The sequence below is a fragment of the Streptomyces pratensis genome, assembly GCF_037137275.1.
GTDB lineage: Bacteria > Actinomycetota > Actinomycetes > Streptomycetales > Streptomycetaceae > Streptomyces > Streptomyces pratensis_B.
Genome location: NZ_JBBBEN010000103.1, coordinates 61885 through 177227 on the forward strand (window position 1 = coordinate 61885; position 115343 = coordinate 177227).

The 115343-nt window shown below is 71.3% G+C and carries 97 protein-coding genes, 1 tRNA gene, 1 other RNA gene, 3 pseudogenes and 2 riboswitches (1 of these 104 running past the window's edge); of the genes and pseudogenes, 66 read left to right on the top strand and 36 right to left on the bottom strand.

Annotated elements, in window-relative coordinates; genetic code table 11:
• Nucleotides 1-351 (top strand): annotated as a pseudogene (locus tag V9U70_RS29420) (LPXTG cell wall anchor domain-containing protein); the annotation flags it as partial.
• A gap of 235 nt (nt 352-586) precedes the next feature.
• Here V9U70_RS29420 and V9U70_RS29425 read toward each other — a convergent pair.
• Nucleotides 587-787: a hypothetical protein gene (locus tag V9U70_RS29425; protein WP_336680219.1), complete on the bottom strand. Its 201-nt coding sequence runs from the start codon at nt 785-787 to the stop codon at nt 587-589.
• Between the two features lie 260 nt (nt 788-1047).
• Between V9U70_RS29425 and ftsE the strand changes: the two genes are divergently transcribed.
• From ftsE to ssrA, 5 genes are all read left to right on the top strand, one after another.
• Nucleotides 1048-1737 carry a cell division ATP-binding protein FtsE gene (gene ftsE, locus V9U70_RS29430; RefSeq protein ID WP_336680220.1) on the top strand — a complete coding sequence of 230 codons (690 nt, stop codon included), beginning with the start codon at nt 1048-1050 and terminating at the stop codon, nt 1735-1737.
• A gap of 55 nt (nt 1738-1792) precedes the next feature.
• A complete protein-coding gene (gene ftsX, locus V9U70_RS29435) occupies nt 1793-2713 on the top strand; it encodes a permease-like cell division protein FtsX (protein WP_336680221.1) in 921 nt (306 codons plus the stop codon).
• Between the two features lie 68 nt (nt 2714-2781).
• Nucleotides 2782-3969 carry a S41 family peptidase gene (locus V9U70_RS29440; protein ID WP_336680222.1) on the top strand — a complete coding sequence of 396 codons (1188 nt, stop codon included), beginning with the start codon at nt 2782-2784 and terminating at the stop codon, nt 3967-3969.
• An 18-nt stretch (nt 3970-3987) separates the two neighbouring features.
• Nucleotides 3988-4476, top strand: coding sequence for an SsrA-binding protein SmpB (gene smpB / locus V9U70_RS29445; RefSeq protein ID WP_336680223.1), 489 nt, complete (start codon nt 3988-3990; stop codon nt 4474-4476).
• Nucleotides 4477-4597: 121 nt separating this feature from the next.
• Nucleotides 4598-4985, top strand: a transfer-messenger RNA (tmRNA) gene (ssrA, locus tag V9U70_RS29450).
• A 27-nt stretch (nt 4986-5012) separates the two neighbouring features.
• Here ssrA and V9U70_RS29455 read toward each other — a convergent pair.
• Entirely contained in the window at nt 5013-6575 is a 1563-nt protein-coding gene (locus V9U70_RS29455) for an MFS transporter (RefSeq protein ID WP_336680224.1), read from the bottom strand.
• 102 nt (nt 6576-6677) lie between these two features.
• Between V9U70_RS29455 and V9U70_RS29460 the strand changes: the two genes are divergently transcribed.
• The 10 genes and pseudogenes from V9U70_RS29460 to V9U70_RS29505 all read left to right on the top strand — a co-directional run.
• Nucleotides 6678-7649, top strand: a complete 972-nt coding sequence (locus V9U70_RS29460; RefSeq protein ID WP_336680225.1) for a LysR family transcriptional regulator — start codon at nt 6678-6680, stop codon at nt 7647-7649.
• A 160-nt stretch (nt 7650-7809) separates the two neighbouring features.
• Entirely contained in the window at nt 7810-8601 is a 792-nt protein-coding gene (locus V9U70_RS29465; RefSeq protein ID WP_336680226.1) for a hypothetical protein, read from the top strand.
• Nucleotides 8602-9022: 421 nt separating this feature from the next.
• A complete protein-coding gene (locus V9U70_RS29470; protein WP_336680410.1) occupies nt 9023-11134 on the top strand; it encodes a bifunctional polysaccharide deacetylase/glycosyltransferase family 2 protein in 2112 nt (703 codons plus the stop codon).
• A gap of 196 nt (nt 11135-11330) precedes the next feature.
• Entirely contained in the window at nt 11331-12662 is a 1332-nt protein-coding gene (locus V9U70_RS29475; RefSeq protein ID WP_336680411.1) for a nitrate/nitrite transporter, read from the top strand.
• A gap of 155 nt (nt 12663-12817) precedes the next feature.
• A complete protein-coding gene (locus V9U70_RS29480) occupies nt 12818-13960 on the top strand; it encodes a uroporphyrinogen-III synthase (protein WP_336680227.1) in 1143 nt (380 codons plus the stop codon).
• Between the two features lie 77 nt (nt 13961-14037).
• Complete coding sequence (locus V9U70_RS29485; protein ID WP_336680228.1) at nt 14038-14601, top strand: GNAT family N-acetyltransferase; 564 nt, start codon at nt 14038-14040, stop codon at nt 14599-14601.
• Nucleotides 14602-14729: 128 nt separating this feature from the next.
• The gene (locus V9U70_RS29490) at nt 14730-17156 is read left to right on the top strand and encodes a HelD family protein (protein ID WP_336680229.1); all 2427 of its coding nucleotides are present in this window, start codon (nt 14730-14732) and stop codon (nt 17154-17156) included.
• A 519-nt stretch (nt 17157-17675) separates the two neighbouring features.
• Complete coding sequence (locus V9U70_RS29495; RefSeq protein WP_336680230.1) at nt 17676-19112, top strand: NAD-dependent malic enzyme; 1437 nt, start codon at nt 17676-17678, stop codon at nt 19110-19112.
• Between the two features lie 376 nt (nt 19113-19488).
• Complete coding sequence (locus V9U70_RS29500) at nt 19489-19770, top strand: HU family DNA-binding protein (RefSeq protein WP_003968811.1); 282 nt, start codon at nt 19489-19491, stop codon at nt 19768-19770.
• Nucleotides 19771-20026: 256 nt separating this feature from the next.
• Nucleotides 20027-20470, top strand: a pseudogene (locus tag V9U70_RS29505) (helix-turn-helix transcriptional regulator); the annotation flags it as partial.
• Nucleotides 20471-20588: 118 nt separating this feature from the next.
• Here the strand turns inward: V9U70_RS29505 and murA are convergent.
• Nucleotides 20589-21929 (bottom strand): UDP-N-acetylglucosamine 1-carboxyvinyltransferase, encoded by a 1341-nt coding sequence (gene murA / locus V9U70_RS29510; protein ID WP_336680231.1) that lies wholly within the window; start codon nt 21927-21929, stop codon nt 20589-20591.
• Nucleotides 21930-22203: 274 nt separating this feature from the next.
• Between murA and V9U70_RS29515 the strand changes: the two genes are divergently transcribed.
• The 19 genes from V9U70_RS29515 (at nt 22204) to V9U70_RS29605 (ending at nt 48510) form a co-directional block, all read left to right on the top strand.
• Complete coding sequence (locus V9U70_RS29515; protein WP_336680232.1) at nt 22204-22803, top strand: YqgE/AlgH family protein; 600 nt, start codon at nt 22204-22206, stop codon at nt 22801-22803.
• A 288-nt stretch (nt 22804-23091) separates the two neighbouring features.
• A complete protein-coding gene (locus V9U70_RS29520; protein WP_336680233.1) occupies nt 23092-23388 on the top strand; it encodes a DUF3039 domain-containing protein in 297 nt (98 codons plus the stop codon).
• A gap of 263 nt (nt 23389-23651) precedes the next feature.
• Nucleotides 23652-24956 carry an extracellular solute-binding protein gene (locus V9U70_RS29525; protein ID WP_336680234.1) on the top strand — a complete coding sequence of 435 codons (1305 nt, stop codon included), beginning with the start codon at nt 23652-23654 and terminating at the stop codon, nt 24954-24956.
• Between the two features lie 2 nt (nt 24957-24958).
• Nucleotides 24959-25942 (top strand): carbohydrate ABC transporter permease, encoded by a 984-nt coding sequence (locus V9U70_RS29530; protein ID WP_336680235.1) that lies wholly within the window; start codon nt 24959-24961, stop codon nt 25940-25942.
• On the top strand, nt 25939-26787 hold the full coding sequence (locus V9U70_RS29535) for a carbohydrate ABC transporter permease (RefSeq protein WP_336680236.1): 849 nt from the start codon (nt 25939-25941) through the stop codon (nt 26785-26787). Before V9U70_RS29530 ends, V9U70_RS29535 begins: the two co-directional genes overlap by 4 nt.
• Before the next feature lie 4 nt (nt 26788-26791).
• Nucleotides 26792-28525: a beta-N-acetylhexosaminidase gene (locus tag V9U70_RS29540; RefSeq protein ID WP_336680237.1), complete on the top strand. Its 1734-nt coding sequence runs from the start codon at nt 26792-26794 to the stop codon at nt 28523-28525.
• Between the two features lie 317 nt (nt 28526-28842).
• Nucleotides 28843-29739 (top strand): FAD binding domain-containing protein, encoded by an 897-nt coding sequence (locus V9U70_RS29545; RefSeq protein WP_336680238.1) that lies wholly within the window; start codon nt 28843-28845, stop codon nt 29737-29739.
• Nucleotides 29736-31778, top strand: a complete 2043-nt coding sequence (locus V9U70_RS29550) for a 2Fe-2S iron-sulfur cluster-binding protein (RefSeq protein WP_336680239.1) — start codon at nt 29736-29738, stop codon at nt 31776-31778. The genes V9U70_RS29545 and V9U70_RS29550 overlap by 4 nt, the downstream gene beginning before the upstream one ends.
• A 79-nt stretch (nt 31779-31857) precedes the next feature.
• Nucleotides 31858-34203: a xanthine dehydrogenase family protein molybdopterin-binding subunit gene (locus V9U70_RS29555; RefSeq protein WP_336680240.1), complete on the top strand. Its 2346-nt coding sequence runs from the start codon at nt 31858-31860 to the stop codon at nt 34201-34203.
• Nucleotides 34204-34319: 116 nt separating this feature from the next.
• Nucleotides 34320-34847: a hypothetical protein gene (locus tag V9U70_RS29560; RefSeq protein ID WP_336680241.1), complete on the top strand. Its 528-nt coding sequence runs from the start codon at nt 34320-34322 to the stop codon at nt 34845-34847.
• Between the two features lie 36 nt (nt 34848-34883).
• Nucleotides 34884-36332 (top strand): hypothetical protein, encoded by a 1449-nt coding sequence (locus tag V9U70_RS29565; protein WP_336680242.1) that lies wholly within the window; start codon nt 34884-34886, stop codon nt 36330-36332.
• A 22-nt stretch (nt 36333-36354) separates the two neighbouring features.
• Nucleotides 36355-37740: a type VII secretion-associated serine protease mycosin gene (mycP, locus tag V9U70_RS29570; protein WP_336680243.1), complete on the top strand. Its 1386-nt coding sequence runs from the start codon at nt 36355-36357 to the stop codon at nt 37738-37740.
• A gap of 763 nt (nt 37741-38503) precedes the next feature.
• Nucleotides 38504-38938, top strand: coding sequence for a hypothetical protein (locus tag V9U70_RS29575; protein ID WP_336680244.1), 435 nt, complete (start codon nt 38504-38506; stop codon nt 38936-38938).
• A 17-nt stretch (nt 38939-38955) separates the two neighbouring features.
• Nucleotides 38956-41301 (top strand): hypothetical protein, encoded by a 2346-nt coding sequence (locus tag V9U70_RS29580; RefSeq protein WP_336680245.1) that lies wholly within the window; start codon nt 38956-38958, stop codon nt 41299-41301.
• On the top strand, nt 41298-42002 hold the full coding sequence (locus V9U70_RS29585) for a hypothetical protein (RefSeq protein WP_336680246.1): 705 nt from the start codon (nt 41298-41300) through the stop codon (nt 42000-42002). The genes V9U70_RS29580 and V9U70_RS29585 overlap by 4 nt, the downstream gene beginning before the upstream one ends.
• Nucleotides 42003-42527: 525 nt before the next feature.
• Complete coding sequence (locus tag V9U70_RS29590) at nt 42528-44030, top strand: MFS transporter (RefSeq protein WP_336680247.1); 1503 nt, start codon at nt 42528-42530, stop codon at nt 44028-44030.
• 567 nt (nt 44031-44597) lie between these two features.
• Nucleotides 44598-46382, top strand: a complete 1785-nt coding sequence (locus tag V9U70_RS29595; protein WP_336680248.1) for a DEAD/DEAH box helicase — start codon at nt 44598-44600, stop codon at nt 46380-46382.
• A gap of 473 nt (nt 46383-46855) precedes the next feature.
• On the top strand, nt 46856-47500 hold the full coding sequence (locus tag V9U70_RS29600) for an IclR family transcriptional regulator (protein WP_118905725.1): 645 nt from the start codon (nt 46856-46858) through the stop codon (nt 47498-47500).
• Between the two features lie 221 nt (nt 47501-47721).
• The gene (locus V9U70_RS29605; RefSeq protein ID WP_336680249.1) at nt 47722-48510 is read left to right on the top strand and encodes a S16 family serine protease; all 789 of its coding nucleotides are present in this window, start codon (nt 47722-47724) and stop codon (nt 48508-48510) included.
• Nucleotides 48511-48659: 149 nt separating this feature from the next.
• Here the strand turns inward: V9U70_RS29605 and V9U70_RS29610 are convergent.
• The 8 genes and pseudogenes from V9U70_RS29610 to V9U70_RS29645 form a co-directional block, all read right to left on the bottom strand.
• Nucleotides 48660-49301: pseudogene (locus V9U70_RS29610) on the bottom strand (MFS transporter); the annotation flags it as partial.
• A gap of 34 nt (nt 49302-49335) precedes the next feature.
• Nucleotides 49336-49542: a hypothetical protein gene (locus tag V9U70_RS29615; protein ID WP_336680250.1), complete on the bottom strand. Its 207-nt coding sequence runs from the start codon at nt 49540-49542 to the stop codon at nt 49336-49338.
• A 41-nt stretch (nt 49543-49583) separates the two neighbouring features.
• Nucleotides 49584-50201 carry an ArsR/SmtB family transcription factor gene (locus V9U70_RS29620; protein WP_336680251.1) on the bottom strand — a complete coding sequence of 206 codons (618 nt, stop codon included), beginning with the start codon at nt 50199-50201 and terminating at the stop codon, nt 49584-49586.
• Nucleotides 50202-50290: 89 nt separating this feature from the next.
• Nucleotides 50291-51181: a glycine betaine ABC transporter substrate-binding protein gene (locus V9U70_RS29625; RefSeq protein WP_336680412.1), complete on the bottom strand. Its 891-nt coding sequence runs from the start codon at nt 51179-51181 to the stop codon at nt 50291-50293.
• Nucleotides 51182-51282: 101 nt separating this feature from the next.
• Nucleotides 51283-52149 (bottom strand): ABC transporter permease, encoded by an 867-nt coding sequence (locus tag V9U70_RS29630; RefSeq protein ID WP_336680252.1) that lies wholly within the window; start codon nt 52147-52149, stop codon nt 51283-51285.
• A complete protein-coding gene (locus V9U70_RS29635) occupies nt 52146-53408 on the bottom strand; it encodes a betaine/proline/choline family ABC transporter ATP-binding protein (RefSeq protein WP_336680253.1) in 1263 nt (420 codons plus the stop codon). Before V9U70_RS29635 ends, V9U70_RS29630 begins: the two co-directional genes overlap by 4 nt.
• Nucleotides 53401-54048 carry an ABC transporter permease gene (locus tag V9U70_RS29640; protein ID WP_336680254.1) on the bottom strand — a complete coding sequence of 216 codons (648 nt, stop codon included), beginning with the start codon at nt 54046-54048 and terminating at the stop codon, nt 53401-53403. The genes V9U70_RS29635 and V9U70_RS29640 overlap by 8 nt, the downstream gene beginning before the upstream one ends.
• Before the next feature lie 16 nt (nt 54049-54064).
• A complete protein-coding gene (locus V9U70_RS29645; protein ID WP_336680255.1) occupies nt 54065-54538 on the bottom strand; it encodes an Lrp/AsnC family transcriptional regulator in 474 nt (157 codons plus the stop codon).
• A 122-nt stretch (nt 54539-54660) separates the two neighbouring features.
• On the opposite strand from V9U70_RS29645, the gene hppD reads away from it, so the two are divergent.
• Entirely contained in the window at nt 54661-55806 is a 1146-nt protein-coding gene (gene hppD, locus V9U70_RS29650; RefSeq protein ID WP_336680256.1) for a 4-hydroxyphenylpyruvate dioxygenase, read from the top strand.
• 110 nt (nt 55807-55916) lie between these two features.
• Here hppD and V9U70_RS29655 read toward each other — a convergent pair whose 3' ends face one another.
• Nucleotides 55917-57404, bottom strand: a complete 1488-nt coding sequence (locus tag V9U70_RS29655) for a tetratricopeptide repeat protein (RefSeq protein WP_336680257.1) — start codon at nt 57402-57404, stop codon at nt 55917-55919.
• A gap of 97 nt (nt 57405-57501) precedes the next feature.
• Here V9U70_RS29655 and V9U70_RS29660 point away from each other — a divergent pair, with 97 nt between their 5' ends.
• On the top strand, nt 57502-58869 hold the full coding sequence (locus V9U70_RS29660; protein ID WP_336680258.1) for an FAD-binding oxidoreductase: 1368 nt from the start codon (nt 57502-57504) through the stop codon (nt 58867-58869).
• A 31-nt stretch (nt 58870-58900) separates the two neighbouring features.
• Here V9U70_RS29660 and V9U70_RS29665 read toward each other — a convergent pair whose 3' ends face one another.
• Complete coding sequence (locus V9U70_RS29665; RefSeq protein ID WP_336680259.1) at nt 58901-59383, bottom strand: SsgA family sporulation/cell division regulator; 483 nt, start codon at nt 59381-59383, stop codon at nt 58901-58903.
• A gap of 248 nt (nt 59384-59631) precedes the next feature.
• On the opposite strand from V9U70_RS29665, the gene V9U70_RS29670 reads away from it, so the two are divergent.
• The 4 genes from V9U70_RS29670 to V9U70_RS29685 all read left to right on the top strand — a co-directional run bounded on the left by V9U70_RS29670 (nt 59632) and on the right by V9U70_RS29685 (nt 65774).
• Nucleotides 59632-61434, top strand: coding sequence for an RDD family protein (locus V9U70_RS29670; RefSeq protein ID WP_336680260.1), 1803 nt, complete (start codon nt 59632-59634; stop codon nt 61432-61434).
• A gap of 126 nt (nt 61435-61560) precedes the next feature.
• Nucleotides 61561-62208: an RDD family protein gene (locus tag V9U70_RS29675; RefSeq protein WP_336680261.1), complete on the top strand. Its 648-nt coding sequence runs from the start codon at nt 61561-61563 to the stop codon at nt 62206-62208.
• A 679-nt stretch (nt 62209-62887) separates the two neighbouring features.
• On the top strand, nt 62888-65290 hold the full coding sequence (locus V9U70_RS29680) for an immune inhibitor A domain-containing protein (protein ID WP_336680262.1): 2403 nt from the start codon (nt 62888-62890) through the stop codon (nt 65288-65290).
• Between the two features lie 124 nt (nt 65291-65414).
• A complete protein-coding gene (locus tag V9U70_RS29685; RefSeq protein WP_336680263.1) occupies nt 65415-65774 on the top strand; it encodes a hypothetical protein in 360 nt (119 codons plus the stop codon).
• Between the two features lie 28 nt (nt 65775-65802).
• Here the strand turns inward: V9U70_RS29685 and V9U70_RS29690 are convergent, their stop codons facing one another.
• Nucleotides 65803-66393, bottom strand: coding sequence for an isochorismatase family protein (locus V9U70_RS29690; RefSeq protein WP_336680264.1), 591 nt, complete (start codon nt 66391-66393; stop codon nt 65803-65805).
• A gap of 174 nt (nt 66394-66567) precedes the next feature.
• Nucleotides 66568-67896, bottom strand: coding sequence for a nicotinate phosphoribosyltransferase (locus V9U70_RS29695; RefSeq protein WP_336680265.1), 1329 nt, complete (start codon nt 67894-67896; stop codon nt 66568-66570).
• 79 nt (nt 67897-67975) lie between these two features.
• Here V9U70_RS29695 and clpS point away from each other — a divergent pair, with 79 nt between their 5' ends.
• The 9 genes from clpS to V9U70_RS29740 all read left to right on the top strand — a co-directional run bounded on the left by clpS (nt 67976) and on the right by V9U70_RS29740 (nt 74205).
• Nucleotides 67976-68293 carry an ATP-dependent Clp protease adapter ClpS gene (gene clpS / locus V9U70_RS29700; protein WP_336680266.1) on the top strand — a complete coding sequence of 106 codons (318 nt, stop codon included), beginning with the start codon at nt 67976-67978 and terminating at the stop codon, nt 68291-68293.
• Between the two features lie 154 nt (nt 68294-68447).
• On the top strand, nt 68448-69059 hold the full coding sequence (locus tag V9U70_RS29705; protein WP_336680267.1) for a DUF2017 domain-containing protein: 612 nt from the start codon (nt 68448-68450) through the stop codon (nt 69057-69059).
• 101 nt (nt 69060-69160) lie between these two features.
• Complete coding sequence (locus V9U70_RS29710; protein WP_336680268.1) at nt 69161-69583, top strand: M67 family metallopeptidase; 423 nt, start codon at nt 69161-69163, stop codon at nt 69581-69583.
• 13 nt (nt 69584-69596) lie between these two features.
• Nucleotides 69597-69771, top strand: a riboswitch (cobalamin riboswitch).
• 38 nt (nt 69772-69809) lie between these two features.
• Entirely contained in the window at nt 69810-70817 is a 1008-nt protein-coding gene (locus V9U70_RS29715; RefSeq protein WP_336680269.1) for an ABC transporter substrate-binding protein, read from the top strand.
• Complete coding sequence (locus V9U70_RS29720) at nt 70814-71854, top strand: FecCD family ABC transporter permease (protein WP_336680270.1); 1041 nt, start codon at nt 70814-70816, stop codon at nt 71852-71854. Before V9U70_RS29715 ends, V9U70_RS29720 begins: the two co-directional genes overlap by 4 nt.
• Nucleotides 71855-71882: 28 nt before the next feature.
• Entirely contained in the window at nt 71883-72680 is a 798-nt protein-coding gene (locus V9U70_RS29725; RefSeq protein WP_336680271.1) for an ABC transporter ATP-binding protein, read from the top strand.
• A gap of 69 nt (nt 72681-72749) precedes the next feature.
• Complete coding sequence (locus V9U70_RS29730) at nt 72750-72878, top strand: putative leader peptide (protein ID WP_336680272.1); 129 nt, start codon at nt 72750-72752, stop codon at nt 72876-72878.
• A gap of 98 nt (nt 72879-72976) precedes the next feature.
• The gene (locus V9U70_RS29735; RefSeq protein WP_336680273.1) at nt 72977-73255 is read left to right on the top strand and encodes a MoaD/ThiS family protein; all 279 of its coding nucleotides are present in this window, start codon (nt 72977-72979) and stop codon (nt 73253-73255) included.
• A complete protein-coding gene (locus V9U70_RS29740) occupies nt 73255-74205 on the top strand; it encodes a PLP-dependent cysteine synthase family protein (protein WP_336680274.1) in 951 nt (316 codons plus the stop codon). The genes V9U70_RS29735 and V9U70_RS29740 overlap by 1 nt, the downstream gene beginning before the upstream one ends.
• A gap of 166 nt (nt 74206-74371) precedes the next feature.
• On the opposite strand, the gene V9U70_RS29745 is transcribed toward V9U70_RS29740, so the two are convergent.
• A complete protein-coding gene (locus V9U70_RS29745; RefSeq protein WP_336680275.1) occupies nt 74372-74893 on the bottom strand; it encodes a type II toxin-antitoxin system PemK/MazF family toxin in 522 nt (173 codons plus the stop codon).
• 231 nt (nt 74894-75124) lie between these two features.
• Between V9U70_RS29745 and V9U70_RS29750 the strand changes: the two genes are divergently transcribed.
• Nucleotides 75125-75877, top strand: a complete 753-nt coding sequence (locus V9U70_RS29750) for an MBL fold metallo-hydrolase (protein WP_336680276.1) — start codon at nt 75125-75127, stop codon at nt 75875-75877.
• Between the two features lie 83 nt (nt 75878-75960).
• Nucleotides 75961-76458, top strand: a complete 498-nt coding sequence (locus V9U70_RS29755) for a GNAT family N-acetyltransferase (RefSeq protein ID WP_336680277.1) — start codon at nt 75961-75963, stop codon at nt 76456-76458.
• 106 nt (nt 76459-76564) lie between these two features.
• Here the strand turns inward: V9U70_RS29755 and V9U70_RS29760 are convergent, their stop codons facing one another.
• Complete coding sequence (locus V9U70_RS29760; protein ID WP_336680278.1) at nt 76565-77830, bottom strand: PTS transporter subunit EIIC; 1266 nt, start codon at nt 77828-77830, stop codon at nt 76565-76567.
• A gap of 319 nt (nt 77831-78149) precedes the next feature.
• Entirely contained in the window at nt 78150-79409 is a 1260-nt protein-coding gene (locus V9U70_RS29765; protein WP_336680279.1) for a PTS transporter subunit EIIC, read from the bottom strand.
• 163 nt (nt 79410-79572) lie between these two features.
• Here V9U70_RS29765 and V9U70_RS29770 point away from each other — a divergent pair, with 163 nt between their 5' ends.
• The 4 genes from V9U70_RS29770 to rdgB all read left to right on the top strand — a co-directional run bounded on the left by V9U70_RS29770 (nt 79573) and on the right by rdgB (nt 82194).
• The gene (locus tag V9U70_RS29770; protein ID WP_336680280.1) at nt 79573-79863 is read left to right on the top strand and encodes a PTS sugar transporter subunit IIB; all 291 of its coding nucleotides are present in this window, start codon (nt 79573-79575) and stop codon (nt 79861-79863) included.
• Between the two features lie 210 nt (nt 79864-80073).
• The gene (rph, locus tag V9U70_RS29775) at nt 80074-80811 is read left to right on the top strand and encodes a ribonuclease PH (RefSeq protein WP_336680281.1); all 738 of its coding nucleotides are present in this window, start codon (nt 80074-80076) and stop codon (nt 80809-80811) included.
• Between the two features lie 155 nt (nt 80812-80966).
• On the top strand, nt 80967-81356 hold the full coding sequence (locus V9U70_RS29780) for a hypothetical protein (protein ID WP_336680282.1): 390 nt from the start codon (nt 80967-80969) through the stop codon (nt 81354-81356).
• A 235-nt stretch (nt 81357-81591) separates the two neighbouring features.
• Nucleotides 81592-82194, top strand: coding sequence for an RdgB/HAM1 family non-canonical purine NTP pyrophosphatase (rdgB, locus tag V9U70_RS29785; protein ID WP_336680283.1), 603 nt, complete (start codon nt 81592-81594; stop codon nt 82192-82194).
• Nucleotides 82195-82251: 57 nt separating this feature from the next.
• On the opposite strand, the gene V9U70_RS29790 is transcribed toward rdgB, so the two are convergent.
• The 5 genes from V9U70_RS29790 to bcp all read right to left on the bottom strand — a co-directional run bounded on the left by V9U70_RS29790 (nt 82252) and on the right by bcp (nt 86207).
• Nucleotides 82252-82327: transfer RNA gene (locus V9U70_RS29790), tRNA-Leu, on the bottom strand.
• 12 nt (nt 82328-82339) lie between these two features.
• Nucleotides 82340-83173: an HNH endonuclease gene (locus V9U70_RS29795; protein WP_336680284.1), complete on the bottom strand. Its 834-nt coding sequence runs from the start codon at nt 83171-83173 to the stop codon at nt 82340-82342.
• Nucleotides 83170-83805: an HNH endonuclease gene (locus V9U70_RS29800; protein WP_336680285.1), complete on the bottom strand. Its 636-nt coding sequence runs from the start codon at nt 83803-83805 to the stop codon at nt 83170-83172. The genes V9U70_RS29795 and V9U70_RS29800 overlap by 4 nt, the downstream gene beginning before the upstream one ends.
• A 154-nt stretch (nt 83806-83959) precedes the next feature.
• Nucleotides 83960-85456 (bottom strand): glycine betaine/L-proline transporter ProP, encoded by a 1497-nt coding sequence (proP, locus tag V9U70_RS29805; RefSeq protein ID WP_336680286.1) that lies wholly within the window; start codon nt 85454-85456, stop codon nt 83960-83962.
• Nucleotides 85457-85739: 283 nt separating this feature from the next.
• Nucleotides 85740-86207, bottom strand: a complete 468-nt coding sequence (gene bcp, locus V9U70_RS29810; RefSeq protein WP_336680287.1) for a thioredoxin-dependent thiol peroxidase — start codon at nt 86205-86207, stop codon at nt 85740-85742.
• A gap of 129 nt (nt 86208-86336) precedes the next feature.
• Between bcp and V9U70_RS29815 the strand changes: the two genes are divergently transcribed.
• From V9U70_RS29815 to V9U70_RS29825, 3 genes are all read left to right on the top strand, one after another.
• Nucleotides 86337-86654: a DUF3618 domain-containing protein gene (locus V9U70_RS29815; protein WP_336680288.1), complete on the top strand. Its 318-nt coding sequence runs from the start codon at nt 86337-86339 to the stop codon at nt 86652-86654.
• 185 nt (nt 86655-86839) lie between these two features.
• Nucleotides 86840-87142, top strand: coding sequence for a GroES family chaperonin (locus V9U70_RS29820; protein WP_336680413.1), 303 nt, complete (start codon nt 86840-86842; stop codon nt 87140-87142).
• Between the two features lie 216 nt (nt 87143-87358).
• A riboswitch (guanidine-III (ykkC-III) riboswitch) is annotated at nt 87359-87417 on the top strand.
• 37 nt (nt 87418-87454) lie between these two features.
• A complete protein-coding gene (locus tag V9U70_RS29825) occupies nt 87455-87775 on the top strand; it encodes a DMT family transporter (RefSeq protein WP_336680289.1) in 321 nt (106 codons plus the stop codon).
• Between the two features lie 95 nt (nt 87776-87870).
• Here the strand turns inward: V9U70_RS29825 and V9U70_RS29830 are convergent, their stop codons facing one another.
• A complete protein-coding gene (locus V9U70_RS29830) occupies nt 87871-90141 on the bottom strand; it encodes a transglycosylase domain-containing protein (RefSeq protein ID WP_336680290.1) in 2271 nt (756 codons plus the stop codon).
• Between the two features lie 268 nt (nt 90142-90409).
• Between V9U70_RS29830 and V9U70_RS29835 the strand changes: the two genes are divergently transcribed.
• The 4 genes from V9U70_RS29835 (at nt 90410) to V9U70_RS29850 (ending at nt 94201) form a co-directional block, all read left to right on the top strand.
• Nucleotides 90410-91210, top strand: a complete 801-nt coding sequence (locus V9U70_RS29835; RefSeq protein WP_336680291.1) for an ABC transporter permease — start codon at nt 90410-90412, stop codon at nt 91208-91210.
• On the top strand, nt 91203-92162 hold the full coding sequence (locus V9U70_RS29840) for an ABC transporter permease (RefSeq protein ID WP_336680292.1): 960 nt from the start codon (nt 91203-91205) through the stop codon (nt 92160-92162). Before V9U70_RS29835 ends, V9U70_RS29840 begins: the two co-directional genes overlap by 8 nt.
• Nucleotides 92163-92365: 203 nt before the next feature.
• Nucleotides 92366-93382, top strand: coding sequence for an ABC transporter ATP-binding protein (locus V9U70_RS29845; protein ID WP_419724051.1), 1017 nt, complete (start codon nt 92366-92368; stop codon nt 93380-93382).
• 105 nt (nt 93383-93487) lie between these two features.
• Entirely contained in the window at nt 93488-94201 is a 714-nt protein-coding gene (locus tag V9U70_RS29850; RefSeq protein ID WP_336680294.1) for a DUF1707 domain-containing protein, read from the top strand.
• Between the two features lie 161 nt (nt 94202-94362).
• On the opposite strand, the gene V9U70_RS29855 is transcribed toward V9U70_RS29850, so the two are convergent.
• Entirely contained in the window at nt 94363-95610 is a 1248-nt protein-coding gene (locus V9U70_RS29855; protein WP_336680295.1) for a GDSL-type esterase/lipase family protein, read from the bottom strand.
• Between the two features lie 142 nt (nt 95611-95752).
• Here V9U70_RS29855 and V9U70_RS29860 point away from each other — a divergent pair, with 142 nt between their 5' ends.
• On the top strand, nt 95753-97183 hold the full coding sequence (locus tag V9U70_RS29860) for a DUF445 domain-containing protein (protein WP_419724052.1): 1431 nt from the start codon (nt 95753-95755) through the stop codon (nt 97181-97183).
• A 97-nt stretch (nt 97184-97280) separates the two neighbouring features.
• Here the strand turns inward: V9U70_RS29860 and V9U70_RS29865 are convergent, their stop codons facing one another.
• Nucleotides 97281-97583 (bottom strand): hypothetical protein, encoded by a 303-nt coding sequence (locus V9U70_RS29865; RefSeq protein ID WP_336680297.1) that lies wholly within the window; start codon nt 97581-97583, stop codon nt 97281-97283.
• 119 nt (nt 97584-97702) lie between these two features.
• Between V9U70_RS29865 and V9U70_RS29870 the strand changes: the two genes are divergently transcribed.
• Entirely contained in the window at nt 97703-98686 is a 984-nt protein-coding gene (locus V9U70_RS29870; protein WP_336680298.1) for an alpha/beta fold hydrolase, read from the top strand.
• 183 nt (nt 98687-98869) lie between these two features.
• On the top strand, nt 98870-99475 hold the full coding sequence (locus V9U70_RS29875) for a hypothetical protein (RefSeq protein WP_336680299.1): 606 nt from the start codon (nt 98870-98872) through the stop codon (nt 99473-99475).
• Between the two features lie 300 nt (nt 99476-99775).
• Here the strand turns inward: V9U70_RS29875 and V9U70_RS29880 are convergent, their stop codons facing one another.
• The 10 genes from V9U70_RS29880 to V9U70_RS29925 all read right to left on the bottom strand — a co-directional run.
• The gene (locus V9U70_RS29880; protein WP_336680300.1) at nt 99776-100675 is read right to left on the bottom strand and encodes an excalibur calcium-binding domain-containing protein; all 900 of its coding nucleotides are present in this window, start codon (nt 100673-100675) and stop codon (nt 99776-99778) included.
• A 299-nt stretch (nt 100676-100974) separates the two neighbouring features.
• On the bottom strand, nt 100975-101961 hold the full coding sequence (locus V9U70_RS29885; protein WP_336680301.1) for an endonuclease/exonuclease/phosphatase family protein: 987 nt from the start codon (nt 101959-101961) through the stop codon (nt 100975-100977).
• A 387-nt stretch (nt 101962-102348) separates the two neighbouring features.
• Nucleotides 102349-103695 carry a DNA cytosine methyltransferase gene (locus V9U70_RS29890; RefSeq protein WP_336680302.1) on the bottom strand — a complete coding sequence of 449 codons (1347 nt, stop codon included), beginning with the start codon at nt 103693-103695 and terminating at the stop codon, nt 102349-102351.
• Nucleotides 103696-103704: 9 nt separating this feature from the next.
• Nucleotides 103705-105546: a DNA cytosine methyltransferase gene (locus tag V9U70_RS29895; RefSeq protein WP_336680303.1), complete on the bottom strand. Its 1842-nt coding sequence runs from the start codon at nt 105544-105546 to the stop codon at nt 103705-103707.
• The gene (locus V9U70_RS29900) at nt 105543-106439 is read right to left on the bottom strand and encodes a hypothetical protein (protein ID WP_336680304.1); all 897 of its coding nucleotides are present in this window, start codon (nt 106437-106439) and stop codon (nt 105543-105545) included. The genes V9U70_RS29895 and V9U70_RS29900 overlap by 4 nt, the downstream gene beginning before the upstream one ends.
• Nucleotides 106436-108412 carry a hypothetical protein gene (locus tag V9U70_RS29905; protein WP_336680305.1) on the bottom strand — a complete coding sequence of 659 codons (1977 nt, stop codon included), beginning with the start codon at nt 108410-108412 and terminating at the stop codon, nt 106436-106438. Before V9U70_RS29905 ends, V9U70_RS29900 begins: the two co-directional genes overlap by 4 nt.
• A complete protein-coding gene (locus V9U70_RS29910) occupies nt 108409-109434 on the bottom strand; it encodes a PD-(D/E)XK motif protein (RefSeq protein ID WP_336680306.1) in 1026 nt (341 codons plus the stop codon). The genes V9U70_RS29905 and V9U70_RS29910 overlap by 4 nt, the downstream gene beginning before the upstream one ends.
• The gene (locus tag V9U70_RS29915) at nt 109431-111962 is read right to left on the bottom strand and encodes a Z1 domain-containing protein (RefSeq protein WP_336680307.1); all 2532 of its coding nucleotides are present in this window, start codon (nt 111960-111962) and stop codon (nt 109431-109433) included. Before V9U70_RS29915 ends, V9U70_RS29910 begins: the two co-directional genes overlap by 4 nt.
• Nucleotides 111963-112188: 226 nt before the next feature.
• A complete protein-coding gene (locus tag V9U70_RS29920) occupies nt 112189-112617 on the bottom strand; it encodes a very short patch repair endonuclease (RefSeq protein ID WP_336680308.1) in 429 nt (142 codons plus the stop codon).
• A gap of 13 nt (nt 112618-112630) precedes the next feature.
• Nucleotides 112631-115343, bottom strand: partial view of a Z1 domain-containing protein gene (locus tag V9U70_RS29925; protein WP_336680309.1) — the 3' portion only. 248 nt of this gene lie beyond the right edge of the window; only the last 2713 of its 2961 coding nucleotides appear in the window; its start codon lies beyond the right edge, outside the window; it ends in the stop codon at nt 112631-112633.

Here is a 115343-nt window from a genome sequence, read left to right on the forward strand (position 1 = left end):
GGAACGACGGGCACCACGGGCACGACCGGAACGACGGGCACCACGGGCACGACCGGAACGACGGGCACCACGGGCACGACCGGTACCACCGGCACCACCGGCTCCGCGACCGGTGGCAACGACGTCGGTACCTGCACTGTCGACCTCGACGGCGCCGAGTGCGTCGACAACACGGACACCGACAGCGTCGGCAACAAGCCGGTCGAGCAGAGCAAGGGCAAGGAAGAACTCGCCGAGACGGGCGCGGCCGAGACGACCTTCCTGGTCGTGGGCGCCGCCACGATGATCGCCGGCGGCATCGGCTTCCGCATCCTGCCGCGTCTGGTGGGCGGCGGCCGTACGGTCGCCTAGTCCCCTACGGGCCCGCGACGGCCCTCAGCGGGAGCACCAGGGGCCGTGAGGGCCGCAGCGCACACAAGGGGCTCGGGAGGGCATTGACCGCCTCCCGAGCCCCTTGCTGTGCGCTGCGGCCCACCGGCCTGCCTGTACGCGCGGTGTGCAAAGCCGTACGGTACGCCGACACCGGGGCGTATCCCCACGGCGAGGGACGGCCGTCAGGGGCCGCGCCAAGGGCTGGGGCGCCGGGTCAGGCCGCCTGGTGCGCCAGCAGCGCGAGCGCCGTCAACAGGACCACCATCAGGACGATCAGCGTGAGGGGACTCATCCCGGCGAACGGGCCCTGACCCTGCTCCTCCAGCATCTGCTGTCGCACGGCACGGCAGACACGGCAACGGCCCTCGCTCACGGGCGCCGCGCAGTTCGCGCACACCAGTCGGTCATAGGTCATGCGCATTCCTCCTCCCGCGCGGCGGAGCCGCTTGTTCCCATTCTCTCCGCACAACGCTCCGGGGAACACGACTGTTCCCCTCACCACTGTGCCAGCTCGCGTCGCGTTCGGCGCGGCCCGCAGGGCACCGCCCGCGGGGGGCTGTCCCGCTGCGGGGACAGACCCGCCATAAAACGCCCATGGGGGGACGCCGCCTGCGCGCGTGAGCCCGGTTCGCGTATGGTCACGCTCACCTACTCCCGGACGACCGTGGTGCATCCGTGATCCGATTCGACAACGTCTCCAAGACCTACCCGAAGCAGAACCGACCGGCTCTGCGCGATGTCTCACTGGACATCGAGAAGGGTGAGTTCGTCTTCCTGGTGGGCTCCTCCGGCTCCGGCAAGTCGACCTTCATGCGGCTGATCCTGCGCGAGGAGCGCGCCAGCACGGGCGCGGTCCATGTGCTCGGCAAGGACCTCGCGCGGCTCTCCAACTGGAAGGTGCCGCAGATGCGCCGCCAGCTGGGCACCGTCTTCCAGGACTTCCGCCTGCTGCCCAACAAGACGGTCGCGCAGAACGTGGCCTTCGCGCAGGAGGTCATCGGCAAGCCCCGCGGTGAGATCCGCAAGGCCGTGCCCCAGGTCCTCGACCTCGTCGGCCTCGGCGGCAAGGAGGAGCGGATGCCCGGCGAGCTCTCCGGCGGTGAACAGCAGCGCGTGGCCATCGCCCGCGCCTTCGTCAACCGCCCCATGCTGCTGATCGCGGACGAGCCGACCGGCAACCTCGACCCGCAGACCTCTGTCGGCATCATGAAGCTGCTGGACCGGATCAACCGGACGGGCACCACCGTGATCATGGCGACCCACGACCAGAACATCGTCGACCAGATGCGCAAGCGCGTCATCGAGCTCGAACAGGGCCGTCTCGTCCGTGACCAGGCGCGCGGCGTCTACGGCTACCAGCACTGACCGAGGGGCCGCGGCCCCTCGCGCATTTCGAGCATCGAGTACTTGAAAGGACGCCATGCGCGCCCAGTTCGTCCTGTCGGAGATCGGCGTCGGTCTCCGTCGCAACCTCACGATGACCTTCGCCGTCGTGGTCTCCGTCGCCCTCTCGCTCGCCCTGTTCGGCGGCGCGCTGCTGATGCGCGAGCAGGTCAGCACGATGAAGGACTACTGGTACGACAAGGTCAACGTCTCGATCTTCCTCTGCAACAAGAACGACGCCAAGGACATGCCCAAGTGTGCCAAGGGCGCTGTCACCACGGAGCAGAAGAAGCAGATCAAGGCCGACCTGGAGAAGATGGAGGCCGTCGAGAAGCCGGTCCACTTCGAGACGGTCGACGAGGCGTACAAGCACTACCAGGAGCAGTTCGGCGACTCCCCGATGGCGGGCAACATCACGCCCGACCAGATGCAGGAGTCGTTCCGGGTCAAGCTGAAGGACCCCGAGAAGTACAAGGTCGTCGCGACGGCCTTCGCGGGACGTGACGGCGTGCAGTCCGTCCAGGACCAGCGGTCCATCCTGGACAACCTCTTCGAGCTGATGAACGGCATGAACGTCGTCGCGATCTACGTGATGATCCTGATGCTGGTCATCGCGCTGATCCTGATCGTCAACACCGTGCGCGTCTCGGCGTTCAGCCGGAGACGCGAGACGGGCATCATGCGCCTCGTGGGGGCCTCCGGCTTCTACATCCAGGCCCCCTTCATCATGGAGGCGGCCGTCGCCGGTCTGATCGGCGGCGTACTGGCGTGCGCGATGCTGCTCGGCGGCCGGTACTTCCTCATCGACGGCGGTCTCGCGCTCCAGGAGAAGCTGAACCTCATCGACTTCATCGGCTGGGACGCGGTGCTCACCAAGCTTCCGCTGGTGCTCGCGATCGGTCTGCTGATGCCCGCCGTCGCCGCTCTCTTCGCGTTGCGCAAGTACCTGAAGGTGTGACATGTGCCCCCTGGGGCGTGCGCACGAGTGCCCGCGCGCCCCAGAGGGCCTGTCCTAGACTCGTCGCCATGTCGGGCTCTGCGCACCGCTTCCGGCCCCGCGACCTCCGCCGCGGGGCGTTCCTGACATTGGCCTTCGGGTGTGCTCTGGCCACCGGGGCGGTGACCGGCTCGCTGCCGCGGACGCCCCCGCCCCGTCCCGATGTACAGGCCCGTGCCGTCTCCTCCGCCGTGGCCCCGGTCGACCGCGAGGAGATCGAGGACGCCGCCGCGGCGGCGGCGGCCGACGGGAAGTCCGTGAAGGACGCCGCCGGAGAGGTCGTCAGCCGCAGCGGCGACCGCTGGGGCGCGGTCTACGACGAGCGGGAGTTCGAGGAGTTCGAGCAGGCGCTGGACGGCTCGTACACCGGCGTCGGGCTCTCCGCCCGGCGCACGGACGACGGCGACGTCAGTGTGTCCCGGGTCCAGCCGGGCGGGCCCGCTGACCGGGCCGGCATCCGCGCCGGGGACCTGCTGCGCACCCTGGACGGCCGCCGCGTCGACCGGCGCCCGGTCGCGGAGGTCGTCGCGTTACTGCGCGGTGACGGTACCGGAGCGGCCGAGGGCAGCCGGGTGGAGGTCGGGCTCCAGCGCGGCGACCGGAGCTGGACGGAGACCCTGGTGCGGGCTCGGCTGACCACGGAGACGGTCACGGTGAAGCGGCTGGGTTCCGCGCCCTCCGCAGCGGTTCTGATCAAGGTCGCCGGCTTCACCAAGGGTGCGGGGGCCGAGGTCCGGGAGGCGGTCAGGACCGCACCCGGCGACGCGGGGATACTGCTCGACCTGCGCGCCAATTCCGGGGGTCTGGTCGCCGAGGCCGTCGTCGCGGCCTCCGCCTTCCTGGACGGCGGGCTGGTGGCCACCTACGACGTGCGCGGGGAGCAGCGCGCCCTGTACGCGGACCCGGGCGGGGACACGGACCGGCCTGTCGTGGTCCTGGTGGACGGGGGCACGATGAGCGCCGCCGAGCTGCTGACCGGTGCGCTCCAGGACCGGGGCCGCGCGGTCACCGTCGGTTCGCCGACCTTCGGCAAGGGCTCCGTGCAGATGCCGAGCAGGCTCCCGGGCGGTTCGGTGGCCGAACTGACCGTCGGCCACTACCGCACGCCGGGCGGCCGCAACGTCGACGGCCAGGGCATCACACCCGACCTCGTGGTGCACGAGAGGGCCCAGCAGCGGGCCGAGACGGTATTGAGTGGCCTCGGGGGCGGGTCGTAGTGCGAAAATGACCGCACTATGGCGAAGGAAAAAGACACCGGGCGCAAGATGGTCGCGCAGAACAAGAAGGCGCGGCACGACTACACGATCCTCGACACCTACGAGTGCGGTCTCGTCCTCATGGGCACGGAGGTCAAGTCCCTGCGCATGGGGCGGGCCTCGCTGGTCGACGGCTTCGTGCAGATCGACGACCACGAGGCGTGGCTGCACAACATCCACGTCCCCGAGTACGTCCAGGGCACCTGGACCAACCACGCGGCCAAGCGGAAGCGCAAGCTGCTGCTGCACCGGGCCGAGATCGACAAGCTGGCGTCGAAGTCGCAGGAGACGGGCCACACCATCGTGCCGCTCGCGCTGTACTTCAAGGACGGCCGGGTCAAGGTCGAGATCGCGCTCGCGAAGGGCAAGAAGGAGTACGACAAGCGCCAGACGCTCCGCGAGAAGCAGGACACGAGGGAGACGAACCGCGCCATCGCGGCGGCCCGCCGTCGGCAGCGGAACGCCTGATCGGGGCCCCGCTCCGGCGGGGCCGGCGGCCCCGGCCGGAATAGGCTGGCATCGTCCGGCGTTGTTCACGTACGATGGGTCCTGCACCTCGGCGAAGGTGCGCGATTTGAAAAATCAACATGGGGATGATCGGTTTCGACAGCGGATGTCGAAGCAGGGGAAGCGAGTCGAGGAAGCGGCAATGATCTCGTAAACCATATGTCGCAAACAATAATCGCCAATTCCAAGCGCGATTCCTCCGCCTTCGCCCTCGCTGCCTAATTAGCAGCTAAGCGAAGACTCTGCGGAGTGTCAGCCCGGGTTTGATCCCGACCCGGATCCTGGCATCAACTAGGGATCTAAACTTCTCGGCCCGGCCACGGGGCCGAGAAGGAAATCAAACAGTGGCTGGGCCTGTCGGAGGCTTGTTCGCGTGACCTCCGGGGCCGAGAAAAGCGCAGCGAACTGCACTCGGAGAAGCCCTGGTTCCGCACCGTTGGACGCGGGTTCGATTCCCGCCATCTCCACCACCCCATGTAAGCCTCCGCCCCGCGTGTTCACTCGCGGGGCGGAGGCTTTTCCCATGGCCGCGACCGGACCCGGCCGCCCGGTCGGGACTTCCGTACGGGGTCGGCGAGAGCGGCCCGGCTTTCGCGGCCGCACTCGTCCGGGACCGTGCTGCCCAGCCGTGGCAGGCCGCTGACAGGTGGTGATTGCGGGAGCCGCCCCGTCACCGCGCGCCCGACCCGCCTGGCGGTTCCGCGCCCGGCCCGCCCACCGGACGCGCCCGCGATGGCCAGGGCCAGGCCCGCCGCGCACAGGGGGGCCGCGTAGCCGGGCACCGTTCCGGCATGCTCGACCAGCCAGCCGCCGGTCGCCGCGCCGGCCGCGACCCCGCCCAGCAGAGCGGTCACCGCCAGCGTCATTCCCTCGTTCAACTGGCCGGCGGGTGTCGCCCGTTGGATCAGCGTCATGCCCGTGACCATGGTCGGGGCCGTCGCCGCGCCCGCCAGCAGCAGACAGAGCGCCAGGAGGGGCAGGGAGGCGGCTTGGGCGACGGCCAGCAGCGGCAGGGACATCAGCGCCGTCATGGCGGTCAGGCAGAGCAGCAGCCGGAGACGGACGTCGCGGGCGGGCCGCAGCGATCCGTAGACGAGGCCCGCCGCACACGACCCCGCCGCCTGGAGCGCCAGGATCGCGCCCCCGGCATGGGCGATGGAGACGACCTCCAGCGCCCCGAACACCGCCCCCGTGGCGAGGAAGACGGCGAGCAGCGCGGGCGTCCCCGGGGTGCGCAGAGGCGAGAGAGCATTCCGCGTACGGGGCGTGGCGGGCGGTTCGGTGGCCCGCTGGGCGGCGAAGAGGAGCACGCCGCTCATCAGCAGCACGGCGCCCGCCAGGGTGCCCGCCTCCGGGAACAGTGCCCCGCAGAGCGTCGCGGCGAGGACCGGGCCGAGCATGAAGCAGAGCTCGTCGGCGGCCTGCTCGAAGGAGTTGGCGGTGTGCAGGGCCGCGGGGTCGCCCCGGTGCAGACGCGCCCAACGGGCCCGGGACATTCCGCCGGTGTTGGGGGTCGTGGCGGTGGCGGCGTACGCGGCGAAGAGCGTCCAGGCCGGGGCGTCGTGGCGCACGCAGAGCACCAGCGCCAGGGACCCGAGTACGGCGATGGCGGTGGCGGGCACGGCGACTCGCGCCTGCCCGTAGCGGTCCACGAGCCGTGCGGTGAAGGGCGCGACGAAGGCCGTCGCGGCGAGCCCGGTCGCTGTGACGGCCCCGGCCAGGGCGTACGACCCGCGGGACCCAGCGATCATGATGACCGCGCTGACGCTGAACATCCCCATCGGAAGCCGGGCGATCAGGCTGCCCGCGAAGAAGGCGCGCACGCCGGGCGCCGCCAGCAACCGGAGGTAGGGGCCTGCCGGCCGTCGTGCGCGTACGGCGCCCGGCGCCGAGCGCGGGGCCGCGACCAGCTGCCCGCCGGAGACGGCGAACAGGGGGGTGGCGGCACAGGCGGCGGGGAGGGCGGCCCGGACCGGCCGGCGGGGCGGGACGGTGCGCGTGGCCGGGGGCGGATCGGGCCGGGCGGAGGGCCGCGGGGAGCGGGCCGCGGGCAGGGGCATGGAACCAGGCTCACCGCACCCCGCCGCCCGGGTCCAACACCTCTCCGGGCCGATTCACGCGGCTGTGTTGTGAGCGGTGTCCCGCGTTGTAGATTCGCGGGCGTGCCCGCCTCCGACACCGACCCCCGGCTCCTGCGCGCCTTCCTCGCCGTCGCGCAGGAGCTGCACTTCACCCGTGCCGCCGCCCGTCTCTTCGTCGCCCAGCAGGCGCTGAGCCGGGACGTCCGGCGGCTGGAGCGCGAACTCGGCGCCGAGCTGTTCGTCCGCACCACCCGCCGGGTCGCCCTCACCCCGGACGGCGAGCGCCTCCTGCCCTACGCCCGCCGGGTCCTCGACGCGCACGCCGAGCTGACCGACGCCTTCGGCGAAGCCGCCGCCCGGCCGCTGCTCGTCGACCTGAACAGCGACGGGTCGACCGGGGCCCGGGTGCTGGCGCGGGCTCGCGAGCTGGTCCCGGAGTGCGAGCTGATGGCCCGGTTCGAGTCCGGACTGACCTGGGCCGCCGCCGAGATCCTGGCCGGACGGCTCGACGCCTCGTTCGGCCGGGCCGCGGGACTGGCCCCCTCCGTGCGCGCGGAGCTGTCCGTGCAGCCCGTGCGGTACGAGCCGATGGCCCTGATGCTGCCGGCCGCGCACCCTCTCGCCGCGCGGGAGGAGATCGCGCTGTCCGAGCTGGCCGGACAGACCGTCTACGCGGGAGCCGGCAACGAACGGACCCTGGAGTGGACGGACCTCGCCGCGCGGCTGTTCGCGGACCGGGGCATCGAGCTGGCCCCGCCCATCCCGCTCGCGGTGGGCGTGGCCGAATTCCAGCGGGTGACCGCGAAGGCAGGGCACCCCGTGCTGGCGGTCCTCGGCTTCCCACCGCTGCCGGGGACGGTGCTGCGCCCGCTCGTCGGACCCGTTCCGCTTTCGCCGGTGGCCCTGGTCTGGCGCCGGGGCCTGCGGCACCCCGGAGTGGACGCGTTGCGGAGGGCCACAGACCAGTTGGCAGCCGAGGAAGGGTGGCTGGAGCAGCCGCGCGGATCATGGCTTCCGCAGGGCGACCGGTCACTGATGCGCAACCGTTCCTGATCAATTCCGCTCAGGGCTCTCGGGCGTCAATGCCGTGCGTTACATTCATCGTCCGGGTGCAGGAACTCCAGGATGTGTGGACGAGTGGGGACCAGTCCAACAGTGAGAAACCGGTCAATTCTGTGCGCCTGTTTCTTCGAGTGGGGGATGGGCTTCAGCTGTGGACGACTGGTGTGAGGGCGAGAGAACCGGGCCCGCGCGGGGGCGGACCGGGCCTGCGACGCAGGAGCGAACCGGGCCCGCGCATGAGGCGGCCGGGCGCCTGCGGGCGAGGACCGGGACCGCGTACGGGACGACCGGACCCGCGCGCGGGCTCGACGACTCGACGCTTCAGCTCGGCGGGCTGAGCGGGCGGTTCGCGGACCTGCCCGGCGGGCCCGTCCCGCCGGACGGCTCCGACGGCCCGGTCTTCGTCGACGCGAGCGGCCGTCGCAGCAAGACCCTCCGGCGCGTCGGCTGGGTTCTCGCCACGGCCTGTGCCGCCTACGCCGTGACCCTGGTCCTCGCCGTCCTCGGCGGCAACTCCAGCGCCCCCTGGCTGCCCGTCTCCGGGCACGAGGAGAAGACGAGGGCGGAGGAGCCGGAAGCGGTCCCCGCTCCCGGCGCCGACGTCACGCCGTCCGCCGAGCCCACTCCCGGCCCCACCGTCCCGGCCGTCGCCCCGCAGCCTGCGGCCCCCCGCCGCGCCTCCCCGACGGCCACCTCCGCCGTCGTGCCCGCACCGCCTCGCCCCTCCGTGACCGCCGTCCCGTCGGCCGGCGCCGGGGAGAGCGAGGACGGCGGGGGCAGCGAGGCCGACCGGGACGGCGAGCCCGACGACCCGGCCCCCTCCGCGTCGACCGCACGGCCACCGGACGACGCCCCGCCGCCCCCGGAACCGGAGCCGTCCGGCCCGACGAGCGCTCCCGCGAAGACCCCCGACCCACCGGCGCGGGAGGAGCGCACCCCCTAGGCAGCGCCCGGACGCTCCCGCGCCCGGACTCCGGCACGACCGGAGGCCGCCCCGGACCCCCGTCCCATCCCCGCCCGCCCCGGCGCGGGCCGCCCGGGTCCCGCGACGCTTCGGCCGACCCGGCTCCGAGTCCCGGCGGCCGACGCCCGGACACGAGACACCCACCGTCCTGCGCCCCGCCCGTCCTGCGGCCACGGCCCCGGCCGCCGGGCCGGCACGTCCCCGCTCAGCCGCCCCGGACACGGGCCGTCGAGGCCCGCCCCCTCCTCCACCGTGCGACCGCACCTGCCGGCTCCCGCCCGGCCCCCACCCCCAGGAAAGGCCCTGAATGACCTCCCCCGTCCCGCAGGGCAGGCGTGACCGGTCGAAGCGCTCCGCGCCCCGGCGGACCGCTCGCGGCAGAAGCCGCCTGCGGCTCCCCATGCGCTACCTCCTGCCGTCGGCCCTGCTCGTCGCCCTGCTCGCGATGCTGATGCTCCGCGGCTACGTGCACAACGAGATCCTCGCCGACCACCGGATCAGCGCCGCCGACCGGGCCACGGAGGTGCCCGAGCAAGTCCTGTCCGGGGGGCCCGTCATCGACGCCCGCTCCGGCGACCCCACGACGCTGCGCATACCCGACGGCCGGATCGTCCTGACCTTCGACGACGGGCCGGACCCGGTGTGGACGCCCAAGGTGCTCGACAAGCTGAAGGAGCACGGCGCCCACGGGGTCTTCTTCGTCACCGGGAACATGGCCGCCCGGTATCCGGAGCTGGTCGAGCGGATGGTCGCGGAGGGCCACGAGATCGGCCTGCACACCTTCAGCCACCCCGACCTCTCCCACCAGTCCACCGGGCGCGTCGACCGGGAGCTGTCGCAGAACCAGCTGGCCCTGGCGGGCGCGGCCGGCATCCGCACCTCGATCTTCCGGCCGCCCTACTCCTCCTTCTCGAACGCCATGGACAACACCACCTGGCCGGTCACCGAGTACATCGGCAGCCGCGGCTACCTCACCGTCGTCAACGACACCGACAGCCAGGACTGGAAGCGACCCGGCGTCCGCGCCATCGTCGAGCGGGCCACGCCCCAGGACGGCAAGGGCGCCATCGTCCTGATGCACGACTCCGGCGGCGACCGCTCCCAGACCGTGGCCGCCCTGGACGTCCTGCTGCCCCGGCTCCAGCAGGACGGCTACACCTTCACCCGCCTCACCACCGCGCTGGGCGCCCCCAGCGCGCACACCCCGGTCACGGGCGCCGCGCTGTGGCAGGGCAAGGCGTTCGTCTCCGCCGTCGCCGTGTCAGAGCGGGTCACCGGCGTCCTGGTCGTCGGCCTCGCCGTCATCGGCGTCCTGGTCCTCGCCCGGTTCGGGCTGATGCTGCTGCTCTCGTTCCTGCACGCCCGCCGGGTCCGCGCCAGGAACTTCCGCTGGGGCGAACCGCTCACCCGCCCGGTCTCCGTCCTGGTCCCCGCCTACAACGAGAGCGCGTGCATCGAGGCGACCGTGCGCTCCCTGGCCGCCGGCGACCACCCGATCGAGATCATCGTCATCGACGACGGTTCCACCGACGGCACCGCCGACCTCGTCGAGGCGATGCGGCTGCGCGGCGTACGGGTCGTGCGCCAGCGCAACGCGGGCAAGCCCGCCGCCCTCAACAACGGCATCCGGCACGCCCGCCACGACATCGTCGTGATGATGGACGGCGACACCGTCTTCGAGCCGTCCACCGTCCGCGAGCTGGTCCAGCCCTTCGCCGACCCCCGGGTGGGGGCCGTCGCCGGCAACGCCAAGGTCGGCAACCGCGCCTCCCTGATCGGCTCCTGGCAGCACATCGAGTACGTGATGGGCTTCAACCTGGACCGCCGGATGTACGACCTGCTCGGCTGCATGCCCACCATCCCCGGCGCGGTCGGGGCGTTCCGCCGCGAGGCCCTGGAGCGGGTCGGCGGGATGAGCGAGGACACCCTCGCGGAGGACACCGACGTCACCATGGCCCTGCACCGCGACGGCTGGCGCGTGGTGTACGCGGAGAACGCCCGCGCCTGGACCGAGGCGCCGGAGTCCGTGCAGCAGCTGTGGTCGCAGCGCTACCGGTGGTCGTACGGCACGATGCAGGCCATCTGGAAGCACCGCCGCGCGGTGATCGAACGCGGGCCCTCGGGCCGGTTCGGGCGGGTCGGACTGCCGTTCGTCTCCCTTTTCATGGTCCTCGCCCCGCTGCTCGCGCCCCTGATCGACGTGTTCCTGCTGTACGGGCTGGTCTTCGGCCCGACCGGCAGGACCGTCGCGGCGTGGTTCGGCGTGCTGCTGGTCCAGGCGGTCTGCGCCGCGTACGCCTTCCGGCTGGACAAGGAACGCATGACGCACCTGGTCTCGCTGCCGCTCCAGCAGATCCTGTACCGCCAGTTGATGTACGTGGTGCTGCTCCAGTCGTGGATCACCGCGCTCACCGGCGGCCGGCTGCGCTGGCAGAAGCTGCGCCGCACCGGTTCCGTGGAGGCCCCGGGCGGCACGGCCGCCCAGCACCCGCAGCGGCCCGCCGCCCGATGAGCGCCGCGGGCGGTTGCCCGCCCGCACCGCGCCGCCCCCGCGCGGTGCGGCGTCCAGCGCGGCCGAACCCCACCTCACCGGGCCCGGCCCCGTCCCGTGAGAGCACGGTTGCCCACCGGTCACCTTGCGGTGCCATGCCGAAACGCGGACCCTCTACCGTCGGGGAACACACCCCGAGCACCTGTGGAGGAGCATGATGGCCGGCCGTTGGATTGAGAGCTGGGAACCGGAGGACGAGACCTTCTGGCGGGAGCGGGGGGAGCGCGTCGCCCGGCGTAATCTCTGGTTCTCCGTGCTCTCCGAGCACATCGGGTTCTCCATCTGGACCCTGTGGTCGGTGATGGTCCTGTTCATGGGGCCGGAGTACGGGATCGACCCGGCCGGCAAGTTCTTCCTCATCTCGACCGCCACCCTGGTCGGCGCCCTGGTGCGGGTGCCGTACACCTTCGCCGTCGCCCGGTTCGGCGGCCGCAACTGGACGGTCGTCAGCGCGGTCGGCCTGCTGGTCCCCACCATCGCCGCGTATCTCGTGATGGAGCCCGGCACCTCGTACTCCACGTTCGTGGCGGTCGCCGCGCTCACGGGAATCGGCGGCGGCAACTTCGCCTCCTCGATGACGAACATCAACGCCTTCTTCCCCCTGCGTGAGAAGGGCTGGGCGCTCGGCATCAACGCGGGCGGCGGCAACATCGGGGTGCCGGTGGTCCAGCTGGCCGGCCTCCTCGTCATCGGCACCCTGGGCGCCTCGCACCCCCGGGTCGTGCTCGGCGTGTACATACCGCTGATCATCCTGGCCGCCGTGTGCGCCGCCCTGTACATGGACAACCTCCGGCCCGTGCGGAACGACGCCGGAGCCGCGGTGGACGCGGCCCGCGATCCGCACACCTGGATCATGTCGGTCCTCTACATCGGCACCTTCGGCTCGTTCATCGGCTACAGCTTCGCCTTCGGCCTGGTGCTCCAGACCCAGTTCGGCCGCACCCCGCTCCAGGCCGCCTCGCTGACCTTCATCGGCCCGCTGCTGGGCTCCGTGATCCGGCCCGTGGGCGGCCGGCTGGCCGACCGGTACGGCGGCGCGCGGATCACCCTGGCCGCCTTCGTCGCGATGGCCGCCGCCACCGGGGTCGTCATCCGGGCCTCGCAGACCGCCTCGCTGCCCGTGTTCCTCGTCGGCTTCATCGCTCTGTTCGTCCTGACGGGGCTCGGCAACGGGTCGACGTACAAGATGATCCCCGGCATCTTCCACGCGAAGGCGATCGCCCAGGGGCTCGACGAGGAGTCGGCCGCCGCCCACGGACGACGGCTCTCCGGCGCGGCCATGGGCCTCATCGGGGCCGTCGGCGCCCTCGGCGGGCTCGCGATCAACCTGGCCTTCCGCCAGTCCTTCCAGGACTCCGGCACCGGGACGGCCGCCTTCTGGTCCTTCCTCGCCTTCTACGGGGTGTGTTCGGCCCTCACCTGGGCGGTATACCTTCGCCGCACCGAACCCGTCGCCTCCCGGGCCCGCTTCGGCTACGCGGACGTGTAGCGGCGGGGCGGGGGACGGCAGTTTGGACACGAACGGTGTACGAGTGACGTAACGGGGGGGAAATGCGGGGGGACCGAGCCTGTCACGCGGGATTGACAGGCTCGTCCTTCGCGCCAACGCCCACCAGCGGAACATCAGGAGTCGGGGAACACGCCATGCAGGACGACGACGCAACGCACGGGCCCCTGGCGGGCTTCACGGTCGGGGTGACCGCCGCCCGGCGCGCCGAGGAGCTCGGCGCCCTCCTGGAACGTCGCGGGGCCGCTGTCCTGCACGCCCCCGCCCTGCGCATCGTGCAACTCGCCGACGACAGCGAACTTCTGCGCTCCACGCAGGAGTTGATCGACCACGCCCCCGACGTCGCGGTCGCCACCACCGCGATCGGCTTCCGCGGCTGGATCGAGGCCGCCGACGGCTGGGGCATCGGCGACGCCCTCCTGGACCGGCTGCGCGGCGTCGAGCTCCTCGCCCGGGGCCCCAAGGTCAAGGGCGCCATCCGGGCCGCCGGACTGACCGAGGCCTGGTCGCCCGAGTCCGAGTCGATGGCCGAGGTCCTCGACCACCTCCTCGCCGAGGGCGTCGAGGGCCGCCGTGTCGCCCTCCAGCTGCACGGCGAGCCGCTCCCCGGCTTCGTCGAGTCCCTGAAGGCGGCGGGCGCCGACGTCGTGGTCGTGCCGGTCTACCGCTGGATGCCCCCCCTGGACATCGCCCCGCTCGACCGGCTCCTCGACACCGCCGCCGCCCGCGGCCTGGACGCGATCACCTTCACCAGCGCCCCGGCCGCCGCCTCGTTCCTGGGCCGCGCCGAGACCCGCGGGCTGCTCCCCGAGGTCGTCGGCGCGCTGCGCGACGACGTCCTGGTCGCCTGCGTCGGACCGGCCACCGCCCTCCCGCTCCAGGCCCGGGGCATCCCGACCGCCCAGCCGGAACGCTTCCGGCTCGGCCCGCTCGTCCAGCTCCTGTGCTCCCGGCTCCCCGGCACCGCCCGGGTCCTGCCCGTCGCCGGCCACCGTGTCGAGATCCGCGGCCACGCCGTCATCGTCGACGACGAGGTGCGCGCGGTGCCGCCCGCGGGCATGGCCCTGCTGCGCGCCCTGGCCCGCCGCCCCGGGTGGGTGGTGGCCCGCGCCGACCTGCTGCGGGCGCTGCCCGGCAGCGGCACGGACGAGCACGCGGTGGAGACGGCGATGGCCCGGCTGCGCTCAGCGCTGGGCGCGCACCGGCTGATCCAGACCGTCGTCAAGCGCGGGTACCGGCTGGCGCTGGACCCGGCGGCGGACACCAAGTACGGAAGCTGAGGGGCGCAGGCCCTGCCGGGAGCGGCCCCCGGGAAAACGGGTGGGGCCGCCGGGCCGGGCGCGGATAGCGTGACCGGATGACCGACCACAGCCACCCGCTCGGCCCGGGCGTGCGCTTCCGGCCCGCCGCGATCGGCGACGCGCCCTCCTTCGCGGCCGCCCTCACCCGTAACCGCGGGTACATGAGCCGCTGGGAGCCCGTGCGCCCCGGAAGTTTCTACACCGTCGAGGGGCAGGCCGCCCGGCTCACCGCGCTGCTCGCCGAGCGGGACGCGGGCCGGGCCATGCCCTGGGTGCTCGCGGACGCCGACGACCGGGTGGTCGCCGCCTTCACGCTCTCCGGCATCGAGCACGGCCCCTACCGCAACGCCCGCCTCGGCTACTGGGTCGACGCGGACCACGCCGGGCGGGGCCTCGCCACCGCCGCCGTCGGCGCGGTCTGCGAGGCGGCGCGTGAGGGCCTGGGCCTGCACCGTGTCGAGGCGGCGACCGTCACGGACAACGGCGCCTCCCAGCGGGTGCTCGCCAAGAGCGGGTTCCGGCGGTTCGGCACCGCGCCGGGCTATCTGCACATCAACGGCCGCTGGCGCGACCACCACCTGTTCCAGCGGCTCCTGCACGACGACCCGCCGCAGCCTTGACCTCCGCCGCCGCGGGCCGTGCGGGCGATCTTTGCGCGACGCGCGACCGGAGCCGGACGACAGGTGCGCCGGGCCCCCCTTTCGCATAGGGTTGACGGCTGCCCAGTGCACGTCAGAAGGGGGCCTCGGTGGCCGCGCAGGATGCCGCTGTCGAATCGCTGCGGGACCGGGAGATCGGTGTCGAGCAGGAACATCTCGACCGTGTTTACCACCGCCTTGAGGAGAAGATCCACGAGGCGGAATTCCTCATGAACGACGCCGTCAAGCGCGGCCAGGTCGGTACCCCCGGCGCGCTCGCGGAACGGGACGCCCAGGTGTTCCGCGCCGGAATCCACCTCAACCGGCTGAACAGCGAGTTCGAGGACTTCCTCTTCGGGAGGATCGACCTGCTGCTCGGCAAGGACGGGGAGCGCGGTCCGGACGGCGCGTTCACCTCCGTCGAGCCGGCCGACGACGCCGTACGGGAGGACGCCACCGCCGACATCGCGGAGACGCTCCACATCGGCCGGATCGGGGTCCTGGGCGCCGACTACACGCCGCTGGTGATCGACTGGCGGGCCCCGGCCGCCGCCCCGTTCTACCGTTCGACCCCGAAGGAGCCGGGCCGGGTGGTACGCCGCCGGGTCATCCGCTCCAAGGGCCGCAAGGTGCTCGGGGTCGAGGACGACCTGATGCGCCCGGAGCTGACGGCGTCCCTGGGCGGCGAGAAGCTGCCCGTGATCGGCGACGGGGCCCTGATGGCGGCCCTGGGCCAGGCCCGCAGCCACACCATGCGGGACATCGTCTCCTCCATCCAGGCCGAACAGGACCTGGTCATCCGGGCCCCCGCCGCCTCCGTCACCGAGGTGTCCGGCGGCCCCGGCACCGGGAAGACCGCCGTGGCCCTGCACCGGGCGGCCTACCTGCTCTACCAGGACCGGCGGAGGTACGCGGGCGGCATCCTGATCGTCTCGCCGACCCCGCTCCTGGTCGCGTACACCGAAGGCGTGCTGCCCTCCCTCGGCGAGGAGGGCCAGGTCGCGATCCGCGCGGTGGGCTCACTGGCCGACGAGGCGGCGGGAGCCGAGGGCGCGTACGGCAGGGGCGGCGCCCGGGGCGTCGACGCGGGGGCATACGACGAACCGGCCGTGGCCCGCGTCAAGGGCTCCTCCCGGATGCTCCACGTGCTGCGCAAGGCCGCCCGGGGGGCCCTGGAGCGGCCGGGGAGGCCCGCGCCCCGGCCGGACGGCCAGCTCTCCTTCGGCGAGGAGCCCGCGTCGAAGGAGGCCGCGCGGAGCGCCGCCGCGGCCGCCCCGGCCCGGCTGCGGGTGGTCGCCTTCGGGGCCAGGGTCGAGCTGGAGGCCGACGAACTCCAGCGCATCCGGAACAACGCGCTCAGCGGCACCGCCCCGGTCAACCTGCTGCGCCCGCGCGCCCGCAAGCTGCTGCTGGACGCCCTGTGGAACAAGTCGTCCGGGCGCGGCCGCTACACCGACCCGGAGCTGGCGGCGGAGCTGCGCTCCTCTTTCGACGAGGACGTCTCCACCGAGATCCCTTTCCTGGAGTTCCTCGACGCCTGGTGGCCCGAGCTGACCCCGCGCCGGGTGCTGGCCGCGATGGCCGACGAGAAGCGCCTGGCCCGCTGGTCCCGGCGCATCCTCAACCAGGGCGAGGTGCGCCGCCTGGCCCGGTCCCTGAAGCGGCTGGACGCGGACGGCGGCGGGCCGCTGTCGGTCCACGACGTGGCCCTCCTCGACGAGCTCCAGGCGCTGCTGGGCGCCCCGAACCGGCCGCGCAGGAAGCGCGAGGCGGACCCGCTGGACCAGCTCACCGGTCTGGAGGAGCTGATGCCCCAGCGTCAGGAGACCCAGTGGGAGCGGGCCGAGCGGCTGGCGGCGGAGCGCACCGAGTACGCCCACGTCATCGTCGACGAGGCGCAGGACCTCACCCCGATGCAGTGGCGGATGGTGGGCCGCCGGGGCCGGCACGCCACCTGGACGATCGTGGGCGACCCGGCCCAGTCCTCCTGGTCCGACCCGGACGAGGCCGCCGCCGCCCGGGACGAGGCCCTCGGCAGCCGGCCCCGCCGCCGCTTCACCCTCACTGTCAACTACCGCAACCCGGCGGAGATCGCGGAGCTGGCGGCGAAGGTGCTGGCGCTGGCCATGCCCGGCATGGAGTCCCCGAGGGCGGTCCGCTCCACCGGGGTGGTGCCGCGCTTCGAGACGGTCCGCGACGGCGACCTCGCCGCCACGGTCCGCGAGGAGGCGCGGCGGCTGCTCGCGGAGGTGGACGGCACGGTCGGTGTGGTCGTGGCGATGAAGCGGCGCGCCCAGGCCCGTGAGTGGCTCGCGGAACTGGGGGAGCGGGTGGTGGCGCTCGGCAGCCTGGAGGCCAAGGGCCTGGAGTACGACGCCACGGTGGTCGTCTCGCCCGCGGAGATCGCCGACGAGTCCCCGGCGGGCCTGCGGGTGCTGTATGTGGCGCTGACCCGGGCGACGCAGCAGCTCACGGTGGTGTCCGGGGAGCGGGACCTGCCGGACGAGGACGGGGTCCCGGACCTGCTGAGGGACTGACCGGGCCGCGCCCCCGGGCGCGGCGCCCGCTCCCCGGCCCGGCCCTCGGCGGCGGGCCCGACCGGGTGCTCTCCCGGTCAACCTGACGCGCGGGAGTCACTTCTCCGGGGTCTTTGTTAGCCTGGTGTTGGCACCGGCTCGATCCAAGCCCCCGGGCCCAACCATCGTCGCTACGAGCGACCACTTGCCGCGAGGCGAGCATGGCGGGTCGGTGCCGCCTACGTTGAAAAAGACAGGCCCGCGTCACCTGATGGTGGCGCGGGCCTGTTTTCGTTGACGCCGGTGCGGGGGCTCTCGGCGCCGGCGTCGGACTCCGGGCTCGCGGCGTCGCGCACCCGTGGCCGTCGAAGCTCTTGGGGGTTCCGCCGAACGGGCTACTTCTCGTATGGTGGAAGATACTTTCCGAAAGGCGGCACTCATTACCGGCTACCAGTCGGTAGGTGCGACGATCGGGAAGCGTGTCCCGAACGAGGGTTCCGGACGCGTAGCAACGAAGCTAAGAAAGCGAAGGACTCGGCCATGGCAACGGCGCCCAGCGTCTCGTACTCGATGACGGTCAGGCTGGAGGTGCCCGCGAGCGGCACCGCGGTCTCCCAGCTGACCACGGCCGTGGAGTCGTCGGGGGGTTCTGTCACCGGCCTCGACGTGACCGCCTCCGGCCACGAGAAGCTGCGGATCGACGTCACCATCGCGGCCAGCTCCACCTCGCACGCCGACGAGATCGTCGAGGGCCTGCGCGACATCGACGGCGTCGTGCTGGGCAAGGTGTCCGACCGTACGTTCCTGATGCACCTCGGCGGCAAGATCGAGATGGCGTCCAAGCACCCCATCCGCAACCGCGACGACCTCTCGATGATCTACACCCCCGGCGTCGCCCGGGTCTGCATGGCCATCGCGCAGAACCCCGAGGACGCCCGCCGCCTCACCATCAAGCGGAACTCCGTCGCCGTCGTGACGGACGGCTCCGCGGTGCTCGGACTGGGCAACATCGGCCCGATGGCCTCGCTGCCGGTCATGGAGGGCAAGGCGGCCCTCTTCAAGCGCTTCGCGGGCATCGACGCCTGGCCGATCTGCCTGGACACCCAGGACACCGACGCGATCGTCGAGATCGTCAAGGCGATCGCCCCCGGCTTCGCGGGCATCAACCTGGAGGACATCTCCGCTCCCCGCTGCTTCGAGATCGAGGCCCGGCTGCGCGAGGCCCTGGACATCCCGGTCTTCCACGACGACCAGCACGGCACCGCGATCGTCGTGCTGGCCGCGCTGACCAACGCCCTGCGCGTGGTGGGCAAGGGCATCGGGGACGTACGCGTCGTCATGTCCGGCGCCGGAGCCGCCGGCACGGCCATCCTCAAGCTCCTCATCGCCGCGGGCGTCAAGCACGCCGTCGTCGCCGACATCCACGGGGTCGTGCACGCCGGACGTGAGGACCTGGTCGCCGCCCACACCGACTCGCCGCTGCGCTGGATCGCCGACAACACCAACCCGGAGGGCGTCACCGGCACCCTCAAGCAGGCCGTCGTCGGCGCCGACGTGTTCATCGGCGTCTCCGCCCCGAACGTCCTGGACGGCGACGACGTCGCGGCGATGGCGGACGGCTCGATCGTGTTCGCGCTCGCGAACCCGGACCCGGAGGTCGACCCGGCCGTCGCCCGGGAGAGCGCGGCGGTCGTGGCCACCGGCCGCTCCGACTTCCCCAACCAGATCAACAACGTGCTGGTCTTCCCGGGTGTCTTCCGCGGTCTGCTGGACGCCCAGTCCCGCACCGTCAACACGGACATGATGCTCGCGGCGGCCGGTGCGCTGGCCGACGTGGTCGCGGAGGACGAGATCAACGCGAACTACATCATCCCCTCCGTCTTCAACGACAAGGTCGCCGGCGCGGTCGCCGGAGCCGTCCGGGCCGCCGCGAAGGCCGCCACGGGCTCCGGTACGGCCCCCTCCACTTCCGTCTGACCCCGGCCGCCCCGCAGGGCCCGCGGCGGCTCCTGCGGGGCGTCCAGAGCCGTATGCCGCCCCGCCCTACGGCGCGTCGCGGGTCGCAGCGCCCCAAACGCCCCTTTAGGGTGGGCGGGCAGCGGGCCCCGCGGGGCCCGGCATCCGCTGCGGACCGCTCGGCCCAGTCGACGGAGCGTCACCACGAGTCGGCCGTGGCGCTTTTCCTTGACCCCGAAGGGTTCCGGATTGGCTTTCCCGCCGCTGGTGGGGGCAGGATGCGTAATCGGGCGAGAGGGTCTGACATCAGACCCGGGTCCGGGGACTGTCAGAGGGCCCTGGCAGCATCGGCTTCGATCTCACGCCTCACAGGCAAGAAGAACACGGGAGTAACAACATGAACCGCAGTGAGCTGGTGGCCGCCCTGGCCGACCGCGCCGAGGTGACTCGCAAGGACGCCGACGCCGTGCTGGCCGCGCTCGCCGAGACCGTCGGTGAGATCGTCGCCAAGGGCGACGAGAAGGTCACCATCCCCGGTTTCCTGACCTTCGAGCGCACCCACCGTGCCGCTCGCACGGCCCGCAACCCGCAGACCGGTGACCCGATCAACATCCCCGCCGGCTACAGCGTGAAGGTCTCCGCGGGCTCGAAGCTCAAGGAAGCCGCCAAGGGCAAGTAACCCCCAGGCGCAGATGAGGGCGGTCACCCCCGACCAGGGGAGGCCGCCCTTTCGCCTGCCCGGAGGCCAGGCCCTCCGCACGGCCCCCGCGCCCGCACGACGTCGCACAGGCCGGCCCGCCCGCCCCGTGGGGAGGCGCGCGGGCCCCGCCGTCGTGCGCCGCCGCCACAGACCCGGCAGAGGCCCCCACCACGACCCCGGAAGGCCTCCGCAGGGCTCCTGCGGGGCGGTGACGCCTCCGCCCCCGCGGGGGGCCGCCCTCGCCGACGCCGGGGACGCGTTCGAGGCGGAAAGCCGCCTGGCCCTCATCGGCGAACGGCTCCGCGCCCACCTGCGCCCGAAGGCCCTGCCGGTGCGACCGGTACCCGGCCCGGGCGTGGCACGGGAGCTGCGCGAGCTGCTCGACGCACGCCTCCGCGAGGGCGTCACACCGGCCGAGGCCGCCCGCCTGCTGCACGCTCACCCCGCGCACCTCGTCCGGACCTTCAGCGCCGCCTATGCCATCGCGCCCCACCAGTACGTGACGTCCCGCCGCGTCGACCGGGCCCGCCGGCTGCTGCTGGAGGGCGCGCCGCCGGGGGAGGCGGCGACGGCCGTCGGCTTCCACGACCAGTCCCACCTCACCCGGCACTTCCGGCGGATCGCCGGCACCACTTTGGGGCGGTACGCCCGCTCCCGCGCGGCCCGGGGCGCCCGCTGACGCGCGACAGCCCGCCGCCCGGGCCCGACGGGGGTCGGGGCCGGAGCGGCGGGCTGCCCGAGGCGTGAGCCGTGCGCAGTGCTGTGTGCGGCAGCGCTGTGCGGGCCGTGCGCGGAGGTCAGACGAGCGATCCGCCCGGCAGTTCCACCTTCGCGCCGAGCTTCTCGAGCTTCTCCATGAAGTTCTCGTAGCCGCGGTTGATCAGGTCGATGCCGTGCACCCGGGACGTGCCCTGGGCCGCCAGCGCCGCGATCAGGTACGAGAACCCGCCCCGCAGGTCCGGGATGACCAGGTCGGCGCCCTGGAGCCTGGTCGGCCCGGAGACGACCGCCGAGTGCAGGAAGTTGCGCTGGCCGAAGCGGCAGTCCGAACCGCCCAGGCACTCCCGGTAGAGCTGGATGTGCGCGCCCATCTGGTTGAGCGCGGAGGTGAAGCCGAGCCGCGACTCGTACACCGTCTCGTGGACGATCGACAGCCCCGCCGCCTGCGTCAGCGCGACCACCAGGGGCTGCTGCCAGTCGGTCTGGAAGCCCGGGTGGACGTCCGTCTCCAGCGCGATGGCGTTGAGCGCGCCGCCCGGGTGCCAGAAGCGGATGCCCTTGTCGTCGATCTCGAAGGCGCCGCCGACCCTGCGGAAGGTGTTCAGGAACGTCATCATCGAGCGCTGCTGTGCGCCGCGCACATAGATGTTGCCCTCGGTCGCCAGGGCCGCAGACGCCCAGGAGGCCGCCTCCAGCCGGTCCGGGAGCGCCCGGTGGGTGTATCCGTCGAGCCGGTCGACCCCGGTGATCCGGATGGTCCGGTCGGTGTCCATGGAGATGATCGCGCCCATCTTCTGCAGCACGCAGATGAGGTCCTCGATCTCCGGCTCGACGGCCGCGTTGGACAGCTCGGTGACGCCCTCGGCGAGGACCGCGGTGAGCAGCACCTGCTCGGTGGAGCCCACCGACGGGTACGGCAACCGGATCTTGGTGCCGCGCAGCCGCTGCGGGGCCTCCAGGTACTGGCCGTCCGCCCGCTTCTCGATCGTGGCGCCGAACTGCCGCAGCACCTCGAAGTGGAAGTCGATCGGCCGGCCGCCGATGTCGCAGCCGCCGAGACCCGGGATGAAGGCGTGGCCGAGGCGGTGCAGCAGCGGCCCGCAGAAGAGGATCGGGATGCGCGACGAGCCCGCGTGGGCATCGATGTCAGCGACGTTCGCGCTCTCGACGTGCGAGGGGTCGAGGATCAGTTCGCCCGGCTCGTCGCCGGGGCGGACGGTGACGCCGTGCAGTTGCAGCAGCCCCCGGACCACCCGTACGTCGCGGATGTCGGGGACGTTGCGGAGACGGCTCGGCCCGCTGCCGAGCAGCGCGGCGACCATTGCCTTCGGCACCAGGTTCTTGGCGCCTCGGACGCGGATCTCGCCCTCCAGCGGGGTGCCGCCGTGGACAAGCAGGACATCGTCTGTGCCGGTCATGTATCTCGCGTTCCGGAGTGGTCGGGCAGGGGGCCAACGAAAAGGGTAATGGCCCACCGTCCCCCTTCCGTCGGGCGAAGGGGGGTGTACGAACGTCATGAATCCGCCACAACACCCTCCGCGCACCCGATCTTGCGGAGTGTGACCGTCCGGATGGCCGCCGCGCGGAGCGCTCCTCGTGCCTCCGTGGGCCCTGAGCTGCGCGCGCACATCCGCGGCGGTCGGGACGGCCACTTCGCCCCGCGCGGGGCGAAGATGCGGGATCATCTCTGCCATGACCGAGGTGTCCTCGCTCACAGGGCGGCTGCTCGTGGCCGCGCCCGCCCTGGCGGACCCGAATTTCGACCGCGCGGTGGTGCTGCTCCTCGACCACGACGAGGAGGGCTCCCTCGGCGTCATCCTGAACCGCCCGACCCCGGTCGGCGTCGGTGAGGTCCTCATGCCGTGGGCCGGCCTGACCGGCGAGCCGGGCGTCGTCTTCCAGGGCGGTCCGGTCTCGCTCGACTCCGCGCTCGGGGTGGCCGTGGTCCCCGGCGACGACGGGCTCTGCGCGGACCCCGCGCGCCGTACGGGGGGAGGGGGCCCCGTCGGCTGGCGGCGGGTGCACGGGGCGATCGGCCTGGTCGACCTGGAAACCCCGCCGGAGCTGCTGGCCCCGGCGCTCGGCTCGCTGCGGATCTTCGCCGGATACGCGGGCTGGGGCCCGGGCCAGCTGGAGGGCGAGCTGGGCGACGGCGCGTGGTACGTGGTCGAGTCCGAGCCCGGGGACGTCTCCTCCCCGCATCCCGAGCGGCTCTGGCGCGCGGTGCTCCGGCGCCAGCGCAGCGAGCTGGCGATGATCGCCACGTATCCGGACGACCCTTCGCTCAACTGACGCCCGCGCCGTGGGGGCGTCCGGCTGCCCGCGCCCGCAGGAGTGAAGCGGGCGGCCTCGGCGTTGACGCGCGAGCGGCTGTCCGCTGGAGCGCGACCGGCTGTCCGCGCTGCGGCCCGGGCCGGTGGCCGGGGCGCGGGCGCACCGGTACGCCGCCCGGACCCCGGGTCGCGGGCCGGGGCCGGGGCCCGGCCCCGGCCCGGTCCCTCGCCCCGTGTCCCCGTGCGCCGGACCCCGCTCCTCGACCCACCCTCCGGATGCCGGCCGCTCTGAGTACCCTTGGCGGTCATGAGCACTCTTGAGCCCGATCGCGGGGCAGGTACGGGGACCCTCGTAGAGCCGACGCCGCAGGTGTCGAACGGCGACGGCGACCACGAGCGCTACGCCCATTACGTCCAGAAGGACAAGATCATGGCGAGCGCCCTGGAGGGCACCCCCGTGGTCGCGTTGTGCGGGAAGGTCTGGGTTCCGGGTCGCGACCCCAAGAAGTATCCGGTCTGCCCCATGTGCAAGGAGATCTACGAGTCCATGGGCGCCGGCGGCGACAAGGACAAGGGCAAGGGCGGCGGCAAGGACAAGAAGTAGGCCCGCCGCTCCTCCCGGCCCCGGCGGGGCCGGGCCTTCGGGGCCATGGCCCCCGGGACGCGCTTCACCGCGCGCCCGGGGGCTTTCTTCATGCCCGGTCACTTTCGGTGACCGGGTCGTCGCGTTGCACGGGCTGCGTCCGCTGGTCACAGAGTGGTGGAGACCACTTGTCGGCGTCCGGGCGCGGATCTACTCTCCTGCCAGTTGTGCAGAACGAAACGCACGTTGCACACGATGCAACGCATGATCGGTAGGGGTCCCGGATGAAGCTTTCTGCCCGAATTGCCGCCCCGGTCGCGGCGCTTGTGCTGGCCGGCCTCACCGCCACCGCCTGCGCGCCGCAGACCTCCGACACCAGCGCCCAAGGTGACGAGAAGACCGGCACGCTCCGTGTCTGGCTCTTCCAGGAGGTCGGCAACAAGCCCAAGGAGAAGGTCGTCGACGCGGCCGTCGACGCGTTCGAGAAGAGCCACGAGGGCGCGGAGGTCGAGATCGAGTACATACCCGTCGACACCCGCGCCCAGCGGATCAAGGCCGCGTTCAACGACCCCAAGAGCGCGCCGGACCTCATCGAGTACGGCAACACCGACACGGCCGGCTACGTGAAGGACGGCGGACTCGCCGACGTGACGGAGGAGTTCGGCGCCTGGGACGAGGCCAGGGACACCGACCCGATCGCCAAGCAGTCCGTCACCGTCGACGGCAAGGTCTACGGCGCGCCCTTCTTCGTCGGCGTCCGGGCCCTCTACTACCGCACCGACGTCTTCGAGGACCTGGGCATCGACGCCCCCAAGTCCCAGGCCGAGCTGATCTCCACCGCCAAGAAGATCCACCGGGCCAAGCCCGACCTGTACGGCCTCGCGGTCGGCGGCGCCTACACCTACGGCGCGATGCCCTTCATCTGGGCCCACGGCGGCGAACTCGCCGGCGAGAGCGGGGGGACGTACACGTCGGGCATCAACAGCGAGAAGTCCCGCAAGGGCATCGAGGCCTACACCTCCCTCTTCGGCGACGACAACTGCCCACCCGCCAAGTGCGCCTCCATGGGCGGCAACGCCACCGTGACCGCCTTCGCCTCCGGCAAGGCCGCCATGGCGATCGGCGGCGACTTCAGCCACGCGGCCGTGGAGGCCGGCGCGGTCAAGGGCAAGTACGCCGTCGTCCCGCTGCCCGGTGTGGCCGAGGGCTCCATCGCCCCCGCCTTCGCGGGCGGGAACAACATCGGCGTCCTCAAGTCCACCGCGCACCGCACCCTCGCCGTCGACCTGATGAAGTCGCTGACCGGCAAGAAGACCCAGGCCGAGATGTTCGACGCGATGGGATTCCTGCCCACCTACACCGACGTCCTGGACAACGCCGCGAAGAAGCAGCCCTTCGTCGCACCGTTCGTCCAGACTCTGAGCGCGGGCGCCAAGTTCGTACCCACCTCGCCCGCCTGGGGCCAGATCGACGCCTCGCTGGTCCTCCCGACGATGTTCCAGGAGATCGTCAGCGGCCGTAAGGACGTGGCCCGGGCCTCGGACGACGCGGCCGAGAAGATGAACGCGGCGTTCGCCGCCGCAGGCTGACGATGACCACGCACACCACCCCGTACAAGCCCCCGGCCGCGGGCGCGCCACCGAAGGGCGGCGCCCCCGCCGTCCGCCGGCCCCGGCGCGGCCGGTCGGTGTCGCCCGCCCGGCGCTCCGGCTGGACCCCCTGGCTCTATCTGCTGCCCGCCCTCGTGCTCCTCGCCGGGCTGCTCGTCTACCCGATCTACCAGCTCGGCCTGATCTCGTTCCTGGAGTACACCCAGGCCCAGGTCAGCGGCGGCGAACCGACCACCTTCAAGGGCTTCGGCAACTACACGGCCCTCTTCAACGACAGCCAGTTCTGGCAGGTCCTCCTCGCCACCGTGGTCTTCGCCGCCTCCTGCGTCCTGGCCACCCTCTTCGTCGGCTGCGCGCTCGCCGTCCTTTTGACCCGCATCCGCGCGCTGCCCCGGCTCGCGCTGATGATGGCCGCGCTCGGCGCCTGGGCGACCCCCGCGATCACCGGCTCCACCGTCTGGGTGTTCCTCTTCGACCCCGACTTCGGCCCGGTCAACAAGGTGCTCGGACTCGGCGACTTCTCCTGGACGTACGGGCGCTACAGCGCCTTCGCCCTGGTGCTCCTCGAAGTCCTGTGGTGCTCGTTCCCGTTCGTCATGGTCACCGTGTACGCGGGCATCCGGGCCATCCCCACCGAAGTGCTGGAGGCGGCCTCGCTGGACGGGGCGTCCCAGTGGCGGATCTGGCGCGCGATCACGGCCCCGATGCTCCGGCCGATCCTCGTCGTCGTGACCATCCAGTCGATCATCTGGGACTTCAAGGTCTTCACCCAGATCTACGTCATGACCAACGGCGGAGGCATCGCCGGCCAGAACCTGGTGCTCAACGTCTACGCGTACCAGAAGGCGTTCGCCTCCTCGCAGTACAGCCTCGGATCGGCGATCGGCGTCGTGATGCTGGTGATCCTGCTGGCCGTCACGCTCGTCTATCTGCGTCTCGTGAGACGCCAGGGGGAGGAACTGTGAGCGCACGCACTCTTCTGCGCGTCCGGCGGCCCGGCCGGCTGGCCGCGGAGGCCGCCGCCCTGCTGATCGCCGTCGCGGTCGCCTTCCCGCTCTACTGGATGGTGCTCTCGGCCTTCAAGCCCGCCGGGGAGATCCAGTCCACCGAAGCCCGCCCCTGGACGCTGGCCCCCTCGCTCGACTCGTTCCGCCGGGTCTTCGAACAGCAGGAGTTCGGACGCTACTTCCTCAACAGCCTGCTGGTGGCGGGCACGGTCGTCATCGCTTCCGCACTGATCGCCTTCCTCGCCGCCACCGCCGTGACCCGCTTCCGCTTCAAGTTCCGCACCACGCTGCTGATCATGTTCCTGGTGGCGCAGATGGTGCCGGTGGAAGCGCTGACCATCCCGCTGTTCTTCCTCATGCGGGACTTCGGACAGCTGAACACGCTCGGCTCGCTGATCCTGCCGCACCTCGCCTTCTCGCTGCCGTTCGCGATCTGGATGCTGCGCGGCTTCGTGAAGGCCGTCCCGGAGGCGCTGGAGGAGGCCGCCTACATCGACGGGGCCAGCCGCACCCGGTTCCTGTGGCAGATCCTCTTCCCGCTGGTCTTCCCGGGCCTCGTGGCGACCAGCGTCTTCTCCTTCATCAGCACCTGGAACGACTTCCTGTTCGCGAAGTCCTTCATCATCAGCGACACCTCCCAGTCGACGCTCCCCATGGCGCTGCTGGTCTTCTTCAAGCCCGATGAGAACGACTGGGGAGGGATCATGGCAGCCTCGACGGTGATGACCATCCCCGTCCTGGTCTTCTTCGTACTCGTACAGCGACGCCTCGTCTCGGGACTGGGCGGAGCGGTTAAGGACTGACGTCATGACATCCGAGAACGCGACGAACGCCACGGACCCGACGAACGCCACGGACGCCACGGACGCCACGGGTGCTGCGGCCCCCGAGGACACCGCGTCACTCGGTCTGATCCCGGCCCCGCGCAGGGTGAGCCGGGCGCGGCACGGGTCGGGGCCGTACCCGTTGGACGGGCGGACCCTCCTCAACGCCGCGCCGGGCGCCGAGGGCGTCGCCCGCTGGCTGCGCACCACCGTCGGCGCGGCCACCGGACTGCCCCTGGCCGACGGCGGCGCGGACGGCGACGCGGACAGCGGCATCGTCCTCTCGTTCGACGACGCGCTGGCGCCCGAGGCCTACCGCGTCGCCGTCGACGGCCGGGCCGTCCGCATCCGGGGCGGCAGCGCGGCAGGCCTCTTCTGGGGAGCGCAGACCCTCCGTCAGCTTCTCGGCCCTGACGCCTTCCGACGCGCCCCCCTCGCCCCCGGGCGCGCCTGGGAGGTGCCCGCCGTGGTCGTCGAGGACGAACCGCGCTTCGGCTGGCGCGGCATGATGCTGGACGTGGCCCGGCACTTCCAGTCCAAGGAAGACGTCCTGCGCTACCTCGACCTGCTGGCCGCCCACAAGCTGAACGTCTTCCACTTCCATCTCACCGACGACCAGGGCTGGCGCATCGAGATCAAGCGCTACCCCCGCCTGACCGAGGTCGGCGCCTGGCGCCCGCGCACCAAGTACGGCCACCGGGCGTCCGAGCAGTGGGACGAGACCCCGCACGGCGGCTACTACACGCAGGACGACATCCGCGAGATCGTCGCCTACGCCGCCGAACGGCATATCTCCGTCGTCCCGGAGATCGACGTCCCGGGCCACTCGCAGGCCGCCATCAGCGCCTACCCCGAGCTGGGCAACACCGACGTCATCGACACCACCGCCCTGGCCGTCTGGGACACCTGGGGCATCAACCCGAACGTCCTCGCCCCCACCGACGACACGCTGCGCTTCTTCGAAGGGGTCCTGGAGGAGGTGCTGGAGCTCTTCCCCGCCGCCACCTCGCCGTTCATCCACATCGGCGGCGACGAGTGCCGCAAGGACCAGTGGCAGCAGTCCCGGACGGCCAAGCAGCGCATCGTCGACCTCGATCTGAAGGACGAGGACGAACTCCAGTCCTGGTTCATCCGGCACTTCGACACCTGGCTCACCGCCCGGGGCCGCCGCCTCATCGGCTGGGACGAGATCCTCGAAGGCGGCCTGCCCGCGGGCGCGGCCGTCTCCTCCTGGCGCGGTTACGCGGGTGGCGTCGCGGCAGCGGAGGCCGGGCACGACGTGGTGATGTGCCCGGAGCAGCAGGTCTATCTGGACCACCGTCAGCACGGCGGCCCCGAAGAGCCGATGCCCATCGGCTACGTCCGCACCCTGGAGGACGTCTACCGCTTCGAGCCCGTCCCGCCGGGCATCTCGGAGGCGGCGGCCCGTCACATCCTGGGCACCCAGGCCAATGTGTGGACCGAGGTGATGCAGAACCGGGACCGCGTCGACTACCAGGTCTTCCCGCGCCTCGCGGCCCTCGCGGAAGTCGCCTGGTCCGCCCTGCCCGCGCCCGCAGAACGGGACTTCGCCGGCTTCGAGGCCCGGATGGCGGCCCACTACGCCCGGCTCGACGCCCTCGGCGTCGCCTACCGCCCGCCGGGCGGCCCGCTGCCGTGGCAGCAGCGCCCCGGAGTCGTCGGTCGCCCGATCGAGGGAGCGCCCCCGGTGGTGTGAGCCCGCGCCCGGCGCGAGCCCGCGCCCCAGCGGCCGGCCGCCGCGGTCCTGCGGGACCNGCGGCCGCCGTGCGTTCCGCGCCCCGGCGGCCCGATGGGTATAAGCCGTACGAACCTCGCTGAGGGGTAGCAATTCACCCTCCACGCCGAAGAGGTGCGAAACCGGAACATCCCGCAAGTCAGGGACGGAACCACCCTTCGTGGACCCTCGCGCCGACCCGCTCCGAAGATGTGCCAGAGTTGCCACGTCCGGGCTGTGAACACGTACCGTACGGCGCAACAGGCGGACAGCCGGGAGACCGGGAAGGGGCAGCTGGGTTGACCACGCAAGCACCGCAGGCGATGCACTCGGTGACGCTGCCGGCCTCACTCGACGAGGCCGTGGCGGCACTCGACGCCATGCCCGCGGCCGTACCGGTCGCGGGGGGCACGGACCTGATGGCGGCCGTCAACAAGGGGCTGCTGCGCCCCTCCGGGCTGGTGAGCCTCGGCCGGATCAGCGAGCTGCGCGGATGGCACTACCAGGACGGTCACGCACTGCTCGGCGCCGGCCTCACCCACGCCCGCATGGGGCGCCCCGACTTCGCCGCCCTCATCCCCGCGCTCGCCGCGTCCGCCCGCGCCGCCGGCCCGCCCCAGATCCGTAACGCCGGAACGCTCGGCGGCAACATCGCGACCTCCGCGCCCACCGGCGACGCTCTGCCGGTGCTCGCCGCACTGGAGGCCGACCTCGTCGTCGCGGGCCCCGGCGGCGCGCGGCGCGAGATCCCGGTGCCGCACCTGCTGGCCGGCCGCGACCTGTTGGAGCCCGCCGAGCTGATCGGCTTCGTCCGCGTACCGCTGCTGCACGCCCCGCAGGTGTTCTTGAAGGCCACCGGCCGCACCGGCCCCGGCCGGGCCACCGCCTCGGTCGCCATCGTGCTGGACCCGGCCCGGCGCGGGGTGCGCTGCGCGGTCGGCGCGATCGCCCCGATGCCGCTGCGCCCGTTGGAGGCGGAGCACTGGATCGCCTCGCTGATCGACTGGGACGGCGCGCGGGGCCTGGCCCCCGACGCGCTGGCCGCCTTCGGCGAGTACGTGGCCGCGGCCTGCATCCCGGACCACGCACCCCCGGCCGACGGATCAGAGGCGCCGCCGCTGTCCCCGGCCGTACTCCATCTGCGGCGCACCGTCGCCGCGCTCGCCCGACGCGCGCTGGGGAGGGCACTGTCGTGACCAATGAGGAACACGCCGACCAGCAGGGCCGTTCCGGCGGGCCCGACCCGCAGTACGGCGGCTGGGAGCCCACGCCGCAGAGCGGCGACTACGACGCCGACGCCACCGCGTTCGTCCACCTCCCGCCGGAGGACCTGGCGAACGTACCGCTGGCCGCGCCCGGTCAGGGGTACGTGCCGCCGATGATCCTGCCGCTGACCCCGGCCGCCGGCCTCGACCCGGCGGCGACCGGCAGCTGGGTGCTCCAGACCCAGAGCCAGCAGGCACAGGCCGAGTTGCGCGCCCAGGAGGCCGCCGGGCAGGAGCCCGAGGCCCAGGAGCCGGACGCGGTGCACTGGCCCGACCCGAACCAGCAGGGCGGCTACGGGGGCCCGTACCAGAACACGGCCCACGCCACGGCCCAGTGGAACTTCTCGCAGCCCCTCGGTGACGTGCCGCAGGACCCGCAGGCGGACCGGCACACGGCCCCGGCCGACCCGCCAGAGGCGACGGGCCCCTACGGCGACCACCGCGCGGGGCACGCGGAGCACCCGGGGCAGGCCGACCACGCGGGCCACCCGGGGTACGGCGGGTACGCGGAGCACTCCGGCCACTCCGACCACGTGAGTCACCCCGGCCACACCGGCCAGGGCAGTCCCTCCGTCTACGGCGACCATGCCGACCACGTCGACCAGAGGGACCGGTACGGCCACGGCGACCGTGCCGGGGAGGGCGGCCACCTCGGCCACGGCAGCCACCCCGACCAGAGTGACCACGGCCACCACGGCAGCCCCTTTGCCCCCGTGGACCACAGCGGCCACGCCGGTCACACCGGCCAGTGGACGATTCCGGTGGCGGACGGGAGCCTTCCGGACGAATCCGGCGAGTTCCTGGCTTCGGCGCATACCCCGCAGTGGTACCCGGAACCCCAGCCTCCGGCGACGCTGCCGGGCGGGGCTCCCGCCCCGTGGGCCACCTCGGAGCCGGAACCGGACCGGGTGCAGGCGGAGACGGGCCGGGCGCAGGAACCGGACCGGGCACAGGAAACGGACCCGTCGCCGGGACCGGAGCCGGAGGAAGCGCCCCAGGCGCCGCCGGCTCCATCGGAGGAACCGGAGGAGCCGACTGGACCGACGGAGCCTGTCGGGTCGACGACGGCGCCGCCGACCGAGGACGCGGCCCGGCACGCGATCGAGGACGCGACCGAGCACGCGACCGAGGATTCCTTCGAGCGGGCGGCGGGTCCGGCAGAGGAGCCGGCCCCCGACCAGCAGACGGAACCGGCAGCAGAGCGGACGGCTGACCCGGCGGGCGACCCGATGGTGGGCCAGGCAGCCGACCGGGCGGCGGACGTCGAGGCGGCGGACATCGAGGGGGCCCGCGCCCCCGAGACGGCCGCCGCGCCGGAGCCCGGCACCGCGCCCGAGGCCGCTCTCGACGTGACCGCCGTCCCCGTCGACGTACCGAGCGTGCACCCCTCCGCCTCCTACGTCCTGCACGTGAACGGCATGGACCGCCCGGTCAGCGACGCGTGGATCGGTGAGTCGCTGCTCTACGTGCTCCGCGAGCGCCTCGGCCTCGCCGGAGCGAAGGACGGCTGCTCGCAGGGCGAGTGCGGAGCGTGCAACGTCCAGGTGGACGGCCGCCTGGTCGCCTCCTGCCTGGTCCCCGCGGCCACGACGGCGGGCAGCGAGGTGCGGACGGTCGAGGGGCTCGCCGTCGACGGCGAACCCTCGGACGTCCAGCGCGCCCTGGCCGCGTGCGGAGCCGTCCAGTGCGGCTTCTGCATCCCCGGCATGGCCATGACGGTCCACGACCTGCTGGAGGGCAACCACGCCCCCAGCGAACTGGAAACCCGTCAGGCACTCTGCGGAAACCTGTGCCGCTGCTCCGGCTACCGGGGCGTGCTGGACGCGGTGGCGGACGTCGTGGCGGCCCGCGAGGCGAACGCGGAGGCGGCGGCCCCGTCCCAGGGCGAGGCGCGCATCCCGCACCAGGCCGCGCCCGGCGCCGGCGGTGTACAGCAGCGGCCCGAACCGAAGGAGGGGGACGCGCGGTGAACCAGGTACAGCGGCCCCACGCGACCCACCGGCTCACCCTCCGCCGCCGCACCGGCGGGGCGAACGACAAGGAGGCGGCGTGAGCGGCGACGCGGCCAACGCGACCAGCACCAGCCTGCCCAGGATCGACGCCACCGGCGGTCGCCCCGGCGACGGCCCGGGCCGGGAACAGCCCCTGCTCGGCCTCGGGGCCTCGCTGCCGGCCGTCGACGCCCGCGCGAAGACCGAGGGCACCTTCCCGTACGCGGCGGACCTCTGGGCCGAGGGCCTGCTGTGGGCCGCCGTGCTGCGCTCCCCGCACCCGCACGCGCGCATCCTGTCCATCGACACCTCGGGGGCAGATGAGATGCCCGGGGTGCGCGCGGTCGTCACGCACGAGGACGTACCGGGCGACGGCAACTACGGCCGGCACGTCGTGGACCGCCCGGTGTTCGCCTCGGACCTGGTCCGCCACCACGGCGAGCCGATCGCCGCGGTCGCCGCCGACCACCCGGACACCGCCCGGCTGGCCGCCGCGGCCATCGCGGTCCAGTACGAGGTGCTGGAGCCGGTCACGGACCCGGAGAGGGCGTTCGAGGCGGAGCCCCTCCACCCCGACGGCAACCTGATCCGGCACATCCCCCTGCGGTACGGCGACGCGGAGGCCACGGGCGAGGTCATCGTCGAGGGCCTGTACCGCATCGGCCGCCAGGACCCCGCGCCGATCGGCGCCGAGGCCGGTCTCGCCGTGCCCCGGCCGGACGGCGGCGTCGAGATCTACACCGCTTCCACCGACCCGCACACCGACCGCGACCTGGCGGCCGCCTGCTTCGGCCTGGAACCCGACCGGGTGAAGGTCGTCGTCACCGGAGTGCCCGGCGCGACCGGCGACCGCGAGGACCCGGGTTTCCAGATCCCGCTCGGCCTGCTCGCCCTGCGCACCGGCTGCCCGGTGAAGCTGGCCGCCTCCCGCGAGGAGTCCTTCCTCGGCCACACCCACCGCCACCCCACCCTCCTGCGCTACCGCCACCACGCGGACGCGGAGGGCCGGCTGGTCAAGGTGGAGGCACAGATCCTGCTGGACGCGGGCGCGTACGCCGACTCCTCCTCGGAGTCGCTGGCCGCCGCGGTGGCCTTCGCCTGCGGCCCGTACGTCGTTCCGCACGCCTTCATCGAGGGCTGGGCGGTGCGGACGAACAACCCGCCCTCCGGCCACGTACGCGGCGAAGGCGCGATGCAGGTCTGCGCGGCGTACGAGGGCCAGATGGACAAACTGGCCGCCAAGATCGGCATCGACCCGGCGGAACTGCGCCTGCGCAACGCCCTGTCGACGGGCGACATCCTGCCCACCGGCCAGACGGTGACCTGCCCCGCCCCGGTGGCCGAACTGCTCGACGCCGTACGCGACTTCCCTCTGCCCCCCCTTCCCCAGGACTCCTCGGAGGACGCCTGGCTGCTGCCCGGCGGCCCCGAGGGCGCGGGCGAACCGGGGGCGGTGCGCCGGGGTGTGGGGTACGGCGTGGGCATGGTGCACATGCTCGGGGCCGAGGGCGCCGACGAGGTCTCCACGGCCACGGTCCGGGTGCACGACGGCGTCGCCACGGTGATCTGCGCGGCGGTGGAGACCGGCCAGGGCTTCACCACCCTGGCCCGCCAGGTCGTCCAGGAGACCCTGGGCGTCGAAGAGGTCCACGTCGCCCCCGTCGACACCGACCAGCCCCCGGCGGGCCCGGCGACGCACGGCCGCCACACCTGGGTGTCGGCCGGGGCGGTGGAGCGCGCGGCGAAGATGGTCCGCACCCAGCTCCTCCAGCCGCTGGCCCACAAGTTCGGCATGTCCACGGAGCTGCTCCAGATCGCCGACGGCAAGATCACCTCGTACGACGGCGTCCTGTCCACGACGGTCACAGAGGCGCTGGACGGCAAGGAGCTCTGGGCCACCGCCCAGTGCCGCCCCCACCCCACGGAACCGCTGGACGAGGCCGGCCAGGGCGACGCGTTCGTCGGCCTCGCGTTCTGCGCGGTACGGGCGGTGGTCGACGTCGACATCGAGCTCGGCTCCGTCCGCGTCGTCGAGATGGCCGTCGCCCAGGACGTCGGCCGCGTCCTCAACCCGGCCCAGCTGGCCGTCCGCATCGAGGCGGGCATCACCCAGGGCATCGGCGCGGCCCTCACCGAGAACCTCCGCACCGCCCGCGGCCTGATCCGCCACCCCGACCTGACCGGCTACGCCCTCCCGACCTCCCTGGACGCCCCGGACATCCGCATCGTGAAGCTGGTGGAGGAACGCGACGTGGTGGCCCCCTTCGGCGCCAAACCGGCCTCCGCGGTCCCGGTCGTCACGGCCCCGGCCGCCGTGGCCTCCGCGGTCCGCTCCGCAACGGGCCGTCCGGTGAACCGGCTGCCCATCAGGCCGCAGGCGGCGGTTGCCACCCCCAAGGCCTGACCGGCTGATTGACGATGTGACACGCGTTGCACCTGCAACCCCGGGGTGCGCGCTGTCACCGATGCTGACTACTGTGATCCTCGAAGCTGTGCCAGCAGGACAACGGGGAGGGTGTTGTGGCGACGGGAGAGGGCTCCGACGGAGCCGGACCCTTCGGGGGGTTCATCGGGGGCGCCATCGCTGCCGCGCAGAGCACGGTCAACGAGCTGTACACCGAGTTGCAGTCCTTCACCAAGTTCCGTGACCGCATCGACGAGATCCTGGTGGACCTGAAGGCCTCGCCGGCGGGCCCCGAGAAGCTGGGCGAGGTCTCCATCGGCAAGACCCAGTTCGGCGATCCCGCGTGGGCGGAGGCATCCGGCCTGTTCGCCTCGTACGAGAAGGTCGTCGGCGAGCTGGAGAGCCTGTCGAAGCTGCTCTCGGCATCCATCGAGGGCATGGGCATCGCGGTGCTGGCGTCGCACAAGGGCTACGAGAACGTCGACGACGACATTCGCGCCCGCATGCTCGCCATCAAGGCGAGCGTGGAGGAGCACTACCCGAAGCAGGCCGGGGCCGGGGCGCCCGTGACCGCGCAGAGCCACCAGCCGGCAGAGGCGACACCGTCGCCCACGGCGTCCAGCGGCCTTTCCTGGGAACAGTGAGCACGCGTACGGCACGGGACCGGATGGGGGAGCAGCATGGGTAGCGGTTTCAAGGGCATGACCCACGAGAAAATGCTGGAGTGGCTGGACCAGGCCAACAGCGGTGCGGTCCGGGGAGCCGCCGACCGGCTGAAGTCCGCGGCAGAGGAGATCCACAAGATCGGTGAGGAGCTGAAGGTCCGCCCACAGATCGTGGAGTGGAAGGGCGAGGGCAACGACGCGTTCCGCACCTGGACCGCGAACCTGGCCAACGAGACCTTGCGCCTCGGCGACTACAGCGCGGGCGCGGCGTTGTGGCTCACCCAGGCTTCTCACGCGATCGCCCACGCTCAGGCGACGATTCCCCGCACCATCCACAAGGGGGCGGAGGCGAACCTCGAAGCGGCGCTGGCGGCGAAGAACGACCCGGACGCGGCGGCGGTGGTGAAGTCCGCCGAGGCGCAGATCGCGGCCAACGAATCGAACCGCCAAGAGGCCGTGCAGCGCATGAGGGCGCTGTCGGAGGCCTACAACCAGTCCACGATGGAGATGCGCCGACTGGAGCCGCCCAGGTTCCCACCGCCGCCGGACGCGGTGGCGCCGGGTGAGGGGGACCGCATTGCCAGATCACAACACCTCGGCGCAAGTCCGTCCGGTGGTGGCGACAGCTCTGCGGCCCAGGAGACATGGGGTCCGGTAACCGGCGGCGGTGGGAGCGCGGCCGGAGGCGGCACGGCCCTAGGCGCAGTAAGACCTGTGGTGCCGACACCACCGGCGGCTCCGGCGGTGCACATGGGGATCGACGGCGTCGCGACGCTTCCGGAGACGCCCACCGCGCCGTCAGCGTCTCCGGCACTCGCCCCGCCCGGTAGCGGAAGGACCGATGTCGGCCTTCCGCCGGTGTTGGGGGGAACATCGCCGATCCTGAACAAGAGCGTTGCGCCGCCATCGACGAACGGTGCAGGGCGGAGCGTAGCTGCTGTGCGCCCTCCGTTGTCCGCGTCCGGGCCAGGAGCACCGACCGTTGGGCAGACAGGGCGCTCCTCTCCTGCCAACGGCATCGTCGGTGGCCGCCCTGTCCCGCAGACGGCGGGACGGCCGATCGGCGGGCTGCCGCGTGGGACCGTGGTCGGAGCTGAAGGGGCCCAAGGAGCCCGTGCCCCCATGACACCGGTGACAGGCTCCGGCGTGGGCGGTGGTCAGAACGGCATCGTGGGTGGGCGGCGGCTCGCTGGCGAAGCCGGCGGAATGGTGGGCGGCCGCCCACAGCAGCCGGCCCCGATCAGCGGACGGGCTTTCACACCCGGGGGCACAGGTCTGATTCGAGGTGACAGATCAGGTGAGGGGGCGCGCAGCGCCAGTGCGATGGGGCGAGGGGCGATGAGCCCCCAGCGCGCTGGTGAGTCGCGCCGGAGTGAGGGCAGCGCGAGGCCTGACTACCTGACGGAGGATGAGGAGACGTGGCAGCAGGGCACCCGACGCGTAGTGCCGCCGGTTATCGACTGACCACCGCCTAGTAGGGGAAAGCATGTCCGCCAGCAGTCGAAGAAAAGTACACATCCATGCCGTTCTCTTCTCGGTGATCGGGCTGCTGGTGGGTGTTGCCGCACCGGCTCACGCGGACCCCATGAGGTCGAGACAGTGGCATCTCGACGCTATGAAGGCCGAAGAGATGTGGGCGATGAGCACCGGAGAGGGCGTCACGGTCGCAGTCATCGACACCGGTGTGGATGACGCGAACCCTGACCTGCAGGGGCGCGTGCTCGAAGGCCTGGATCTTGCCGTACGCACTCCGGGAGACGAGCACACGGACAGAGACGGCCACGGCACCGGTATGGCGGGGCTGATTGCTGGAACAGGAAAGAGAGACGGAGGGAACGGAGCGTTTGGCCTGGCCCCGGGGTCGAAGATCCTACCGATTCGCCTGACTCTTGCGGAGAAGGCAAAGAATGCTGCTGCAGGACTGAGGGAACGTAATAAGTCTGTGCCTGCTGCGATTCGTTACGCTGCGGATTCAGGCGCGAAGGTCATCAACGTCTCTCTGGCTTTCGGGGGAGGGTCGCCCAATCTGGAAGAATCCGTTGATTATGCTCTGGGTAAAGGTTCCCTGATCTTTGCCGGTGTCGGAAACGATGCTGAGGAGGGGAACGAAAAAATGTATCCGGCAGCCACCCCGGGGGTGGTGGGTGTGGGTGCGATCGGAAGAGACCTTCAGAAGGCCGCGTTCTCTCACCACGGCCCCCAGGTGGACCTTTCCGGGCCCGGGGTGGACATGGTTCATGCTTGTGGCGGCGGGAGCGGCCTGTGTGAGTCCTATGGCACCAGTGCCGCCACCGCCATCGCCTCGGCCTCCGCAGCTCTGATCTGGTCGAAGTATCCGGACTGGACGAACAATCAGGTCCTTCGCGTCATGCTCAACACGGCTGGCGGTCCGACCGATGGGGCCGAGCGCAACGACTACATCGGCTACGGCGCGGTGCGCCCCGGGGCGGCGCTGACGAAGCCGGGCGACCCCGGGCCGGCCGATGTCTACCCCCTGCCCGACCTGGCGGAGGCGGAGAAGGCCGGGGGGGAGAAGCGCGCCGGTGACGAGCCCCCCAAGGCTGCTGACGGCACCCCGGCGAGGCCCCAGGAGCCTGCCGTGGCGGCGCCGACCGGTGCTGGTGGGGGCGGCGGCACCGCCCTCTGGGTCGGCCTCGGCGCCGGGGTGGCGGCGCTGGCGGGTGCCGTAGCCGTCTGGGCGGTCAACCGCCGCCGACGCACCGCGGCCGCCGCCCCGGCAGCCCCGCAGCCGTATCCGCACCACCAGCATCCGCAGCAGCCGTACTCCCCCTACGGTTCAGCGCCGACCACCTCCCACCCCGATGCGTCCCACGGGCCTCCTCCGGGCCACGGCCCCGGCCCCGCCGGCTGAAGGGGGCAAGCCCCGCCCGGACTCGTACAGGGCGGAGGCCGGCCCGACGCTCTTCATGCCCTCGACGGGTCGGCGCTCCGGGCCGCACCGAAGGCACAGAGGGCGAGGCCCGTCACTGGTCGGCAGGAAGGCTGCGGGGGCACACCGGCATGGGGCAGGCCGACGGCATGGGCGGCGGCGGGTGTCCCGGCGAGGCGGGCGCCCAGCTCCGCCCGCAGGTCTCCTCGGACCGGGGCCCCTGGGGACTCACCTCCTGCGTCGCGTGCGATGGAGTGCCGCTCCGGGGGCGGCCTCCGCGGCGGAGCCGGTCGATTCGAGCTGCGTGATGACGGAATACGGGCTTGTCCCTCCCGCTGGAGCGTGATGGTGTCCCTGCATGGTTCCCCCGGGGCTGCCGCAGGGACGGAGCAGCCTGCTGAGTTCGCGGGGCGTCCGGGGGCCCGTCGAACGGAGTGCCTTTCCCCGCCTCGCCGCGAGGCGGGAAAACGCGACGAGGCAGGAACGATGTCGGTCATGGCTCCGATGCCCGCCCCGGTGGGCGAACCGGCGAACCGGCGAGCCGAGGTGTCCGATGGGTATCGATGAGATCTCAGGTGTCCCCCGTAGTCAGGTACGGAGCCCTTTTCGGCCATGTTCCGGAGGCTCGGCCACCAGAGCGGCCGGGTGACCGCGCGGACGCGGGACAGCCCTTAACGTGAGAGCATCGGCGGGAAAAGCAGCCAGGGTTTCACGGGATTCCATGACTGACTTCAGGGGGAAATGCATGACGTTCGACGCGGAATGGTCGGCACTGCGTACGGAGTCAGCCCAACGGTTCGATATGCGTCTCGCCAGTGTCCCTGCCGAGACCGGGGGATCGAAGGGGCCGTCCCAGCCGGATCTTGCCGTCGATGAGGGCGGCCTGGGAGCCGTCGGGCACGACGCGTACGAGCTGCGGACGCGGCTGTCGAAAGACGGCGACCACGCCCGCCCCGCGACGTTCGCCGCAGCCGTCGCGCTCACGAACAGCAACTTCACGGGCGGATCGGCGCTGTTGAAGGTCCACGACCGCTGGCAGACGCATCTCAGGACGCTCCTCGATTCCTGCGCGCAGATTTCGAACCACCTGAACTACACGAAGGCCGCCCACCAGAAGGACGACGCCCAGATCGCCGGCGACCTGCTCAGCGTCTCCAAACTCAACGAGTATCTGAAATAGGCCGCAGGGGAGTGGGCGTGCTGAAGTACGAGGACATCGTGGATGCTCCCGTCGGCAAGTTGAAGCAGGCCGCCGATGACTGGTCCGAGATGGTGACCAAGTTGGAGCGCCTTGCAGAGGTGGCGAACGACGGCATGAAGGCCAAGGCGGACAAGGCCGAATGGGAGGGGGTGAACGCCGGGGTCACCAAAGGGTTCATCGGGAAGACCGCCAAGGAGTTCAAGGACGCGTTGGCCGAGGCCAGGGGCGTCAAGCTCATCTTGGAGGATGCGCACACGGCCATCAAGAAGGCCCAGGACGATCTGGTGAACATCCGGGACGTGGAAGGGCGCGAGGCGGGCATCCACGTGGACGCCAAAGGCAGAGCCACTCCTCGGAAACCGCTGGAGGAGCAGGGGCAGGCGGCGCGGCACGACCCCGACTACCCCGAGCTGCTGCGTCGGCAGAAGGAGGCCGTCGAGAGCTGGCAGAAGAGGATCGACGTGATCGTCGACAACTGCAACGACACCGACGTCGCGTTCAAGAACGCCCTTGAGGCCAACGTCACCGAAGGCAAAGGCTTCGAGAGCCCGAAGTACAGGAGCCTGGACCACGAAGAAGTCGCCCGCGCCGTGGCCCTGGCAGAGAAGGGGCGTGGCATCACCCATGCCGAACTTCAGGCGTTCAACGAACTGATGCGCGACAACGCCCATTCGGTGGCGTTCGCGAAGGGGTTTTACGAGAAGCTGGGGCCCGAGAAGTCCCTCGCCTTCTTCGGGCAGCTGTCGACGGACACGCATGAGTACGGCAGGGTCGACAAGGAGCGGCTTGCGGATGTCCAGGCGCTCCAGCGCAATCTTGGTCTGAACCTGGCGACCGCCTCCCGTGACCAGGCCTTCTCGGCGGAGTGGGGGCCTGAGCTGCGCAGGCTCGGCACGGAGCGGATACCGCTGGCGAAGAACGACTACGGCGGCGCGTACGGTTACCAGCTCCTGGGCGGCATCATGCGATACGGGAACTATGACGCGAAGTTCCTCAATCCGATCGTGGAACATGTCGCGCAGCTGCACCAGAAGAGCCCGCATGTTTTCGCGAGTACCAACCAGGCCACTGCGTACATGGGGAATCCGTTCAACCCTTCGGGCCGGAACGGCTCGGGCTTCGACCCGACCACGGCCATGCTCGAGGCGCTGGGTCACAGCCCGGACGCCGCGAAAAGGTTCTTCACCGACGACCCTACTGCGTACAACGATGACGGCACGGTCGACGGGAGTCGCACCGCGGCTCTTGGCAAGGGGGGCGATGGAGAGGACATCGTCACCTACCTCGACTTCTTCGGCAACGAGAAGTGGAAAGCGTTCCCGGACACCGGTCATGACGCTCCGGGCGCGACGGATGCGACCCGTCAGTACATGCCGGATGCCCTCGGACGTGCCCTGGAGGCGGCGACCCTCGGATATCCGGCGGGCCATCCGGACTCCAGCGTGGTACGGGATGCCGAGAACGCGACCATCATGAAGACGGTCATGGAGAAGTACGGCGAGAACGGGGGGCTTCTCAAGCAGCATCAGGGGATGGCCGACAGCCTCGGCATCATGGGCGCCGGATACATCGATGACATCAACTGGGCGCTGGAAAAAGGGAAAGGGGACAGCGTTTTCGCACCGTCCCGGAACCTGGAGGGTCACATTCCCCTCGGCGACGGCGAGAGGGACGCCAGGGCCACCGCCCGCCGCTTCCTCAGTGTCCTCGGCCAGCATCCGGATGCCTATGCCACCCTCTCCACTGCGGAGCAGGTGTACGCGAGAAGCGTTCTCGAAGCCCAGGTGGGCCCCGACGGGAAGATCGACACGGGGGCGGCTCGTTCAGCTGTGCACGTTGGCGCCGAGGTGCAGGGCATGCTCGACCAGTCCCGGGCCGACCAGGTCGAGGCGAGTCATATGAAGAAGCATGAGGATTACGAGAGGGCCGTGGCCGAGCGTGCGGGCTGGGTGGAGTTCGGCGCGGCAGCGGGAATCGCGGCCGGTGTCGCCTTTCTCCCCGCCACCGCTGCGGTGGGTGCTGCTGCCGTGCTGATCCCGCTGGCGACCGACACCGTCAGTGGGGCTGCGGAACAGGTTGTCGGCCAGGTCGTGGGAGACATTTCGAACAGCGCGGTCGACAAGAGCAAGGAGAAGACCGAAGCCCTCGTCGAAGAGGACTGGAACAGGATCTACCGGTCCGGTGAAGCCATGGCGGAGGCTCCGATGGAAGAGTTCCTCGCGCGCCATACGACCAGAGAAGACTCCGATTTTCGCCAGGACATGCTGGAATCGATGCGCCTGGGTTATGCGACCGGAAATGACCGTGAGAACCAGCAGGGCGCAGGACCGGAGACGGGATGAAGTCTTTCCTCGGGGTGGCAGTGAAAGGTGCTGGGGTGGGCGAAGCGCGGTACAGGCGGGCGCTGACGGCCGCCCTGGTCGTGACTATCGGTGTTGGTGGTGTGGCGTGCGGGTCGGACTCGGACTCTCAGTCTCCTCACGTGGACGCGTCGCAGGTGTGTGACGGGATCTTCGCCGGTCGGTTGGAGAACACGCTTCAGGCTGTGGCCGGTGGAACCCTTTTTGGGCGAAGAAGTGCGGACAGTGTGGAGAGGGTGATTCAGAAGATCAAGGAGGGGTATGCGTCGGATCGCAGCTGGTTGACCAGTCAGAAGCTCTGCGAGATAACCGTAGAAGGTGAATCTCCCCGCGATGCGACCGTCATATCCTTCAGCATCTATGCGCCTCAAGATGTGGGGGACCCGGGGGACCCTGAGGGAACGCTGCGGTTTCCCCTGGGAAAGGAGGCTGTCGCCCGCACTCGTTCGGCCGGCCTCTATTTCGAATGCGTCAGCCCTCAGGTCGAAGGGTCGAAGGACCGTCCAGTTCGTATCCGCGGCGGGCTGGGGTACGCGGAGGATCGAGGCGATGCGGTCCAGAACCTGGTGGCCAACCTGACCGTCCTGCACGCCGCGTCCATCGCCGTGGCGAGAGAGCTTGAATGCGAGGAGGACGGCGGCCTTCCCGAGCGGCTGAGCCCTGACCTCCAGCCCCTGCCGTGAGCCGCGACCCATGGGCCGTGAACCATGGGGCGGCGGTCATCGGCCGGGGTGCCGGGGCGCCCCGCCCTGCTTCAGGCGCGATGCTCGGGACGCCCCGAGCCCGCGGAGGCTCACACCGGGTGACGGCCGGGGGCGAGGCGGACGTGGTCTCCGAGCCGGGGGTGTGCCGATGAGGGGCGAGCCGCACAAGGAGGGTTGATCCGCTGCCGGTGTTCGAGGCGGCCAGCCGGTCGACAGGCCTTTCCACGAGATCGCCCGAGTGGCGCAGGCGCCCCGGCCCTGGAGGCAGCGTCCGTCTGCCAACGGTGGACGACCAGGTCCTTCCAGCTCTCTGTGGTCGAAGACGGCGCTGTCGTCACGTTCGGCCCTTCCCCGGCCGCCCACGCCGTTCGCCCAGGCCCTCGCCCACTCCGTTCCACCCGCTGTCGGGCCTGTCGCCCCGCCGCCGGACCTACGACCAACGGCCGAGGGCGAGGGGGTACATCGACAGGGTTCAAACCGATTCATGCCCCTTACTCTGGGGCCATGACCGCCCTGGAACCGCGTGACGGCACCGATGCCGCGCGCCCCGCGCCCACCGCGACCGACCCCCTCCCCCCGGGCCCCCTGGCCGGCGGCCCCCTCGAAGCCGCCGGAGAAGGGGTCCTCGGGCGCACGTACCGGGCGCTCAGCGTCGGCATCGTCTCCGTCGTGTTCCTCATCGCGTTCGAGGCGACGGCGGTCGGTACGGCCATGCCGGTCGCCGCGCGGGAGCTGAACGGCATCCCGCTCTACGCGTTCGCCTTCTCCGCGTACTTCACCACCAGCCTCTTCGCCATGGTGCTCTCCGGGCAGTGGGCCGACCGGCGCGGGCCCCTCCAGCCGCTGGCCACCGGGATCACCGCGTTCGGCGCCGGGCTCCTGCTCTCCGGAGCGGCGTCCAGTATGTACGTCTTCATCGCGGGGCGGGCGGTCCAGGGCCTCGGCGGCGGGTTGGTGATCGTCGCGCTGTACGTGGTCATCGGGCGGGCCTACCCCGAACGCATCCGCCCCGCGATCCTCGCCGCCTTCGCCGCGAGCTGGGTGATCCCCTCCGTCGTCGGACCGCTGGCCGCCGGCACGGTGACCGAGCAGCTCGGCTGGCGCTGGGTCTTCGTCGGCATCCCCGCCCTCATCGTGGTCCCGCTGGCCCTGGCCCTTCCGGCGATCCGGCGGATGGCCTCCGGGCCCGCGGAGCCGGCCGCCGCGGCCGAGCCGTACGACCGGCGCCGAATCCGGCTGGCCCTCGGGATCTCGGCGGGGGCCGGGCTGCTCCAGTACGCCGGGCAGGAGCGGGACTGGCTCGCCCTCCTGCCGGCCGCGCTCGGCGTGGCCCTGCTCGTGCCCGCCGTGCGCGGGCTGCTGCCCGCCGGGACCGTGCGGGCGGCGCGCGGGCTGCCTTCGGTGGTCCTGCTGCGCGGGATCTCCGCCGGGTCGTTCATCGCGGCCGAGTCCTTCGTACCGTTGATGCTCGTGACCCAGCGCGGGCTCTCCCCGACGATGGCCGGGCTTTCGCTGGCCGTGGGCGGGGCGACCTGGGCGCTCGGTTCGTACGTGCAGTCCCGGCCGCGCATGGAGCCGCACCGCCAACGGCTCATGGTGACCGGCATGCTGCTCGTGGCCGCCGCGATCGTGGCGGCGCCCTCCGTGCTGATCGAGGCCGTGCCCGTCTGGACCGTCGCCGTCGCCTGGGCCTTCGGTTGCTTCGGCATGGGCATGGTGATCGCTTCGACCAGCGTGCTGCTGCTGAAGCTGTCGGCCCCTCAGGAGGCGGGCTCCAACTCCGCCGCCCTCCAGATCTCGGACGGGCTCTCCAACGTGCTGCTGCTCGCCACCGGCGGCGCGGCCTTCGCGGCGCTCGGCGGCGGGGCCGTGGGCGCGGCCGCCCACGGCGCGGTGGAGGCCGGCGCGACGGGCTCGCACCCGGGGGCGTTCGCGGCCGTGTTCCTTCCGATGGCGGGGGTGGCGCTGGTGGGGGCGTGGGTCGCTGTCCGGGTGCGGGAGAGGTAGCGCCGCCGCTTCGGCCCCACGACTCCCCACCTGCGTGGTGCGGCTGTGCCCCCGCGTCCCACGAGGACCGGCAGGAGGCTCCACCAAGACCGGCAGCAGCCGCCGTGAGGACCGGCAGCAGGCGCCGGGGCTCTCCGTGCCGAGCGGGAGGGCCGGAGCGTGTACGCCGTAGTGCTTCAGGCCGTCGACCGCTGTCCGCAGGCCGAGGCCGGCCGGGAGTCCGCCCGCCGGCTCGGTGTGAAGGACGCGGTGCGCCGCACCGGTCCTCCGCGGCGGCTGGGGGGAGGCGTGGGCGAGGCCCGGGACGGCCTGGACCTGGCGACGCAGCTCGCCCGCGGGTGGCGGCGGGGTCGCGGTGCGCGACCACGGGCTGCTCGGCTCGGCTGAGGGCCCGGCACGCCGCGCGATGTGAGCACGGTCTCCTCGGGCGGGGACGCGGCTCGTTCGTCACGGGTTTCGACCCGCCCCCGGTAGGGTGGCCCGGTTGTCGTATCGCGGGCCGCGTCGCACGGGCCCGGTCCGGTACGGACAGCGCCCCACGTACCCGAGAGCCCCGAACCGGAGACCGTGACTACTACCACCGCCTCCCACCACCTCTCACCCGCCTTTCCCGGCCGCGCCCCCTGGGGCACCGCCGGGAAGCTGCGAGCCTGGCAGCAGGGGGCCATGGAGAGGTACATCCAGGAGCAGCCGCGCGACTTCCTCGCCGTCGCGACCCCTGGCGCCGGCAAGACCACGTTCGCGCTCACCCTCGCCTCGTGGCTGCTGCACCACCATGTCGTCCAGCAGGTCACCGTCGTCGCCCCGACCGAGCACCTCAAGAAGCAGTGGGCGGAGGCGGCCGCACGGATAGGCATCAAGCTGGACCCGGAGTACAGCGCCGGGCCCCTGAGCAAGGAGTACCACGGGGTCGCCGTGACCTACGCGGGTGTCGGCGTCCGCCCGATGCTCCACCGCAACCGTTGCGAGCAGCGCAAGACGCTCGTGATCCTGGACGAGATCCACCACGCCGGTGACTCGAAGTCCTGGGGCGAGGCATGCCAGGAGGCGTTCGACCCGGCGACCCGGCGGCTCGCGCTGACCGGTACCCCGTTCCGCTCGGACACGAATCCGATCCCCTTCGTCGCGTACGAGGAGGGCAACGACGGCATCCGCCGCTCCTCGGCCGACTACACCTACGGGTACGGCAACGCGCTCGCCGACGGCGTCGTGCGTCCCGTGATCTTCCTCAGCTACAGCGGCAACATGCGCTGGCGTACCAAGGCCGGGGACGAGATCGCCGCCCGGCTCGGCGAGCCGATGACCAAGGACGCCATCGGGCAGGCATGGCGCACCGCGCTCTCGCCCACCGGCGAGTGGATTCCCAACGTGCTCGCCGCCGCCGACAAGCGGCTCACCGAGGTCCGCAAGGGCATCCCGGACGCGGGCGGGCTCGTCATCGCGACCGACCAGGAGTCGGCGCGCGCGTACGCCAAGATCCTCAAGAAGGTCACCGGCGAGACGCCGACCGTGGTCCTGTCCGACGAGAAGGCGGCGTCGAAGAAGATCGACCGGTTCAGCGACGACGAGTCGCGCTGGATGGTCGCCGTCCGCATGGTGTCCGAGGGCGTCGACGTGCCCCGCCTCGCCGTCGGCGTGTACGCGACGACGATCTCGACGCCGCTCTTCTTCGCCCAGGCCGTCGGACGCTTCGTGCGCTCCCGCCGTCGCGGCGAGACGGCCTCCGTCTTCGTGCCGACCATCCCGATGCTCCTCGACTTCGCCAACGAGATGGAGATCGAGCGGGACCACGTCCTCGACAAGCCGAAGAAGGGCGGCGAAGAGGAGAACCCGTTCTCGGAGGAGGACAAGCTCCTCGCCGACGCCGAGAAGCTGGAGGACGAGGAGACCGAGGACCAGCTGCCCTTCGAGGCGCTGGAGTCCGACGCGGTCTTCGACCGGGTGCTGTACGACGGCGCCGAGTTCGGCATGCAGGCCCACCCCGGAAGCGAGGAGGAGCAGGACTACCTGGGCATCCCGGGTCTCCTCGAACCCGACCAGGTGCAGTTGCTCCTCCAGAAGCGGCAGAGCCGGCAGATCGCCCACAGCCGTCAGCGGCCGGCCGAGGAGGCCGACCTCCTGGAGAAGCCGGCCGAGTCCCGCCCCGTGGTCACCCACAAGCAGCTCCTCGGGCTCCGCAAGCAGCTCAACACGATGGTCTCCGCCTACACCCACCAGAGCGGCAAACCCCACGGCGTGATCCACACCGAGCTGCGCCGGGTGTGCGGCGGCCCGCCGAGCGCGGAGGCGACCGCGGGGCAGATCCAGCAGCGCATCGCGAAGGTGCAGGAGTGGGCCACGCGCATGACGTGACCCCCCGGACCGCCGCCGTCGGCCCGTGCCGGAGCGATCCGCTCCCACACGGGCCGACCGCGTTCCGCGTGGGTCGGTGGCGCCTGCGCCGGGGTGCGCCCGCCGAAATTTCACCGGCGTTCGTTCACGGTGTGTTAACGGCGGTTCACGCCCGGGAGCGAGTGGACATCTCGGCGTCATGACACGTTAACGCGCGTAGATGTTCGCTTTCCGGACGCCGTCGCGCTGACCGGCGGCAATCCGCGGGCCGCGACCGGGGCCCGCGCCCGGAGACCGGATTCTGGACGAGGACTTCCGCTCAGCGGACTGGCTCGCTACTGTCCCCGCCATATGAACGCCCCGTGGCAACGCCGCCGCGGAGCGCAGCCGGTGCCTTGCCAGATCGGCGGCCTCTCCGTGCGTCGCCGCTGGGACCGGCGCCGCTACCCCCGGAGCAGGACCGCCGTCGCTCACCCCGAAGAGGAGAGGGCGTCGTGACAGCGGAGACTTCCCAGACGCTCGACCGAGGACTGCGCGTCCTCAAACTGCTCGCCGACACCGATCACGGCCTGACCGTCACCGAGTTGTCCAACAAACTCGGCGTCAACCGGACCGTCGTCTACCGTCTGCTCGCCACTCTGGAGCAGCACGCCCTGGTACGGCGCGATCTCGGTGGCCGCGCCCGGGTCGGTCTCGGGGTGCTGCGCCTCGGCCGGCAGGTGCACCCGCTCGTCAGGGAAGCCGCGCTGCCCGCGTTGCGCTCCCTGGCCGAGGACATCGGGGCCACCGCCCACCTCACCCTCGTCGACGGCAGCGACGCGCTCGCGGTCGCCGTCGTCGAGCCCACGTGGACCGACTACCACGTGGCCTACCGGGCCGGCTTCCGGCATCCGCTGGACCGGGGCGCGGCGGGCCGGGCCATCCTGTCCGCCCGGCAGGCGACGGATTCCGGTCACCCCGGCTACACCCTCACCCACGGCGAGCTCGAAGCCGGCGCCAGCGGGGCGGCCGCGCCCCTGGTCGGGGTCTCGGGCGTGGAGGGCAGTGTCGGCGTGGTCATGCTCGCCGACGCCGTACCGGAACGGGTCGGACCCCGCGTCCTCGACGCCGCGCGCGAAGTGGCCGACGCGCTGCGGTAGCCGTCGGCCCGGCGACCGGGGCGACACGGCCGACGGCCCCGGCTGCCAGCAGCGGCGGCCCGGCCGGAGCGGGCCACGGGGCCGACCGGTCGGCCCCGTGGCCGTGCGGAGCAGGGGCGCGCGTCGCGCGCCGGTGGCGCGGGTGCGCCCGGTCGCGGTGGGGCCGCCCGGGGGCTGCGCCTGGCGGGTTCCCGCCGGGGCGCGGCGGTTAGATTGGGTGCGTGCTCACTCGCCTCTCGCGCCCCCGCGCGCTCGCCCTCTGTGCGCTGCCCGTCCTCGCCCTGTTCGGCACGGCGGCCTTCGCGCCGCTCCCCTTCACCCTGGCTCGGCCCGGGATGACCGCGGATGTGCTCGGCCAGGTCGACGGCCGGCCGGTGCTCACCATCACCGGCGCGACCACCCGGCCCACCGAGGGGCAGCTGCGCATGACGACGATCCTCGCCACCGGGCCGAAGGCGGACGTCGGCATCGGCGAGGTGGTCGACGGCTGGTTCCGTCACGACCGGGCGGTCATGCCCCGGGACTCCGTCTACCCCACCGGCGGGTCGGAGAAGGAGATCGAGCGGCACAACCTCGACGACATGAAGGAGTCGCAGGACGTCGCCGTCGACGCCGCCCTCGACTACCTGGACCGGGAGCCCGGTGCGTTGCGGGTCGCGGTCGACCTCGGTGACGTCGGCGGTCCGAGTGCCGGGTTGTTCCTGGCCCTCGGCATCATCGACAAGCTCGACGGCGACGGTTCCGGCGGCGGTCTGACGGGGGGGCGCACCATCGCCGGAACGGGGACGATCAGCGCGGACGGCGAGGTCGGCGCGGTCGGCGGGGTGTCCATGAAGGTCCAGGGCGCCCACCGCGACGGGGCGACCGTCTTCCTCGTGCCGAAGGCGGAGTGCGGCGAAGCGGAGGCCGAACGGCCGGACGGCCTGAGGGTCGTGCCGGTCTCCACGCTGAAGGACGCGGTCAGCTCGTTGCGGGCCCTGGAGGACGGCGGGAAGGTTCCGAGCTGCTGACCGCGGCCGGCGGCGACCCCGCTGCGGCAGCCGCGGACACCGCCGGCCCCGCCTTCTGCGGGGCGTCCATCGTCCGCCAGGACGGGAACACCAGCGGGCTCAGTGTGGCCAGAAGGTACACCCCGCCCATCAACAGCAACGCCCCCCTCGCCCTCGCGGAGCTCGGTGCCGTAGGAGCGCAGCGATACCGGGGCCTCGGCGGGGCGCGGCTCGGCCGCGCGCACGCCCCGTACCCCGGTGGTGATGAGCAGGGCGGAGAGCCCGAACGTCGCGGCGTCCAGCAGGAGGACGGTCTCCGCGCCGACGAAGGCGATGAGGACGCCGGCCAGCGCCGCGCCGACCATCCGAGCCCCGCGCGAGACCGCGTCGAAGAGGCCGGCCGCGCGGGGGAGCGTGGTGCCGGCGTGTTCGGCCAGGTCCGGTATCAGCACGTAGCGCGCGGTGTTGCCCGGGGTGTGGGCGAACCCGTTGAGCCCCATCAGCGTGCACAGCATCCAGAAGTCGAGGGCGCCGACGGCGTGCGACAGCGGGATCGCTGCGATGGCCAGGGCGCATACGGCGTCGGAGGCGATGGCGGTCCGGCGGCGGCCGATCCGGTCGATCACCGGCCCGCCCACGAGGGCGGCGACGACGATCGGCAGGGTGGCGCAGAACGCGACGAACCCGGCGCGGCCCGCGCTGCCGGTTGTCTCCAGGACGAACCACGGGACGCCGATCAGGGTGAGGGAAGTCCCCGCCGTCGAAATGGAGTTGGCCGCGAGCGTGGCGGCGAGCGGGGTGCGTCGCCCCATGGTCGTGCCTTCCCCGGGCCCGTGTGCCGGCCCGTTACGCCGTGTGGAACGTGTGCGCGGCGGGCGGTTTCGCCGTCCGGCTCCGGACCAGCCGGAGGCCTGCCTCGACCAGGGCCCAGCCGATCCGGGTGCGCAGATCGGTCCGGGCGCGCAGACCGGTCCGGGGGAGGGGTAACGCCGCCGCACGCCGGAGTTCGGCGGATCTGGCCGAGTGCAGGACGTGGTGGATGTCCGCGTGCATCAGGTGCTCCTTGGGGGTGGGGGCTGCCCGGGGCGGGGCGCTCAGGTGGAGGGGCGGGGGAAGGCGTGCAGATGGGTTCGGACCACGGCCGAGCCCTCGGTGTCCTCCGGGACGCGGTCCCGGTAGCTCTCCATGAGCGCGTGGACCTTCTGGGCCAGCTCCAGCGCGAGGGCGGGGGTGAGGCGCAGCTTGAAGTCGCTCATGTCCCAGCTCCGCTGCCACTCCTGAGGCCAGTCGTCCATCGTGCCCAGCCAGGTGTTCAGCTCCTGGGCGTGGGTGGTGGCCGTCTCGTGCAGGACGAAGTCGATGGCCCCGCGCACCTCCGGGTCGGCGTGCGTCCGGAAGTCGGCGCTCTCGAACGTGGAGCCCTCGTGCATCGCCCGCCACCAGCGCTCGCGGCCCTTGCCCAGCTCCGGGGCGTCCTCGACCAGCCCGCTCTCCGCCAGCCGGCGCAGGTGGTAGCTGGTCGCGCCGCTGGACTCGCCCAGCCGCTCGCCGAGCCGGGAGGCGGTGGCGGGGCCGAACTCGCGCAGGGCGTTCAGCAGCCGGATGCGCAGGGGGTGTGCGATCGCCCGCAGCGCACGGGCGTCGACCTGGTGCACTCTCCGGTCGGCGCCCGCATGGCGGTGTGGGCGGCGGTCGTCCTCGTTCTCTGCCATGCGCTCGACCGTAGACGTGCAAAGAATGCTTTGCAAGCTTCTTTTTGCACGCTCTTCCTCTGCGCAGGGACCCAGCCGCTCGCCGGACCTCAGCCCTCCTTGATGAACCCCTCCGCCACCAGCCACTCCTTCGCCACCTCGTGCGGGTCCTCGCCCTCCACGTCCACCTTCGCGTTCAGCGTCCGGGCGACCTCGGTCGTCAGCTTTCTGCTGAGCGGCGCCAGCAACTCCGCGATCTGCGGATACTTCTCGAACGTCGCCTCGTGGATGACCGCGGACGCGTTGTAGTTCGGGAAGAAGTCCCGGTCGTCCTCCAGGACGTCCAGGTCCATGGCCTCGATGCGGCCGTCGGTGGTGAACACCTCGCCCAGCAGGCAGGAGTCGGACGCGGCGACCTGGGTGTAGATGATCCCGGCGTCCATCTTCCGGATGTCGGCCGCCGGGATGTCCATCCCGTACTCCTTCTCCATGCCGGGCAGCCCGTCGTCGCGGGAGGCGAACTCGTTCTCCACGCAGAGCGTCACCGCGCCCGGGTTCTCCTCTGCCAGGGAGGCCAAGTCCGAGAGGGTCTTCAGCCCGTACCTGGCGTTGTTCTCCTTGCTGATGGCCAGTGCGTACGTGTTGTCGAGCGGGGCCGGCGGCAGCCAGACCACCCCGTTCGCCCGGTCCTCGTCGCGGACCGCCTCGTACTGCTCCCGCGGGTCGGCGATGGGGTCGGCGTGGCCGAGGAAGGTGATCCAGCCCGTGCCGGTGTAGTCCCACTGCGCGTCGGCGTCGCCGTTGACGATGGCCTCGCGGGCGCTGATCGAACCGGGCAGGTTCGTACGGTCCAGGACCTCCGCCCCGGCCGCCTTGAACACCAGACCGGTCATCTGCCCCAGGATGATGTTCTCGCTGAAGTTCTTCGAGGTCACCGTCAGCGTCGCGCCCTTGAGCGGCTCGCCCTGCCCCACCGATCCCGGCGCCACGTCGTCCACCATCGGCGAACCGCTCTTGAGGCCGCAGCCGCCGGCCACCAGCGCCAGGGCCAGCGCGAGGGCCCCGGCCGCCCGGGCCCGCCGACGCCTCCCGTCCGTAACCGTCACCGCTCCTCCAACCCGCGGGGTGTCAGCGCCAGCTCGGCCAGGGAGGCCAGCCAGTCCACCAGCAGGGCCAGGACCACGGTCAGCACAGAGCCGATGACCAGCACCGGCATCCGCTGGGTCTGGATGCCCGACGTGATCAGGTCGCCGAGACCGCCGCCCCCGCCGAACGTGGCCAGCGTCGCCGTGCCGACGTTCAGCACCAGGGCCGTGCGCACCCCGGCGAGGATCAGCGGTACGGCGAGCGGCAGCTCCACCTTCGTCAGGACGCCGCGACCGGACATGCCCATCCCGCGCGCCGCCTCGACCATGCTCGGCTCGATCGCCCGCAGACCGGCCACCGTGTTGGAGAGCACGGGCAGGACGGCGTAGATCACGATGCCGACGATCGCGGTCCGCGGCCCGATGCCCAGCCAGATCACCAGCAGGGCCAGCAGGCCGATGGCCGGGGTCGCCTGCCCGATGTTCGCCAGCGCCGTGAAGGCGGGCGCGGCCTTCCGCAGCCGCCGCCGGGTCAGCGCGATGCCGAGCGGAATCGCGATGACCAGCACCCAGAACGTCGAGATGGCGGTCAGCTTCACGTGCTGCCACAGCCGCAGCTGCACATTGCCGCCGGACAGCGAGTTCTCGGCGATCGAGTCGAGGCTGACGTTGGTGATCCACACGTAGGTGATCACCAGCACCACGGCCAGCACCACCGGCAGGACCACCAGTTTGCGCCAGGTGACCCGGCGGTCCGGGGCGGCCGGGGAGGGCGCGGCGTCGCTCTCCTCGTCGGGGAACGCGCGGCCCCCGGCCTCGTGTTCGCCCGGTGGCCGGGTCGCGGACGAGCCTTCGGGGGAGCGGCCCTGACGGCTGGGACTCATGCTCCGCCGCCACCCCCCTCCAGCTCCTGCCCGGTCTGGTGGGCGCGCAGCTCCTCCTGATCGTGCTCATGCTCCATGGCGGTCAGCCGGTCGGCCTCCAGCAGCTCCTGGACGCTGTCCATCAGCGTCTTCATGTCGACGACGCCGATGAACTCGCCGCGCCGCCCGGTGACCGCCACCCGCCCCGCGCTGTCGATCAGCACCGCCTCCAGCGCGTCGTGCAGCGTGGCGTCGCGGGTCACCGTGTCGTGCACCAGCTGCCCGGCCCGCGCCAGGGAGCCGCGGGCCCGCATCAGGTCGCCGCGCCGCAGCCACTTGTACGGGCGGTTCCTGCGGTCCAGCATCAGCAGCTCGTTGTGCGGGCCGTTGCGCAGCTTGTTGAAGATCGACTGGAGGGGGTCCTCGACCGTGACGGTCGGGAAGTCGGCGATGCCCACATCCCGTACGCGGGTCAGGTTGAGGCGCTTGAGGGCCGCGCCCGCGCCCACGAAGCCGGAGACGAAGTCGTCCGCCGGGTTGGTGAGGATCGCCTCCGGGGTGTCGAACTGGGCGATGTGAGACCGCTCCCTCAGCACCGCGATCCGGTCGCCCAGCTTGATCGCCTCGTCGAAGTCGTGGGTGACGAACACGATCGTCTTGTGCAGCTCGTGCTGGAGCCGGATCAGCTCGTCCTGGAGATGGTCGCGGGTGATCGGGTCCACGGCCCCGAACGGCTCGTCCATCAGCAGCACCGGCGGGTCGGCCGCCAGCGCCCGCGCCACGCCCACGCGCTGCTGCTGCCCGCCGGAGAGCCGGCGCGGGTAGCGGCCGTGGAACTCGCGCGGGTCCAGGCCCACCAGGTCGAGCATCTCCTCGACCCGGTCCCGCACCCGGGCCTTCGGCCAGCCGACCATCCGGGGGACCAGGGCGATGTTCTGCGCCACGGTCATGTGCGGGAAGAGCCCGGAGGACTGGATGGCGTACCCGACCTTTCTGCGCAGCTTCACCGGGTCGATGTCGGTGACGTCCTCGTCGTCGATCCGGATGCGGCCCGAGGAGGGCTCGATCAGCCGGTTGATCATCTTCAGGGTGGTGGACTTCCCGCAGCCGGACGGGCCGACGAGGATCACCGTCTCGCCCGCCCTGATGTCCATGGAGACGTTCTCCACGGCCGGGTTCGGGTTGCCCGGGTAGAGCTTGGTCAGGTCCTCCAGCTGGATGGTGGCCCCGGACGTGCCGGCTGGGCCCTCGGGCGCGGTCCCGGTCTCGGTCTCAGGCACGGATTCCCCTCGGGATGGTCAGCCGCCCCAGCAGGACGTACGCGGCGTCGAACAGCAGGGCGAGGACGACGATGCCGAGCGTCCCCGCGAGGACCTGGTTGATGGCGTTGGCGCTGCCCAGCGAGGCGATGCCGCGGAAGATCTCGTTGCCGAGGCCGGGCCCGGAGGCGTACGCGGCGATCGCGGCGATGCCCATCAGCATCTGGGTGGAGACCCGGATGCCGGTCAGGATGGGCGGCCAGGCGAGCGGCAGCTCCACCCGGCAGAGCCGGGCGAGCCGGGACATCCCGATGCCCGTCGCCGCGTCGACCAGCGACGGGTCGACGCCCCGCAGCCCCACGATGGAGTTCCGTACGATCGGCAGCAGCCCGTAGAGGGTCAGCGTGATCACGGTCGGGGCGACGCCGAGGCCCACCAGCGGGATGAGCAGGCCGATCGCCGCGAGCGAGGGGATGGTCAGGATCGTCGACGTGGAGGAGACGGCGAGCGAGCCGCCCCAGCCGCTGCGGTAGCTCACCACCCCGATGACCACCCCGAGCACGGTCGCGACGACCATGCACTGGAGGACCGCGCTGAGGTGCTGGAGCGCGTCCGTCAGGAGCTGCTGGTGGCGGGTGTTCAGATACTCCCAGAAGCTCACACGGCACTCCCTCGGCTCAGTCGGTGTCCTGGGCCGCCTGTTCCACCAGCGGGATGATCCGCAGCGGAACCGGGTTCTCCATGACGATCGCCGTGGAGGCCCGGACGATGCCATCAAATCCGACGACCCGGTCGATCACCCGCTGGAGATCGGCGTTCGAACGGGCCACCAGCCGGCACAGCATGTCGCCGTGCCCGGTGGTGGTGTGCAGCTCCAGGACTTCCGGCACGCCGCCCAAGTGCGCCCGTACGTCGGCCCCTTGGCCCTGTTTGATCTCCAGCGTCGCGAACGCGGTGACGGGGTAGCCCAGGGCCGCCGGGTCCACGTCGGGCCCCAGCCCCCGGATGACGCCATTCGACTGAAGGCGGTCCAGCCGCGCCTGCACGGTCCCGCGCGCCACCCCCAGCCGCCGGGATGCTTCGAGGACGCCGATACGCGGTTCGCGCGCGAGCAGCACGATGAGCCGCCCGTCCAGATGATCGATCGCCATGACCCCTCCTTCGATGGTCACCCTGTACAGATAGCCCGGTCATCATGGCGTTCGGCTGAGCAGAATGACCAGTGAATGCGCGAACTATTGCGCACCTTGCGATGCGGGGAGAGCCTTCGAACATGACTGAGACTCTGCACACCAGCCCCGAAACCGCCCGGCAGGCAGACCCCTTCCCGGTCAAGGGAATGGACGCGGTCGTCTTCGCCGTGGGCAACGCCAAGCAGGCCGCGCACTACTACTCGACCGCCTTCGGCATGAAACTGGTCGCCTACTCCGGACCGGAGAACGGCAGCCGCGAGACCGCGAGTTACGTCCTGACCAACGGCTCCGCCCGCTTCGTCCTCACCTCGGTGATCAAGCCGTCCACCGAGTGGGGGGCCTTCCTCGCCGACCACGTCGCCACCCACGGTGACGGCGTGATCGACCTCGCCATCGAGGTGCCGGACGCCCGCGCCGCCTACGCCTACGCCGTCGAGCACGGCGCGCGCGGCATCACCGAGCCGCACGAGGTGAAGGACGAGCACGGCACGGTCGTCCTCGCGGCCATCGCCACGTACGGCAGGACCCGGCACACGCTGGTGGAGCGCTCCGGCTACGACGGCCCCTACCTCCCCGGCTTCACCGCCGTCGCCCCGATGGTCGAGCCGCCCGCCAAGCGGACCTTCCAGGCCGTCGACCACTGCGTGGGCAACGTCGAGCTGGGCCGGATGGACGAGTGGGTCGGCTTCTACAACCGGGTCATGGGCTTCACCAACATGAAGGAGTTCGTGGGCGACGACATCGCCACCGAGTACTCCGCGCTGATGTCGAAGGTCGTCGCCGACGGCACGCTCAAGGTCAAGTTCCCGATCAACGAGCCGGCGATCGCGAAGAAGAAGTCGCAGATCGACGAGTACCTGGAGTTCTACGGCGGCGCGGGCGTCCAGCACATCGCGCTCGCCACCAACGACATCGTCGCCACGGTGCGTGCCATGCGGGCCGCCGGTGTCCAGTTCCTGGAGACCCCCGACTCCTACTACGACACCCTCGGCGAGTGGGCCGGCGAGACCCGGGTGCCGGTGGAGACCCTGCGCGAGCTGAAGATCCTCGTCGACCGCGACGAGGACGGCTACCTGCTCCAGATCTTCACCAAGCCGGTCCAGGACCGGCCGACCGTCTTCTTCGAGATGATCGAGCGACACGGCTCCATGGGCTTCGGCAAGGGCAACTTCAAGGCGCTGTTCGAGGCGATCGAGCGCGAGCAGGAGAAGCGCGGCAACCTCTGACCGCCCGCGGCGCGCCGTCGCGCACGAAGCCGCCGCGGCCCGGGGCAGCACCCCGGGCCGCGGCGGCGCGCGCCCCGTACGACCGGCCCCACGGGCCCCGGGAGCACCCGCTACGCGCTCCCCGGTCCGCCCGCCGGCGGCTCGCCGAGCGCGTCCAGGGCCTCCTTCGCCAGCGGCGCGTCGAGCGGCGAGAAGGCCGGGTTGGTGCGCAGGGCCTGCTCCAGATGGCGGCGGGCGGGGCCGTAGTCCTCCAGCTCCCGTTCGATCACGCCCAGGTGGTACGCGTACGAGGCGTTCCGCACGCCCGTGCCGACGGCCCGCTCCACGTACTCCAGCCCCTCCCGCGACCGGCCCGCCCGGTGCAGCGCCCAGCCCAGCGCGTCCGCCGCCTCCGCACTGCGGTGCCGCGCCCGCCACCGCTCCCGCAGCAGCTCCACCGCCTCCTCCGGGTCGCCGTGATCGGCCTCGTAGCGGGCCAGCAGCAGGGACTCGTCCACCCCCGCCTCCTTCGCCGCGGCCACCAGCTCGCGCAGCTTGGCGTACTGGGTGCGGGCGTCCCCGTCCAGGCCCAGCGACTCGTACAGCTCGCCCAGTTCGAGGACGTACCGCGGCCGCGGCAGCTTGGCTACGGTGCTCTGGTAGGCGGCCAGCGCCTCGTCGGTGCGCCCCAGCGCCGCCAGCGCGCGGGCCCGGCCCGCCAGCGAGGCGTGGTGTCCGGCGTCCGTGCGCAGCGCCGCGTCGTACTGCGCGACCGCCTCCTTCGGCTCCCCCCGCTCCCAGGCCAGCTCGCCCAGCCGGTGCAGTGCCTCGGCCTTCTCCGCGGGGGCCTTCGCCCGGTCCGCCGCCTCCCGGGCGGTGGCCAGCGCGTCCTCGCGCCAGCCCTGGCCCCGGTACAGCTCGGCGGTGCGGGCCAGCGCCGGAACGCCCTTGCGCAGCTCGGCGAACTTCTCCGTCGCCGCGGTCGCCGCCGCGCGGTCGCCGAGGCCGGTGTAGGCGTCGATGAGCACCGGATACACGGCCCAGGCGTCCGGCCGCCGCTTCCTCACCGTCTCCCCCCACCGCTTCGCGGCGGGGAAGTCGTGCCGTGCGTTGGCCAGGGCCGCCAGTCCCACCCAGGCCTCCGTGTTGCCGCGCTCGCCGGGCAGGGCCGCCAGTGAACGCTTCAGGGCGTCCTCGGCGCGGGCGTAGTACGCCGTGTCCGCCGAGCGCCGCGCCCACTCCACGTACGCCGTGCCGAGCGTCGCCAGGGACGGGGCGTCCGCGGGATGGGACTCCACCCACTTCTGCCGGTCGCCGATGAGCGCGGTGAGGTCGGAGAGCGAGGCGGGAGACCCCGCGGCCGCCGCCGCACGGGCCCGTTCGACCGGACCCGGCTCCTTCTGGGCGTCTTGCCCCCCGCCCCCCACGGCCACCAGCGCACCGGCCAGCAGCACCCCCGCGGCCACCGCGCCGAACGCGGCCCGGCGCAGCGCCGTCCGCAGAGCGAGGGGAGGCGGCGGCACGGCGGTCGCACCCTCGGCGGGCTTCGCGTCCGGGGGCCGGGGGGACGGCTCGGGCGGCTGTCGGGACTCCGAATCCTGCTGCGGCATGACATCCATGGCCCTCACTGTGCGCCAGTCATACGAGCACACCGCGCCTTGGGATCACGGCCGCAGACGGGTTCACACCATTGGCCCCGGGTGTCACGCTTGGATCATGAGCGATCTCCTCGAACGGCTCCGCGCGGGACTGCCTCCCGAGGCACTGATCACCGACCCGGACGTCACCGTGTCCTACGCCCACGACATGGCCGGCTTCTGCGATGCGGGCCTCCCGGCCGTCGTCGTCCTGCCGCGCACGGTCGAGCAGGTCCAGCACGTCATGCGCACCGCTGCCGCGCTACGCGTCCCGGTGGTCCCGCAGGGGGCCCGTACCGGCCTGTCCGGCGCGGCCAACGCCTCGGACGGCTGCATCGTGCTGTCCCTGGTGAGGATGGACCGGATTCTGGAGATCAGCCCGGTCGACCGGATCGCCGTCGTCGAACCGGGCGTCGTCAACGCCGTGCTGTCCCGCGCGGTGAACGAGCACGGCCTGTACTACCCGCCGGACCCCTCCAGCTGGGAGACCTGCACCATCGGCGGCAACATCGGCACCGCGTCCGGCGGTCTGTGCTGCGTGAAGTACGGGGTCACCGCCGAGTACGTCCTGGGGCTGGACGTCGTCCTCGCCGACGGGCGGCTGCTGACCACCGGCCGCCGCACCGCGAAGGGCGTCGCCGGATACGACCTCACCCGGCTCTTCGTCGGTTCCGAGGGCAGCCTCGGGATCGTCGTCAAGGCCGTCCTGGCGCTCCGGCCGCAGCCGCCGCGGCAACTCGTCCTCGCCGCCGAGTTCTCCTCCGCCTCCGCCGCCTGTGACGCTGTGTGCCGGATCATGGAGCGCGGTCACACCCCGTCACTCCTCGAACTGATGGACCGTACGACGGTGCGCGCCGTCAACGCGCTGGGCTCCATGGGACTGCCCGAGTCCACCGAAGCCCTGCTGCTCTGCGCCTTCGACACGCCGGACCCGGCGGCCGACCTCGCCGCCGTCGGGGCGCTGTGCACCGCTGCCGGGGCCACCGAAGTGGTCCCGGCCGATGATCCGGCCGAGTCCGATCTCCTCCTCCAAGCCCGCCGGATGTCGCTCACCGCCCTGGAGGCCCTCAAGCCCGCCACCATGATCGACGACGTCTGCGTACCGCGTTCCCAGCTGGGCGCGATGCTCGCGGGCACGGCCGCCATCGCCGAGGAGCACGGCCTCACCATCGGCGTCTGCGCCCACGCGGGCGACGGCAACACCCACCCCGTCGTCTGCTTCGACCACGCCGACCCCGAGGAGTCCCGGCGGGCCCGCGCCTCCTTCGACGCCATCATGGCGCTCGGCCTCGAACTGGGCGGGACCATCACCGGCGAACACGGCGTCGGCGTCCTCAAGAAGGAGTGGCTCGCCCGGGAGCTGGGGGAGACCGGCATCGCGTTGCAGCGCGGCATCAAGGCCGTGTTCGACCCGCTCGGCCTCCTCAACCCCGGCAAGCTCTTCTGACGTCCGCTCCCCGGGCCGCTGCCACCCGCCGTCACGCCTCGCCGTCCGGGAACGGCGACTCGTCCGAGGCCCACGGGTCGCCCAGCCACAGGTCGTCGGCCGGCAGCGGGGCCAGCAGCTCCTCCAGCGCCTCGTCGAGGCCGAGCCACTCGTGCTCCGAACCCGGCGGCACCACGCGCAGGGTGCGCTCCAGCCAGGCGGCCACGGCGGCCGACGGGACCTCCAGGAGGGCGTCGCCGTCGGGGGAACTGAGGGCCACGCAGACGACGCCGCGGTGCTCCGACCTCGTCGGCCAGATCCGTACGTCACCGTGCCCGCACGGCCGGAACACGCCCTCTGCCAGCAGCTCCCGGGCGAACGTCCAGTGCACCGGCGAGTCGGAGCCGACGTGGAAGGCGACGTGCACGGCATAGGGGTCGTCGGTGCGATACGTCAGCCGGGCGGGCACGGGGATGGACTGCTCGGGTGACAGCACGAGCTTCAGCTCCAGCTCATGTTCCACGATGCTCATCATGGGAAATGCACGACCTTCCGTTGCTCGGAGGCCGGTCCCGTGACCGGCCGCGCCTGGAGAGAGCGCCTTACCTGCCTTCTATGACGTGACTTCGGAAAAAAACTTCGAGCGGTCTCGAAAGTGGTCCCGTGCAGCCGGACCGGCCCGGCGGCACGCGGCTGTCTGGTAGATGTGGACCCTTGTATCGAGGCCGTCCGCCCGCCCCGCGCCGGACGGCCTGAGGCCTCGAAGAGATACGGGACCCGCTGATGAGCGCGCCAACTCCGGCACCCGGTGACGCAAGCCCCCGCGAGGGCTTCTACCCCGACCCCTCCATCCCCGGCTACGTCCGGTACTGGAACGGCGCCTCCTGGGTCCCCGGCACGAGCAGGCCCGCACCGCGGCAGGCGGCCCCCGGCGGCCCGCGGCCGGCCGAGCCCGTGGAGGAGACCGGGCCGATCTTCTTCGACGAGGAGGGCGACGAGCCGGCGGCGTCCCCGGCCTCGCCCGCCGCCTCCGGGACGCCGTCCACGGCGCCGGCTGGACCGGGCGGCGCGGAACCGTCGTCCGTGTGGCAGGCGGACACCGCCCGCCAGGTCGGCTTCGGCGGCGAACGGGACCGTCGCGTCTCCTGGGGCGGCCTGACGCCGGACCCGGCCGACGCGGAGCCCCGGGCCGGCCGAACCCCCGGGGCGGGGCCGGCCCCCGTCTCCGGCCGGGCCTCGCAGGCGAAGGCGCGGTCCGGCCCGCCCGCCCGGTCCGGCCCGCCCGCTTCGGCCGCGCGGGGCGCGGCCCCGGGCGGGAGTCCCGCTCCGTCGTCCGTCGACCCGCGCGAGGCCGCCGCACCGCAACCGCCCGCCGGAGCGCTGCCGGGCTCGCGGGACGGGTCCGCCCCGACCCCCGCGGCCGCCGGGGAGCGCCCGCCCACCGAGGGAACGGTCACGATCCGCGCTGCGGGCCCCGGCGGACAGGCCGGCCCGTCCCGTCCGCGGGACGCGGTGGGCGGGCCGGGCGAGGGCACGCTGACGATCCGGGCACGCGGTGCGGGCGGCCGGCCGCAGGTCCCCGGGGCCGTACGACCGGACCTCGGTTCCTCGTCCACGCCGCACACCGCGCAGGCGCCCCGGGCCCCCCATGCGCCACAGATGCCGGAGACACCCCAGACGTTCCACCCGCCCCACGGGCCCCACACGTCCCACGCGTCACAGATGCCCCAGGCGTTCCAGGCGCCTCAGGAACCGCAGACGTCTCAGGCCTCTGTGACACCGCAGCCGCCCGGCGCGCCCCAGGGGCAGCTTCAGGGCCCGGTCCAGGCTCCCGCCCAGACCCCTGCCCCCGTCCCCGTGCCGGAGCCCGCCCCGGCGCCTGTCCGCACCTCCGTCCCCCCGGCGGCTCCCCGTACGCCCGAGACGTCCGGGCCCGGAGGCGGCTCGCCCTCATGGGCCCAGCAGGTCCGCCGACCCGCCCAGCCCGCGCCCCAGCAGAACCAGGCCGAGCACCAGCGGCAGGCGCCCGGGGCCGGCCGGCCGGTCGTGCCGTGGAAGCCGCCGGTCGACGACCCCTTCCAACAGCTCGCCCGCTCCCAGGCCTCGGCCCGGCCCGCCGGGCTCGGCAAGCGGTTCGCCGCCCGGCTGGTCGACAACCTGGTGCTCGGCGCGGCCGTCGGGGCGGTGGCCGTCCCGCTCGCGTTCCGAGCGCTGGACCACATCGACAAGAAGGTCACGGCGGCGAAGCAGAGCGGCCAGACCGTCACCGTCTGGCTGCTGGACTCCACCACCGGGGCGCTGCTGGGGGCCGTGCTCGGCGCGTTCCTCCTGCTGGGGTTCCTCCTGGAGGCGCTGCCCACCGCCAAGTGGGGCCGGACGCTGGGCAAGAAGCTCTTCGGGCTCGACGTGAGGGACATCGAGTCCCACGACACGCCCTCGCTGGGGGCGGCCCTGCGCCGCTGGCTCGTCTACGGCGTGCTGGGCGTCCTCCTCGTCGGCGCGGTCAACGTGCTGTGGTGCCTCGTCGACCGCCCCTGGCGGCAGTGCTGGCACGACAAGGCCGCCCGCACCTTCGTCGCCGGCTGACCCGGGCGCGGGCATCGGGCTGCCGGGCGGGTGGCGCGCGTCCGGCATAGACTCGTCTGTCGCCGTGCGTCCCCCGAACGCACCTGAGCCGTTGCGGGGCCCGGTGGGGCGGGGTGCACTGCACTCATGAGCAACGACCAGCCGACGCCCGGCCAGCCGCCCGAGGACGACGATCCGTTCCTCAAGAAGCCGCAGGAGCCCCCGCCGCCGTCCGCGGGTCAGCCGTACGGCAGCGCGCCGCCCCCGCCGCCCGGCGATCCGTACGGCGGCGGCTTCGGTGCGGCAGACCCGCTGGCCGGAATGCCTCCGCTCGCCGAGCCCGGCAAGCGCATTCTGGCCCGGCTCATCGACTTCCTCGTCATCTCGATCCCGCTGTATCTGATCTCGCTGCCGTGGGGCGGCGCGGTCGACGTCAACGGGAACGGCGACGACGGGTTCGGCGACGCGGTCAGCAACTCCTACACCGGGCAGCAGTTCGTGTGGTCGCTCATCGGCCTGGTGATCTACGTCGCGTACGACACGTACTTCACCCACAAGGACGGCCGCACCCTGGGCAAGCGCTTGCTGAAGCTGCGCGTGGCGATGCTCAACGACGGCCGGGTGCCCGACACCGGCGCCGCGCTGACGCGCGCCGTCGTGCTGTGGGCCCCGGCGCTGCTCTGCTGCCCGTGTCTGTGGTGGTTGATCAACATCGTGCTGATGTTCACCGACAAGCCCTACCGGCAGGCGCTCCAGGACAAGGCGGGCAAGACGGTCGTGGTCGCCGTCCGTTAGGGGGTGTCCGGCGGCGCCGCAGCGGGCCGCTCGACGCCTGGCCTTTGCGCCTCCGCCCCGCCCTCACGGAGCCGCTGAGGGCGGGGCGCCCGGGCCCGCTCCCGCGCTCCGGTTCTCTTCAGGGCCCCCTCGTGTGCGGTGCGCGGCTCGGTCCGGCGCGCGGTGGCGGACGAATGGCGAGGCCACGGCCGCCAGGCGGGCCGGGACCGAGTGCGGCAGGGTCCTGGCGGCGCAGGAGCGGCAAGGGCCGTGACGGCGGCGGTGGCCGAACCGTACGGCGGTCGGACGCGGCATGGCGTTCCTCCGTCCCCGGGACGCCGGGCGGCCGGGCACCCGACGGGCCGCGGGAGTCGAACGACCCTGCGACGGTGGAGGCCCGCCCCGCACGGCGGGCGTGACCTCGCCCCCGGTGCCGGCGCACCGGGGCGCACGGAGTCATGGCCCCTGTCAGCCGGAGAGGCGGACGCGCTGTTCAGCAGTCGTCCTCCGCGGTCGCGATGGCCCGGTGTCCGCATACCGGAAATGCGGTCCTGCATAGTGCACTTGGTCTGTTCAAGTCAAGGACTGTCTTTTCTCTCATAACTCCGATCAAATGTCGTCACTTGTGACGCGTTCACGCCCGCGGCCCCCTCCATGCCTCCTGGCCGCAGCGCGGAACGCCCGGGGAGGACTGCATCAAGTGACCAATCAGAGACGGGCTCTTCGCGCCGCCGCCGTTGTCGTGGCCATGGCTGCGACCACCGCCACGGCGTCGACCTTCGCCACCGCCCAGGCGCATGACACGTCGTCGGCATCCGACACCGCGGCCGTCGACCGCCGGGACCCGGCGCCGGCCAAGGGGCACCAGGAGCACAACCTGGAGGGCCCCTTCAGCGAGCAGCAGAGCGCCCAGCGCGAGGCCGCGCTGGAGCAGGTGCTGTCCGGCGAGAAGAAGGTGTCGAACCGGGGCGGCTCCAAGGTCGTCAAGCTCGACAGCAAGAAGTACGTGGAGCTGGGCCGGGAGAAGACCGACAAGATCTTCACCATCCTGCTGGAGTTCGGCGACCAGGTCGACGACACCACGATGGTCGACCCGGACGGCGACGGCCCCAAGCCGCCGGTCAAGAAGTACGGCGGCGAGCCGGGCCCGGCCCACAACCAGATCGCGAAGCCGGACCCGAAGAAGGACAACAGCACCGCCTGGAAGGCCGACTACGACCGGGCGCACTTCCAGGAGCTCTACTTCGGCGAGGGCAAGGGCGTCAACTCGCTCAAGACCTACTACGAGAAGACCTCCTCGGGCCGCTACTCGGTCGAGGGCGAGGTCTCCGACTGGGTCAAGGTTCCGTACAACGAGGCGCGTTACGGCTCCAACTACTGCGGCCAGAGCAACTGCGCCAACGTCTGGGACGCGGTGCGCGACGGCGTGAACGCCTGGGTCGCCGACCAGAAGGCCCAGGGCCGCACCGACGCCCAGATCAAGGCGAACCTGGCCGAGTACGACGAGTGGGACCGTTACGACTTCGACGGCGACGGCGACTTCAACGAGCCCGACGGCTACATCGACCACTTCCAGCTCGTCCACGCGGGCGAGGACGAGTCGGCCGGCGGCGGCGCCGAGGGCGCCAACGCCATCTGGGCGCACCGCTGGTACGCCTACGGCACCAACGCCGGCTCGACCGGCCCCGCGGACAACAAGGCCGGTGGCGCCCAGATCGGCGACACGGGCATCTGGGTCGGCGACTACACCGTCCAGCCCGAGAACGGCGGACTGGGCGTCTTCGCCCACGAGTACGCCCACGACCTCGGTCTGCCGGACCTGTACGACACCTCCGGCGGCGGCGAGAACTCGGTCGGTTTCTGGTCCCTGATGTCGGCGGGCTCCTGGCTCGGCACCGGCCAGGGCGAGATCGGCGACCTGCCCGGCGACATGACCTCGTGGGACAAGCTCCAGCTGGGCTGGCTCGACTACGAGACGGCCCAGGCGGGCAAGACCTCGCTGCACAAGCTGGGCGTCTCGGCGTACAACACCAAGAACCCGCAGGCGCTCATCGTCGAGCTGCCGGAGAAGGCCGTCACCACCACCGTGGTCAAGCCCGCCGAGGGCTCGAAGCAGTGGTGGAGCGACATGGGCGACGACCTGTCGAACACGCTGACCCGCTCGGTCGACCTGACCGGCACGTCCGCCGCCTCGCTGGACCTCTCCGGCTGGTACGACATCGAGGCCGACTACGACTACCTCTACACCGAGGTCTCGGAGAACGGCGGCGCCGACTGGACCGCGCTGGACGGCACCGCCGACGGCAAGGCCATCCCGCGGGACGCCAGCGACAAGCCGGCGCTCACCGACGTCTCGGGCGCGTACAAGAAGCTCTCGTACTCCCTGGACGCCTACGCGGGCAAGAAGGTCGACCTCCGCTTCCGCTACCAGACGGACGGCGGCGCGGGCGGCAAGGGCTTCGCGGCCGACGAGATCACCATCACGGCCGACGGCGCCACGCTCTTCTCGGACAACGCCGAGGGCGATGACCACGGCTGGACCGCGAAGGGCTTCTCCCGCACCGGCGAGTCGTTCACCCAGGACTACCCGCAGTACTACATCGCGGAGAACCGCCAGTACGTCTCGTACGACAAGACCCTGGAGATCGGCCCGTACAACTTCGGCTTCTCCGGCACCCGCCCCGACTGGGTCGAGCACTACGCCTACCAGAACGGCCTGCTGGTCTGGCTCTGGGACACCTCCCAGAAGGACAACAACACCTCCGCCCACCCGGGCCAGGGACTGATCCTGCCGGTCGACGCGCACGCCAAGCCGATGAAGTGGAAGGACGGCTCGCTCCTGCGCAACAAGATCCAGCCGTTCGACGCCCCGTTCAGCTGGTACCCGAACAAGGGCTTCACGCTCCACAACGCGGACGTCCCGCTGAGGATCAAGCCCGCACTGGGCAACCCGGTCTTCGACGACCGCCGGGGCACCTACTGGTACAAGGAGAACCCCACGGGCAGTGTCAAGGTCTCTGACACCAACACCCGCATCTCCATCGTCCACGAGCCGCGCAACGGCTCCACGATGACCGTGCTGGTCAGCCCCTCGGGTCGCTGATCTCGCAGCATCCCAGGTCAGAGCATGATCGGCCGTCGCCCTCTAGCGGGCGGCGGCCGATCGTGTTTAGGTGCGTCTTGTTCATATCCTTATTGACGCGAAGTCTCACGGGGGAGCGCGGAGCATGGCAGGCGGAGGTTTCTGCAGGTTGCCGAACGGCACGGTGGTGGTGGCCCTCACCTTGACCCGCCCCCACGGAACCGCGGGCCCCCACGACGCCGCGCCCGGAGCCCCGGTGCGGGTGCTGGTGCACGCGGCGAACCGGGCCCGCGCCCTGACCCGGTTGCGCAACCTGGGTCTGCGAGCGGTCTATCTGCGCGGCAACGACCGGCCGCCGACCCCCGACGAGGTCACGGCGGTGCTGCACCATCCGGACGGCCTGCTGTGGCGGGCGGCCCCGCACCTGGGCCAGGAGCTGTGGCACCCGATCAGGGCCCTGCTGGGCCCCGCGGGACACGCGGGGCCAGCCCGCCCCGCCGCGTAGCCGAAGACAGGGGCGGGGCCAGGCGCGCTCAGGCCGCGACGACCGGCGTGCCGGTGAGCCGCACACCGGCGGCGCGCAGCTCCTCCAGAGCCCGCCGCGTGGTCGCGGCGGAGACGCCCGCGGTCAGATCGAGCAGCACGTGCGTGACGAAGCCCTCGCGGGCGGCGTCCAGGGCGGTGGCCCGGACGCAGTGGTCGGTCGCGATGCCGACCACGTCGACCTCGGTCACGGAGCGGTCGCGCAGCCACTGGGCGAGGCCGGTCCCGTTCTCGTCGGAGCCCTCGAACCCGCTGTACGCGGCGGCGTGCGCCCCCTTGTCGAACACTCCGTCGATCGCGCCGGAGGCGACGGCGGGGGCGAAGTTCGGGTGGAAACCGACGCCCTCCGTGCCGGCGACGCAGTGCGCCGGCCAGGAGTGCTCGAAGTCCGGGGCGGGCGAGAAGTGGTCGCCCGGGTCGACGTGGTGGTCGCGGGTGGCCACCACATGGCGGTAGCCGGGCTGGGCGTCGCCGATCAGATCGGTGATGGCGGCGGCGACGTCGGCACCGCCCGCCACCGCGAGGCTGCCGCCCTCGCAGAAGTCGTTCTGAACGTCGACGACGATCAATGCGCGGTGCATGGCGGGTGTCCTTCGGTGGGGGAGAGGGCGGGAAGTGCGGGGGTGAGGGCGGATGCCCGGGGTTCGAGCCTAGGCACTGGAACGTCACAATCAAGCCCGCCCCCGCCCCCGCACGGGCGGGAAGAGCCCGAGAGACGGCCCGTGGGCCCCGCCCGGCGGGGCCCACGGGCGCCCTCACGCGTACTCGGTGGGGATCACCGGCTCGCCCCGCGACAGCTGGATCGCCGACATCGGAAGCCCCGCGCGCGCGGCCACGTGCCGCTCCCGGACCGTCTCCAGCGGTTCGCGGGCGACCACCTCGCCACCCCGCACCAGCTCCACCAGCAGCTCCCGGCCCGCCAGCTCCTCGGGCACCGGCCCGGTGCCGACGACCTCGGCCTCGGCCACCCCGTGCTCGTCCCGGCGGCGCGCCGCCCACTTGCGTCCGCCGGGCGACGACTTCGCGCCGAGCGACTTCTTCGCCACCGGCCGCAACGGCTCCCCGGGGTCGGCCGAGCAGGCGCGGGCGACCAGCTTGTAGACCATCGAGCAGGTGGGGTGCCCGCTCCCGGTGACCAGCTGGGTGCCGACCCCGTACGCGTCCACCGGTGCGGCCGCCAGTGAGGCGATCGCGTACTCGTCGAGGTCCGAGGTCACCACGATCTTCGTGCCGGTGGCCCCCAGCTCGTCCAGTTGCTGCCGGACCCGGTGCGCGACCAGCAGCAGGTCCCCGGAGTCGATCCGCACAGCGCCCAGCTCCGGCCCGGCGATCTCCACCGCGGCCCGGACCGCCTCGTCCACGTCGTAGGTGTCGACCAGCAGCGTGGTGCCACTGCCCAGCGAGTCCACCTGGGCCCGGAACGCGTCGCGCTCGCTGTCGTGGAGCAGGGTGAAGGAGTGCGCGCTCGTGCCGACGGTCGGGATCGCGTAGCGGAAGCCCGCCGCCAGGTCGGAGGTCGCGTCGAAGCCGCCGACGTAGGCGGCGCGGGCCGAGGCGACCGCGGAGAGCTCGTGGGTGCGGCGGGCGCCCATCTCGATCAGCCTGCGGCCCCCGGCCGCGGCCGACATCCGCGAGGCGGCGGCCGCGATGGCGGAGTCGTGGTTCAGGATGGACAGGATCACCGTCTCCAGCAGCACGCACTCGGCGAAGGAGCCCTCGACCCGCAGGACGGGCGAGCCAGGGAAGTAGACCTCGCCCTCCGGGTAGCCCCAGATGTCGCCGCTGAAACGGTAGTCCGCCAACCAGGCGAGGGTCGGTTCGTCGACGACGCCCTGCTGGCGGAGGAAGCCGATCATCTCGTCGTCGAAGTGGAAGTTCTCCACCGCGTCCAGCACCCGCCCGGTGCCCGCGACGACGCCGTAGCGCCGCCCCTCGGGGAGCCGGCGGGTGAACGCCTCGAAGACCGAGTGCCGGCCGGCGGTGCCGGCCCGCAGGGCCGCCTGCACCATGGTCAGCTCGTACTGGTCGGTGAAGAGCGCGGTCGACGGAACGCCGACCCGTCGCCCGAGGTCCGCTGAGTTCATGGCAGGGATGCTACCCCCTATTCGTCAAAGTGACGAGATGTGGGGTCTGTTTGTGCGCCGGACCCGCCCGAGTGGCAGCATGGGACAGGTGAGCGTTGCTACCCCCCTAGAGATCGAACGTCCTGATTCCGCCGAGGAGGCCTTCGCGGTCCCCGAGCCGGACGTCCCGTGGGTGACGCTCGTCCACAATGACCCGGTCAATCTCATGAGCTATGTGACCTATGTCTTCCAGGCCTACTTCGGCTATTCGAAGGACAAGGCGCACAAGCTCATGCTGGACGTGCACCAGAAGGGCCGCGCCGTCGTCTCCAGCGGAAGCCGTGAGGAGATGGAGCGCGACGTCCAGGCGATGCACGGCTACGGGTTGTGGGCCACCCTCACCCAGGACCGCGACTAGTGCCGCGAGCGGCGCCGTTCGCCCGCCGCGGGGCGAGACCCGCCGGGAGGGGCGCCGGCCCGCGGCCGCGACCGGCGATGCCCCCGGCGGCCTCGCGCTCCTCGCGCCCCGCCCCACCGCCCCCTGCCCCGTTCGACCCACCATCGGAGAATCCATGGCCGGCCAATTCGAGGCCACCCCAGGCGGCGGCGCGGCCGTCGCGCTCGACGAGGTCGAGATCTCCATCCTGCGCTCCCTCGCCGTGCAGCTGCTCGAACTGATCGGTCCGGGCGAGACGCCCGCCGACGGTGACGACCCGCTCGCGGCGCTCTTCGCGGAAGGGCCCAGCGAACCGCCCTCCGACCCCGCGCTCGCCCGCCTCTTCCCCGACGCCTACGGGGGGCCCGGCGGGCCCCCCGAAGCGGGCAGGCCGCAGGAGGAGCTGCGGGAGCTGTCCGCCGAGTTCCGCCGCTTCACCGAACAGGACCTGCGCTCGCGCAAACGCGAGGACGCCCTTGCCGTCGTCCGCACCCTGGACGCGCTCACGCCCGTGGGCGACGGCGGAGCCGTGCTCACCCTCAGCGGCGAAGCGTGCCGCAGCTGGCTCGGCGCCCTCAACGACCTGCGCCTCACCATCGGGACCCGGCTGGAGGTCTCCGACGAGGACGAGGCGGAGGAGGGCTCGCTCTACCGGCTCCCCGACAGCGACCCGCGCAAGCCCATGGTGATGGCCTACCTCTGGCTCGGCGCGTTGCAGGAAAGCCTCGTCGAGACGCTCATGCCGTAAACCGTGACCGACCCGCCGCCCGTATCGCCATCGTGTCCACCATGCGGTCCTGCGCGTACCATCCCTCGGTACGCGCAGGGCCGCCTGCATATCCTGGCGCCATGCTGACCATCACCCAGGCGCTCTACGACCAGATCGTCGCCCACTCCCGCGCCGACCACCCCGACGAAGCGTGCGGAGTGATCGCGGGCCCGGCCGGAACGGGACGCCCCGAGCGCTTCGTCCCGATGCTCAACGCCGCCCGCTCGCCCACCTTCTACGAGTTCGACTCGGCCGACCTCCTCAAGCTCTACCGCGCGATGGACGACCGCGACGAGGAGCCCGTGGTCATCTACCACTCGCACACGGCGACCGAGGCCTACCCCTCCCGCACCGACGTCACCTACGCCAACGAGCCCGGCGCCCACTACGTCCTGGTCTCCACCGCCGACACCGACGGATCGGGCCCCTTCCAGTTCCGCTCGTACCGCATCGTGGACGGCGAGATCACCGAGGAAGACGTACAGGTCGTCGAGGCGTACTGAGCACCCGGCCGCCTCTCGGGGACGCCGGGCGGGTCTGGCACACTGCACCCACACCCACCAAGGCGGCGGGAACCAGGAAGCCGGTGCGAATCCGGCACGGTCCCGCCACTGTGACCGGGCCCCCTCCCAGCGCGCGCCGCGGCGGAGGGGCCCGGGAGTCAGGAACTGGCCCGCCGCCTTCTCGCATCGACCAGGGGACGCGGAAATCCCCCGGAGAGGCCCCGCCATGTTCCGGCGCACCCCCGCGCTCACCGCCGCCGCCGTGCTGCTCCCGCTCGCCCTCACCGCCTGCTCCGCCCCGAAGGGCGACGTTGCCGCCGAGGGCAAGGCCGCGACCAAGAGCGACGGCTTCCCGTACACCGTCACCAACTGCGGTGTCACCACCACCTACCAGGCCCCGCCGAAGCGCGTCGTCACCATGAACCAGCACGTCACCGAGATCATGCTGGAACTGGGCCTGGCGAAGTCCCTCGTCGGCACCGCCTACCTCGACGACCAGGTCCTCCCCCGGTACGCCGAGGACTACGCGTCCGTCCCCGTCATCGCAGAGAAGTACCCCTCGTACGAGCAAGTCCTCGCGTCCGCACCCGACTTCGTCTACGGCGGCTACGCCAGCGCGTTCGCCGCGGGCGACGGCCGCAGCCGCGAGGCCCTCAAGAAGTCCGGCATCGAGACCCGGCTCAACGCCGAGAGCTGCACCGAGGGCGACGCCCCCATGGACACCCTCTACCAGGAGATCCGCGAGGTCGGCCGGACCTTCGGCGTCCCCGACCGCGCCGAGGACTGGATCAAGCGGGCCCGGGCCGACAACGCCGCCACCGCGAAGAAGCTGGGAGGCCTCGACCCCGTCTCCGTCTTCGTCTACGACAGCGGCGACAAGACCGCGTTCACCGCGGGCGGCGAGGGCATCGGCAACGAGCTGATCGAGCGGGCCGGCGGCGCCAACGTCTTCGCCGACCTCGACAAGCCGTTCGGCGACGCCTCCTGGGAGAACGTGGTCGCCCGCAGGCCCGAGGCGATCCTGATCTACGACTACGGCTCCACGACCGTCGAGCAGAAGAAGAAGCGCCTCCTCACCGACCCGGCCCTCGCCGACGTCCCCGCCGTCAAGAACAAGCGCTTCGCCGTCATGCCGCTCTCCGACGCCGTCCTCGGCGTCCGCGTCCCCGCCGCCGTCGGCCGGCTCGCGGCCCAACTCCACCCGCGGACGGACCCGGCGGCCACCGCGTCGTGACCTGCCGCACCCCCGCACCGCGGCGGCTGCTCCGCTGCGCCCTGGTCCTCGGCGTCCTCGCCGCGCTCCTCGCCGCCGCGGTGACCGCCGCCCTCGCCCTCGGCTCCGTCCGCATCCCACCCGGCCAGGTCCTCGACATCCTGACCGGGCGGGCGCAGGCGAGCCCGTTCCGTACGATCGTCCTGGACGTCCGGCTGCCCCGGGTCCTGCTCGGCATCGTCGTCGGCGCCGGGCTCGCCGTCGTCGGCGCCGTCCTCCAGGCCCTCGTACGCAACCAGCTCGCCGACCCGTTCCTCCTCGGCGTCTCCTCCGGGGCCTCCACCGGCGCGGTGCTGGTCATCGTCCTCGGCATCGGCGCGAGCCTCGCCACCACCGTCACCATCCCCGCCGCCGCCTTCGCCGGCGCCCTGCTCTCGCTGCTGCTCGTCTACACTCTGGCGCGCGGCGGCAGCGGCCTCACCACCAACCGCCTCGTCCTCGCCGGGGTCGCCGTCTCCTACGTGCTCTCCGCCCTGACCAGCCTGATCCTGGTCACCTCCGCCCGCGCCGACCACCTCCAGGAAGTCCTCTACTGGACCCTCGGCGGCCTCGGCGCGGCCCGCTGGGACATGCTCGCGCTCCCCGCCGCCACCCTGGTCCTCGGCACGGCCGTGCTCCTGACCCTGGCCCGGCCGCTCGACCTGCTCCTGGTCGGGGAGGAGGGCGCGACCGTCCTCGGCCTGGACACCGCCCGCTTCCGGGCCGCCGTCTTCGTCCTCGCCTCCCTCATGACCGGCGTGCTGGTCGCCTACAGCGGAGCCATCGGCTTCATCGGCCTGATGGTCCCGCACATGGCGCGGATGGCCGTCGGCGCGTCGCACCGGGCGCTGCTCCCGGTCGTCGCCCTCGGCGGCGCGGTCTTCCTGGTCCTCGCCGACCTGGCCGCCCGGACGATCGCCGCCCCGCAGGACATCCCGGTCGGCGTCCTCACCGCGCTGACCGGCGGCCCGTTCTTCCTCTGGATGCTCCGCCGCCGCTCCGAAGGAGCCCCCGCATGACCCTCGCGACCCCCCGGGGAGCCCGCCCGTGACCACGCTGCGCACCGAGAACCTCGCGTACGGGACCGGCGAGGGGCGCCACCTCGTCGACGCCGTCGACCTCAGCGCCGCCGACGGGGAGACCGTCGGCCTCGTCGGACCCAACGGCAGCGGCAAGACCACCCTCCTGCGCTGCGTCTACGGCGCCCTGCGCCCCACCCACGGCCGGGTCCTCCTGGACGGCGACGACCTCGCCGCCCTCCCGGTGAAGGCCCGCGCCCGCCGCATCGCCACCGTCCCGCAGGACGGCCACGCCGGCTTCGAGCTGACCGTCGGCCAGGTCGTCGCGATGGGCCGCGCCCCGCACAAGCGGTTCTGGGAGGCCGACAGCGCGGCCGACGCCGCCCTGGTCGCCGACGCCCTGGACCGGGTCGGCATCGCCGCCCTCGCGCCCCGCACGTTCGCCTCGCTCTCCGGGGGCGAGCGGCAGCGCGCCCTGGTCGCCCGCGCCCTGGTCCAGCAGCCGTCCCTGGTGGTCTTGGACGAGCCGACCAACCACCTGGACATCCGCTACCAGTTGGAGATCCTGGCCCTCGTACGCGAGCTGGGCACCACCAACCTGCTGGCCCTGCACGACCTGAACCTCGCCGCCTACTACTGCGACCGCCTCTACGTCCTCCAGGGCGGCCGGGTCGTCGCCGACGGCGCCCCCGCGGACGTCCTCACCGCCGAGCTGCTGGGGGACGTGTACGGCGTCGCCGCGGAGGTCAGCACCCACCCGAAGACCGGCGCCCCCACCGTCGTCTACCTCCCGCAGGACCGCGCCCAGCCTCGCGCGTCCGCATAGTGGTCGCTCGATATCCGCGATGTGAGATCACACTCGGGTTTCCGGGCCGGGAATCGATACGATGCCCGCATGGTTCCCCCTGACGTGAGCAACAAGACGCCGGGCGCGCTGCTCGTCGCGCGGCTGCACGTCGACCTGTGCAGGCTCGCGAGCGCGATCTGTCCCGCCCGAAGCCTGCCCGTGAACCGCACGGCCTGAGCCGCGGTCCGCGCGCCCGCCCGCCCGCACCACCCCCCGCGCGGGGGCACAAACGCGCGCCCCACGCCACCTCCCCGCTTTCGACAGGAGCCCACGCCATGGCCATCGAGGTCCGCATCCCGACCATCCTCCGCACCTACACCGACGGCGCGAAGGCCGTGGAGGGCAACGGGGACACCCTCGCCGACCTCTTCACCGACCTGGAGAGCCGCCACACCGGCATCCGTGAGCGCATCGTCGACGGCGAACAGCTCCGCCGCTTCGTGAACGTCTACCTCAACGACGAGGACGTCCGCTTCCTCGACGGCATCAGCACCCGGCTCAGCGACGGCGACAGCGTCACGATCCTCCCCGCCGTCGCCGGCGGCATGCGCTGATGCGGTACGACTCCCCGCTGGCGGCCGTGGGCAACACCCCCCTCGTCCGCCTGCCGCGGCTGTCCCCCTCCGCGGACGTCCGCATATGGGCCAAGCTGGAGGACCGCAATCCCACCGGCTCGATCAAGGACCGCCCGGCCCTCCACATGGTCGAACAGGCCGAGAAGGACGGCCGTCTGACCCCCGGCTGCACCATCCTGGAGCCCACCAGCGGCAACACCGGCATCTCGCTCGCCATGGCGGCCAAGCTCAAGGGCTACCGCATCGTGTGCGTGATGCCGGAGAACACCTCCCAGGAACGGCGCGACCTGCTCGCCATGTGGGGGGCCGAGATCATCTCCTCCCCGGCGGCGGGCGGCTCCAACACCGCCGTCCGCGTCGCGAAGGAACTCAGCGCCGAACACCCCGACTGGGTGATGCTCTACCAGTACGGCAACCCCGACAACGCGGGCGCCCACTACACCACCACCGGACCGGAGATCCTCACCGACCTCCCGTCCATCACCCACTTCGTCGCGGGCCTCGGCACCACCGGCACCCTCATGGGCGTCGGCCGCTACCTGCGCGAGAACCGGCCTGACATCCGGATCGTCGCCGCCGAACCGCGCTACGACGACCTCGTCTACGGCCTGCGCAACCTGGACGAGGGCTTCGTCCCCGAGCTGTACGACGCCTCCGTCCTCACCACCCGCTTCTCCGTCGGCTCCGCCGACGCGGTCACCCGCACCCGCGAACTCCTCCAGCAGGAGGGCATCTTCGCGGGCGTCTCCACCGGCGCCGCCCTCCACGCGGCGATCGGCGTGGGTGCCAAGGCGGTCAAGGCGGGCGAGAGCGCCGACATCGTCTTCGTCGTCGCGGACGGGGGCTGGAAGTACCTGTCCACGGGCGTCTACACGGCTCCCACGACCGAAGCCGCGATCGAGACGCTGCAGGGCCAGCTCTGGGCCTGAGCGCCCGGGACACCCGCACACCATGAGGGGCCGGAGCCTTTCCGGCCCCTCCCGCGCGTCATGGGGACGGGCCGGCCCGGAGCCCGGCCCCGAAAGGCGCACGAATCCCGGCTCCGCCAGGCACACGAGCCCCGGCTCCGAAGCCCCGCCCCGCCGCCCGGCGAGGTCACCCGGCCCCCAGCCCCCGCACCCGCTCCCACACCTCCGGGTCCACAGCGCCCGCCCGCCGCCGGAACCCGCTGAGCGGCACCTCCCGCAGCTCGTCCGTCTCCAGGAAGCTCGGCCGGTCCCGCTGATCGCCCACGGTCCCCGCCGGCAGCGCGATCACCCCCGGCCGGTCCTCGTGACGCCTGCTGGTGATCTTGGCGACCAGAGCAGTGCGCCCCCGGCCCCGCCCCCGTACCGACAGCACCAGGCACGGCCGGTCCTTCGACCCCGGACCGTCCTCGAACGGCACGTCGGCCCACCACACCTCACCGGCCCGCGGCGTCCGCCCGTCACCGCGCTCGACCGGACGCGACGGCCCCGCGGGACCAGAGGGCCTCCCCGGCGGCCGGGTCCGCGCCGCGGGCTGCCGGGGCCGCCGCGAGCGGGGGCCCCGATCCGACCGGCCCCGGCCGTCCACCACCGCGGCGACGAGCGCGAGCAGAACCACGGCGACCAGCGCCACCCACCAGAACGTGTTCATCCTCCGACCGTACCGGCGTCCCGGGAGGGCCCGCCCGGGACGGGCCGCCGGTCCCGCTTCCATCGAACCGGTGACAGAGCAGGTGAGTTCCCCCACAACGGCAGGCAGCAAAGGAGCGACGCGGAGTTTCGCGCCTTACGCTCGACGGACCGCAGAACCGCTTCCGCAGTACCGCCCCCGCAGGAACCGCACGAGTCCTCCCCGTTCCCATGTCTCGGAGGTTCACGCTCCATGAAGCTCACCGTCGTCGGCTGCTCCGGCTCGTTCCCGTCCACGGGTTCGGCATGTTCGAGCTACCTCGTAGAGGCCGACGGCTTCCGGCTGCTCCTCGACATGGGCAACGGAGCCCTCGGCGAGCTGCAGCGCCACGTCGGTCTCTACGACCTCGACGCGATCTTCCTCAGCCATCTGCACTCCGACCACTGCATCGACATGTGCGCGTACTTCGTCGTGCGCTACTACCGCCACGACGGCGCCCGCCCGGTCCCCCTGCCGGTCCACGGCCCCGAGGGCACCGAGCAGCGGCTGACCGCCGCCCACGGCGACACCCCCTCGGACCGGGCGATGAGCGAGGTCTTCGACTTCCACACACTCACGTCGGGCTCCTTCGGGATCGGCCCCTTCTCGGTCCGCACGGAGAAGCTCTGCCACCCCGTGGACACCTTCGGCATCCGGATCGAGCACGGCGGCGCCAGCCTCGCCTACTCCGGCGACACCGGCCCCTGCGACGCGCTGGAGGACCTGGCCCGGGACGTGGACCTCTTCCTGTGCGAGGCGTCGTTCGTCGACGGCAAGGAGGACATCCCCGACCTGCACCTCAACGGCCGCGAGGCCGGCGAGGCCGCGGCCCGCGCCGGAGCGCGCCGGCTCGTCCTCACCCACATCCCGCCGTGGACCGACGCCGACCGCAACGCCGCCGACGCCCGCGCCGTCTACCGGGGCCCGGTGGAACTGGCCGCCCCGGGCGCGGTGTACGAGCTCTGACACCGGCCCCAGCTCCCGGCTCCCGGCGCCCGCCCCCCCCGGAACGCGGAGCGGGACCCGCCCCACTCTGGAAAACTGCCCGGATGATCACGATCAGACTCGCCCGGGACACCGACCTCGACGGCTTCCTGGCCCTGGCGTCCCAGGTGGAGCACTGGTTCGGCCCGATGGTCGGGGAGCCGGGCTTCCACCGCGCGGTGGAAGCCCACATCCGCGACGCGGCGGCCCTGGTCGCCGAGTCCACCGCCGCGCCCGGAGTCGTGGGCGGCCTCCTGTTCGGCGCCGCCCCGCCCGCGTACCACGTGCACTGGCTCGTCACCGCCGAGCACTGCCGGGGCCGGGGCGTGGGCCGGCTGCTCATGGCGGACGCCCTGCGCCGGTACGTCACCGGGCCCGGCGCAGTCGACGTGGTCACCTTCGGCCCCGACCACCCGGGGGCCGTGGACAGCGGGGCCCGCGTCTTCTACGAGAGGCTCGGCTTCCGGCCCGGCGAGCCCGCAGGCCCGGGGCCGGAGGGCGGCTCCCGGCAGGTCTACCGGCTGCCCCTCCCGGGCCCCGCCCGCCCGGCGCCCGCCCCCTGAGCCCCTGGTCGCCGCCGTGCGCCCACGGCGAAGCCCCCGCCCCCCGACACGGACTGTCGGAGGGCGGGGGCTTCGCGACCGGTGTACGGGCCCGGCGCGGTAGAGGCTACTTCGCCTCGGCCTTCTGCAGCTCGGCCAGCTCCTCGTCCGACTCCCGGCCCGGGGTCGGGAGGTTGAACTTGGTGATCGCGAAGCGGAAGACCACGTAGTAGACCACCGCGAAGCAGAGGCCGACCAGGACCAGCATCCAGGGCTTCGACGCGATGCCCAGGTTCAGCAGGAAGTCGACCAGACCGGCCGAGAAGCCGAAGCCGTCCTTCATGCCGAGCGCCCAGGTCAGGGCCATCGACACACCGGTCAGCACCGCGTGGATCGCGTACAGCACCGGGGCGATGAACATGAACGTGAACTCGATCGGCTCGGTGACACCGGTGACGAACGAGGTCAGCGCGAGGGAGAACATCATGCCGCCGACGACCTTGCGGCGCTCCGGGCGGGCACAGTGGACGATCGCGAGGCAGGCCGCCGGGAGGGCGAACATCATGATCGGGAAGAAGCCGGTCATGAACTGCCCGGCCTCGGGGTCACCGGCCAGGAAGCGGGCGATGTCGCCGTGGGCGCCGTTGTACTCGCCGGCCTGGAACCACGGGAAGGAGTTCAGCAGGTGGTGCATGCCGACCGGGATCAGCGCACGGTTGGCGACACCGAAGATGCCCGCGCCGACCGCGCCCGAGCCGACCAGCCACTCGCCGAAGTTGTGCAGGCCGGTGCCGAGGACCGGCCAGATCAGACCGAAGACGATGCCGATGACCAGACCCGCGAAGGCGGACAGGATCGGGACCAGGCGGCGGCCGCTGAAGAAGCCGGCCCAGTCGGGCAGCTTCGTCCGGTAGAACTTCTGGTAGATCAGGGCGACGACGATGCCCATCACGACACCGCCGAGGACACCGGCGTTGACGGGAGCGTCGCTCATCACGATCTTGCCGTCGACGACGCTCGCGACCTGCGGCAGGTTGCCGTCCGTGAAGGTGGCGAGCACCTTCTGGAAGACGAGGTAACCGGTGACGGCGGCCAGGGCGGTGGAGCCGTCCGACTTCTTCGCGAAGCCGATCGCGATGCCGACGGCGAACAGCAGCGCCATGTTGTCGAGGATCGCGCCGCCGCCCGCGGCCATGTAACCGGCGAGCTTGGTGATGAACGTCGGGAACGATTCGCGGCCCAGCATGTCGCCGTTGCCGAGGCGGACCAGGAGCGCGGCGGCCGGCAGCACGGCGACCGGCAGCATGAGGCTGCGGCCGATGCGCTGCATGACGGCCATCACGCCGGCGCCCTTCTTCTTCTCGGCCGCGGGTGCGGTCTCAGCCGTGGTCATCAACTTCCTCCAGGGACACGGTGCCGCCCGGGTCATCGATGGGGGAGGCGGCGACTCACCAGACGGCGGCAGAGTGCCGTGGTCTGGACCACTCAGTGGTGTAGACCAGTTTTAGCACGGTGAGGGTTAGATAAGGAACCTGCAATTCCCCCCTGATTCGCAGTAGCAGATCCGGCACGTTGGGTGACATGGCGAAGACCCCCGGACCGGGCGGTCCGAGGGCCTTGCACGATCAGGGCCGAAGCCCCGGCGTCCTGCGAATCAGAGCCGCCGTCCGACGCTCCTGGTTGATTCCGGAGGCCCGGGGCGGTATCAGATGCTACTTGGTGAGGTCCTTCTCGATCTCCCTCTCGATCTCCTCCGGCTCCCGCCCGGGGGTCTTGAGGTCGAACTTGGTGATCGCGAAGCGGAAGACCACGTAGTAGATCACCGCGAAGCACGCGCCGATCGGCAGGATCAGCCACGGCTTCGTATCCAGATGCCAGTTGACGACGTAGTCGATCAACCCGGCCGAGAAGCTGAACCCCGCATGCACCCCCAGCAGCCAGGTGATGCCCATCGAGGCCCCGGTGAGCACCGCGTGCACGCCGTACAGCAGGGGCGCGACGAACATGAACGAGAACTCGATCGGCTCGGTCACCCCCGTCACGAACGACGTCAGCGCCACCGACACCATCAGCCCCGCCACCTCCTTCCGGCGCTCCGGCCGCGCGGTGTGCGTGATGGCCAGGGCGGCGGCGGGAAGGCCGAACATCATGATCGGGAAGAAGCCCGAGGTGAACTGGCCGGCCGTCGGGTCCTCCGCGAAGAACCGGGAGATGTCGCCCTGTACCGTCGCGCCGTCCGCTCCGGTGAACTCACCCGCCTGGAACCAGAAGAAGGTGTTCAGGAACTGGTGCATGCCGATCGGGATGAGCAGCCGGTTCGCGAAGCCGAAGATCGCCGCGCCCCAGGAGCCGAGGCCGATCAGCTGCCGGGAGAACCACGTCAGCCCGTCGCCCACCGGCTGCCAGAGCAGCCCGAAGAGCGTGCCCAGGATCACGCAGAGGAACGCCATCAGGATCGGCACCAGGCGCCGCCCGTTGAAGAACCCGAGCCAGTCCACCAGCTTGGTGCGGTGGTAGCGCTGCCAGACGACGGCTGTCAGCAACCCGATGAGGATGCCGCCGAGGACCCCCGGGTTCTGCGGCTCACCGGCGGGCAGCTCGTCCGTCACGGTGCCGTCCATGGGGAACGCCGCGAGGACGCCGCGGTAGACCAGGAAGCCCACCACGGCCGCCAGCGCGGTGGAGCCGTCCGCCTTCTTCGCGAAGCCGATGGCCACGCCGATGCAGAACAGCAGCGGCAGGCCGACCTCGCCGTCGAGAATCGCGGTGCCGCCGTTGAGGAGCACCGTGGAGGTCTTGTCCCAGAAGGCGCCGTCGAGGTAGGAGTTGAACAGGTTGCCGAGGCTGACGAGCAGGCCCGCCGCCGGGAGGACGGCCACCGGGAGCTGGAGGCTCCGCCCGACCTTCTGCAGGCCCTGGACCGGTCCGTTCCACCATTTTTGCTGCGGGGCCGCAGCGGCGCTCGAACTCATGGGCGTCCTCCCGGAACACTTCACGTTTGGCGGTCGTCGCAAACTGGTGTAGACCAGTTGCGTCACAGTCCGGGGCCCGGCCCGCAGGCAGAGCACCGGTGACCGTCATCTTTCGGGATCGTCCGGTTACCCGCCCGCGAAGTTGGGCCAACCGTGCGTTACCGTGACGAAACGGACCCGCAGCGGGCGGCCGTCTGCGCACGAAACCAGGGAGAAGGACATGGCCACCAAGGCTGAGAAGATCGTCGCCGGGCTCGGCGGAATCGACAACATCGACGAGATCGAAGGCTGCATCACCCGCCTCCGTACCGAGGTCCACGACGCCGACAAGGTCGACGAGGCGGCCCTCAAGGCAGCCGGCGCCCACGGCGTCGTCAAGATGGGCACCGCGATCCAGGTCGTCATCGGCACCGACGCCGACCCCATCGCCGCCGACATCGAAGACATGATGTGACCGGCTGACCCCGGACCCCGCGGACCCGCCGCACCCCGGCCCCGCACCCCGCAGGCCCCGCACCCCACCGGTGGACGGGGCCTGCGCCGTCTCCGGCGACGACGCGGGCGCCACCCGCCCCGCCCCACCGCCACGGCCCCCGAACGGCCGCCCGAGCCCCCCGCGGCCACCCGAACGGAGCCGCCCCCGCCAACGGATACAGTCGAGCCCATGTCTCGCATCGACGGCCGCACCCCCGAACAGCTCCGCCCCGTCACCATCGAACGCGGCTGGAGCAAGCACGCAGAAGGCTCCGTCCTCGTCTCCTTCGGCGACACCAGAGTCCTCTGCACCGCCTCCGTCACCGAGGGCGTCCCGCGCTGGCGCAAGGGCAGCGGCGAAGGCTGGGTCACCGCCGAGTACTCCATGCTGCCCCGCTCCACCAACACCCGCGGCGACCGCGAATCCGTACGCGGCAAGATCGGCGGCCGCACCCACGAGATCAGCCGCCTGATCGGCCGTTCGCTGCGCGCCGTCATCGACCCCAAGGCCCTCGGCGAGAACACCGTCGTCCTGGACTGCGACGTCCTCCAGGCCGACGGAGGCACCCGCACCGCCGCCATCACCGGCGCGTACGTCGCCCTCGCCGACGCCGTCGCCTGGGCCCAGGGCAAGAAGATCGTCAAGGCCGGCCGCAAACCGCTCACCGACACCGTCGCCGCCGTCAGCGTCGGCATCGTGGACGGAACCCCGCTCCTGGACCTCTGCTACGAGGAGGACGTCCGGGCCGAGACCGACATGAACGTCGTCTGCACCGGCGACGGACGCTTCGTCGAGGTCCAGGGCACCGCGGAGGGCGCGCCCTTCGACCGCGCGGAGCTCGGCGCCCTCCTCGACCTCGCCACGGCCGGCTGCGTCGACCTCGCCGCCCTCCAGACCGAGGCGCTCGCCCGCACGCTGAACGCGTGACGACACACCCTCCGCCGGGCGAAGACGCGTAACGACACACCCTTCGCGGGTAAAGAAGCAACCAAGTACGCACCGCCAAGCGTCGTTACGCATACGGGCGCACGGGTCGAACCGTGCGCCCGTCCGCGTACCGATCCCAGGGGAGGGACCGCACCATGGCCTCGCGCCGCCACCAACGTCTCGCACTCACCACCGCCGCCGCCCTGCTGACGCTGACCGCGGTCGCGGGCTGCGGGGCCCTCGACAAGGCGCTCGACTGCGTCCGCACCGCGGACGCCATAGCCACCAGCGTCGGCAATCTCCAGCAGGCCGTCTCCAGCGCCTCAGAGGACGTCACCCAGGCATCCGAAGCGCTGGACGAGATCGACCGCGAGCTGAAGAACCTCGACGACACGACGGACAACGCCGACCTCTCCAAGGCCGTCGACGACCTCCAGGCAGGCGTCACCAACGTGCGCGACTCCATAGAGAGCGGCGACGCGACCCCCGACATCACCCCGGTGACGGACGCGGCCACCGAGATAGGCAAGGTCTGCAGCCCGTAGCGGCCCGGCAGGAAGCGGCACGGGCCCTCCGGCCTGAACGCGGTCCCGGTGGCCGGAACGCGGCTCTCGCGGCCAGGACCCGGCTCCCCCGGGCCGGGACCGCGCGGCGCGGCCGTTCAGGCGTGCGCCGGGCGCCTGAGGACCGGCCAGAGTCTCCCGTCCGGGCCCCGGAACCCGGCCAGGGCGCCGACCGGGGGCGCGACCCGCCCGTCCGCGCCCCGGCGATAATCGCCCCATGAAGCGCCTGATCCTCGCCACCCGCAACGCCGGGAAAATCACCGAACTCCACGCCATCCTCGCCGACGCGGGCCTCGACCTCGAACTCGTCGGCGCGGACGCGTACCCCGACATCCCCGACGTCAAGGAGACCGGCGTCACCTTCGCGGAGAACGCCCTCCTCAAGGCCCACGCCCTGGCCCGCGCCACCGGCCTGCCCGCCGTCGCCGACGACTCCGGCCTCTGCGTGGACGTCCTCGGCGGCGCCCCCGGCATCTTCTCGGCACGCTGGTCCGGCGCCCACGGCGACGACCCGGCCAACCTGAACCTCCTCCTGGCCCAGCTCGGCGACATCGCGGACGAACACCGGGCGGCCCACTTCGCCTGCGCCGCCGCCCTCGCCCTCCCTGACGGCACCGAACGCGTCGTCGAGGGCCGCCTTGCGGGCACGCTGCGCCACACTCCGTCCGGCGCCTACGGCTTCGGCTACGACCCGATCCTCCAGCCCGAGGGCGAGACCCGCACCTGCGCGGAGCTGACCCCGGCGGAGAAGAACGCGATCAGCCACCGCGGGAAGGCGTTCCGGGCGCTGGTGCCGGTGGTGCGGGAGTTGGTGGGGTGAACAACAGGGCAGGCGGCTGCGACCGCTGGGACGAAGGTCGCAGCCGCCCGGCACAGGTGGGCCCGGTGGGACTCGAACCCACGACACACCGGACCTAAACCGGCGCCCTCTAGGCCAGCTGGGGTACGGACCCGCGGGCACCACTCTACTGTGCGGGCCTGGTCGCCTTCGAGAAGGTTTGCGTCTGGCTGTGACACGAGGGGCACAAGTACCGGAGATTTTCGAGCCGGTTGTCGAGCCGGTCGCCGTTGATGTGGTCGATCTCCAGGACGAGTCGCCTGCCCCGCCAGGCGTCTTCGGTCCCGCACTTCACACAGGCGTGTGCAACCCCCACGTCGTCCAGGGCGCGTCGCAGTTGGGTCGTCCTGGTCCGGGGAGCCCCGGCGTCCAGGCGGCGGAGTATCTCGGCTGCGGACTTGCGGCGCGGGGACCGTGTGCCACGGCCGTGTCCCTGGCCGGTGAAGTGGGCGGTGCACAGACCGTATGCCTCGATGTCCCGCTTCAGACGAGCGCGAGCGGCGCTGTTGTCACCCGATCCCAAGCTCCTCAGAACACCGGCCAGACTGCGGGACGCGGCGACCGCTTCGGCCAAGGCGATGCGCGGTGTCGAAGGAGAGCCGTACCCGCGTCCGCTGGTGAAATGGGAGGTGTCGATCCCCAGACGGTCCATCTTCTTCCGCAGGTAGCCGTAGGGGCTGTCGCTCGGCGGCAGGCCCATGTAGGTGAACATCTCGCGGATACTGCGGGAGCGGGCGGCTGCTTCGGCGAGGAGCTCCCGTGGATACGCGCAGCGCTCTCGTGCCGGCAGCTCCTCCTCCACGAAGTGCGACGTGTCGATGTCGTAGTGCGCGAGCCGGTCGCGTACGTACCGGAGGGACCTGCTGCCCAGTGGGGCGCCGAGGTAGCGCAGGAGCTCGACGAGACTGCGCGTCGTCGCGACGCCCCGCACCAGCAGGTCGCGGGGGTATCTGGTGCTCATACCGCCCTCCCGCGCTTGCGGCCCCGGTACGTGTCGGTCGAGGCATGGCAGTTGGGGCACAGGAGCCGCAGATTTCCGGGGCGGTCGTCCCACCAGTCGCCGCTCACGTGGTCGACTTCGAGTCGTAGCGGGCGGCCCAACCACCATCCGTCGTTGCCGCATTCGGCGCACCGGTTCTCGACCCCTCTGCGGACGAGCTCCCGGCGGAGACGCTCGCCGGGGACCCTGCCGTCCGACGGAGTGCGGAGAGTCAGGCGGTCCTGCGGCGCACACGTGGTTCCACGTCCGCCGGAAGAGGTGGCCGTGAAATGTGACGTATCGATGTGCAGGGCGGCTATGCGGCGGCCGATGTGTGCCTGGTTGCCGCCCACCGGGCTGATGCCCAGTCGGCGTACAACCTCGGTCAGACTCGTGGAACAGGCGACCAACTCCCGCAGGGTCTCCTCAGTGTGGCGTACCCACGTGCCGGTGAAGTGGGAGATGTCCACGCCTGCCTCGGTCATCTTCTTCCGTAGATAGGCCCGACTGCCGGGCGTCGGCGTCCCACCGCACCACCGCACGGCGTCACTCGCGTTCGTCGTCATCCGCGCCGCTTCTTCGAGCAGCTCGGGCGTATAGCGAACGGCACCCATGTCCCCCTCCGATCCCGGCCGCGCGTTCGCAGCCTCGTACGGAGTAACGAACCGTTTATCGGACGGTCACGCCCGCACTCCGGTGACCACCGGAAACGGCCCGTTCCGCCGGGGTCGGGCGGTACGGGCCGTGTTCTCCGGGAGGAGCCGGGGGTCAGAACTTCGGGTCCGGCGCCTGGGCCTGGACCAGTTCCGCCGCTTCCTCGTCGGTCTCGACCGAGGGCGGGGAGCCGGCCAGCGGCTGCTGGGCGGTCTCCTTCATGCAGAGCACCGCGACCACCCCGACCAGTGCGGCCGCCATCGCGTAGTAGGCGGGCATCAGGTTGGAGCCGGACCAGCTGATCAGCGCCGTGATCACCAGTGGCGTCGTGCCGCCGAAGATCGAGGCGGAGAGGTTGTAGCCCACCGAGAGCGACCCGTAGCGGACGTGCGTCGGGAACAGGGCCGGGAGCGCGGCCGACATGGTTCCGAGCATGCAGACCAGGGAGAGGCCGAGCATCAGCATGCCGATGGCAATGGGCAGGATGCCGTCCACCCGGATCAGCAGGAACGCCGGCAGCGAGAGGAAGAGGAAGCCGAGCATGCCCGTCATCAGCAGCGGCTTACGGCCGAAGCGGTCGGAGAGCTTGCCGATCTGGGCGATGATCGTCATCAGGAGCAGCATCACCGCGAGCAGGACCAGCAGCCCGTGGGTCTCGCTGTAGCCGAGTTCGTCGGTGAGGTAGGTCGGCATGTACGACAGCAGCATGTAGTCGGTGATGTTGTAGGCGCCGACCAGGCAGATGCAGAGGATCAGGGTCCGCCAGTACTGGCGGAAGATCTTCGCGAGGTCGCCCTTGGCGGTGGCCTCCAGGCCGTCGGCCGCCTCGCTCGCGTGCGCGATGCCGCCTTCCAGCTTCTGGAAGGCCGGGGTCTCGTCCAGGCGCAGACGCAGGTAGAGACCGACCAGGCCCAGCGGACCCGCGACGAGGAAGGGAATCCTCCACCCCCAGGCTTCCATCTGGGCGGTGTCGAGGATGGCGTAGAGGGCCGTCACGAGCCCCGCCGCGGCGACGTAACCGGCCAGGGTCCCGAACTCCAGGAAGCTGCCGAAGAAGCCGCGGCGCTTGTCGGGGGCGTATTCGGCGATGAACGTCGAGGCGCCGCCGTACTCGCCTCCGGTCGAGAAGCCCTGGAGCATCCGGAAGAGGATCAGCAGGGCGGGCGCCCAGAGGCCGATCGTGGCGTGCGAGGGGATCAGGCCGATGGCGAAGGTGCCGATCGCCATCAGAATCATCGTGAGGGCGAGGACCTTCTTGCGGCCGATCTTGTCGCCCATCGGGCCGAAGAACATGCCGCCGAGCGGCCGGACGAGGAAGGCCACCGCGAAGGTCGCGAACGAGGAGAGGAGCTGGGTCGTCTCGTTCCCGGACGGGAAGAACACGTGGCCGATGGTCACGGCCAGGTAGGAGTAGATGCCGAAGTCGAACCACTCCATGGCGTTGCCCAGGGAGGCGGCTTTCACGGCCCGCTTGACCGCGGCGTCGTCCGTGACCGTGATGTCAGTCCGGCGCAGCCGCGGATTCTGGCGCTTCCGGATCGCCCGGAAGAGCGCGGGGTGGCGTTTGACCGCTTCCGGGTCGGCCGCCTGTTGGGGGTCGGAGGCCGCCATGGCCGGGTCCTTTCCTCGAAGGGTCTTCCAGGAAAGGCTTCTGCGCAGTCGTGACCCCCGCAAACCGACTTCGCGGTCTGATGCGATCTCCCTCACATAATCTCGACATGGTTTCGGCCGGGCGATGGCCGGAATCGGGTCGGCCGCAGGAGGGGCGGTGGGGGGCGGCGGATCGGGGTCGGTGCGGGAGCGTGGGGGCGCAGGGCGGGCCGGGGGCGGCCGGACCGCCGCCGGTGTCGGCCGGCGGCGGTCGGGAGCCCGGCCCCGGGGCGGGGCCGGAGGCTCAGATGCCCAGATCCCTGATGATCTTCGCGACGTGGCCGGTCGCCTTCACGTTGTAGAACGCGTGCTCCACCTTGCCGTCCTCGTCGACGACGACGGTGGAGCGGATGACGCCCGTCACCACTTTGCCGTAGAGCTTCTTCTCCCCGAACGCGCCGTATGCCTCCAGGATCTCCTTGGCGGGGTCTCCCACCAGCGTCACCTTCAGGCTCTCGGCGTCGCGGAACTTCGCGAGCTTCTCCGGCTTGTCGGGCGATACGCCGATGACGTCGTACCCCGCGCCTTCGAGCAGGTCGAGGTTGTCCGTGAAATCGCAGGCCTGCTTAGTGCATCCGGGGGTAAGCGCCGCCGGGTAGAAGTAAACGATGACCTTGCGGCCCTTGTGGTCGGCGAGCGACACCTCGTTGCCGTCGGCGTCGGGAAGGGTGAAGGCGGGAGCGGTGTCGCCGGGCTTCAGTCGCTCGCTCATGGGTTCTCCTCGGGTGGCGCACGGGTCGGACGGGACCGAGCGTAATAGGGGTGCCGCCGGGTGCGCGGGGGTTCGAGCTGACAGACTGTCGATGAAGGTTTACCGGACGAGGACCACGGAGGCGGCGCAGTGTCGGATGCCAGGACCCCTGCGCAGATCGAGGCGGACATCATCAGCAGGCGCGAGCAGCTCGCTGTGGTGCTCGACGAGATCGGGGTGCGGGTACACCCGAAGACGATCATCGGTGACGCGAAGGCGAGGGCGGCGCAGACCGTGGACCGTACGGCGGGCCGTGCGTTCGTCGCGGTGAACCGTTCGGTGTCGGAGGTGAAGGCGCAGTTCGTCGCGGAGGACGGTTCGCCGCGGCTGGAGCGGGTGCTTCCCGCGGCGCTGCTGGTGGTCGGTGTGGTGGGGCTGCTCACCGCGTCGAAGCGCCGCCGCAAGTGAGTCTGCGGGCCGGCGGAGGTGCGGTGCTTGCGGAGGCGTCGCGGGCCCGCGGGTCTGCCGGGTCCTCGCGTGTACCGCACCCGGAGGCGTGCGGTCCGGGGCCGGGCAGGTAGGTTGCGGGCGTGAGCGAGAACTCCCGCGGCGCCGTGCAGGGCGCCCCCCATGACGACAAGCTGCCCATTCGGATGCTGCACGACCGGGTGCTGGTGCGGAATGACGCGTCGGAGGGCGAGCGGCGTTCCGGCGGCGGCATCCTGATCCCGGCGACGGCCGCGGTGGGCCGCCGTCTGGCCTGGGCCGTGGTGGTCGCGGTCGGGCAGAACGTGCGGACGGTGGAGCCGGGCGACCGCGTGCTGTACGACCCGGAGGACCGTGCCGAGGTCGAGGTGCGGGGTGTGGCGTACGTCCTGATGCGGGAGCGGGATCTGCACGCGGTGGCGGCGGACCGCTTCGAGGGCTCCGAGGATTCGACCGGGCTGTATCTGTAGGCCTGGTGTACGGGGATGCGGGGTCCTGGGGGCTCCGGCGCCGGGACGGCGGTCTCCCGTCGGCTGCCTCGCGTACGGGCCCGGGGCTTCACGTCGCCCGGGGTCTTCGCGGCTCGCGCGCGGGCCTCTGGCTTCACCCTCTGTCCGCCGTGTGTACCGCCGGGCCCGGGCGGGGAGGGCCGGTGACCGCTGTCACCGGGTCCTTCCTGTTCTTTTGCTACGGTTGGACCACCCCGACGAGACGCGCCGTACCGGGTTGGCAAAGACGACGCACCCGTTCTGTTCGCGTGGTCGTCGTCGGAGGTGCCTGTCATGGCGTGGGTTCTGTTGGTCGTCGCCGGTCTGCTCGAGGTGGGCTGGTCCATCGGGATGAAGTACACCGAAGGGTTCACGCGGCTGTGGCCGAGCGTGTTCACCGGTCTGGGGATCGTGGCGAGCATGGTGCTGCTGTCGCACGCGGCGAAGACGCTGCCGATCGGTACGGCGTACGGCGTGTGGGTCGGCATCGGCGCGGCCGGTGCGGCGGTCCTGGGCATGGTGGTGCTGGGTGAGCCGGTGACCGCCGCCCGGATCTTCTTCGTGTGTCTGCTGCTGGTGGCTGTGGTGGGTCTGAAGGCGACCTCCGGGCACTGAGCCGGGGCCGGGGCCGCCCGGGGTCCGGGAGCCGCTTGCGCCGACACTGCCGGTTCTTCCGCAGGCACCGCTGATCCCTCGGCGGTGCCTGCTTCTCATGTGCCGCCGTTGCCCCCGTTTCCGCCTCCCTCCGTTCCACCGGCGCCGGTGGGGCCGTCGGCCGCCCGGGGGGCGGTCGGGGCGGTGTCGGCGGGGTTGCTCGCGGGTGCGCCGGAAGGAACGGTGGAGGCGGACGGGGCCGGGCTGCCGCCGGTGTCCCCGTCGGCGGGGGGCTCGTCCCGCGGGTCGGACCCCGGGGCCGGCCGGAGATCGAACTCCTGGGCCGGGGAGGAGTGCAGTGCCGCTTCCGTGTAGGCGGCCCAGGTCTCGGCGGGCGGGCCGCCGCCGTTGATGCGGGGCAGGCCGAGGGCTCCGTACAGCGGGGTCTGGGCCCCGGTGTCGGGGTCCTGGCCCATCACGGCGACGACGGTGGCGAGGTCGGGGGTGTACCCGGCGAACCAGGCGGCCTTGTCCTCCTCCGCGGTCCCGGTCTTGCCCGCGGCGGGGCGGCCGACGGCCTGGGCGGCTGTGCCGGTGCCGCCCTCCACGACGCCGCGCAGGACCGAGGTGGTGGTGTCGGCCGCCTCGCGGCTGACGGCCTGTTCGGTCGTGCGGCGGGGCAGCTCGATCTCCGTGCCCGCCTTGGAGACCTTGTCGACGAGGACGTACGGGCCGTGTCGGCCGTGGTCGGCGAGGGTGGCGTACGCCACGGCCATGTCCAGGACGCTGGCGTTGGCGGGGCCCAGGGCGATGGAGGGGGACGCGGTGAGGTCGGGGGTGTCGGCGGGGATGCCGAGGGCGACCGCGGTGTCGCGGACCTTCTCGGGGCCGACGTCCTGCGCCATCTGGGCGTAGACGGAGTTGACGGACTTGTCGGTGGCGGTGCGCACGGTGATGGAGCCGTAGTCGACGTCGTCCTCGTTGGCGGGGGCGTAGTCGGTGGCCCCCTGCGGGCCGACGACCTGGCGTTCGTTGTTCCCCTCGTACACGGTGTCGGGGGTGATGCGCCGGCCGTCCTGGGTGGTGGAGTCGTTGACGACGGCCGAGGTGAGGACGAACGGCTTGAAGGTGGAGCCGACCTGGTAGTCGCGGCGGGTGGCGTTGCTGACGTACTGCCGGGTGTAGTCGATGCCGCCGTACAGGGCGACGACCGCGCCGGTCTGCGGGACGATCGACGCGCCGCCGACACGGAGGGTGCGGTCGGTTTCGCGTTCGGCGCTGGTCTTGGACATCACCTGGGCGTCGACGGCCTTGACGAAGGCGTCCTGCTTGGCCTTGTCCAGGGTGGTGGTGATGCGGTAGCCGCCGGAGGCGAGGGTCTTCTCGTCGAGGATGCCGCGCTCGTCGAGGTACGCCTCGACGGCCTGGACGAGGTAGCCGCGCTGCCCGGAGAGCCCGTTCGGGGGCTTGGCCTCGCCAGGGGTGGGGAACGTGGCGGCCTCCCGCTCGGCGGGGTCGAGCCAGCCCTCCTTGACCATGCCGTCCAGGACGTAGTCCCAGCGGCTCAGGGCCGCGGGCCTGCTGTCGGGGCGGGTGACGACGTCGTAGGCGCTGGGGGCGTTCAGCAGTGAGGCGAGGTACGCGCCCTCGGCGGTGGTGAGGTCCTCGACGTTCTTGCCGTAGTACGCGTGGGCGGCGGTCTGGATGCCGTACGCGTTGCGTCCGAAGTAGCTGGTGTTCAGGTACCCCTCGAAGATCTCGTCCTTGCTCTTCTCGCGGTCGAGCTTGATCGCGATGAAGAACTCCTTGGCCTTGCGCGGCACGGTCCGTTCCTGGCCGAGGTAGTAGTTCTTGACGTACTGCTGGGTGATCGTCGAGCCGCCTTGTTTGCCCTTGCCGGTCACCGTGTTCCAGCCGGCGCGGACCATCGCCTTCACGTCCACGGCGCGCTCCGAGTAGAAGTCGCGGTCCTCGGCGGCGAGCACGGCCCGCCGGACCGTCAGGGGGACTTGGGAGAGCGGGACCTTCTCCCGGTTGACGTCGCCGTCGCGGGCGATGACGCTGCCGTCGTTGTAGAGGTAGACGTTGGACTGGGCGGTGGCCGAGGCGTTGGCGGCCGGGATGTCGATGAGCTGGTACCCGGCGACGAGTCCGCCGACGAGCAGCAGGCCGAGCCCCAGCGCGGTGCCGAGGGCCATCCGCCACGTCGGGACGGCGCGCCGCCAGCCGGTGCGGCGGGGGCGTCGCGCGCGGTCCTTCCCCCTCCCGGACGGTTTCCCGGAGTCGCCCCCGGATGCCTCCCCGGGCGTCGGCTCCGGGCCGCCGGGGCGTGTGCCCGGCGTGTCCGAGAGGTCGCGGGGGGCCCAGTGCTGTGGCTCGTCGCTCATGTCGGTGGGGCTCCTCGGGCGTGGTCAGTCCTCTCATAGTGCCCGTTTCATCCAAGAATCTTCGGATTGTACGCCGATCGCCACTATGGGTCACCCTGTTCCGCTCGCCCCTCCAATCCGGGCACCGCGCTCGTCCGGTCGCCGTCTCTGTCCGGTCCCCCGGGCGCGTCCCGCACCTGCGCAATGAGGTCGCGGCGGCCGCGCGGGGTGCGCTAACGTCGTGCGCTTTGGCGACGGGGGCCGGCAGCGGCGGGGGAGAGGGGACGGTGTGCGGCTCTACGCGGTCGTGGCGGCGGGCGGGTTCCGGCGCTACTCCACCTACCGGACGGCGACGGCCGCGGGCGTGTTCACCAACGTCGTCTTCGGGTTCATCATGGCGTACACCTACATGGCCCTGTGGGAGGAACGCCCGCGGCTCGGCGGCTACGACACCGCACAGGCGCTGACCTACGTCTGGCTCGGCCAGGCCCTGTTGATGGCCTGCGCCATGATGGGCGGCGGCTTCGAGGACGAGTTGATGGAGCGCGTCCGCACCGGGGACATCGCCGTCGACCTGTACCGCCCCGTCGACCTCCAGCTGTGGTGGCTGGCGGGGGACCTCGGCCGGGCGGCGTTCCACCTGCTGGGCCGGGGAGTCGCCCCCATGGTCCTGGGGGCCCTCGCCTTCGACCTGGCGCTTCCCGGCTCTCTGTGGACCTGGCCGGCGTTCCTCATCTCCGTGCTGTTGGGCGTGGTGGTCAGTTTCGGGGTGCGTTATCTGGTCGCGCTGTCCGCGTTCTGGCTGCTGGACGGGGCCGGTGCGACGCAGATCGCCGGGCTGGCCGGGCTGTTCTTCTCCGGGATGCTGCTTCCGTTGCACCTCTTCCCCGGACTACTGGGCGAGGTGGCGCGGGCGTTGCCGTGGTCCTCGCTGCTCCAGGTCCCCGCCGACGTGTTCCTGGGCAAGCTCACGGGGTGGGGGCTGGTGGAGGCGTACGCGTTCCAGGGCGGCTGGGCGGTGGTGCTGCTGCTCGCGGGCCGCCTGGTGCAGACGGCGGCGACCCGGAGGGTGGTGGTGCAGGGTGGCTGACCGCACGATGGCCGCGGAGAAGGGCGGGGAGCCGGGATCGGGCGGGGCGTACGCCGGCGGCAGGGGCGGTGACGGCGCAGACGGGGGCGACGGCCCCGGGGGGCCGGTCTCGCCGCCGGAGGCGTTCCCGTTTCCGGAGCGCCCCCGACTGCTGGAGGGTCTCCGGGCGTACGGGCTGATCGTGGCGATGTGGGTGCGCTCGACGATGGCCTACCGGGCGTCGTTCGCGATGACGGCGTTCGGGAACCTCGCCGTGACGGCCTTCGACTTCGTCACGATCCTGCTGATGTTCACGCACGTCGACGCGCTGGGCGGCTACACCCTGCCGGAGATCGCGCTGCTGTACGGGGTGTCGGCGACGGCGTTCGGGCTGTGCGACCTGCTGCTGGGCTCGATGGACCGGGTGGGCCGGCGGGTCAGGGACGGCACGATGGACACCCTGCTGGTGCGTCCGGTCCCGGTGCTGGCCCAGGTGGCGGCCGACCGGTTCGCCCTGCGCCGGCTCGGACGGATCACCCAGGGGCTGGTCGTGCTCGGCTACGCGCTGATGTCCCTGGACATCGTGTGGACGCCGGTGAAGGTGGTGATGATGCCGCTGATGGTGCTGAGCGGCGCGGCGGTCTTCGGGGCGGTCTTCGTGGCGGGAGCGGCGTTCCAGTTCGTCGTGCAGGACGCCTCCGAGGTGCAGAACTCCTTCACGTACGGCGGGACCACGCTCCTCCAGTACCCGCCGACGGTCTTCGCGAAGGACCTGGTGCGCGGCGTGACGTTCGTGGTGCCGCTGGCCTTCGTCAGCTGGCTGCCCGCGCTGTATGTGCTGGGCCGGGACTACCCGTTGGACCTGCCGCACTGGGTGGCCTTCCTGCCGCCGCTGGTGGCGGCGGGCTGCTGGGCGCTGGCGGGCCTCGCCTGGCGGGCGGGGCTGCGGGCGTACCGCAGCACGGGCAGTTGAGCGGGGGCGGAAGGCGGGGAACAGGCTCGCAGGCGGGCGCGGGCGCGGGCAGTGACACGGAGGAGGACAGGGGCATGAACGAGGAAGCGGGCGCCGGGCCGGGCGCGGTCACGGGGCCGAGTACGCCTGCGAGTACGGGCATACGCAGGGGCACGGGCGGGGACACGGGTCCGGGAGCGGCAGCGGACGGGCCCACGCGAGCCATGGCGGCTGTGGGCACGGTCACGGGCGACGACCGCTTCATCGAACTGGACGACGTCGAGAAGGTCTTCCAGGTCCGCCGCCGCGTGGGGCTGCTGCGCCGTGAGCGGCACGAGGTGCGGGCGGTGGACGGGATCGGCTTCCGCGTGGCGCGTGGTGAGATGGTCGGCTACATCGGCCCGAACGGCGCCGGCAAGTCGACCACGATCAAGATGCTGACGGGCATCCTCACCCCGAGCGGCGGCCGGCTGCGCGTCGCGGGCATCGACCCCTCCCGGGAGCGCACCCGGCTGGCGCACCGCATCGGCGTCGTCTTCGGACAGCGCACGACGCTGTGGTGGGACCTGCCGCTGCGCGACTCGTACCGGCTGATGCACCGGATGTACCGCATCCCGGACCGGCGTTACCGGGAGAACCTGGACCGCTGCGTCGAACTCCTGGATCTCGGAGCGCTGTTGGAGGTCCCCGTACGGCAGCTGTCCCTGGGGCAGCGGATGCGGGGCGATATCGCCGCGGCGCTGCTGCACGACCCGGAGGTGCTGTACCTGGACGAGCCGACGATCGGCCTCGATGTGATCTCCAAGGCCAGAGTGCGGCAGTTCCTGAAGGAGTTGAACGCGGAGCGCGGGACGACGGTCCTGCTGACGACGCACGATCTGACCGACATCGAGCAGCTGTGCCGCCGGGTGATGGTGATCGATCACGGCCGCCTGATGTACGACGGTTCCCTGGCGGGGCTCCACGAGGCGGGCGCGAGCGAGCGCATGCTGGTCATCGACCTCGAACGCGAACTCCCCCCGATCGCCCTGGAGCCGGTGCCCGGAGTGGAGCCGGGGGCGCAGCCGGTCCTGCGGACGGTGAAGGTGGAGGGCCCCCGCCAGTGGCTGGCGTTCCCCGCCTCCGCGTCGGCGGCCCCGCTCGTGGCGCGGATCGCGGCCGCCTATCCGCTGGTCGACCTGTCGGTGCGGGAGCCGGACATCGAGGCCGTGATCGCGAGGATGTACGCGTCCGGGTCCTGACGGCGGCCCCCGCGCGGCGGTGCGCGCAAGCGCTGGGCCTGCACGTCTGTGCCGGACAGGCGAGTGTTCAATAGGCTGCGCGGTATGACAAGTGACCGTCCGGAAATGCGCGCCTCTGACACCGAGCGCGAGCGGATCGCCGAACTGCTGCGCGAGGCCGTGGCCGAGGGCCGACTGGAGATGGACGAGTTCGAGCAGCGTCTCGACACCGCCTACCGGGCGCGTACGCACGGGGAGTTGGAGCCGCTTGTCCAGGACCTCCCGGCTCCGGGCTCGGCGGTGGCCCCGGTGGGCTCGTCCGTGCCCGCGGCGCGCCGGGGCTCCGCCGCCGACTGGCCGTCCCGGATCGGCGGGACCCCCACGTCCAAGGGCGGCTTCGCCCTGTGGGGCGCGTTCAACCGGAAGGGCCGCTGGACAGTGGGCCGGACGTTCACGGCGTTCGCGATGTGGGGCGGCGGGGAGATCGATCTCCGCGAGGCGCACTTCGAGGACCGCGAGACCGTCATCCGCTGCTTCACGATCATGGGCGGACTGCATGTGACCGCACCGCCCGAGCTGAACGTCGAGGTCAAGGGCGTCGGCATCATGGGCGGCTTCGGCGAGGGCCCGAACGAGGACGACGAGCCCGCACCGGACGCCCCGCGCGTGCGCATCACCGGTTTCGCCCTGATGGGCGGCGTCGGTGTGGAACGCAAGCGGACCAAGGCCGAGCGCCGCCGGCTGAAGGAAGCCGAGAAAGCGGAACGCGAGGTGCGTCGCCGCCGTGGGGCGGAGAGCCTGGACGAGCAAGAGGGAAGCGGCCGCAAGGAGCTGGGCTGAGCAGAAGGCAGAGACCGGGCCGCGCGCCTGCCCGCCCCGCACTCGCCCCCGTACTGCCCCCCCCGGCCCCGCGTCCGTCCCGTGTCCGCTCCGTCCCGCGACCGCCCCCGTATGCGCTGCCCCACTTACGCCCCGCCCGGGTGCGGCCGTGGTTCAGTGCGTCAGAGCGCGTCGGACCGCGGGGCGTGGGCCCGGCCCAGGGACGCCGGGTCCACCCGCTCCCCGAGCGCGCGGTAGCCGGCGTCGTTGAAGTGCAGGTGGTCGCCGGAGTCGTAGGCGGGGAGGATGCGGTTCGGCGCGGCGGGGTCGCGTACCGCCGCGTCGAAGTCGACATAGGCGTCGAAGACGGCGCCCGCCCGGATCTGCTCGTTGACCGCCAGCCGTACGGCGTTGCGCTCGGGCGTCCAGGTGCGGAATCCCTCGAAGGGGGTCAGCGTCGCGCCGACGACCGTGAGACCGCGGGCGTGCGCCCGCTCGGTGAGGGCGCGCAGATGATCCACGACGCGCTGTGGGTCGGTCTCCTGGGGCGACTGCTGCACGTCATTGATGCCGAGCGCCACGACGACCGCGCGAGCCCCGGCGACCGACAGGGCGTCGCGGTCGAACCGGTCGATGCCGGCCGGGCCGCCCGTGCCGCGCCCGATGCCCGAGAGCCGGTTGCCCGAGATGCCCGCGTTGGCCATCCCGTACCGGCCGCGCAGCCGGTCGGACAGGACGTCGGTCCAGCGGGCGTTCGCGTCGGTGGTGGAGCCGCTGCCCGCCGTCAGGGAGTCCCCGAAGGCGACGACGGCCCCCCGCGCGGTGTCGGTGCGCACGTCGACGGCGGTGAGATAGCGCCAGTGGGCGGTGCTCCGCGTGCCTCGGTGGTCGACCAGGTAGGACGTCTGGTGGCTGTTGGGGTGGTAGGTGACCGGCCCGCTCGCCCGCGGCGTGCGGAAGCTGACCTGGAGGGCGGCGTCGGGCTCCACCGGCACGGCCACCGGATCGCTGACGACCCGTCCGCCCGCGGCGACGGTGACGGCGGCGGAGCCGCGGAAGGTCACCGGCCGGGTGCTGACGGCGGCCTGGTCGACGACCAGCGGGGCCGTGCCGAAGAGGTTTGACAGGGTGATGCGGGCGGCGGTCCCGCCGATGCTGGTGTGGACGACGTTGCGGAAGGTGCGCCCCGGGAGCCCGTTGTCGGTGCCCGGCTCGGCGCGGACCGGCGCGGCGGTCCAGGTGGCGGCCCACGCGCCCCCGGAGGCGGCCGGAGCGACCGGGTTACGGGCCGCCGCGTGGGTCTCGGCGGGTGGGCGCAGCGCCGGCCGGGGGCCGGACAGCAGCGTCGTGCCGAAGGCGACGGCGGCGGCGAGCACGACGGTGCCCGCCACAAGGGCGATGAGCAGGGCATACCCCTGGCGCCTGGGCATATGCGGTATTTCTCCTTGTGATGATCGTGCTGGTCCCATGATGCGGCAGGCCGCGGGGAACTCGACGTGCGGCCCGGGAGTAGGTGAAGTAGGGACAATGCGTACGGCACGGGGGCGAGGCGTACGCGGACGGGTGGAGCGGATGGAACGGACCGGAGCGGAAGAGCAGGACGCGGCGCACGACGCGGAGCGGGACGCGTCGCGGAAGGCGGAGGGGAAGACGGCGGGAACGGGGTCGAGAGCGGGAACGGAGGCGTCAGCCGCCGGGTCCGGGCCGGGCTCCGGCCCGCCCGCCGCCGGTCCGCTGGCCTCGTTCGCGTACACCGCCGCCGACGAGGAGAAGCAGCGCGGCGTACGGCGCATGAAGATCACGGCCACCGGCCTCCTTCTGCTCGTCGCGCTCGTGTACGTGCTGGCCACCTGGGCGAAGAACGCGGGTGTGGAGGGCTGGCCGGGCTATGTCGCGGCGGCTGCCGAGGCGGGGATGGTGGGCGCGCTGGCTGACTGGTTCGCCGTGACGGCGCTCTTCCGGCGCCCGCTCGGCCTGCCCATCCCCCACACCGCCATCATCCCCACCAAGAAGGATCAGCTGGGACAGTCCCTCGGTTCCTTCGTCGGCGAGAACTTTCTCTCCGGAGACGTCATTCGTGACCGGATTCACGCTCTGGGGGTCGGGCGGCGGCTCGGCGTGTGGCTCGCGGAGCCCGCTCACGCCGACCGGGTCACCGCCGAGCTGGCGACCGCCCTGCGCGGCGCGCTGACGGTGCTGCGGGACTCCGACGTGCAGGCCGTGGTCGGCGAGGCGATCACCCGGCGCGCGGACGCGGCGGAGGTGGGCCCGAGTCTCGGCAAGATGCTGGAGAAGGTCGTCACCGACGGCGGCCACCGCAAGGTCGTCGACCTCGTCTGCGTACGGGCGCACGACTGGCTGGTGGAGCACGGTGACTCGGTGATGAACGCGGTGCAGGGCGGAGCCCCGGGCTGGACGCCGCGGTTCGTGGACAAGCGGGTGGGGGAGCGGGTCTACAAGGAGTTGCTGCGGTTCATCACGGAGATGCGGGACATGCCGGAGCACCCGGCGCGCGGCTCCATCGACACGTTCCTCAACGACTTCGCGGCCGACCTCCAGGGCGACGCGGACACCCGGGCCCGGGTGGAGCGGCTGAAGTCGGAGATCCTGGGCCGCGGCGAGGTGCAGGACGTCATCGCGTCGGCGTGGTCCTCCGTCCGCACGATGATCCTCTCGGCGGCGGAGGACGAGCGCAGCGAACTGCGGCTGCGGGCGAGGTCCTCGCTGATGTCGCTGGGGTCCCGGCTGGCGAGCGACGAGCGGCTCCAGGGCAAGCTGGACGGCTGGCTGGAGGACGCGGCGGTGTACGTGGTGACGACGTACCGGGCGGAGATCACCTCGCTGATCAGCGACACGGTGGCGGGCTGGGACGCGGACCAGACGTCGAAGAAGATCGAGGCGCACATCGGCCGCGACCTCCAGTTCATCCGCATCAACGGCACGGTGGTCGGCGCCCTGGCGGGCCTGGCGATCTACACGGTGTCGCACGCGCTGGGCGGCTGAGGCGACCGGGGCCGGGGCCGGCCGCGAACGGACGGGCCTCCGCGGAGGTCGCTGACGAGCGCAGCGCCTCCGCGGCGAACGGATCGCGGTGGCCCCCTCAGGAGGTACGGCGGGTCACGCCCCAGGAGGCGGCGGCGACCCCGCCCGCGACGGCGAACACGGCGGGCCAGGCCCCGACCTTCCTGGCGAGCGGATGCGACCCGGCGAAGGCCGCGACGTAGGCGGCGGTGAGCCCGGCGGCCGCGCGCGGCCCGGCCTGACGGTTCCACTCGTACGCGGCGAGCGCCCCGGCGGCGGCGAGCGCGACGCCGCCGAGCGGCCGCTTCCCGGTCCACCGGGCGACGCCGTAACCCCCGACGAGCCCGCTCGCCGCCGCTGCCGCAGCCGAGACCTGCGCCATCGCCCCCACCATCGCTTCCCTCGCGTGCCTGTGATCCGATTCCTCCGAGGCTGACGCCCGGTACGACGTCGCCGCCGACGGGGACGGGACAGGCCGGGGCGGGAAGAGGGGGCACGCGGATGGCAGAGGTCATCGTGACGGTGACGGACGGGGTGGGGGACGAGGACGGGGCTGGGCGCGGGGACGAGGGCGGGGGAAAGGAGCAGGCGCAAGGCCGGGGGCGGTACGGCGGCGAGCACGGGGCCGGGAGGGGCAGGGGCCCCGGGCCGGCCGGCGCCGGGCGCGGGGACGGTGTCCGGGCATCCCCCGTACGCCTCGTCTGCACCGATCACGGAGGCGACGGCCCGCCGCTGCTCCTGTTGCACGGCCTGGCCGGTCACCGCGGAGAGTGGGAGGAGCTGGCGGCCCGGCTCGCGGCGTCCTGCCGGGTGGTCGCGTTCGACGCCAGGGGCAGCGGGGCGAGCACCCGCCGCCCCCGGGACGTGTCCCGCGCGGCCCACGTTCGCGATGTCCTGGCCGTCGCGCGCCGACTCTCCCTGGCCGGGCGGGACACCGTGCTGGTCGGCCAGTCGATGGGAGGGCTCACCGCGCTGCTGGCGGCGGCGGCCCACCCGGAGGTGTGCCGCGCGCTGGTCCTGATCGAGGCCGGCCCGGCGGGGCCGAGCCCCCGGCTGCCCGAGCAGATCGGTTCCTGGCTCGACTCCTGGCCGGTGCCGTTCCCGGACGCGGAGGCGGCCACCGCGTTCTTCGGCGGCGGCCCGGCGGGCCGGGCGTGGGCGCGGGGCCTCGTGCCCGGCCCCGGCGGCCTGCACCCGCGCGTGGACCGGGACGTGATGGTGGCCACCGTCCAGGAGAACGCGCACCGTGACTTCTGGGACGCCTGGGACCGGGTGCGCTGCCCGGTGCTGGTGATACGGGGGGAGAACGGCACGATGCGGCAGGAGGAGGCGGACCGGATGCGGGCCCGCCACCCCGGGACGCGTACGAGCGTGATCGCGGGAGCGGGGCACGACGCTCACCTCGACGAACCGGCGGCGGTGCACGCGGAGACGGCACGCTTCCTCGCGTCCCTGGGCGAGACGCGTTCCCTCCCCTCCCCGTGAGGGGGCCTGTGTGGAGCCGTGAGGGAGAAGGCCGCGCGAGGGAGGTCCTGGGGGAGGGGGTCGCGCAGGGGAGGCCGTGGGGAGGAGCGGACCGGTCCGGCATAGCGGACAGCGGGCCAGGGGGTCCTGGTCGGAGATCACCGGCTCGCGTAAGGTCTGGACCCTTCGTCCGAGGGGGGCCTCATGCCGTTCCGTGCCATTGCCCGTTCCACCACCCACCCCACTGCCCGCGCCCGTGTCCACCGCTCGGCCCGAACGGGCCTGCGTACGGGGGCGCTTGCCGTGGCCGTGGCCGCGGCGCTGGTGTCCTGCACCCAGGCGTCGAGCGGCGGCGGCCCCGGCGCGGACGTCCCGAACCATGCGACGGACCCATCGAACGCCGCGGCCGACCTCGCCCGCATCGCCGAGAACGCCGACAACGCAGAAGCGGCCGAGCGGGCCGCAGAGGCCGAGCCCACCGGCCTGCCGACGCCCGGCCCCGCGCTGGTCCGCGACGCCTTCGCGACGCTACAGGCGACGCTCAACGACACCTGCACCCCCGGCGCGGGCGACTGCGCGTACTTCCTCGGCCGGGTCACCCGGGAACTCACCGAGCTGGACGAGGCGATGCGGGCGGACAGCAAGGGGCCGGGCCACTTCGAACAGCCGCTGGCCGACATGGAGGTCCTGTTCGCCAAGTTGGGCGACGACCGGTCCGAGGCGCACCTGGAGAAGTACTTCTCCGAGATCGTCGATACCCGCGACGGCATCAACACCTGGATGCAGGACCACCCGGACGACTACCGCTGACGGGGCGGCAGGGCGCCGACGCTCCGGCCGCGCCCCACGGACCACGACGCCGCCCGCCCTGCGCCCATGCCCGCGTGGTCGCCCCGCCGCCCGGTGGCGCCGCACGCCCGGTGGTGCCGTCCGTCCGGTGGCGCCTTCCCAGGACCGCACCGCCGGCCCGCACCGCCGGCCCGCAGCGCCGCACCGCAGCGCCGCACCGCAGCGCCGTGGCGCAGCGCCGTGGCGCAGCGCCGTGGCGCAGCGCCGTGGCGCGGGGGCTCCGCCATCCGGCCGCCGCCTCACCGTACGGCCGCGTCGTCGCTACTCGCAGGCGACGCCGTCCCCGTCACGGTCGAGGTGCCGTCCGTAGCCGGGCTCCCCGGTCCGGATGGGCGCGGCGCCCGCGTCCCGTACGGCGGTGCAGTTGGCGTAGTACGTACTGCTGCCGCCCCCGGTGCCACCGCCGCTGCTGCCTCCGCTGCTGCCTCCGGAAGAAGAACCGCCGCCCCCGGACGAGGAGCCGCCCCACGGTTCACACCCCACGCCGTCGCCGTCGCGATCCAGGTGGGCCGCGTATCCGGGGTCGCCCGTCTCGACGGGCGCGGCCCCAGCGGCGCGGGCGGCGTCGCAGTTCTCGTAGTACACGGGATCGGGGGCCCGGGTCGCCGCCTTCGGCGTGGGTTTCGGCGCGGGCTTGGGTGCTGCCGTGGGAGTGGGCTTCGGGCTGGGCGCGGGGGCCGTCACGTCGATACGGACGACAGCCGTGGAAGCGGGGACTTCGGTCCCGGTCACGAGGACCCGGTAGGTGAACTCGTCCTCGCCGGCGTACCCGGCCTTCGCGGTGTACGTGACCGAGGCCCCGGACACCGCGGCGGTGCCGTGAGCGGGCGCGGCGTCGATGCTCAGGGTCAACTCCCCGGCGTCGTAGGTGTCGAGAAGTGCGGCGGCGTCGCCGCTCTCCAGGGTGACGGAGTCGTTGTCGAGGACCTCCACCGTGAGGGCCTTTCCCGCCTTCGTGCGCTGCTCGGCGTCGTCCATGAGGGCCAGGGCCCGCTGAGCCGAGGGCGACGGGGAGGCCTTGGCCGCCCCCTTCCCGTCCTTCTGCTCCGCGCTGCCGTCCGTGCTGCCGCATCCCGCGAGGGCCAGCGCGAGCACGGCCGCACCGACCGGTATCCCCAGGGGCCCGCGCCTCGGTCGTCGTGCCTGATACGTCGTCTGCATGTGGTGCCCCCAAGGTCGAACGCTGTGCGTGGAGGGGCCGATGCTCGCAGCGGGCGGGGGGCTTCATCAGGGGCATGCGGGAAGCGAAGCGAAATTGTGATGAAAGCATGAACGAACCGTGTGGGGACACTGAGGGGGAGGGGCGGCGGCTCCTGCCCCGCGCGAGGCAGGGGAGGGCCGACGAGTCCTCTTCCGCGGGGCGCGAGGCGGGAGGGGCGGCATGTTCCCCGGCATGCACGGGAGGCCCGGTGGTCGCGGCGGACCGGCGCACGGGCTGACGGGCCGGGGTGCAGCGGACCTCACTCCAGGGCGACGCGGGCGACCACCGGCAGGTGGTCGCTGCCGGTGGCCGGCAGCGTGTCCAGGTGCCGGACGGCGGCGGCGCGGGCCATGACCTGGTCGATCCGGACCACCGGCACGGCCCGGGGGAAGCTGAAGGCGAACCCGCGCTCGGCCACGTTCAGCCGCGAGGTCAGCGGGGCCAGGCCCCGGTCCTCTGCGGCGCCGTTGAGGTCGCCGAGGAGGATCACCGTATCGATGCTTTCGGAGGCGATGGCGCGCCCCAGCACCCCGGCGCTCTCATCGCGCGGCCCGGAGGCCAGACCGGCCGCGCCGATGCGGATCGACGGCAGATGGGCGACGTACGCCGCGACCTCCCCGTACGGGGAGTGGACCACTGCCCGCAGCCCGCGGCTCCACCCGTCGTCGATGCTGCGCGGCTTGATGTCCACCGGCCCGCTCCCGGAGAGCGGATACTTCGACCACAGCCCGACGGTGCCGTGGACCACATGGTGCGGATACGTGGGGGCGAGCCCCTTCTCGTACGCGGAAAGCGCCGGTGGCACCAGCTCCTCCAGCGCGACGAGATCGGCCCCGGACTCGATCAGCGTACGGGCGGTCCCCGCCGGATCGCGGTTCTCATCGCTGACGTTGTGCTGCACAACGTCGAGCTCCCGCGCCCCGGGCTCTTCGGCGGGCAGCAGCAACGTACCGAAGAGGTGCACCCAGGCTCCCACGGGCAGAAGCACCGCCACCAGCGCGACAGCCGACCGCCGTACCAGGGCGATCCCCAGCAACAGGACGATGACCACCCCGAACCACGGCAGGAAGGACTCCAGCAGGCTCCCCACCCTCCCGGGCCGGTTCGGCACCGCCCGGTGGAACGCCAGCACCCCGGCCGCAACCACGGCCGACCCGGCGACCACCCATCCCCGACGGCCGCCTTCAGCGCCAGGAACCACCGGCCTCGCCTCCGCCGCCGCACCAGGGTCTGCCCGTTTCACCATGTTTTCCCATCCACTCGGTCCCACTTCACAGGACGAGTGACCAGGCGAATCAGGTTCCGATCTCCCATGCCGATCCAGAACCGGGCTGCCATGTGTGCCGACCCGCGGAAGCCGGAGATCAAGTCGGTGCGTCCCGAGGCGCTCAAGAACGGGACTGCGGGAAACGGGGGCCGGCCAAAGTTGATGTCGCAGTGTATGGCTCGGCACACACGTAGCTGAACCTCATCGCCTGGATACTTTTCGGCCGGGGACTGTGCCGATGACCCTTACTCGGCGCCTTCCTCCCGCCGACGCTTCCGGCGTCCCCGACCCCCGACTGGTGATCGCCGTAGGCCGGCGCACGGAAATCCGGCTGAATCGTCTCGAAGTTCGTCCAGCGGCGTGAAATCAGCCGCGCAGGAAGGCATGGATCGCGGATGCTATTGCCTTTCCCAGCGGAATCGGTACCGCATTGCCGATCTGGCGGGCAATTTCAGTCTTGGAGCCGCACCACTTGAAGTCGCGCGGGAACCCCTGGATGCGAGCCGCCTCGTAGTGAGTGATGGGGCGTGCATCGATCGGGTGCAGGTAGCGGCCCTTCTCTGGTTTAAAAAATTCGGTCCTAATGGTGACTGACGGTTCACCCAGACGCATCCGCCCCATCACGTCCCCGGACCCCGAATTGTGCTTGTCCCAGCTCGAAGTCGAAAGATAGGTCGTCGGGCTGGTCACACCTTGTGGGTGTTCTTCATTGAATAGAAGGATATTGCCCTCCCCGTCTTCCGTGAACCACTTCGCGCGGAGATTTTTCCTGTTACCCCCAGGGGGAATCGCCTTGTACCGGGCGCGCGACAGTGGCTCCGGATTGCGACCGAAGTGCAGGTCCTCGGTGGTGAAGACCCCCAATGTGCGAGTGCTCACATCTTCGACGTCGATCTTGGAATCAGGAAGTTCGGTGCCGAGGGGCTCCCACTGGCGAGTCTCATTGAAGACCTCATCCACTGCACGCCAGTAGGGCAGTTCCTTTTCGGGCCCATCCGATGTCCGGCTGATGCCCTGTCTGGGCGGTCGAGCCCGGGTCGGTATTGGATAAGCCATTGTTCGGCCGTTTTCGATGTCCTTTCGTACGCCGATGACAATGGCGCGACGTCGAGCTTGGACTGCCTCGTAGTCGGCGGCGTTGAGGAGGTATCGCTTGATCTTGCGTTCGTCCGAGTCTGACGGAATGTGGCCCGGTGGGTCCACCAGGCGATAGTCGGCCAAGCGCCCCCCAGTGCCGACCTCTTTGAGGAGGTTCTGAAATTCCTTCGATTTCAGGAATCTGTCAACGTTCTCGATGACGAAGATCTTCGGTTTGATATCCTCGACCACTCGGACATATTCTTCCCAAAGGCGATTGCGCTCCGTGCCCTTCTTGTCCCGGTTGAGGGCGGAAAATCCTTGACAGGGCGGGCCTCCGACGACGACATCCGCGTCGCGTTCGTCGGCTGCGGGCTCCCAATCCTCAATATTTCCGAGATGGACCCGAGCCGCTGGGATGTTCTTGTGCCTGCGGCGGGTTCCGAAGTTGACGGCGTAGGTGGCAGCGGCAGAAGTGTCATGTTCGACGGCCGCCAAGCTGCGGAAGTACGGGCCGGAGCTCGTCGGCGCTCCTTCCGGGCGGAACTCGTGAAACCCCTGGGTGAAGCCCCCGCACCCTGAGAAGAGATCGACAACGGTCACGGGCTCGACGTCAAGGGGGCGGGGCGTACGCATGAGGCGATCTTAGCTTCGCAGGGCTGCTGCTACTGCCGCACCGACGGCGCGAGCCAGCGGCGGCGGCATGGCGTGCCCGATCTGCCGGTACCTGGACGTCTTGCCGCCGGCGAAGTCCCAGTCCGCGGGGATTGCCTGAATGAGAGCTGCCTGTTCGACAGTGAGCTTGGGCAGGGCGTCCAAGGGGAACCCCGGTCCGGGGGGAGCGTCACCGAGGCTGCTGCCGTTCACGCCGAGCGTCTCCCAGGCCTTCTTGCTGCCGGTCGGCCCCAAGTCTGCGCCGCCGCGCCGGTCCGACCCTCCGACGAGGGCCGGGGCGATGCGGTCCGCGCGTGCGGTCCAGCGATGCGCCCCCGGCCAGCCGTGGGCTGCCATGGTGGGGCCGGGCACATCACCGACGGTGGGCGGCGCGAAGCCGGACGGTCGGGGCCATGAGAAACGGGTGCCGAAGGGGGGCTGCAGGGCGACGAGGAAGCCGCTACGGCGATTCTGTGGGACTCCGAAGTCGGCCGCGTTGAGTACCGCCCAATGACACTGATAGCCCGCTTGTGTGAGCGTCTCCCTGAGCCACGAGCGGTCCTGCTCGAACCCTGGAGCCTCGACGAGATCGGGGACGTTCTCGAGGAGCACGGCCCTCGGTCGGATGATGAGAGCCAGTTCGACCGTCTTCCGCAGAACCTCCCGCTCGTCGGAGCCATCGTTCGGATAGCTCGTCGGAGGCTTTACGCGAGGGAGGCCCGCGCTGAGCAGGTCGACGCCGATGACCTCTTGGCGCTCGTACACGCGGAAATCGCCGATATCCATGCACAGTACATCCCAGTCCGGGCGATTTTTCGCGATGGAGAAGCAGGCGTCGGCCTTGTTGTCGATGAGGAGTACGGGTTTGAACCCCGCTTGCTCCAGCCCGAGTGCCTGGGCACCGCACCCGGAGCAAACCTCCACGGAGTGCAGCGGCCGATCCGCAGGTGACGAGAACCGGGCGACGGCCGATCGGGAGGCTGCTGTAAGCCCTTCCGAGGAGGTGGGTGCCTGCACCTCCGAGCACTGCCCAGTCCTTGGCGGGTCGTCAGTCGCCTTTCCGTGGGTGCCACTGAGCGGGGGACGCTGCACGTCGACCGACTGCTGAGCCAACGCGCGCAGTTCGTCGTCCAGCGCCTTTTCCCCGACGGCGTCGAAGAGGACGAACGGAGCGAGCCTGAGCAGGCGTTTGAGGAAGTCGCGGAGGGTTTCGCGTTCGTTCAGGCCCTGCAGGTCCAGCTCGTTCCAGACTCGAAGGACGGATCGCACCAGGTGTGGACTGCCGCCCAAGGCGGCGCGCCGAGCATAGATTTGGTCGAAGGCGGCTTCACCCAAAATTTTCAGTGCCTCGTACGGTTCCGGCGCATCGGGGGACCGCACGAGCTGGGCCCGCCACCAGAGCCGCCCGAAGACGTGCCTGGTGAGATCCGTGCCAAGAATGCGGTCCCTGGGCGGATGCGGATAGCGCCAGAATGCGACATCGGGAAGTACGACCAGAGCGAGAAACGCCCAGACGTCCCGGGAAGCGGCCTCGGCAGGCACCATGCCCGTCTCGGAATGCAAAAACGCCGCGAGAGCGAGGTCGAAGTCGGAGTTGCGTACTCGGTCGGAATCACCGGGGAAGCCCGCATGTGCGGCCAGCGCCAAGATACCTTCCCGCAGTTCCCGCAGTTGATCCGCGGTCACCCGGTCGCCCCCGGTTGCTACGTATACCGCCGACTCATGGACGAAGGACACGCACTCGGTCAGCTCGGAGATCGACAGCTGTCGGTACTCGGCGAAGAGGGGAACAGCGCAGCCGGAAAGCAACCGAGGGTAGAGAAAGCTGATCACGACACCTCGAAAATTGTGACTGCCGCCTGCAGGTCCGAGGCGAACAAGGAAGGTGACTGGCGCTGGCGCAGACGCATGTCAGTGATCGACTGATCCGGAAAGAGCCTGTCAAAAAGGATCAGCATGGTGGCTCCCAGGGAGTCATCGGGGTAGTCCGATTCCTCGGAGAAGTCCTCATGACTCAGCGCGTGTTCCACCATGAGGCGCGCGGCATCCGCGTACACGGCCGAGAGCACGAGGCGGTCGATCTGCCGCGGTTTCGCCGCGTTGGCGAAAGCGGTGGCCGTAACGGTGTTGCGTTCGTTTACGAGCAGAAGCAGTGCGCCCATGGTCGCGCTTTCCAGGCTTCCGCTGATCTGGAGATGCCACGCAGCATTGTCGGGGAAGGATGTGAGGGAAAAGTCGATCACAGCCATAGGGAACTGAGGTGCGTCACCCTGCAGACGCAGTGCCCGTCGATCGCTCCACAGGATGGACCCTGCTCTTCGTGGGGAGGCGGGCCGAGCATCGGGGCGGCGTTCGGCGAGAACTAAAGCGGTGTCGAGAAGAAGGAGACCGCCGAGGTTCGTACCGCTCAGTTCGAAATCGATCTTCATAGGGACGGTTCCTGCCCGGGGCAGTCGTAGGTGCTGTGCCGGACCACTGAGGTTGGACCCGGTAGCGGTCCACACCGCCGACAGGAGCAGCGGCGCGTCGGCCGGCAGGCCCGATTCGGTGCGTGCCCGGTCCAGATCGACGTTGACAACCCTGCGCAAGCGCAGGTTCATGCGATAGTCCCAGTCCGGTAGCGCCTCAGGAGCGGCGATGTCTCCGTCGGGTGTGACCAGATGCCAGTCCTCGGCGGAAATGACATTCTCGGAGGGGGTGCGGTACGGGAGGACGCGTCGAGTCACGAGGGAACCGCCTTTACCTTGACCGTGATCTCCGTCATCGTGTCGGGAGCTGGGAGCACGAGTACGCGCCAGAGGGAATCGCCGCCCTCGATCTGCATTGCTTTCGGCCCATGTACGTGCCCCTCGCTGTCCTCCCACCCGACGAGTTCGGGCATGCCGGCACCGATGGGCGGGTCTGTCTCGCGCCCGGTGGCACCCGGCAGAGTGATAGCCAGATCCACCTGTACCTGTTGGGGGCCGGGTACAGGGAGCCGGAAGTTTTGGACAAGAAGGGAAACGTCTCCGCGGTCCTCGAAAAAGGGTTCGCCGACGTACTGGACCCGTGGGTGCCTTCGAGGCGTAGAAACCCCTAGCGATTCGGGAGAGAGACGTTGCTCCATACCGTAGGCGATGTCCGCGCGGTCGTCTCCTGCCGGACCGATCGAGTGCCCGCCGGAAGAGGGCTGTGGACCATTCAGCGGCTCGAGGTCCCTGTTCTGGCCGGTCTCCCCGCGCCTGTGGCGTAGGGCGGTAGTTCCCGGCTTGGAGTAGTCCGTGGCCCCACCGATGCCCCAGGCTCCTCCCACGAGTCCCGAGAAGAAGGAACTGGCAGCGCCAAGGGCGACATTGCTCGATCCGGAACGTGCGGTGCCGCCGAGGGAGAGCAATTTCTCCAGCGACTCGCCGATACGGTGGAATGTCGTTTGCACGAAAGTGCTTTCCGGCCTTTTGAGCGACTGAGGGTTCCAGGCGTCGTGCGTGGGGGGCTCGGCCTTGGCGTAGATCTCGTCCATGGACTCGTCGCCCCGGAACACCCCGGCGTACCCCAGGTTCACACTCGGAGGCTTCGGGCCAGGTCGATAGGTGACCACGAGTTCGGCGGGGCGCATCAGACATACGTGGTGAACGATGTCCTCGATGCCGATCATGCGGGAAGCACGGCTGGGTTCCAAGGGCGGCATGATCCGCTTCTCCAGCCCGAGACGGCCGAGGAACCGCTTGGGCGACTTGCAGTGCAGGCGGTCGCCATCGGAGTCGATCATTTTCTCGTACGCGGTCACGAACATGTTGAGCGGTCGCGTTTCCCGTGGATCGGGTACCGGGAAGCCGTCTCCGTCACAGGTGACGGAGAACCGCATGGCTGCGGGGCGATCGGGCATTGAGATCATCTTCGGCCACAGGTGCCAGGCGATGGTGTCGGCGACATAGCCGGCGGCTTCCTTCGGCGTCAGGCCGTCCAGGGCCGGATCGACGACAACGACTGTGGTCCCGGTCTCCTCTGTCCCGAACGGGCGGAGCCCAAGACTTCGAACTGCGCTGTCCGCATTCTGACCGGTCAGTGGTTCCACGAAACCGCCGGTGACGTCCCCCCACCAGTGCCTACCCGTGTAGCGCCGCTGCCCGTTCGTTTCCGGTGCGCTGTAGCTCTTCCACAGAGTGCAGCCGATGAGTCTCGTCTCGTAGCCCCCGTTTTCCGTGCGGCAACGAGAGTGCACAAGGACTGTGCCGGTGTTGGACAGTACGTAGAAGATGCCCTTGCCGAAGCCGTAGGTTCCGCCCCCCAGGGCGTTCTCGCGTGGCTCGCCGATGTTGCGGATGAAGGACACGAAGTCCCGCTCGGCCGCGAATGCGTCCGCGCGGGTGGGGCCGCCGAGCCCGCGGGTGCCACGGTCGGAGACCGCCAAGAGACGGATCGAGCTCTGCCTGAGGATCTCGCGCAGGGGAAAACTCTCGCGCTGCGAGGGTGCACCGGCGAGTAGCAACTCGCGCCAGGCGCCTGCGTGGGCGGGACTGACGGTGGTCATGTCGATGCGGTAGTCGACGGGACCGGAGTGGTCGGCAATGCGAGCGTCCCAACTGTTCTGGGCCGACTCGCGCACCAGGATGGTGAGCAGGTCGAGTTCCGGTCGTCCGAGCTGGTTGCGGATGCCCTCCGCCGCACTCGCGCCTTCCGGCGGGTACGGCTGGGAGAACCAGCGGGGCGCTGCTGTCACGTGGACTCCTGGGGCAGGCGGTCGAGCACGGCGCGCACCTCATCGTCGGGCAAGGGGACGGGAGTCTCGCCGGACAGGTCGATCGAGTACGCGACGTCGAGCGCGGATATCGTCAGGCCGGCGGACGCAAGGGCCTCGCCGGTCAGGCCGGGGAAATCGGGGGTTACCCGGTACCACCGTTCCTCGCCGATAAGGAAGCTCATATTGCGGTAGCGGTCCGTGTCGGTGGGACGAAAGCCGGCTCCAGCCAGCAGGTCGAGAAGTGCCTGCTCGTCGTCGCACAGATACAGAGTCTGTCCGATCAACTCGGTGAAGCCGGTGCCGACCCCCGCCGACATCACCCGCTGGAGGCGAAACCAGGCAAGCCAAAGCTCACCCCCGGCAGGGGCTTCCAATTGGTCCAGGCCGTGGATTCGAGGCCGCCGACCCTCGGGAGACGTGCTCGCCTTCACCTCGACGGCGGTGGCCCCGCCCCAGAAGTCATGCCGGTAACCGCTCGGCCCGTGCCACAGGCGGTGCGCGCCGGGGTCCCTCTCCAGGAGCCGCTTGAGAATCGTCAGCTCGCCGAAGAGGCCGACGACTTGATCCGGGGTGAGCAGGGCGCGCTGAGCCCGAAAGAGGGCTTTCCATCGGTCGAGTACGCCGTACAGCGCTTTGATCGGCGCGTGGGGGGACTCGCGCGTCGCATCGAGGACATCCACACACAGCCCGGTGAACAGGTCGCCGAAGTCACCCTCCAAAAGCATGAGGTCGGCATAGCTCTGGTACGTGTCCGCGTCCTCCAGAGCTCGTCCGCTCAGCCGCAGGACCGGCCCATCGGGGTTGGTGCGAATCTTTCGGTTCGCAGGGACGGGGATCAGCAGGTGTCGGTGTCCGTCGTGGTCCACGGCTGCTGTCAGCGGGCCCTGTTCAGTATCGACCGGCAAGGGCGTGGTGCGCAGGCGGCGCTCCGCCGTGGCTTGTTCGGCCTCGAGAGCATGCCAGCTGTTCTCGACGATTCTGCGGAGGGTCTCGTCGCTCACGCCTCCTCCAGGTCGAAGACGCTGTAGTCCTCCTCCTCGATGGAGACGTTGGACAGATCGGCGGAGATGTACCCTTCGACCTCGCTGTCTCCGTTTATCGGAGTGGGGAAGACCATCCCGACGCCGATCACGTGTTGCTCGGCGTTCAGCGGCTCACGCAACTTCTTCGCGGGGCTCGGCTCCGAGACGCTGTCGATGGGATAGAGAACGAGCAGACCAGTATCGGGCAGTTGCTTGCGACGTTCGGCCATGATCTCCTTCTCAGTCAGCTTCGCAGTATCACCTGCTAGATCAACTGCCGCATCTCGCCGGCTCATCAAAGTCTTGATATCAGCGAAATCCGGGATGGGGTTGGGCAGGGCCAGTCGAGCGCGGTTGACACGTCCGACGGTCACCTGAGGGGCGAATTGGAAGTCTCCGTCGATCCTCCGCGGAGTGCCGACGACTGCCACGTTCCACCGACGCAGAGAACCGGCCGTGACGCGCTTCTTGATGTACTCGGTGATCAACTTCCCGTCGTTCTCGGGAGAGCGCTCGTGGAACTGGTAGGTCGATAGAAAGCCCGTCACGACATCGTGGGGAACGTCGCGGAATACGTAACGCCCGATGGAGAGTTGCTCATCCACCTGACGTGTGGACGCGAGCGATGCTGCGACCAGTTGACGTGCGGCGGCGATGTTCGCCTGGAGCCAATCCGCGTCGGTGTGGAAGAAATGAGTCTGGACTCGTTTGCCGCCGTAGGACGACGCTGCGGTGACGGCGGCACGCATCTTGGCGGCCGCGGTCACGCGGAGCGCCGGGTGGGTGCGCAGGCGAACGGCAAAGGTGAGAGGACTTTCCGCCTCGGTCATGTAGACGTCGATGTCGCGGCGCATCTCGGTCTCGACCGTGGCCAGATGTCTGAACCACTCGGCGAGCTCGTCGGTCATCCAGATGCGCGGCAAATCCGCGTACCCGTTACGGAATCCGAACCAACGCCCCATCTGTAGAAGGGTGTCGTAGGCGGAGACGGCGCGCACGAAGTAACTGACGGAGAGACCTTCCAGCGTCAGCCCCCGAGAGAGAGTGTTGCCACCGACGGCGATGGCCGTGACAGGGCCGTTTTCGTAGTCCAGCCGGTCTTCGCTGCTGGAGTTGTCCATGATGATCCTGCAGCGGTCGAGCACTCCCGTCAGTTCCGGGGCGAGCTGCTCGAAGGTCACTTTGGTCTCGCCGAAGTCCTCGGCGAGCACGCGCGCGGTCTCTGCGTCCCACAGTTCCCGCAGTTCCCGCTGAGACCCTGCATCGGACAGCGACTGCGCGGTGCGGGTCCGAAGCCGCTCCAAGGGCCTGCGGAAACTGTTGTGCACCGTGGTGTTCACACTGGTGTGGATCAGCATGGTGTTGTGGGGGTTGCCGGCGCGGCGTACACGTCGGGCTGCGGCGACCATCCAGAAGTACTGGACGGCGCGGCGCAATGTATCGGTGATGACCGGCTCGAAGCCGTCGACCTCCGCACGCGTGGACGGGCGGACCGCCGGGACATCCGTGTCCGGAACGGAACGGATCATGTCGGACCCGTCATCGATATCTTCCGGGCCGTCTCCGTCGAGGGCGTAACGTCCGAACAGCACCTCGGTGCCGAAATGGCCTACAGGCTTCGGCAGGTTGACGACGAAGTCCTTCGGGTACAGGTTCTGGGCGCTCGGATCGATGAGCAGGTTCGCGAACGGTGAAGCGGTGTATCCGACGTAAGCAGAACGCGGGAGGCTGTCCATGATACTGAGGATCAATGGGTTGATCGACTTGGTGGCGACAGTTGCCTGGTCGGCTTCGTCGTCGATGATGAGCGCCGGGCAGTCGGCCAGGTAGTCCGACGCCTTGTCGAGCCACTTGGCCAACTTGCGGAGGACGGTCGCGTTTTTCTTCACGACGCACAGCACATGCGTCTTGTTGTTCTTTCCGAAGTACGAGGCCGGGTTCTCCTGCGGAGTGAAGTCGTGATCGAGACCGGTCAGCTGCGACCACAGCGCTGGGTTCGGCTCGATGAGCTGTTGCACGAGTCGGGCCTGTGTCTGCCGGCGAAGGCCATTGTGAATTCCTGCCAGGACGATGAACAACTTGTAGCCGCGGTCGGCGGACTTGGCCATGACCGAGGTGAAGTTGGTTGTCTTGCCCGACTGCACGTGTCCGACGACGAGGCCCCGTGTCGAGAACGACTTCTCCTTCGGGTGGTTCAACAGGGACAGGACTCGACTCGAGGAGTCGTCGAGGGCGTTGATCGAGTGGGCGGACCAGCTGTCCTTGCTGAGCAGGTCGACGACTGCGGGCCAGCACTTGTCCTTCGGCTGTGGGCCGGTGTACCAGGTGACATGGTTGTCCCGCACGATCGCACGTGGCTCTTCGAGTTCCTTGATGCGAAGGGCCTGTACTTCGTGGCGTTTCCGGATCTGTTCGACAATGTCACGGCTGACACCGAGTTGCTCCAACCGCTTGACCGCCTCGGCGGGTGGAAACGATTCCAGTAGCGCTTGGAAGGTGTCGTACATTGCGTCAGTTTCATCGGTCATAAGGTTCGACCGTCCCCCGTTCCATTCCTCTGAAGAGAGCTCGTCACCGACCGTCCGCGCCTGCAGGCCGTGGCCTAGGCGGTAAACGAGACGAGGCTCGAGCCCTGTGTGACCTCTCCACTCTATTGGGTGAGTGAGGCCTTGATAAGTGAAAGGAGTGCCGATCGGGTTGGACCACGGCTCGGGCGCGATTGCGCAGGGCGGGTCAGCCGGGGCGCCCTGTGGCCGAATCCAGTGTGGCCGCGATTTTCGTCGTGGCTGTCGAGGCCGCCTCGTGCTCCCAGAATCGCAGCACGGTCCATCCTGCCGCAGCCAGATGTTCGGTCGTCTCCCGGTCCCTGGCCATGTTCCGGTCCAGCTTCGCCCGCCACCACTGGGCGTTCGACTTCGGCTGCGTGGCGTGCACAGGGCAGCCGTGCCAGAAACAGCCGTCGATCATTACGGCGACCTTGGCCCGGGTGAAGGCGATGTCGATCGTGCGTCGGGGCATGCCTGGGACCCGGACGTGCACCCGGAAGCGATACCCCGCCGCGTGCAACAGCTTCCGCACCGCGACCTCGGGCGTGGTGTCGCGGCTCGCCTGGCGGCTCATCCGGGTGGAGACGCCGGGGGACAAGGGTTCAACCGTGCTCATCACCACCAGTCTCCTACGAACCGACCGCCCCGCGTTCGATGATCGCGGAGTCCTTCTTCGTCGAATCGACAGTTCGGAAGCGCACGAGACTTCGCTGCGCGGCGGTGGACGAACGGGGTGCGACCAGGCAGAAGGCCATGACGAGGCGCTCCGGAGCGATCACTTCGGCAGGGGCCACGGCCGCGGGCTGTTCCTCCACCACGGGATACAGGACGACCACCCCGCGTCGCTCACGCGCCAGCGCTTCCAGGGTCTCGTCACCGGCCCGGCCCCCGGCGTGGTTCGCGCGTGCGATCCGTAGTGCGGCTCCTCGATGCTTGGGCTCGCTGATGGCGCCGAAGAGATCGCCACGCCGCCGAGCGCGGTGAGCGAGAGAGAGGGGGCGGGACCCCAGGACGCTCGCCTCGACACAACGGGACGAAGTCTGCCGCGGGAGGAGCACCAGCCAGTCGTCGATGCCCTCGCCGCGCTCGCCGGCGGAGAGAAGGGACTCCAGGTGAGGCGAGAACTGCGCGGGAGCCGACCATCGCAGGTCGCAGAGTATCTTGAGCAACTCCTGGTGATCGAGGGTGCCGATCTGGGCCTCGAAAGTTTCGACACGGCCGCCGTCGGGCGCGTCGCGTGGCAGGGTGACCGGGCCGGTGCCGAGCAGGTCCAGCACCGGCCGCCACACCTCCGCGTTGTGGCGCAGATCCGCCGGGGCCGTCGGGTAGGCCGTCGGTTCGACCCACTCGCCCGGGGAGCGGATCTCCACCAGTTCCGCGTTGAACATCTTGTTGCGGGCGGACGGCTTCAGCCAGGGGAGGTGCTGGGAGACCAGGGGCGGGATCTGGGCCGGGGTGACCTGGGGTCTGCCGTCGATCAGGGTGGCGTAGCGGGCCAGCTGGGCGCGGAACGTCTCCTCGTCGCGGCAGATCGCCTCGAAGGCCTCGTACAGGTCGACCGTCCTGGTCTTGCCCGCCGGTTCCTCGCGGCCGATATAGAGACGTACCAGGTCCCGGTAGCCCGGGCGGAAGCCGAACCAGCGGCCCATCTGCATCAGGGTGTCGGCCTGCTGGGTCTTGCGCCGGTAGTACGTCACCGTCAGGCCCTCGACCGTGAAGCCGCGGGAGAGCTTGGTGCCGCCGACGAGGATCTTCCACACGTGCGGGGTGCGGTCGAAGTCCAGGTCGGGCTGGTCGTAGTCGCGCTCGGTGTCGCCGTTGACGACGAGCACCGGTGTTCCGCCCGAGTTGATCAGCTGGCGGGCGCGGGAGACGTGGGGTCTCAGATCCTCGTACGAGGCGGGGGTGGGCAGGCCGTCGTCGGCGAAGCGCTGGAAGTCCGAGGCGAAGAGGGCCGCCAGGCGGGCATGGCCCTCCTGGCCTGTGTAGGAGGCCTGGTGCCAGATCGAGCTGATCCGCAGAGCCAGGGCGGCGTGCTCGGCCATGCGGACGGACTCATGGACGAGCATCGTGTGGTGCCGGAAGTGGTCCTCCAAAGACGGATCGTGGGCCGCGCGGTACAGCTTGAGGGCACCCGTGAGGACAAACGCGTCAAGGGCCTCCGCGAGCCGGTCGCCGCGGGCGTCGTCGTAGATGCCGCGTACGTGCGCGCGCTCGGCGCCTCCGACGGCCGACTCGTCGGTGCGGTCCAGGTCGTAGAAGTCCTGGACGCCCATGTACCCCGTCGGGCGCGGCAGGGAGATCAGGAAGTCGCGCGGGAAGATGTCGTCACCGTCACCCGGGTCGACGAAGACGTTGGCGAACGGCGTCGCCGTGTATCCGACGTACTGGGCACGGGGGAGGAGCCCGAGCAGCTGGGAGATCTGGCCGTTGATCGCCGTACGGGTGACCTTGCCCTCCTCCCACTTCTTCGGGTCCGTCGTGTTGACGGACGCCTGGTCCGACTCGTCGTCGATGATCAGCGTCGGGATCTCGGAGAGCAGCGGGCCGCCGATCTTCTTGAGGTCCTTGATGAGCTTGCTCAGGACGGACTTGTTCTTCTTCACCACCATCACGCGGGCTGCCGCGCGGTGGAGGTTGTCCGGGGCGTACAGCGGCTGTGTGCGGACCTGCTTGTCGAATTCGAGTGCGCGGATTCCCGTCGTCAGGCTCTTGTAGTCGTCGTCCCGGGTGGTGAGACGTTCGATGTCGAAGGCCCCGAGCGCGGACGGGCGTCCTTGGTGGCTGACGAATTTCTCCGGCCAGTCCTCGTCGTCCTGGTAGTCGACGCCGATCAGGGCTTCGGGGTCCTCGGGGTCCGCGCCCCGCAGGATGTTCTCCTGGCCGATCAGCTCCATGTCCAGGCGGCGCTGGGTCTGCCCGCGCAGCAGGTTCAGCGTGCCGCCGAGGACGATCACGAGGCGGTATCCCGCGTCGACGGCCTTGGCCGTCACACCCGTGAAGTTGGCGGTCTTGCCGGACTGGACGTAACCGACGACCAGGCCCCGGGCTCCGTAGGCCTGGGGGCGTGTCGGGTCCGCGAGACGCTCGACGACGGCATGGCTCGCCTCGTCGAGCCCTGCCACGGCGGCGTCCGACCAGCCCTTGCGACGCAGGAGCCGTTCGTACGCGGTCCAGTAGAAGGAGCGTGCGGCCGCAGTATCGCGGGAGTACCACGAGGTCGGAGTGGTGCTGATGATCGTGGGGCCCGGCTCCTTGAAGACCGGGACCGCGTGGTCCAGTGCCTTGCGCAGGTCGGTGCCGAAGCCGAGGCGGTCGTACGTGTCCGAGCGGCGCTCGTCC

Coding starts and splice junctions, on each gene's coding strand:
- V9U70_RS29655 (WP_336680257.1), bottom strand. CDS start 57,404: ATGGATGTCATGCCGCAGCAGGATTCGGAGTCCCGACAGCCGCCCGAG.
- V9U70_RS29665 (WP_336680259.1), bottom strand. CDS start 59,383: ATGATGAGCATCGTGGAACATGAGCTGGAGCTGAAGCTCGTGCTGTCA.
- rph (WP_336680281.1), top strand. CDS start 80,074: ATGTCTCGCATCGACGGCCGCACCCCCGAACAGCTCCGCCCCGTCACC.
- V9U70_RS29870 (WP_336680298.1), top strand. CDS start 97,703: ATGGCAGAGGTCATCGTGACGGTGACGGACGGGGTGGGGGACGAGGAC.
- V9U70_RS29620 (WP_336680251.1), bottom strand. CDS start 50,201: ATGGCAGAGAACGAGGACGACCGCCGCCCACACCGCCATGCGGGCGCC.
- V9U70_RS29890 (WP_336680302.1), bottom strand. CDS start 103,695: ATGCGTACGCCCCGCCCCCTTGACGTCGAGCCCGTGACCGTTGTCGAT.
- V9U70_RS29660 (WP_336680258.1), top strand. CDS start 57,502: ATGAGCGATCTCCTCGAACGGCTCCGCGCGGGACTGCCTCCCGAGGCA.
- V9U70_RS29710 (WP_336680268.1), top strand. CDS start 69,161: ATGCTGACCATCACCCAGGCGCTCTACGACCAGATCGTCGCCCACTCC.
- V9U70_RS29865 (WP_336680297.1), bottom strand. CDS start 97,583: ATGGCGCAGGTCTCGGCTGCGGCAGCGGCGGCGAGCGGGCTCGTCGGG.
- V9U70_RS29825 (WP_336680289.1), top strand. CDS start 87,455: ATGGCGTGGGTTCTGTTGGTCGTCGCCGGTCTGCTCGAGGTGGGCTGG.
- V9U70_RS29730 (WP_336680272.1), top strand. CDS start 72,750: ATGGTTCCCCCTGACGTGAGCAACAAGACGCCGGGCGCGCTGCTCGTC.
- V9U70_RS29455 (WP_336680224.1), bottom strand. CDS start 6,575: ATGCCCCTGCCCGCGGCCCGCTCCCCGCGGCCCTCCGCCCGGCCCGAT.
- hppD (WP_336680256.1), top strand. CDS start 54,661: ATGACTGAGACTCTGCACACCAGCCCCGAAACCGCCCGGCAGGCAGAC.
- mycP (WP_336680243.1), top strand. CDS start 36,355: ATGTCCGCCAGCAGTCGAAGAAAAGTACACATCCATGCCGTTCTCTTC.
- V9U70_RS29715 (WP_336680269.1), top strand. CDS start 69,810: ATGTTCCGGCGCACCCCCGCGCTCACCGCCGCCGCCGTGCTGCTCCCG.
- V9U70_RS29480 (WP_336680227.1), top strand. CDS start 12,818: ATGCAGGACGACGACGCAACGCACGGGCCCCTGGCGGGCTTCACGGTC.
- V9U70_RS29425 (WP_336680219.1), bottom strand. CDS start 787: ATGACCTATGACCGACTGGTGTGCGCGAACTGCGCGGCGCCCGTGAGC.
- V9U70_RS29690 (WP_336680264.1), bottom strand. CDS start 66,393: ATGCACCGCGCATTGATCGTCGTCGACGTTCAGAACGACTTCTGCGAG.
- proP (WP_336680286.1), bottom strand. CDS start 85,456: ATGGCGGCCTCCGACCCCCAACAGGCGGCCGACCCGGAAGCGGTCAAA.
- V9U70_RS29695 (WP_336680265.1), bottom strand. CDS start 67,896: ATGAACTCAGCGGACCTCGGGCGACGGGTCGGCGTTCCGTCGACCGCG.
- V9U70_RS29845 (WP_419724051.1), top strand. CDS start 92,366: ATGGCGGCTGTGGGCACGGTCACGGGCGACGACCGCTTCATCGAACTG.
- V9U70_RS29885 (WP_336680301.1), bottom strand. CDS start 101,961: ATGGTGAAACGGGCAGACCCTGGTGCGGCGGCGGAGGCGAGGCCGGTG.
- V9U70_RS29855 (WP_336680295.1), bottom strand. CDS start 95,610: ATGCCCAGGCGCCAGGGGTATGCCCTGCTCATCGCCCTTGTGGCGGGC.
- V9U70_RS29675 (WP_336680261.1), top strand. CDS start 61,561: ATGAGCAACGACCAGCCGACGCCCGGCCAGCCGCCCGAGGACGACGAT.
- V9U70_RS29915 (WP_336680307.1), bottom strand. CDS start 111,962: ATGTACGACACCTTCCAAGCGCTACTGGAATCGTTTCCACCCGCCGAG.
- ftsX (WP_336680221.1), top strand. CDS start 1,793: ATGCGCGCCCAGTTCGTCCTGTCGGAGATCGGCGTCGGTCTCCGTCGC.
- V9U70_RS29515 (WP_336680232.1), top strand. CDS start 22,204: ATGACCGAGGTGTCCTCGCTCACAGGGCGGCTGCTCGTGGCCGCGCCC.
- V9U70_RS29530 (WP_336680235.1), top strand. CDS start 24,959: ATGACCACGCACACCACCCCGTACAAGCCCCCGGCCGCGGGCGCGCCA.
- V9U70_RS29500 (WP_003968811.1), top strand. CDS start 19,489: ATGAACCGCAGTGAGCTGGTGGCCGCCCTGGCCGACCGCGCCGAGGTG.
- bcp (WP_336680287.1), bottom strand. CDS start 86,207: ATGAGCGAGCGACTGAAGCCCGGCGACACCGCTCCCGCCTTCACCCTT.
- V9U70_RS29495 (WP_336680230.1), top strand. CDS start 17,676: ATGGCAACGGCGCCCAGCGTCTCGTACTCGATGACGGTCAGGCTGGAG.
- V9U70_RS29795 (WP_336680284.1), bottom strand. CDS start 83,173: ATGAGCACCAGATACCCCCGCGACCTGCTGGTGCGGGGCGTCGCGACG.
- V9U70_RS29485 (WP_336680228.1), top strand. CDS start 14,038: ATGACCGACCACAGCCACCCGCTCGGCCCGGGCGTGCGCTTCCGGCCC.
- V9U70_RS29740 (WP_336680274.1), top strand. CDS start 73,255: ATGCGGTACGACTCCCCGCTGGCGGCCGTGGGCAACACCCCCCTCGTC.
- murA (WP_336680231.1), bottom strand. CDS start 21,929: ATGACCGGCACAGACGATGTCCTGCTTGTCCACGGCGGCACCCCGCTG.
- V9U70_RS29615 (WP_336680250.1), bottom strand. CDS start 49,542: ATGCACGCGGACATCCACCACGTCCTGCACTCGGCCAGATCCGCCGAA.
- V9U70_RS29540 (WP_336680237.1), top strand. CDS start 26,792: ATGACATCCGAGAACGCGACGAACGCCACGGACCCGACGAACGCCACG.
- V9U70_RS29525 (WP_336680234.1), top strand. CDS start 23,652: ATGAAGCTTTCTGCCCGAATTGCCGCCCCGGTCGCGGCGCTTGTGCTG.
- V9U70_RS29830 (WP_336680290.1), bottom strand. CDS start 90,141: ATGAGCGACGAGCCACAGCACTGGGCCCCCCGCGACCTCTCGGACACG.
- V9U70_RS29575 (WP_336680244.1), top strand. CDS start 38,504: ATGACGTTCGACGCGGAATGGTCGGCACTGCGTACGGAGTCAGCCCAA.
- V9U70_RS29440 (WP_336680222.1), top strand. CDS start 2,782: ATGTCGGGCTCTGCGCACCGCTTCCGGCCCCGCGACCTCCGCCGCGGG.
- V9U70_RS29705 (WP_336680267.1), top strand. CDS start 68,448: ATGGCCGGCCAATTCGAGGCCACCCCAGGCGGCGGCGCGGCCGTCGCG.
- V9U70_RS29625 (WP_336680412.1), bottom strand. CDS start 51,181: ATGGTGGACGACGTGGCGCCGGGATCGGTGGGGCAGGGCGAGCCGCTC.
- V9U70_RS29850 (WP_336680294.1), top strand. CDS start 93,488: ATGCGCGCCTCTGACACCGAGCGCGAGCGGATCGCCGAACTGCTGCGC.
- V9U70_RS29645 (WP_336680255.1), bottom strand. CDS start 54,538: ATGGCGATCGATCATCTGGACGGGCGGCTCATCGTGCTGCTCGCGCGC.
- V9U70_RS29875 (WP_336680299.1), top strand. CDS start 98,870: ATGCCGTTCCGTGCCATTGCCCGTTCCACCACCCACCCCACTGCCCGC.
- V9U70_RS29750 (WP_336680276.1), top strand. CDS start 75,125: ATGAAGCTCACCGTCGTCGGCTGCTCCGGCTCGTTCCCGTCCACGGGT.
- clpS (WP_336680266.1), top strand. CDS start 67,976: ATGGGACAGGTGAGCGTTGCTACCCCCCTAGAGATCGAACGTCCTGAT.
- V9U70_RS29860 (WP_419724052.1), top strand. CDS start 95,753: ATGGAACGGACCGGAGCGGAAGAGCAGGACGCGGCGCACGACGCGGAG.
- V9U70_RS29565 (WP_336680242.1), top strand. CDS start 34,884: ATGGGTAGCGGTTTCAAGGGCATGACCCACGAGAAAATGCTGGAGTGG.
- V9U70_RS29765 (WP_336680279.1), bottom strand. CDS start 79,409: ATGAGTTCGAGCGCCGCTGCGGCCCCGCAGCAAAAATGGTGGAACGGA.
- V9U70_RS29755 (WP_336680277.1), top strand. CDS start 75,961: ATGATCACGATCAGACTCGCCCGGGACACCGACCTCGACGGCTTCCTG.
- rdgB (WP_336680283.1), top strand. CDS start 81,592: ATGAAGCGCCTGATCCTCGCCACCCGCAACGCCGGGAAAATCACCGAA.
- V9U70_RS29585 (WP_336680246.1), top strand. CDS start 41,298: ATGAAGTCTTTCCTCGGGGTGGCAGTGAAAGGTGCTGGGGTGGGCGAA.
- V9U70_RS29475 (WP_336680411.1), top strand. CDS start 11,331: ATGGCCGGCCGTTGGATTGAGAGCTGGGAACCGGAGGACGAGACCTTC.
- smpB (WP_336680223.1), top strand. CDS start 3,988: ATGGCGAAGGAAAAAGACACCGGGCGCAAGATGGTCGCGCAGAACAAG.
- V9U70_RS29820 (WP_336680413.1), top strand. CDS start 86,840: ATGCTGCACGACCGGGTGCTGGTGCGGAATGACGCGTCGGAGGGCGAG.
- V9U70_RS29685 (WP_336680263.1), top strand. CDS start 65,415: ATGGCAGGCGGAGGTTTCTGCAGGTTGCCGAACGGCACGGTGGTGGTG.
- V9U70_RS29590 (WP_336680247.1), top strand. CDS start 42,528: ATGACCGCCCTGGAACCGCGTGACGGCACCGATGCCGCGCGCCCCGCG.
- V9U70_RS29920 (WP_336680308.1), bottom strand. CDS start 112,617: ATGAGCACGGTTGAACCCTTGTCCCCCGGCGTCTCCACCCGGATGAGC.
- V9U70_RS29630 (WP_336680252.1), bottom strand. CDS start 52,149: ATGAGTCCCAGCCGTCAGGGCCGCTCCCCCGAAGGCTCGTCCGCGACC.
- V9U70_RS29470 (WP_336680410.1), top strand. CDS start 9,023: ATGCGCTACCTCCTGCCGTCGGCCCTGCTCGTCGCCCTGCTCGCGATG.
- V9U70_RS29520 (WP_336680233.1), top strand. CDS start 23,092: ATGAGCACTCTTGAGCCCGATCGCGGGGCAGGTACGGGGACCCTCGTA.
- V9U70_RS29800 (WP_336680285.1), bottom strand. CDS start 83,805: ATGGGTGCCGTTCGCTATACGCCCGAGCTGCTCGAAGAAGCGGCGCGG.
- V9U70_RS29735 (WP_336680273.1), top strand. CDS start 72,977: ATGGCCATCGAGGTCCGCATCCCGACCATCCTCCGCACCTACACCGAC.
- V9U70_RS29670 (WP_336680260.1), top strand. CDS start 59,632: ATGAGCGCGCCAACTCCGGCACCCGGTGACGCAAGCCCCCGCGAGGGC.
- V9U70_RS29760 (WP_336680278.1), bottom strand. CDS start 77,830: ATGACCACGGCTGAGACCGCACCCGCGGCCGAGAAGAAGAAGGGCGCC.
- V9U70_RS29745 (WP_336680275.1), bottom strand. CDS start 74,893: ATGAACACGTTCTGGTGGGTGGCGCTGGTCGCCGTGGTTCTGCTCGCG.
- V9U70_RS29780 (WP_336680282.1), top strand. CDS start 80,967: ATGGCCTCGCGCCGCCACCAACGTCTCGCACTCACCACCGCCGCCGCC.
- V9U70_RS29880 (WP_336680300.1), bottom strand. CDS start 100,675: ATGCAGACGACGTATCAGGCACGACGACCGAGGCGCGGGCCCCTGGGG.